We start from the raw sequence: 113,760 nt of genomic DNA on the forward strand, positions 1-113,760 counted from the left end.
TAAAGCTTACGGGTACGCTTTGTTTGGCCGGAACCGTAAAATACTGGTTCGGGATCACATTGCGGAACCAACCGTCGACCGACTGGTTAGTGGTGGCATCGATCAGCAGCAATTGCACCTGACCGGTAATTTCCTTATCGGTGAGGTTGGCAATTTTACCGCTGAAGTTCATGCGGTCGCCTTCACGTAAAAAACGCGGCGCATTGGGTTGCACCATCAGGTCTTTTTGCGTAACGATGGTTTTTTCATTGTAACCGAAAGAAAGGTCTTTGGTATGGGCAAGGCTCATCCATTTCCATTGCGTTACTGCTTCGGGCATGGTAAAGGAGAATTCAATGTTACCATTGGCATCGGTATGCAGGTCGGGGAAGAAGAAGGCGGTTTCGTTGAAGTTCTTACGAACCTGAACAGCTGCTTCGGTAGCATTGGGTTTTATTTCTTCCGGCTTTTCATTTTTGGCTGCATTAAAGTTAAAGAAACCACTCATATCTTCTTTCTTTGCACTATCATATACAAGTTTTGTTTCCGCAATCATAGCTGGGGCAGGAACAGCGCCAGAAGCAGCCATTTCTTTCTTGGCCTTCGAGCGCATTCCGATGCCACCCGCCCAGCCGTTACTCAAATTCATTATATTTTCGTTCAAAATGCCCAGTTCATCATAGATCTTTGAAAGTGATACGTATTCATAGATCTCATACGCTTTTTCCTGCGACTGTACGGTGCTGAAGCAGTTATCACCCGACCATTTTTCTGCCGGGGAAAAATAGGTCAGCAGGGAGGGTACATCCCATTGGTGTGGCTTAAATTGATCGAGCGAAGCATCGTACATGGCAGTTAGCATTTCTGCTGCCACTTTATCGCCTTTATAGCCGCTGATCTTCACTTTCCATTTTTCTTCACTGCCGGGCAGGGTTTTATCGCGGAAAGTTTCATAGGAAATAGTGAGTTCTTTATTGGTATACGGAACCAGGAACGTTTGTTCTTCTGTATACAGGCGGTTATGTTTTACAAAGGAGACAGTTACCCCAAAGCCGCCACGGTCTTTTTCAGTTACCGGTATTTCAAAAGAACGGCTGTTCTTATTCAGGTTGAAAAAGGTTTTGTCGCTGGTGCTGTCCTTTTTATTCACTTCGTGAATAATGAATGCATCATCAACGGTAGTGCTTACCTGGTATACGGCTTTATCGCCCGGTTCCAACGTGGTATGGCCGCTTTCAATGCCACCGGTTGCGAGCGGACTAACGATCGCCTGGTTATACAGTTGAACATAGCGTACATCTTTCACCTCTTCTCCATACTTGTCTTTGGTTACTGCTTCAATAACATACCAGCCTGCGGTCAATGGTGAATGGTCAATGGTGAATGGTTTGCCGCTTGACGTAGTATCTGTTTTTTCCGCAACCTTTTGCTCTTTGTCCCATTTTTTTGGATCATTCTCGTCCTTATATACATCATAGGGGAATAAGCTGTAGAACTCATTTTGCGACAATACAAATGTATCGGGTTGAAGCCACAGGCGTTCCCTGAACAGGCGGCCGGGCATTTTCAGTTTGTGAACCGAAACGGTGACCGACGTTTTTTCAAACAGATCGTTCAGGTTAGTGCTTGAAATAGTGATCCTGTTCAGGCTGTCGGTATGTAGTTTTTCAGGTACATTGAGGTTAAGCTTCAATGCCTGGTAAGCCACTGCCACCTGGGTGTTGCCGCTTCTGGTTTCACCGGCTATATCGGTAACATCGGCCGAAACTTCATAGTAGAAGGTGGGCTGATCTTTTTTGTTGATCGAATTATCGGGCAGCGCTTTAAAGGAGATCTTAAATTCTCCTTTAGCGTCGGTAGTAGCTTCGCCATGCGCAATTTCTGCTTCTTCACGGCCATAGGGCGGCCAAATCATTTTACGGTAGCCGCCATAGAACCACATAGGCATAATGGTTTTACGCACCACGCGGTATTTTACTTTGGCGCCGTCGATGCTGTTGCCGGCATAGGCTTTGGCAACACCACTAACAGCAATGGTTTCGTTTAACCGGTAAGTGCCGGTGGGTTTGTTGAGCTCGACCAGGAATTTAGGGCGTTTGTATTCTTCTACCGAAAAATAGATGTTGCCTCGTCCGGTAACATCCATCATGGAAAACTGTCCGTTCAACAGGTTGGTGGGCAACGTAAGTTTGCCTGAGTAAGCCCCAAATTCATTGGTGGTAACCTTGAGGGTATCAACCGGCTGGCCATTGGGATCGCTTACGACTACACTGGTTGAAAAATTGGGAACAATGGACGATTCATGTGTTTTATTATTCCTGTTTACCATAATGCCCTTGAAGTAAACGGTTTGTCCGGGCCGGTAAATAGACCTGTCGGTGAACAGGAAGGAGATCTGCTCCACATTTTCCGAATGTTCTTCCCCGTATCCGTAATAAGAATAATTATTTAAATGATCGTCCATGAATAACCGGTCATCGCCGCTTGTTATTTCAAGCCTGATATCGCGGTCATTTTTGGAGTCTGGAATACTAATTTTAACATACCCGTTCTGGTTGGTAACGCTGTTTTGCCCTTTGCTGTTGGTATACTTGCGTTTGTTATAATCATAGGAGCTGTACCATACCTGTACCTGGGCATTGGGCAGGGGCTGGCCTGTTTCGCGATTCAAAATAAAGTACTCCTTTTCTTTATTTATAAAGGCAATGTTCGAAACATAGAAGTATTGTACTGCCAGTATATTATTGCTGAGCTGATATTTATCATCAATACTGGCAACTAATGCGTATTCACCAATGGGTAATGCATCGACTTTTATTTCTGTTGCATGTTTCTGATAATCTTTGGTATCGGGCAAGGCCTGGTCAAAGGTTTTAATGGCTGGTAATTTTATTAATTTTTTCCAGTACTCATCGTCCCAGGTGTAAGTACCAAGGCTTTCCCTGAGTTTGGCATCCATTTTTACCACCCGAAAATGCAGTTGGGTAAAATTACGCCAGGTAACAAGCGTGCGAAAAGGCTGACCAGGTATATTTACTTTTTCACTTTGCAGGTTCAGTTCCCGGTGTTTGATCTCATTAATAAGGTTGGCACAGTTCGTTTTACCTTCACTGCTGTCTTTTTGGGCCGTCACCTTTTCACAAATGCCCATTGCCTTTAAATACTCGTCGCGGTTGGTTTCGCCTTTCAGCGCATCGTATTTCTGCGCCTGGGTAACATGCCATTGCGCCAGTAAATACCAGGCTTGTGTGGCGGGCGCTATTAATCCGTTTTTGTTGCCGATTTGTTCCAGTGCTTTTACATACAACGCATCTTTGTTTTCCATAGTGGCGTTGTAGTATACATACTGCAAGCGCTCAATATCCACATCGAGGGCTGCATCGGGCCGGGCATCAGCGATGTGGGCCGCCAGTAAACGTTGATACAGTTGCAGGGCTTTGAATTGCAGTGAAAGGCTGTCGGTGGTGGTAAAATGATGGCCCATGAACTGAGTGGCTGCTGCAAAAGCCATGTCATCATTTATTTCAAAAGCATCTACCGGTTTTTTGATATTGCGTTCATTGTTTTTGAAATATTCCAGTGCCCGGTGAGCCAGCAGGTCGAACAGGGTAGGGCGCAAATAGCGCACATTACCTTTTATAATGATGGGGTCAAACGGTTCGAGCTTTGTTTGCAGTAATTGTTTTTCATTGCTGATAGAAGCCAGGTACAATTCACTGATCTTTTTATGAAAATCATCGGTGCTCCAGGTGGCCAGATCCTCTTTTTTGAAATTAACGGTTTGGCTGCGGTTGTATAACTGGTAGCGGTGTTGTTGGAACCATTGCAGGTACTTCTGGGCTGTGATGCTTTGTAATACAGCGCGCACAGGTTCTTTTGAAGCGGTGATCTCCGTTTCGAGTTGAAGAATATTTTTTTTGACAGCATCTTCCTCTTTCAGCTGTTGTAATTCTGCCCGGTAAAGCAATGCCTTAATAAGCTGGGCATCATTGCCTTCTTTTTTAGCCTGTGAATAAATAGCATTCACCGCAGTGAGGGCCGATTCGGTGAGGCCGCTCTTTTGAATCAGACTGTCAATCTGTTTCCATTCTTTCTCGTACGTTTTCATCTTTTGCTGGGCGTTGGTAAGTAATGCTAATAAGGTTGCACAAACTACTGATAAAATTCTCTTAATATTCATTCCGCCTGGTTTTAATACAAGTTAGTGAATTGGAGGTTTGAAGCCTTATGACTTATTGCCTCCCTATTCCGATGCAAGATGGGAATAAATTGCATACTTCAATATGTTAAAGTAACAATTTGCCACCGGTGATGCATGGGGGTAAACGATACAATCGTGTTTTGATTGTCAAACGCAATGCCATGGTTTATATATGGTAATATTAAATATGAGTAGTTGTATTTCCCGTTAATGCAACGTAAATACCCGGATTTCGTTCTATATATACATCAAAGCAATGAACCCTATCCTCAGGAAAAACATCCAGTATGACAAAAACGTGTATCCCGATCCTTTTGATGCTACTTGCCTTTACCTTGCCCGTACGTGCGGGTTTTAATGACGGTATTTTAAGTATTACCAATTTAAGCCGTCAGAATGTATTGATTGAAATTGATGGCCGTGAATTTCCTTATTGCAACAATGCCCTGGTGCTTCGTGATTTTACACCCGGCTATCACCAGGTAAAAGTGTATACTGAAAAAATATTTCCCCGCAAGCGGATAACTCTTTTCGAAAAGAACGTGTATGTGCGACCGAAATATTATGTTGATTTGATCATTAACCGGTTTGGCCGGGTATTGATCGATGAACAGGAGATCACCGATAACCGGTTCGATGAAGATGGCCGGGAAAACAACAGGGATGAACATCATTCCGAAAAGCCGGGGCCCTCTACTATTATTCCCAGGCCAATAACTGACAACACTTTTGCTTCTTTCATTGAGACCATCAGAAAGGAAAATTTCGACGATAGCCGTATGGCCATTGCCCGTTCGGGTATTGATCAGTACTTCTTTACTTCGGCGCAGGCCAAACAGCTGATCTCGCTGTTGTCGTTTGAAAACAGCAAGCTGGAGTTAGCCAAATACTTGTATGGCCGAACAACAGACCCGAAGAATTACTTTATTGTTTACAGTGTGTTCACCTTCAGCAAAACCAAATTGGAGCTGGCGGAGTACATAAAAAATTACAGATAGCGCCTTTTGACCCTTTGGCTACGCTCAGGGGCAATAAAAAACCTTGCAGGCTTTGTAAGGCTGTAACAGCCAGGCAAAACCTGCAAGGTGATTGTATGTAATAATAGCGTGTTGCTTATTTCTTGATGATCTTGGCCATTGTTGCGCCGATATCAGCAGGGCTCGATACTACGTGAATACCGCATTCCTGCATGATCTTCATTTTGGCAGCAGCTGTATCATCGGCCCCGCCAACGATAGCACCAGCGTGACCCATACGGCGTCCCGGAGGAGCTGTTTGACCGGCAATAAAACCAACTACGGGTTTTTTACCGTTCTCTTTATACCAGCGGGCTGCTTCAGCTTCCATACCACCACCAATTTCACCGATCATTACCACACCGTCAGTTTCGGGATCGTTCATGAACATTTCCAGAGCTTCGCGGGTAGTAGTACCAATGATGGGGTCGCCACCAATACCTACTGCTGTAGAAACACCCAGTCCGGCTTTGGCAACCTGGTCGCTGGCTTCGTAGGTAAGTGTACCTGATTTTGATACGATACCAATCTTTCCTTTTTTGAATACAAAGCCTGGCATAATACCTACTTTACATTCACCGGCGGTAATAACACCAGGGCAGTTAGGCCCAATAAGGCGGGTTTTAGTGCCTTGCAGGTATAATTTGGCTTTCACCATATCCTGCACGGGAATACCTTCGGTGATACACACTACCAGTTCAATGCCGGCATTGGCAGCTTCCATAATAGCATCGGATGCAAAAGCCGGTGGTACAAATATGATCGACACATTGGCCCCGGTTTCCTTTACTGCTTCCGCTACGGTATTAAATACCGGCCTGTCCAAATGCAATGTGCCTCCTTTGTTTGGTGTAACGCCACCTACTACATTGGTACCATATTCTATCATTTGGGTAGCATGAAAGGTACCTTCTGTACCGGTAAAGCCCTGCACCAGGATCTTTGATTGTTTGTTTACTAAAATACTCATCAGCGGAATTTTAATACCCGACATTTATCGGGTGTGCAAAAATAGGGGATAATGGCCAATGTGCCAATGTGCTAATGCGCCGATTTGCTATTGAGCGGGGGAAAGTTCCGGGAACGTTTGCGGAGGGCCAATGGGCAACAGGGATGGCAGGAAATAGCCGGTTTGGGCTGAATAGCGGGCCTGGCGTACAAGTGTGCGACGCAACAGGCGCTTTATAGATAATTTATAGCCGGGCCCCCGTATTACTATTTAATTAACTTATCCATATCCCGGTTCTCATCGATCTTACCGGTTTGCTCCAACATACGCATATCCTTGGCGTCTTTAAGGAACTCGGAGGCAAAAATGAATTCGTTCAAGCGCTCATTCTTGTTAAAAATGATCTCTTTGTTGCTGCCTTCCCATTCTTTTTTGCCCTGGAACATGAAGATGATATGATCGCCGATCTCCATTACGCTGTTCATATCGTGGGTATTCACCACGGTGGTGATGTTGTATTCGAGTGTGATCTCTTTAACCAGTTTATCGATAACCAGTGAGGTTTGCGGATCGAGGCCCGAGTTGGGCTCATCTACAAAAAGGTATTTAGGGTTTAACACGATGGCCCGGGCAATACCCACCCTTTTTTTCATACCTCCACTGAGCTCGGCAGGAAATTTTTTGTTAACGTCTTTCAGGTTTACGCGATCAAGCACCTCGTTCACGCGTTTGAGCTTGGTGGCATAACTGTCACGGGTAAACATGTTCAGCGGGAACATGATGTTTTGCTCAACCGTTAAGCTATCGAACAACGCCGAACCCTGAAACAGCATCCCGATCTGCTGGCGGATCTCTTTTCTTTCCTCGTCGTTCAGCTTGTTGAAGTCTTTATCGTTGTAGCAGATCTCGCCTTCATCGGGTACCAGCAAACCCACCATGCATTTCATAAAAACCGTTTTACCACTACCACTTGCGCCGATAATGAGGTTACATTTACCCGGATGCATGGTAACGCTTACACCGTTTAAAACAGTTTTCTCGCCAAATCCTTTCCTTATGTTTTTTACTTCGATCATGGTTTATGAATTCATGCTACGGATCCCTGTCCTCACACTACGGGTAACCGGGTACATTAACAGCTATAACTTATTAAAGTTGTATTAGTTCTACTTTTATTGACCGTTTTTTCGCCTTATTCGCTGCCGCAAACAGGGTGTTTAACCATTAGTGCAACAATAAAGCGGCCAGCACATAATCGGCGCCCAAAATACTCACACAACTTACCACCACGGCCTTGGTGCTCGACCGGCCAATTTCCAGCGCGCCGCCTTCTACATGATAACCGTAATAGGCGGGAATGCTGGAAATGATGAATGAAAAGGTATAGGCTTTTACCAGGGCGAAGAACACATTATATGGCTGAAAGTATTGCAGCAACCCTGTTTCATATTGGGCGGGCGACAAAATACCTGCGGTAGTAGATGCCAGTTGTCCGCCATAAATGCCCAATGCGGCGGAAACTACCACCAGCAGGGGTATCACGATAAGGGCAGCCAGTATTTTGGGTAGAACCAGGTAGGCTTTGGTGTTAATACCCATAATTTCCAGGGCATCTATTTGTTCGCTCACCCGCATATTGCCCAGTTCACTGGCTATTTTACTGCCTACCACGCCGGCCAGTACAATACACACCAGGGTAGGGGCAAACTCCAGGATAACAGTATCCCGAACAATTTGTGCCACGGTACTCATTGGAATTACAGGGCTAACCAGCTGATAAGCTGTTTGTAAGGCAGATACAGCCCCCATGAATGCGGAAATGATAACCACTATACCTAATGAACCGATACCTATTTCATTGCATTGGTGCATGAGCTCTTTCCAATACATTTTCCAGTTTTCAGGTTTCGAAAACATTCCTTTAATCATCAACAGGTAACGGCCAAACTCTGTAAATAAAGTCATGAGATTTAAGCAATAGTGTAAAAATACAGCTTAACGGTGAAAAACAAGAGTTTATGATACAAGGTTTAAAAGTAGGGGTAGAAAAATTAAGGTTGAAGGATGAAAGTCGAAAACAGCGCCTTCAACTTTCTACCTTCAACCTTCCCCCCTCTGCCAGCTGGCGGAGGGTTGTGGAACCTTATTTCTTCTTCCACCAGGCCGGCTTTTTAGCCGATTCCTGGTTTGAATTCTCGCATTTTAACTGGGCGTCAATAACGGCAATAAGCGCCATGTTGGTGATGCTGCGTACCGAGCTTCCCAGTTGCAACACATGCACTGGTTTTTTCAATCCCAGCAAAATAGGACCTACTGCATCGGCGCCACCAATTTCTTTCATCAGGTTGTAGGCAATATTACCTGCGGCCAGGTTGGGGAAAATGAGGGTATTCACTTCCTGGTCAACCAGCTCGCTGAACGGATAATTATCGCGCAGGATCTCCTGGTTAAAGGCGATGTTGGGCTGCATTTCACCATCTATGATAATAGTGGGGTCTTTTTGTTTTACGATGTCTTTTGCCTGGGCTACTAACCGCGCTTCGGGCGTATCGCTGCTGCCGAAATTGGAGTAGCTCAGCATGGCGATGCGGGGCATCAGGTTAAAGCTGCGCACTTCTTTGGCGGCCAGCAATGTGATATCGGCCAATTCTTCAGCCGTGGGGTTTAAGTTCACGGTAGTATCGGCCAGGAACAACGGACCTCTTTTGGTAAGCAGCATATACATACCGGCGATCTTTTTTACACCTTCTTCCATCCCGATCACCTGCAGTGCCGGGCGAATGGCATCGGCATAGTTGCGGGTTAAACCTGAGATCACCGCATCGGCGTCGCCATTTTCCACCATCATGCAACCGAAATAGGTACGGTCTTTCATCATTTTGGTGGCTTCATACTGGTTCACCCCTTTGCGTTGGCGTTTTTTGAAGAAGAGTTCGCCGTATTGTTTGCGCTTTTCTTCATACTCATCATTACGCGGGTCAATGATTGGCATATCATCGATGTCGATGCTGTTATCCAATGCCATCTGCCTGATCGCCTTCTCATCACCTAACAAAATGGGATAAGCGATGCGCTCATCATAAGCGATCTGGGCCGATTTTAATATTTTAATGTTGTCAGCCTCTGCAAACACCAGGCGTTTGGGATTGCGGCGGGCTTTGGCGCCCAGTACGCGCATTAACTGGTTGTCGAGGCCAAGACGTTTATCAAGCTCAATGGCATATGTTTCCCAGTTGGTGATCATCTTTTGCGCAACACCACTTTCAATAGCGGCTTTGGCAACAGCTGGTGCAACGGTGCTCAATAACCGGGGATCGAGTGGTTTGGGAATAATATAGGCCGGGCCAAATGACAGATTTTTTTCGTTGTAAGCGATGTTCACGATATCGGGAACGGGGCTTTTGGCCAGTTCGGCCAGGGCTTTAACCGCGGCCAGTTTCATAGCTTCGTTGATCTGTGTGGCGCGTACATCAAGGGCGCCGCGGAAGATGAATGGGAAGCCCAGTACGTTATTCACCTGGTTGGGATAATCGCTTCGGCCGGTACCCATGATCACATCTTTACGGGCGGCAACAGCATTTTCGTAAGTGATCTCAGGGTCGGGGTTGGCCATGGCCAGCACGATGGGGTTTTTGGCCATGCTTTTAACCATTTCCTGTGATAGTACATTGCCTTTGCTGAGACCGATGAACACATCGCAACCTTCGAGCGATTGTTCAAGCGTTAAGTTCTTTCCTTTGGAAATAAATTCTTTTTTCAGCACATCGAGGTCGGTGCGGCTTTCGTGAATAAGGCCTTTACTATCGAATACGAGAATATTTTCACGCACAGCGCCGAGTGCTTCGTATAATTTTATACAGGCAATGGCGGCGGCGCCGGCGCCATTCACCACGAATTTGGCTTTTTCGATCTTCTTCTTTTGTAATTCCAGGGCGTTCAGCAGGGCGGCGGCACTGATGATGGCGGTACCGTGCTGGTCGTCGTGCATCACCGGAATTTTCATTTGCTTTTTCAGCTCCTGTTCAATGTAAAAGCATTCGGGGGCTTTTATATCTTCGAGGTTAATGCCGCCGAAAGTGGGTTCCAGGGCTTTAACAATCTGAACAAATTTCTCGGGGTCTTTTTCATTGATCTCGATATCGAACACATCGATGTCGGCAAATATTTTGAATAATACCCCTTTACCTTCCATTACGGGTTTACCGGCTTCGGGGCCAATGTCGCCCAAACCCAGTACAGCGGTACCGTTACTGATAACGGCAACCAGGTTTCCTTTGGCGGTATATTTATAAACAGATTCGGGGTTGGCATGAATTTCAAGACAGGGCTCAGCTACGCCGGGTGAGTAGGCAAGCGAGAGGTCACGTTGGGTCTTTGCTTCTTTAGTTGGGATCACTTCAATTTTGCCAGGACGGCCCTTGGCGTGGTACTCTAATGCGGATTCCTTACGCAGTTCTTTTTTCATCAAGTTATTATTTAGGTTTCTCCAGGTCGCGGCGTGTGCCGGGACGGTTGTTTCCATGAAAAAGTTATTGCATTGTTTATCAATGAGTAAACTTTAGCATGGGGCAATTCATAGTGAGTTTTTACAAAAACAATTGGCGCGCAATTTACGGGAAAACGGGTTAAGGAAATTGCTGCAGGGTTGAAGGGTAATATATGAGATAAATCTGTTAAATATGGTTTTCAGGCGGCGTGTTGCTTGTTTTTAGGTTTAAGCGCAAAGATTGGGGACTTATTTATGGATTTTGCAGGCAGATTTGGAACAGAAGGTTGCTAAAACTGGTTTTATTTAAACGATAAAAATGTCAATTGACCCTTATTAAAAGAACAACTCATTTTTGAACCTTTTGGCAAGCAGACCTGTAGCTTTGCCAGGATCAATATCTGGGAAACAGATGATGGCTGCTTCTTGTAACGCTGCTTTTTTCGATAGTTGTTCAATAGACGCCAAACCATCGGCAATAGATGCTGGAAATGTAGGCGATGCCAGTGCGATTTTCATTGTGCTAAGTTAACATCTCAAAAAGTTTACGGGGAGAATTTTTATACAGAACCAGTCGTTTCAACAATCGCAAAACTTATTAGAAATATTATGCTGATGTTTTGAATATGTAACCAACTATTTTTGACATACAAATACAATTCACCGTCAATGTCACTGATCGTTCAAGCAGTAAAACCATCGCCATCGCATTCCTTTTTTGTGGATAGTTTCTGGATGCTGCACAATGCATCGGCCGATGATAAAAAGGTGATTGTATTGCCCGATGGTAAAATCGACCTGTTCTTCTCCCGTTCGGCCACTGAGCCTTTTCATGTTACATTAATGGGACTGGGCACGCAACCTGAACAGGCTACCATAGTGGCACAAACGGTGATCTTTGCAGTCAGTTTTAATTTGCCGGCTACAGAATATATACTACATCAGCCTGTTGCCCATTTAACTAATAATGTAACGGTACTGCCTGCTGATTTTTGGGATTTTTGCGCTGCCGATCTGAATGAGTTTGATAGCTTCTGTAAAAAAGCTGCTCAAAAGATACATACCTTGTTACCCACAGAGATAGATAGCAGAAAACAGCTGCTTTTTGAATCATTATATGCCGCAAACGGAGCCATTACCGTAAAATCGCTTTCCGAAAAAGTGTTTTGGAGCAGCCGCCAAATGAACCGGTATTTTAACCAGCAATACGGCATATCCTTAAAAGCGTATTGTGATATCCTTCGCTTCCGGGCTTCGTTTCACCACATCAGCGAGGGTAAGTTGTTTCCCGAACAAAACTTTGCCGATCAATCGCATTTTATCAAAGCCGTTAAGAAGTTAGCTGGCGTTTCGCCCAGGGAGCTTAGCCGCAATCAAAACGACCGATTTGTACAATTTTCAACCTTGCCACCGAAATAGTTTTGCACTATTAAACTAAATCTGGGGTTATGTTAATAAAGGATAAGAAGATTGCCATTGTAGGTGGCGGTCCGGGCGGACTTACGCTTGCCCGCCTGTTACAACTCAAAGGCGCCAACGTGCAGGTATTTGAACGGGATGCCGACAAATATGCAAGACAACAGGGCGCTACATTAGATCTGCATGATGAGTCGGGTTTGAAAGCTGTTGAAAGGGCGGAGTTGATAGAGCAATTCAAACAGAACTACCGGCCTGGCGCAGAAACATTGCGGGTGGTCAATGAAGAAGGTGCGCTTTTCCTGGATGAGCATGCACAGCCAAAGGATATCGGTTTTGGAAATGAATACTTCAGACCCGAAATAGACAGAGGCCCGTTGCGTGATATTTTTATAGATTCATTGCAGCCTGGCACCATCTTGTGGGATCACCAGTTTATTTCAATGGAATCGAAAAACGGAGGATGGTTGCTTACTTTCAAAAATGAAAAAAGCGTTTATGCCGATATCGTGATCGCCGCCGACGGAGCCAATTCAAAGATCAGGCCTTACATAAGTAATAGCAGGCCGGTGTATTCAGGCATCATGATGGTGGAAGGCAATATTTACCATGCTGAAAAGAATGCACCTGCACTGCATGCCCTGGTAAAGGGAGGAAAAGTGTTTGCATTGGGAAAAGACAAGTCGATCATCTTAAGCGCAAAAGGCGACGGCTGCCTGTCATTTTGCACAGGTTGTTGGGAACAGGAAGGCTGGATCAATGAATGTGGCATCGACTTCAACAACAGAGCATCCGTTTTTGTCTGGTTCAAACAACGGTTTGCTGATTGGAGTATGCTTTGGCATGAACTGTTTGCAACCGATGAAATATACTTTGTACCGCGACCTATGTATCATTATCCGCCCGGTCAACACTGGGAAGCATTAAGTAATGTAACCATGCTGGGCGATGCGGCGCACCGCATGCCGCCCTATGCAGGGGAGGGCGTTAACATGGCCATGCTCGATGCCCTTGAGTTAAGTGAATGCTTTACAAACGGCAAATATCCCGATCTGAAAACGGCCATAGCGAATTTTGAAAAGCAAATGTGCCAACGGGCAGGCGAAATAACCACCATTACGCTAAATCAAATGCAAGCTTTGCATTCGCCCGGGGCTATAAAGCATTTGCTGAATATATTTCAGGGGATGTAAAAAATCCAGGATCTTCATAAGATGAAAAAATCAACAATTGTTGTAGCTGTTCTTGGCGCTTTTCTGGTGGTTACTTTGATAGTTGGGTATATTATTGTTTACAGTAAGGGAGAAGATTCTTACAACCTGATCAGAAGCATAGGGCCGATCAGCAAAGTAGAAATTACCTATGGGGGAGCTCAGGGGGAAATGATAACCATTTCAGATCGTGCAATACTCGACAGCCTGAATGTAACTCTGGATAATCTTGGTAACTCCATAAGAGTCAATATTGCAAAAGCTAATGATGTTTATGCTTTTATAGTCGTCTATAAAAGAGGCAAAAGCGGAAGCATGGAAGTGGTTCATTCCCAATATACTGGGTGGGTACTGATAGTTGGCAATTATAAGTTTAAAAATGATTATGTTTTTGGATTGGTACAAAGGTATTTACCGAAGTAATAAAGTAGAAAATAAAAAGGGCCGGCTTATATTATGTAAGCCGGCTTTTGCAATTTAAACGGCTAACCCTCCCCGCTCATCACATTTTTTCACCCCTTAATTTGGAAATCCGGAAAAAGCCTGTATGTTTGTGTGTACTATTAAACTAGTACACTAAAACGCCAAACATGATACAGATCCAAAACCTTCATTTTGGGTATCGGAAGAAAAAGATATTTACAGGGCTCAGTCTACAATTGGAAGCCGGTCATATTTATGGCTTGTTGGGCAAGAACGGAACGGGCAAATCGACCTTGTTGAAGAATATGGCCGGGTTGTTGTTTCCGAAGCAGGGAACCGTTAATGTGCTTGGGTTTACCCCCGGTAAACGGCAGCCTGCTTTTCTGCAGGACATATTTATGGTGCCCGAAGAATTCCATTTGCCCGATGTGCCAATTGAATACCTGGTGAAATACCATGCCCCTTTTTACCCCAAGTTCAACGAAGACCAGTTTAACCGGTATATCACCGAGTTTGATATTCCCCGCTCAACCACCTTGCAAAAAATGAGCTATGGCCAAAAAAAGAAAGTGCTGATCAGTTTTGGCCTGGCCTGCAATACTTCGGTATTGCTGATGGATGAACCTACCAACGGCCTCGATATCATGAGCAAAAGCCAGTTCCGCAAAGTGATTGCCGGTGGCCTCGATGAAAACAAATGCATTGTCATAAGTACGCACCAGGTGAAGGACCTCGAAAGCCTCATTGACCGGGTAACCATTATTGATGAAGGCCGCATATTGTTCGATCAAACGGTTGATAACATTACCCGCAGGTTATCGTTCCACATCTCTTTCGACAGTGATGAAATAAAACAGGCTTTGTATCGCGAACCTTCTTTGCGCGGAAGCGCTGTTATTACCCGTAATACCCAGGGTGATGAAAGCAAAATGGACCTAGAGTTACTGTACAAGGCCATTGTTCTAAATGGCAATGCCATTCAATCTGTTTTTAACGCTTAAACTATTGCTATGAATTCTGTTTTTTATTTGAAACGTTGGTCATTATATATCAGCAAACACTGGAATGAGAATAAAAAAAAGTACCTGCTTTCATTAGGCGCTATTGGTGGTTTATTGATACTGTGGTATTCATTTCTGATGATGGTTAATGGCGATCACCCGATATCGGGAGAGATTCAGGTTATTACCTATTATGTGGGCTTGTTTTTAACCGGCTGTTTGTATGCCAGTTTAATATTTAGTGACTTGTCAGATGGTCCGAAAGGCATTCAATATTTATTATTACCCGCCTCTATACTGGAGAAATTATTAACGGCTTTATTATTTGGGGTCATCTTATATTTTATTTGCTATACCGTAATTTATTACGTCGTTGATTTTCCTATGGTCCAATTGTCGAACAGTATACTCAAAACAGTTGCGGAACAGGAAAATAAAACGCCATATCCTGCAGAGAAAGTAGCTAATGTGTTTGTTTCCTGGAAAGATGGCGATAATATCTTTATTTACTTCCTGCTCGCTTATTTTGCTGCTCAATCTATTTTCCTCCTGGGTTCAGTATATTTTGTCCGGTTCCAGTATATAAAGACCCTCGTTTCGGGACTGGTTGTGTTTTTGATCCTGGTTTTCTTTGTACATAAGGTGTTGGGCTTGTTTATGCCACAAGGTGGCTTTTTTCAGCCATTTACCGCTTACCGGGTATTTGATGAAACAAAAGGATCGTTAAGTATAAAGCTACCCGAATGGTTGAGTTCAATGCTGATTTTTTTGATCAAGTATTCCCTGGCTCCTTATTTATGGGTAGTTACTTATTTCAGGCTGAAAGAAAAAGAAGTTTAACGCTTAAATTAAAAAAGATATGCAATTCCGTGAATCGCAAGCTATATACTTACAAATTGCGGACTATGTGTGCGAGAAGATCTTGCTAAAGGAATGGAAAGTTGAAGAGCGTATCCCCTCTGTACGGGAACTGGCGGTGCAGTTAGAAGTGAATCCCAATACTGTAATGCGCACCTATGATTTTCTTCAACAACAGGAAATTATTCATAACCAGCGGGGCATTGGTTATTTCGTGTCTCAAGCTGCAATAAAGAATGCACAAACTTACCGCAAGAATGATTTCGTGGAGAAAGACCTGCCCCAGGTTTTCCGCACCATGTTCTTATTGGGTATGGAACCGGATGAGCTAAAGCCCCGGTTTGAAAAATTTAAAAAACAACATTTTGCGTGACATAATAAATCAGTTATGAAAACAAGCAATAAATTATTACTGGGAATTTTTTCGATCATCATCCTACTCACAACAATTGTTCAGTTGATGGTATATGCAAAGTATAAACGGGGTGAATATGTGACCTTTAACCGGGATGATTATTATGACCATGTCAAAATAAATGTGCCGCCAACAAAATTTGTGTCCTTAATTGCGCTGGGTAGTTGTGACCTCATAAATTCTGATACACCGAGAATTGAAATGCGGGAAGGCAGAAGCGGCACCTTATCCTATAAGGTGGTGAATGATACATTGATAATAAATGGCGATAGCACTTTAACAAATAATGCCATGGCAGGAGGGACGCGGAACCGTCAGAATGTTAAATTATATCTGCCGGTTTCAGTACAGATACAAACAGCTTTCTGCAATGTTTATGCAAAGGGCGCCCTTGATTCTGCACATGCGCCATCTTATACTGTTACTTTGACAAAGAACTCTTCATTCGGTATTAGCTGGGCTGATAATAAGACTACTTATTTTAATCAATTGCTTATAAATGGCGGGTTCGCAAATATTGATCTCGACGACCATGCGATTATAAATGATCTTAACCTTTCAATGGCTCATTCCAGTCTCGATAGCAAAAATGCCCTGGTGAAAAAAATGACGCTGAATTATGATGATAATTCTACCATCGCCCTTTCGGGCAGGAACCTTAAAGCTTTAAAGTAGTCCATTATGCAATCATCAATTATTGAAACCCGGCAACTGAACTTTGCTTTTCAAACCGGTCAAAAGATCCTGGATGATCTGAACCTGCAGGTACCAGGTGGCAGCATATATGGATTTTTAGGTCCCAACGGAGCGGGTAAAACCACCACCTTGCGGTTGCTCCTGGGATTAATAAAAAAGCAGCAGGGTGATATAACCCTGTTTGGCAAGCCTTTTCAGGCAAACCGCATCGGCATATTGCGCCGCATAGGTTCCCTGATTGAACAACCTTCTCTTTATCTGCATTTGACCGGAAAAGAGAACCTGGAAGTTTTCAGAATAACGTACCAGGTCAATAAAAGTCGTATCGATGAAGTGCTGCAATTAGTACAGTTGCAACATGCCGCCAATAAAAAAGTTAAAAGCTATTCGCTGGGTATGAAGCAACGGCTGGCCATTGCCATTGCTTTATTGCACGACCCTGAAGTGCTGATCCTCGATGAACCTACCAATGGGTTAGACCCCAACGGTATCATTGAAACAAGGGAACTGATCAGGAAACTAAACCGCGAATTCGGAAAAACAATTCTGGTGTCGAGTCACCTGTTGGCCGAAGTGGAAAAAATGGCTACGCATGTAGCCATCATTAACAAAGGAAAGTTATTGTTTCAGGGAAGCCTGCAGCAATTGCAAAACCTGAAATCAAAACAATCGGCTATTGAAATTGAAGTAAATGATGCCGTAAAAGCGCAACAGGTATTACAGGAACAATTTGCGGTAAAGCAGGTAAATGGCACCAGGCTGTTGTTGAATTATGAAAGCAGGGAACAATCGGCATTGTTGAACAAATTACTGGTGCAACAGGGGGTGGATGTATACCAACTGGCTGTTACCCAAAACGACCTGGAAAATTTATTTATTCAAATTACTGCCCAATAATATGGTTGCTTCATTTATACTTAATACAAAGGCCGAATTTTTAAAAAGCAGGCGTACGGCTGCGTTTTGGTTAACAGTTGTTGGCGCTGCCTTTGTTCCCATAGTAAGTTCTATAAGGTTGCTGGCGCGCCCCGATCATTTTATACCAGTGTTTAAAAAAGACCCCTGGCTGCGGATCATTAATGATGACTGGCAGGCCGGTTCCTTTTTTCTGTTACCAATGTTTGTAATACTGGTAACCAGTTTGGTAGTGCAGATAGAATATAAGAATAACACCTGGAAACAGGTATATGCTTCGCCCCGGAGTATGGCCGACATCTTTATGTCGCGGTTTATTGTTATTCATACGCTGATCCTTCTTGCATTTATCCTGTTTAACGCATTCATTATTGTAACGGCCTGTGCGGTAAACCTGTTTCAAAAAGGATATTACTTTTTTGATAATCCGGTTCCCTGGAAAACATTATTTGCATTAACAGCAAAACTTTATTTTTCTGTACTGGCCATTACCTCTATTCAATATTGGTTAAGCCTGCGTTTCCGGAATTTTATTATTCCGGTTGGTATTGGGTTAGCGCTGCTGATAACAGGCTTTATGATCCATCAGTGGGAGCAATTGTATTATTATCCGTACATGTACCCTGCGATATTTTTTGTGCCCGATTTTCAGAAAAAGGCAGGCTTTATTTATAACGCACAGGTATTTGATCTCATCTGGTTTGCAGGGGTACTGCTGATTGCATTTTGGGATATGGCTACCCGGAAAGAGAAAGGGTGAACAGATCATTATAAAGTTGTACCACTTTAATCCTCCCTTAAGCTTTGAGATAAGAATATTAACGCCTTAAATTAATTTATATGCAACACCTGCTGCTTGCATTAGCTATCATTTTGCTGACAATCGTTGCAGGCACCCGCAACCCGGATGCTGAAACCCGCAAACGTTCAGTAGTCATTCAAAAGGAAAAGCAGGAAGAAAAGAAGACAGTTCCTTCTTTTCCCGTTGACCGGATCTTTGTTTTTTCGTCCCGGTTCGATATGATCGTTAATTAATAAAACTGATCAATGAAAAAAGTATTATTCCTTTTCCTGCTGAACCTTTCCTGTTTCTGTTTAATGATGGCTCAGGATGAAGTGAGGCAAATAGACAGCCTTGTATCCAGAAGTTTTGATAATGCTGAGTTTAACGGAAGCATACTGATTGCGAAAGGTGGAAAAGTATTGTTTTCCAAAGGATATGGGTATTGCCATGCCGAACAAAAGATACCGAACGACGAGCATACCATTTTTAATATAGCTTCCATTACCAAAACATTTACAGCAGCAATCATTCTGAAGCTACAGCAGCAGGGGAAATTGTCAGTTTCAGATGCGCTCAATAAATATTATCCGGGTTATCCCAATGGAGAAAAGATCACTATCCATCAGTTATTAACCCAAACAGCCGGCATTCCTGATTATTTGCAGGATAAAAAATTTCAATCTATTGATCAGTCAAAACCGCAGACCCTCGAGCAAATGATCGCCTTTTTCAAAGATAAACCGCTCGACTTTGAACCGGGTAGTGCTTTTCGCTACAGCAATTCGGGCTATACCTTACTGGGATACATCATAGAAAAACTGACCGGTATGTTTTATGGGGCGGCCCTTGAAACCATTATTTTTAAACCGCTGCACATGGACCATACCAGCTATGGCCCTCCTCAAAGCAATGATTTACGGAAGGCCACTGGCTATATGATGTATTATAAGAATTTTCAACGCGCTTCTTTCGCAGTGCATCCATCTGTTTCGTATGCAACCGGAGCTATTTACAGTACAGTGAATGACCTGTACATCTGGCATAAAGCATTGCAGGGAAAAAAGTTCCTTTCTGAAAGTTCATTGTCTGCCGCTTATAAAAGGGATAAAGGCAGATATGGCTATGGCTGGTTCGTTGATTCTTTGTACGGTAAACTGCGTGTATCTCATGATGGAAACATTCCCGGTTATAAATCAAATATCAACCGTTTTCCACAAGATGATATTTGCGTTATCGCATTGAGCAATGCCAATAATAATTCGGTGGGTGCTATTGTCAGGAATGCGGTGAACGTTCTTTATCATCAACCATTAGACAAACCTTTTGCTGAATTGCCCGTCATACAAATGCCCATGTCTGATAAAGCAGCCTATACAGGAATTTACAAGTGGCGTAAAGAAGACAGCGATCAGGTAACTGTGTTCCTAAAAGACAGCAGTTTGTTCATGACCATTGGCAGCAATGCTGCCATTGAAATACAACCGGTGTTCAAAGATGTTTTTAAATCAGGAAAAGCAAGGTTCGAGTTCCATCGTAACAACGAGGGAAGCATTAAGGAGATCTGGTTGTTTAATAAAGGAGAGTTAGCGCAGGTGACAAAAATTGAGTAAAATAAAATTACCGGTATATGGCATAAGGATATACATACTGCCGGTAATTCCTGTATTAAAACTCCGTACTGCCGCCCAGCCAGGCCATCATGCCCATGCCGGTTTCAATAGCGCTTTCATCGATGTTGAATGTTGGCGTATGTACGCCCGAAGTAATTCCTTTGGCTACATTCATTACACCCAGCCGGTAAAAACAGCCCGGTATATGATTGGTATAATAACCAAAATCTTCAGCGCCCATACGTACTTCGGTCGTTTCTACTTTTTCTTTACCCATGTATTGTTCAGCCAGTGAGCGGGCAATGCCATTCAGTTTTTCGTTATTGTATACAGTAGGATACCCTACGTCGATGTGCAGGTCAATTTCAGCACCCATACTATGAACCAGTTCGGTTGCCTGTTTGCGGATGAGCTCATGCGCTTTAAAACGCCATTCTTCATCCAGTGCGCGGAAGGTGCCCATCAGTTTAACTTCGCTGGGGATAACATTGGTGGTATGTCCGCCCTGGATAGAACAGATCGATAACACCGACGGCGACAATGGATTGCGGTTGCGGCTGATGATCTGTTGCAGGCTAACTATAAGATGTGAAGCAATGAGAATGGTATCAACCGTTAAATGCGGAGCAGCGGCATGACCGCCTTTCCCTTTGATGGTTATATAAATTTCATCGGCGCTGGCCATTACCTGGCCGCCGCGAAAACTCAGTTTGCCAATCTCCAGTTGTGGATGCACATGCAAGCCGTAAATGGCCTGTGGTTTGGGATTCTCCAACACGCCTTCTTTAATGAGTATGCTGGCGCCACCGGGATTTCTTTCTTCTCCGGGTTGAAAGATCAATTTTACGGTTCCTTCCCATTCTTCTTTAAGCTCCTGTAAAATTTTGGCGGCACCTAACAGGCAGGTGGTATGAACATCATGACCGCAGGCATGCATGATGCCTGCATTTTTTGATTTATAAGGAACGTCGTTTTGCTCGGTAATGGGGAGGGCATCCATATCGGCCCGCAGAGCAACCACTTTTTTATCGGGGTTTTTTCCTTTTATTAAACCCACCACACCGGTTTGGGCCATTACAGAATAGGGGACACCAAACTCAGTTAATTTATGTTGAACGAAACGGGAAGTTTCAAATTCCTGGTAGCTCAGTTCAGGATGTGCATGTAAATGATGGCGAATATCAATAAACTCAGCCGCGTAAGTTTTTGCCAGGTTTTGGATCTTCTTTTGTAAAGTGCTCATAGCCACAAAGATAGTCGGAAAGCCGTAAAAACCCAGCTACAACGATCCCGACTTATCAGGATTCACCTCTATTACATCACGAACAATGTAAACCCCGGTAGGGAAAAAACGCTGGATGTCGGTGATATACGGTTCGGCTTCCTCACGGGTTTTGAAATCGCCTACTTTTAATTTTATATAGGGCGACTGATACATGAGGTATGCCTTTAACTCGGGAAACTCCTGGTATATTTTGGCTTTTGCACTGTTGGCTTTGTTGCGGTCGTTGGTGCTTAACACCAGTATCCTGAAGCCCGGTACCCGGCTGCGGGCATCGCGGGTGGTAAATTCGTTGATCTGGATCTGCTTTTTCACCAGCATATCGATGCGGGGATCTTTATGTACGACTATAGAATTGCTGTCTGTTTGGGCAAACAATACGTGGGACAGGATCAATAAGGTACAAGTGATAATGTATTTCATGCGAATATTTAATATTTTTAAAAAGGCCGCATGGAACTCGCCGTAAAAATTTCCATCGCAATTGATAGTATTTTGCGCTACAATTTTAATGGCTCGTTTCATCTGATCTATATTTTTAAAAGTCACATAAAATTGAGCTGGTAATGGCTTAGATTATTGATTTTATGCAGCTTCTACAGAATAATAAGCAAAATCTTCGCCAAAGATAGTTCAGGAAGATGCGAGATGCAAGGCCCGGGGATCAGTCTATAATTTTTAATAACCCGAAGTGCCATTCATACCACTACCGGTTACAATAGCTACCCCGGAACTGGTGCCCAGCCGGTTGGCCCCGGCCTGAATATATTGTTGGGCCGCCTCAAAAGTGCGAATGCCCCCCGAAGCCTTTATTTTTATCTCAGCCGGCAGGTGAGTGCGCATCAGACGTACTGCCTCAATTGTGGCCCCTTTTTCGGCGTAGCCGGTAGAGGTTTTCATAAAATCAACCCCCACCTTTGCATATATTTCACAACATTTTACTATTTCTTCATCGGTGAGTATCCCGCTTTCGATGATCACTTTTACCAGCCGGTTCTGCGCATGTGCCGCCTCAACGATCTGCTCCATTTCCAGCTCCAGGTATTGCCAGGCTTTGCTGCGGAGGGCTATCAGGTTGATCACTACATCCAGTTCATCGGCGCCATCCTGAATGGCCTGCTGTGCCTCATCGAGCTTTGCCCGGGCAACAGAATAGCCAAAAGGAAACCCAATTACAGTAGCCGTTTTAACGGCGCTGTTGGCTAAAATGGAACGGGCATTCTTTACCAGCGGTGGCGGCACACAAACTGCATAAAAATTATATTGAAGGGCTTCTTCGCATAATTTTTTTAATTCATGTATGGTAGTTGCGGGTTTTAGCAAGGTATGATCGATATAATGCGCGATGTTCATGGAGCTTATTGACCGGTTAAGAAGTTTTTAATTCATCGAAATTAGTTCATTTAACTAAATTCGACTTTTCGGGAATTTTTTAACAAAACCAAAAGCACATGAGAAGGTACTGTTTCTTTCCACCAGGAAAGCTCTTTTTCCTGATGGGCCTGCTACTTGTAGTTAATTCAGCGGTCATGGCGCAGGTTACATTTCCTGTGAATGGCATCGCTAACCCCCAGGTTAAAAGTTTTGCATTTACCAATGCCACCATTGTAAAGGACGTTCAAACCACACTTACCAACGCCACCCTGGTGATAAGGGAAGGTAAAATTGTGGCAGTAGGCAATTCGGTCGCCATACCCAAAGATGCCGTGGTGATCGATTGCAGCGGTAAATACATTTACCCGTCGTTCATTGATATTTACAGCGATTATGGCATTCCAACTGCACAACGGCCCGGCACGCCATTCGATTTTCGCGCTCCGGCACAGTTCACCTCCAATACCAAGGGCGCATTTGGCTGGAACCAGGCCATCAAAAGCGAAACGGATGCCTCAAAATTGTTCAATACCGACGATGCCAAAGCAAAACCATTGCGCGATCTTGGTTTCGGCACCGTGTTAATACACCAGAAAGATGGTATTGCCCGCGGCACCGGTGCTGTAGTATCGCTGGCCACTGAAAAAGAGAACCTGGTGATGCTGAAAGAAAAAGCATCGGCACACTACTCGTTCAGCAAAGGAACTTCTACCCAAAGCTATCCCGGGTCAATGATGGGGTCTGTAGCCTTACTGCGCCAGACTTACCTCGATGCCCAGTGGTATAAAAGCAATCCGGCTACAGAAGGCGTAAACCTGTCGCTGAAAGCCTGGAACGACATGCAATCATTGCCGCAGATCTTTGATGCCGGTGATAAATGGAGCGACCTGCGCGCCGATCATATTGGCGATGAGTTCGGCGTTCAATACATCATTAAAGGTGGGGGTAACGAATACCAACGCATAAAAGATATTGCTGCCACAAAAGCGACCTATATTTTATCGCTCAACTTTCCGCAGGCAATGGATGTGGAAGACCCCAATGAAGCCCGGTTTGTATCCCTGAGCGATATGAAACACTGGGAGTTGGCGCCCACCAACCCTGCGGCCTTTGAAAAGGCCAACATACCTTTTTGCTTAACCGCTTCTGAATTAAAAGACACCAAACAATTTATCAGCAACCTGCGCAAAGCCATTGAATATGGTTTAAGCGAAACCAAAGCACTGGAAGCGCTCACGAAAACACCGGCAACTGTATTGGGCATCTATGATAAAGTGGGTAGCCTCGATGCCGGCAAAGTAGCCAGTTTCATTATCACAACCGGCGAAGTGTTCAAAGAAAAAACCGTGATCCTTCAAAACTGGGTGCAGGGCGATAAATACAGTATAAAAGAAGAGAACTGGAAACCCGTTGCCGGCCAGTACACCCTGCAGGTTAAAGGAGCCAATGGCAGCAACAGCTATACCCTGGATGTAAAAAGCACTTCAGACGCGAGCATTATTTCAAAAGATACCATCAAGACAAAATTCAGCTACGACGGCAAACTGGTAAACATCAGTTTTGTTGCCGAAAAGAAGCCGCGTGCCGCCACTATTCGTTTGGGCGGAACCGTACATGGCGAAGTATGGGATGGAAATGGGGTAGATGGGGAAGGCAATAACGTATTGTGGACTGCCAGTTTTTCAAAGGCTGGCGCCCCTGCAGCCGATACCAGCAAGAAAAAACCGTTGGGCGCCCTGGGTAAAGTAGTGTATCCCTTTGATGGATATGGCTGGGATTCGCTGCCACAACCCGAAACCATTCTTATCAAAAATGGTACGGTATGGACCAATGAAAAAGAAGGCAAACTGGAAAATACGGATGTGCTTATCAAAAATGGAAAAATAGCACAGATCGGGAAAAACCTGAGCGACCCCGCAGCCAAAGTCATTGATGCCACCGGTAAATTTGTTACACCCGGCATCATTGATGAACATTCACATATAGCGGCTTTCTCTATTAACGAAGGTGCGCAATCTGTAACTTCAGAGGTGCGTATTGCCGATAACCTGAACCCGGAAGATATCAATATCTACCGGCAGTTAAGCGGCGGCGTAACTTCCTCGCACATTCTGCACGGTTCGGCCAACACTATTGGCGGACAAACCCAGCTGATCAAATTACGCTGGGGCGTGAACGATGAGGAGCTGAAATTTAAAGGCGCCGATCCGTTTATAAAATTTGCGTTGGGTGAAAATGTAAAGCGCACCACCTCACAAAACAACAACCGTTTTCCCGACACACGTATGGGGGTTGAAGAAGTGCTGATGGACGCCTTTACCCGCGCCTGCGAATATGAAAAGGGGTGTAAGGAAGCCGAGACAACACCCGCTACAAAAAAGAAAGGGGCTGCTGCTACAGCAACGGCTGCTCCGGTACGCCGCGACCTGGAGCTGGAAGCCCTGGTTGAGATCATGAATAAAAAGCGGTTCATCACCTGCCACTCCTATGTGCAAAGTGAGATCACCGCAACCATGCGGGTAGCCGAAAAATTCAATTTCCGCGTAAATACCTTCACCCATATTCTGGAAGGCTATAAAGTGGCCGATAAAATGAAAATACATGGCGCCAACGCATCAACCTTCAGCGACTGGTGGGCGTATAAAACTGAAGTACAGGATGCCATTCCTTACAACGCCACGCTTATGCAACGCGTTGGGTTGAACGTGTGCATTAATTCAGACGATGGGGAAATGGCGCGCCGCCTGAACCAGGAAGCTGCCAAGAGCGTAAAATACGGCGGCATGTCGGAAGAAGATGCGTTCAAAATGGTGACCCTGAACCCGGCCAAAGCATTACATGTTGACGAAAAAGTGGGCAGTTTGAAAGTGGGAAAAGATGGCGACGTAGTGGTATGGAGCGATAATCCGCTGAGCATTTATGCCAAAGCCGAGGAAACCATCGTAGATGGCATTGTTTATTTCGATCGCGCCCGCGACCTCGAACTGCGTAAAAAGATAGCAGCAGAAAGGAATCGCCTGGTGCAAAAGATGCTGGGTGAAAAGAAAGGTGGCGCTCCGGTTGCACCGGCAACCCCCAGCTTTCAGTATATCCTGAGCTGTGGCGATCATGACCACCACGATGGGTTGATCACGGTTGATGTAAATGAAAACGATGCCAACACCAACTAAAACATGCAAACAATGAAGAAATTTATCATACTTATACATTGCCTGGCGCTTGGCGTTGCGTTGCATGCGCAGGAAGATGTATACCCGGCCAAAATCTATGCCGGTAAAATATTTCTCACTAACGGTACCATACATGTTGGGAACGGGCAGGTAATTGAAAATGGCACCATTGAGATCAATAATGGAAAGATAGCGCAGGTAGGCGCCGGTATTACGGTTCCTTCCGATGCCAAAGTTGTTGATGTAAAAGGGAAACAGGTTTATCCCGGTATGATACTGCCGGTAACCGACCTGGGGTTGAAAGAGATCGCCAATGGCGTACGCGGTTCAAACGACTTCCAGGAGCTGGGCGAATACAACAACAGCATTCGCTCCATTGTGGCTTACAATACCGATTCAAAGATCATCAATACCCTGAAGGCAAACGGCATTTTGCTGGCCGGTATTACACCACAGGGTGGCACCATCAGCGGTTCTTCTTCTGTAGTACAACTGGATGCCTGGAACTGGGAAGATGCGGCCTATAAAATGGATAACGGCATTCACCTGAATATGCCATCCTTTATTCCCCGCTCGAACCGGTTTGCGGCATTTACCGGTGTGCAGCAACCGCAAACAGACCCTGTCAAAGAAGCGCTTGATAAAATTGATGATATCAAAAACCTGTTCCGCCAGGCAAAAGGGTACCTGCAGGAAACCACGCATAAAGAAACCAATCTGAAGCTGGAAGCCCTGAAAGGGTTGTTCAACAAAACACAAAAGCTGTTTGTGCATGCCAGTCAGGTAAAACAAATGCTGATCGCCATTGATTTTGTAAAAGAGTTTGGTTTTGATGTAGTGCTTGTAGGCGCCAGCGAAAGTTTTTTGATTGCCGACCTGCTGAAGCAATACAATATTGCGGTGATCCTGAATGATGAGCACGCATTGCCTTCGACTGAAGATGATGATGTTGACCAGCCTTATAAAACGCCCGCCATGCTGCAAAAAGCCGGTGTATTGTTTGCGTTGAATGATGAGCATGCAGAAAGCCGTTACCGCAACCTGCCCTTTAATGCCGGCACCGCTGCCACGTATGGATTAACCAAAGAGCAGGCATTGCAGGCCATTACCCTGAATACGGCAAAGATCCTGGGGGTTGATGATAAAACGGGATCGCTGGAAACCGGTAAGGATGCAAACATTGTGGTAAGCGAAGGCGACCTGCTCGATATGCGTACCAGCATAATTGTACATGCTTTTATACAGGGCCGGGAGGTAAGCCTTGATAACAAACAAAAGCAGTTGTACAACCGGTATAAATACAAGTATGAGTTAAAGTAGGCAACAGAATAGCGTTCGCACAATGAAATGTGTAAGAAGGTGATCCGACATCGATGGCGGATCACCTTTTTTAATGCCGGGCGTAGCCGAAGAATCAATTGATAAAAGTCAAAAAAACGGTTTTACTGATCAATATCATTCTTTCTTATTGCTGAAGCAAAAGCAGAAGAGTTAAATTCAGTTTTGTACAATTCGCTTTCTTAACTACTAATTGCTTCATGTATGAAAAAAATAATGGTATTGGTATGCATTGTTGTATTTACAACTGTATTACTTGTTTTTTGCAATCAACCCGCGCCAAAAGAACCGCTTGTTGCCGCCAGCAGCACTGATGCTATTTCTCCCGACAGCATGGTAAAGCGTGGCGCCTATCTGGTGCATATGATGGGCTGTAACGATTGCCACTCGCCAAAAGTAATGACCCCGCAGGGACCGGTTCCCGATCCGGAAAGGTTATTGTCGGGCCATCCCGCCGATATACCTGTTGCTAAATATGATGCCGGCACGGCAAAGGACTGGATCCTCTTTAATGGCATGCTCACCAATTATGTAGGCCCCTGGGGCATTTCATTCTCGGCCAACATTTCGTCTGATTCAACGGGTATTGGCACCTGGTCGGAAAAACAATTCTTTAAAGCCATACGCGAAGGAAAATACCTGGGGTTGGATAATACCCGTCCTCTTTTGCCGCCCATGCCCTGGACAGAATACCGGAATGCCAGTGATGAAGACCTGCGGGCGATCTTCGCTTATTTGAAATCTACCAAACCGGTAAAGAATGTGGTGCCCACCGCGGTGATCAATAAGCATTAGAAGGGAGATTGTGTTCCCGGTTAACAGTTTCCGGTTGCCAGGCTTTAAGATTCGGCATTCCTGCCAACTGTTAAGCTGCTCTTCTTTTCAGCCCGGTAACTGGAATCCGGTAACTGATAACTGCCATTTCCCGACTTTCCTGTAACTTGAGGTGGTAAAAGAAACACTATCCTCTATGCTTACAGGATCATTTTCCCGACTGCTTGGTTTTTGTTTTATTGCTATGGCAATTGCAGCCTGCCATCCTGCCCAAAAGGTTCAAACCAATAAGGATGGCTGGGTATCGTTGTTCAATGGCCGCGATATCAATGACTGGATAGTAAAGATCCACCATCATGAGGTAGGTGATAATTTCGGCAATACCTTTCGGGTAGAAGACAGCATGATAAAAGTGCGGTACGATCAGTACGGCGCCTTCAACGAGCAGTTTGGGCACCTGTATTATAAAACGCCATTTTCTTATTACCACCTGGTAGTTGAATACCGGTTTACCGGCGAGTGGAGAAAAGATGCGCCGTCCTATACCTTGCTTAACAGCGGCATCATGTTTCATTCGCAGGACCCGCGCACCATGCCCAAAGAACAGGACTGGCCAATTTCAGTTGAGTTTCAGTTGCTGGGCGGCCTCGGTGATGGTAACCAGCGCCCTACCGGCAATATGTGTTCGCCAGGCACGCATATTGTTTACAACGGGGTGCTCGATACCCGGCATTGCATTAACTCCACATCTAAAACATACGATGGTGATCAGTGGGTTCGCGCCGAACTCATTGTGCTGGGCGATTCGCTGATCACCCATATCATTAATGGCGATACGGTAATGCGTTACTCAAAACCGCAGATCGGTGGCCCGGTGGTTAATAACTACGATCCCCGGATCAAAAAGGATGGAACCATATTGTCATCGGGTTTCATTGCCCTGCAAAGCGAGGGGCAGCCTGTTGACTTTAGGAAAGTTGAGATCAAAGATTTAACTGAGGAGATAAAAGGTAAGAAGTAAGAGGTATGAAGTAAGAAGTACGAAATACGAAGTAGGAAATAGTGATTAGGATTATATAATCGGACATTTCCTACTTCTTACATCTTACTTCCTACTTCGGATTCTTTATAGCAGGACAATCTATTTATTACCTTAAGAATTTAACAACCTGAACGGCCTCAATCGCGGTAACCACCGCGGCACATGTTTCTTGTACTTCAGATAATCGCCGCCAAAGCGTTGCATCATACTGCGTTCTTCCACAAAAATGAAATACAGGGTATTGATGATAAAGAAGGCTACTCCCCAGGCGAGTATATTGGTTGAAAAAAGCATGAGCCCTTCACCGGTTATCATAAAGAATACGCCCGTGATCATGGGATTGCGGCAATACCGGTAGGGACCTTCCACAATCAGCTTTTTGGTAGGCTCCCAGGGCGCCAGCGTTCCCTGTCCCATTATTTTAAACAGGAAAACAGTATACACAAACAGGGCCGAACCGGCAACGGCTATAAGCCAGCCTGTTAGTTTGAGCGACCAGTTGTGCGGTATAAGTACGTCTTTACTGTCGTACAAAAAATACGGCACAATGAATGTAACCGTAAAGGGCATAATAATGATATCACGTAAGTGTTTTAAGATCGAAGGCGACTCCATATGTCAGTTAATTTAAACTTTTGATGCAAAAGCTACTCTGTAAAATTCATATCCCTTTTCGGGGCGATCGGGCAAGTACTTATCGCGGTATTGTGATGCTCCGGAGTCTTCAAGTAGTACGAAATTATAGTGCTGCAGGTAGGCAGATAGTTTTTCAGGATTGAATCCGAACGTCCAGCGTTCTTCAATTGCATCCAGGTCTTTCAACAGCCTGGTGGCGCCAAAAAAGTTTTCGGGCGCATCGAGCACCTGTTGATGCACATAAGTGAAAATGATGTAGGAACCTTTGGCAAATTGTTGGGCAAAAGCGAAGGTGCTATCGATCGCTGCTGCGGTCAGGTAATTGGTGACGCCTTCCCAAATGATGGTGGTAGGAATGGAAAAATCGAGTTTTTCCCTTACAGCCAGTTCCTGCAGACTTTCTTTATTAAAATCTATTTGCCAGTAGTGGATATGGTTTGGAAGATGGCCCAGCTTACTTTTGAGTATACTGGTTTTTTTACGGGCGGTGTTGGGGTGGTCTATTTCAATGACCGGGATGTTCGACAGGGAATTCAACCGCAGCGCCCGGGTATCGAAACCGGCGCCCAGAATGATCACCTGTTGTATGTGGTGTTGAAGGGTTTGCTGTAACAGATCGTCGATATACCGGGTGCGGGCAATGCCCGATGTAAGGGCGCCTGGTATTTTTTTGCGAATAGTTCTTTGAACATAGCGGCGAACGAATGAAAGCGGGGAAAGGCGGGCAGCCAGCTGCAGTTTTCCTTCTAAAAATGAAGCCGCATAAGGATCAATAAAGAGCCTTTTATTATGGGGCAATGTTGTTTCAAGTGCCCTGAATAAAGCCATTAACTGCGCCGTCTGACTTGCTTTATCTGCTTTCATACACCACTGTGCATTTGAAAATCTAAAATACAGCCTTTTGATATATTTTGACGGGCGTTAACCGGAAATTTACCGGTAAGTGGTATGGAAAATTCGCCAATATATTAAAATGCAGGATGTGTGCGGGCCTCAGGTTCCCGGGCCTTTTTTTCATTTTACAGATAACTATTTGAACACAACAAGGTTAAGTGGTTTGTAAAACTAAAAAAGCATCCCGGATTATCGAGATGCTTTTAATATGGTGCAATTTTACAAATTCTTACACTACATCCTTGCCATGGCAGTTCTTGAACTTCTTACCGCTTCCGCAAGGACAGGGATCGTTACGGCCAACTTTGGGGCCTACGCGAACCGGTTCCTGCTTAACATGCTCATCGAATTGATCCTGTTCATTGGCTGCATAATCTTCACCACGGGCATCTATCTCTTCTTTATTGGCGCGCATGCGGCTCATATCGGTCTTTTGCTCATGACCTTCGCGTATTTGGGCCGGGCCCTGTTGTTCAACAGGAATGGCAGCATGGCAAAGGAAGCTGATGATGTCTTTGTTTACATCGCTGTCCATTTGTTTGAACTGATCGTATGCACTGATCTTATAGATAACCAGCGGATCTTTTTGCTCGAGGTAAGCTGTTTGTACGCTTTGTTTCAGATCGTCCATGGCCCGCAAATGTTCTTTCCAGGCTTCATCAATAACTGCCAGCGTAATTTGACGTTCCAGCGCGCTGATGAGTTCGCGGCCACTGGTCTCCAGCGTTTTGCTCAAACTGGCCAGTACCTGTAAACCTTTTTTATTATCGGTGAACGGCACCACCACATTTTCAATATGGTTGCCCTGTGTTGTGCGAATATTCTGGAATACCGGCACAGCCTGCCGTTGCAATTCTGCCGTTTTATGCTGGTACCTGCTTATTGATTCCTGGTATAATTTTTCGGCCAGATCGCTGGCTTTGCCTTTTTCAAACTCTTCCGGTGTAATGGAGCTGTCAATACCAAAGTTCACAATGGCAGCGAGCTTGAATCCTTCGTAATCGTTTTGTTCCTGGAAAGAATTCACCAGGCCTTCTGCAACGATATAGAAGGCGTTATCGAGGTCAAGCGCCAGCCGGTCGCCAAACAGCGCGTGGTTACGTTTTTTATAAACCACATTACGTTGTTTATTCATTACATCGTCGTACTCGAGCAGGCGTTTACGAATACCAAAGTTATTTTCTTCTACTTTCTTCTGTGCGCGTTCAATGCTCTTCGTGATCATGCTGTGTTGTATCACTTCCCCTTCCTTGTAACCAAAGCGGTCCATGATACTGGCAATACGCTCACTGCCAAATAAACGCATCAGATCGTCTTCGAGCGATACATAGAATTGAGAGGTTCCGGGGTCGCCCTGACGGCCGGCACGACCACGTAACTGGCGGTCAACACGGCGGCTTTCGTGGCGCTCTGTACCAATGATGGCCAAACCACCCGCTTCTTTTACGCCGGGTCCCAGTTTAATATCGGTACCACGACCGGCCATGTTGGTGGCAATGGTTACGGCACCGGCCAAACCTGCTTCTGCTACCACCTGTGCTTCACGGGCGTGCTGTTTGGCGTTTAATACGTTGTGCGGAATTTTTTTACCGCTCAGCATCTTGCTCAGCAACTCACTCACTTCAACGTTGGTAGTACCAACCAGAATAGGCCGGCCAGCATTTCGCAGCTTTTCTATTTCATCAATAACGGCTTTGTATTTTTCGCGTTTGGTTTTATATACCAGATCTTCCTCGTCTTTACGAATAGCCACTACGTTGGTGGGAATGGTTACCACATCCAGTTTGTAGATATCCCAAAGCTCAGCTGCTTCGGTAATGGCTGTACCCGTCATACCGGCCAGCTTGTGATACATACGGAAGTAGTTCTGCAAGGTAATGGTGGCATAGGTTTGTGTAGCGGCCTCGATCTTCACATTTTCCTTGGCTTCAATGGCCTGGTGCAAACCATCGCTGTAACGGCGGCCATCGAGGATACGGCCGGTTTGCTCATCTACAATTTTTACCTGTCCATCCATTACTACGTATTCCACATCCTTATCGAACAACGTATATGCTTTCAGCAATTGTTGTACGGTATGAATGCGGTCGGCTTTAATGGTGTATTCGTTAAGAACGGCTTCTTTGCGTTGTAATTTTTCATCGGCTGAAGCTTCGCTTTTATCTATTTCGGCGAGGTGTAAGCCAATATCGGGCAGTACAAAGAATTCAGGATCTTCACCGGAGCGGGTGATGGCCTGAATACCTTTATCGGTGAGGTCAACAGAGTTGTTCTTTTCATCAATGTGGAAGAACAGGTCTTCATCAACCACCGGCATTTGTTTCTGCTGATCGGCCAGGTAGTAGTTCTCGGCCTTTTGCAGTTTTACTTTAATACCGGGTTCGCTCAGGAATTTGATCAGGGCGCTGTGTTTGGGCAAACCGCGGTAAGCACGCATCAGCGACAAACCACCTGATTTGGGATCATCATCGCCACTCTCAAATAATTTCTTGGCATCGATCAGGTTCTTATTGATAACCTGCTTTTGCATTTCGAACAGGTTGCGTACCCGGTCGCGCAAAATATGATATTGCTGATCTTCACCGCGGGGTACCGGACCCGAAATGATCAACGGTGTACGCGCATCGTCGACCAATACGCTATCCACCTCATCGACCATGGCAAAATGGTGTTTGCGTTGCACCATTTCTTCGGGCGTATGCACCATGTTATCGCGCAGGTAGTCGAAACCGAATTCGTTATTGGTACCGTAGGTGATATCGGCCAGATATGCTTTTCTTCTTTCAGTGCTGTTGGGCTGGTGTTTGTCGATGCAATCAACGGTAAGGCCCAGCCATTCGAAAATAGTTCCGTTCCACTCAGAGTCACGTTTTGCCAGGTAGTCGTTCACAGTTACAATGTGAACGCCTTCACCAGCCAGTGCATTCAGGTATGCCGGCAGGGTACTCACGAGGGTTTTACCTTCACCGGTAGCCATTTCTGAAATTTTACCCTGGTGCAATACAGTACCACCAATAAGCTGCACGTCATAGTGCACCATGTTCCAGGTAATGAGGTTGCCCCCGGCGTTCCAGCTGTTCTTGAAAATAGATTTATCGCCCTGTATGGTAACGTAATCGCCTTTTCTTACACTCAGTTCGCGGTCGAGGTCGGTAGCGGTAGCCACCATCTCTGTATTCTCCTTGAAACGACGGGCCGTTTCTTTCACCACAGCAAAGGCTTCGGGCTGAATTTCTTTCAGTACTTCTTCAATTTGCTTATCGCGGTCTTTTATGAGGGCATCTACCTGTTGGTAAATGGCGTCTTTTCCAACAATATCGCTGAAGGGCAGTTCTTCTGCCTGTTTATTCAGGTCGGCGATCTCAGTATCAATTTTTTGCAGGTGCGCTTTAATGCGGTTCCTGAACTCCTGGGTCTTATTGCGCAATTGATCGTTAGAAAGCGACTGGTAAGCCGTGAAATTTTTATTGATCTGGTCTACAATCGGCATAATGAGCTTGATATCCTTCTCCGACTTGCTTCCCCCGAACATTTTTCCAAGAAAACCTAACATGATATAGCGGTTAATAATTTTAAAAAAATTACGAATTTAAGGTTGGTCAAAAAAGATGCTACACTTTGGTAACGAGCCAATTTGACAGGGACGTCAAAGGTAAGAAAAAGCAGCCAGTTGGCATTGGTAGAAGTCAATGGTTTGCAGGCAATAATTGAACATTGGGTGTGAATTCAGGGCCAACACATGGAATAAATTGGCGTATGTGATTGTTATTATTGATATTTCAGGGGGAAAGATAGTTGTTCACAGGTAAATAATCTTTGAAGTTGTTGATAATCAGTGTTGAACCGTCATGACCAGGCTGTAACTACACCAGTTGATACATTTTCCCCGGCAGGGCCTGGACAATATTCTGCAGCTCGAGGTTGAGGATGGCGGCTGCAATGGAACTGGTGGAGAGGCCGCACCGGAGGTTCAGTTCGTCAATATGCACCGGTTGTTTCTCGTTCAGGATATCAACAATGGTCTTTTCTTCCGGGTTCAGGTTAATAAAAAGTTCTTTTTGTGGCTGAATATTTTTTTGAACAATCCGGTTCCAGCCCAACATTTCTGCCAATTCATGTGTTTCGGTGAGCAAAATGGCTTTATTACGTTTAATAAGTGTATTGCAACCTGCACTTTTGACATCGGTTACCTTTCCGGGATAGGCAAATACATCACGGTTATACCCATTGGCCAGTTCTGCGGTGATCATACTGCCTCCTTTTATTCCGGTTTCAACAACTACAACGGCGTCGCTCATGCCGGCAACAATGCGGTTACGGATGGGAAAATGATGTTTTTCAGCAGTGATCTCACTATAATATTCAGTGAGCAGGCCGCCGCCCTGTTTTACCATGTCTTTGGCCAGGTTGGTATGTTCACTTGGGTACAGGGAATCTAACCCATGCGCCAGCACGCCTACTGTTTGCAGGTTATTTTCCACTGCCCTTTTATGGGCTATGGCATCAATGCCAAATGCCAGTCCGCTTACTATAAGCACTTCGTATGCGGCCAGCTCCTGCACCAGTTTCTCGGTGAGGTGTTTGCCGTATACAGAATTGTTACGGGTTCCAATAATGGCCACCACGCGGGCTGCGTTGAGATCAGCTTCGCCACGGTAAAAAAGCATGGTGGGCGGGTCGTAGCAATGCAACAGCCGTTGCGGATAATTGGGCTGGTTAATGAACAGCGGTTTGATACGGTATTTTTCAATAAAAGCGATCTCTTTTTCGAGGGCCGCAAACCCGTTGAATGTTTTTATACAACGGGCCCGCACTGTTCCAATGCCTTCTGTTTTTTCCAGTTCAGCAATGCTCGCTTTGAAGATGGCTTCGGCGGTTTCAAATTGTTGAATAAGCAGTTTGGCCTGTACGCAGCCAATTTGCGGCACCTGCGTTAAGGCAAGCTGGTATAGCAGATCGTTAGTCATGGCACATGGTCAATGGTCAATGGTCAATGGTCAATGGTCAATGGTCAATGGTCAATGGTCAATGGTCAATGGTCAATGGTCAAAAAATATGACTATTGTGAAAGATACAAAGTTTTGGAATACGTAAAATGGCAAACGTAAGGTGAGTGGTCAGTGGTGAGTGACCTCGCGATTATTCAGGTTGCCCGATTTTCGGGGACCCACTCACCACTCACCATTGACCCCGCCCGGATGACCGGTCGGACGGGCATTCACGATTATTGACTTATAACCTGCAATTCTGTTCTTCTGTTTTGCGCTCTTCCGGCTTCGGTATTGTTATCAGCAACGGGCTGCGTAGCGCCATACCCTTTAAAGCTGAGGCGTGGGGCCTCAATGCCTTTGCTTACCAGGTATTTTACAACGGCCTGCGCCCGGTTGTTCGAGAGGGTCAGGTTATCGGCCGCTTTACCAATATTATCGGTATGGCCGCTGATCTGGATCTTAAGCGTTGGGTTTTCTTTCAACAGCTGGAAAATATTATCCAGTTCAATTGTTGATTCAGGTCTCAGATCGAATTTTCCCAGGTCAAAGAAAATGTTTTTCAGCACCACGCTGGCATTGGCTTCAATAGGTTGTAAGGGAATATCGATATTATAGGTAGAATCAGGGGCTTTCTGGCTCAGCGGAAAGTTGTCGGAGAAGAACAGATACCCCTTTCTTTTTACATTAAATGCATAATCTTTTCCAACCGGTAAGGTGACCAGATAATTTCCGGTGGCATCGGTTTGCACCCTGCTTACCATCTCACGGGTACTCAGGTCAGTTAGTTCAACCCCCGAAGGCAACCCTTTCCCGGTTTTCTTATCAAACACTTTTCCTTTTACCCACAGCGTTCGGGCGGGTCGCACATCTTCTCTCAGTTCAAATGTGTAAATATCCAGTCCGCCTCTGGTATCGTTCCGGTCGCTGCCAAAAAAAGCAGTTTTACCATCGGCAGCAACTACCAGCATACCTTCATTTTCGATTGTATTGATGGGGTAACCGAGGTTAACGGGTTTATTCCAGCCTTTGCCCTGTTTTTTGACCATGAACAGATCTGTACCGCCATAACCCAGGTGCCCGGCAGAAGTGAAATACAGGGTCTCATTATCTGCATGTATAAAAGGGGTACTTTCATCTGCGATGGTATTTACTTCTGGCCCCAGGTTTTCAGGTTCGCTAAAACGCCCATTGGGCAATAAATGACTTACATAAATATCACTACCTCCATAACCACCCAGCCGGGTACTCGCAAAATACAGATCACGTTTATCGGGTGAAAGGGAAGGACCCGATTCCCAGGCGTCGGTATTGATCTGCCTGCCCATGTTCTCAGGCTTGCTCCAGCCGTCGGGCGTCAAATAGGAGATATACAGGTCGCAACTGCCGAAGCCATAGGGGAAATTACAACCCGTGAAAATAAGCCACTGACCGTCCTGTGAAATATTGGCACCTGCCTCGCCCTGGTTTGAATTGATATCTCCGGGCATCGGTTGGGCTTTTGTCCAGTGACCGTTTTCAAACTTCGATTCATATAATTCCTCATTGGCATTTATACGCCGGGTAAAAACAAATTCCTTCCCATCTACAGTAATAGATGGAAAATAATCCAGTTGTATACTGTTGATGCTATCACCCATATTCTTCGGTTCAAAACGGTAATTTCCCAACGGGTGCTGTTTACTGTAATCAACAGCAAACTGGTAGGTTTTAAGCCGGTAACCGGCTGCTTTACGACTTTGTTCATTCAGGTTTGGGATCGATAGAAATTCCCCGATAGCATGCAGTGCCTTTTGAAATTCGCCTATGCCGGCGAGATTGATCGAGTAGGGAAGGTTATAATCTTTAAACCAGACGCTGTCTATTACTTTTGCTTTTTCATAATATTCGATCGCTTCCATGTATTTTTTTTGTTCGAAATACAAACCGGCGATCGATAGGAATGCTTCTGCATACCGCGGTTCTATTTTAATGGCATCCTGTAAGGTCTTAATACTTTCGATATAGTTGCCATTCATGGCTATGCCATAGGCTTTTTCGTACAGGGCTTTTGCCTTTTTATTTACTTTATCGGGATCGTACTGTGCACGTGCGGTGCAAAAAAGCCCGGCAAGAATGGATATTGTAATAATCTTTTTAATCATCTGGTGCGTTTGATCGTAAACGGTTCGCCTGCTGGCTACCCGTCATTTAGCATTTATTCAATTCAAAATCAGTCCAATTTTCAGCGCTAAAGATAAAAAATGTGTAAAGTTTTCGCGAAAAACCTGTTTACCAGGTTATAAGATGCAGATTGCTCCTGATAAAATGATAAGAAAACGTTATAAACAGCCTTTGATTGGCTGCTGTTAGTATAAAAGTGGGATAAAAGAGTATGCTTTTTTTAGACAGGGGGTTGCACTGGGGTTGCACCGGAGTTGCACTGCACCCGTTACTTTCAGTGCAACCCCCGGTGGCACCGGGGTGCAAGGTGTAAGCCTGTAATGACCCTATTACAGGCTTATGGCACATGTATATATTTGTGCAGTTGTAGCGAAAATTCCCACTGCGGATTATCTTTTATATAATCGATAATAAGCGGGGTTACGATGCCCGATTTACTCCATTCCGGTTGCAGGAACAGTTTACAGGAGGGCGAAACGAGGGCGGCGTATTTTTCTGCCCACATAAAATCGGTCTTATTATATACCACTACTTTAAGCTCATTGGCCAGGGGAAGTATTTCGGGCAGGGGAACTTTGAATTTCTTGGGCGAAAGGCAGATCCAGTCCCAGGAGCCGCTTACCGGCCATGCGCCGGAGGTTTCAATATTGGTTTGAAAGCCGGCTTCATGCAGGGCCTGGGTGAGCGCATCGAGATTGTGCATTAACGGTTCGCCACCGGTAACTATGGCCATGCGGCCAGGGTTGGCACTGGCCCCTGCTACTATTTCTTCTATTGATTGTAACGGATGTTTTGATGCTTCCCAGCTTTCCTTTACATCGCACCACACGCAGCCTACATCACAGCCCCCGAGGCGAATGAAGTAAGCGGCTTTTCCCTGGTGGTAACCTTCTCCCTGCAGGGTATAGAAGGATTCCATCACCGGATATTGAATATCTGTTGAAGCTTTTGTCATTGGTGCAAAGTTCGCTAATTCTTGTTTATACAGGCGTTATATGTATTCTTCATCAACGCAGCAATGGTCATGGGGCCTACACCACCCGGTACGGGGGTTATCCACGAACATTTGGGCGAAACGGTATCAAACTGTACATCGCCTTTTAATGCATAGCCTCTTTTTTTGGTGGCGTCGGCTACCCGGGTAATGCCAACGTCAATTACGATAGCGCCATCTTTAACCATGTCGGCCGTAACAAATTCGGGCCTGCCTAAAGCGGCCACTATAATATCTGCCTGCAGGCACAGCTCTTTCAGGTTTTTTGTATGGGAGTGGCAAATGGTAACCGTGCAATTGCCGGGATTGGTATTGGCGCTGAGCAAAATGCTCATGGGGCGGCCAACGATATTGCTTCGGCCAATTACCACGGCATGCTTGCCTTTGGTGTCAATTTTATAATGCTCCAGCATCAGCATAATGCCGTGCGGAGTGGCAGATATAAATGTGGGCAGCCCCTGCACCATTTTTCCTACGCTAACGGGGTGAAAACCATCCACATCTTTCGAAGGATCAATGGTGTTGATCACTTTTTCATCCGAAATATGTTTAGGCAAAGGCAGTTGCACCAGAATGCCATCCACATCGGGGTCATCATTCAGCTTTTCAATGGTTTCCAGCAATTTGAATTCGCTGATGGAGTCTTCCAACCGGATGAGGGTTGAGTGAAACCCGATCTCTTCACAGGTACGCACTTTTGAGCCAACATAGGTTTCGCTGGCGCCGTTGTTGCCTACCAGTATCGCGGCCAGGTGAGGTACCTTTTTACCTTCCACTACCAGTTGAGCTACTTTCAGTTTCAATTCATCCTTTGTTGCCTGTGATACAAGCTGCCCGTCTAAAATTTTCATGGCGCAAAGGTAAAGGGCTGCGGGGTGTTGCCCTAAAGGAGAATAAAAAATTTTTTACATTATGCATTTTTGAATATGTTTAACTATTGATTATGAAAGCTTGCTGTTGTGAGAAGACTGCTATTGCCATTCTATCTTATCCATTGTCTGGCCCATGGTCAGTCAATTCGTTACTCCTCCGGTACGTTATATACCGGATTGGGGGCCTATAGTCATCAATTTACCCAATCGTTCTCCTTCCTGGCCAATCAGGCCTCGCTGGGTAACCTTTCCCGCACCAGTGCAGGGGTATATGCCGAACAAAAATATGGGTTGAAGGCTCTGAGCATGTACATGGCTACTGTCGCCATGCCCGTAAACCGGGATGGTATCGGTATTTCCATGCAGTACAGTGGGTTCAGCGATTTTAATGAAAGCCAGGTAGGATTGGCTTATGGCAAAAACCTGGGGCGCTTAAGTGTAGGCATCCAGTGTAATTATAATATGGTACATGTGGCCGGCTATGGCAATGATGCGGCGGTGGGTGTTGAAGTGGGCAGCCTGTGGCAGATCAATTCAACCCTGGTTACCGGAATACATCTGATTAACCCAGTGGGCGGTCATTTCCGCAATCATTCCAGTGAAAAACTGGCGGCTGTTTACCAGTTTGGCGCCGGGTACGATGTATCGAAGCAATTATTTTTGAGCGCCGAGCTCACCAAAGAAGAGGGCCAACCCGTAAATGTGCAGGCCGGTTTACAATATGTTGCCGTGCCCGACAGGTTATTTGTTAGGGCCGGAATTACCACTGCAACCTCATCGCCCTATATAGGTATGGGCTGGCAATGGAAGAATTGCCGGGCCGATGTAAGCATGCGTTATCATCCTCAACTGGGAATTTCCCCGGGCTTACTGCTTTTATTTTATGGTAAACAAAAAACGGAACCGTGAAATGGCCGCTTGTTATATTATTCACTTTACCGTGGATAGGGATAACCGCACAGGAACGGCTGGCCACGCCGGTCAATGAACAACAGCTCGAAAGCCAGGCCGGGCGGGAAGAAGGGATCACGGAAGACGATTCGCAATGGCAGCAATTGGAGTATTTACAAAAACATCCACTGAATTTGAATGAAGCTACCGGCGATGAGCTGAAAGCATTACGCCTGTTGACCGATTTACAGATCACTAATTTTTTGTTGTACCGCCAACTACTGGGGTCATTACTGCATGTGAACGAATTGCAGGCAGTACCGGCCTGGGATGTTGCTACCATTCAAAAATTGCTGCCTTTTATTTCTGTTAGCGATCAAAAGAATATGGCAGCGCGTTTGGGCGAACGGTTCAAACAGGGTGAACAAACTTTGTTGCTGCGGTATGCACGAACGGTAAACACTTCCAGCGACTACAAAAAAACAACGGAAGACTATCTGGGTAGCCCTACTGCCGTTCTGTTCAGGTATAAGTATAATTATAAAAACCTGTTACAGTATGGCATAACCGGCGATAAAGATGCAGGCGAACCCTTTTTAAAAGGGGCGCAGAAGAACGGGTTCGATTTTTATTCCTTTCACTTTTTTGCGCGTAAACTGGGTGTAATACAATCCCTGGCCATTGGCGACTTTACGGTTAATTTTGCACAGGGGTTAATACAATGGCAGGGCATGGCATTTAAAAAAAGTGCCGATGTGCTGGCTATAAAACGGCAGGGACCAATGCTGCAACCCTATAATTCTGCGGGCGAATATAATTTTCACCGGGGTGTGGGGGTTACTTTGCAAAAAGGAATTGTTCAGTGCACTTTATTTGGCTCCATGCGAAAGTTGAACGCCAATTTGGCTGTTGATAGTTTATTTCCCGGCTCAGCATATATTACCTCCATAATTACAACCGGGTACCACCGAACTTTGGCCGAAATGAACGATCGCTACAATGTGCAGTGCCTGACCACAGGTGGCGCGGTAAAAATTGCAAATAGCAGGTCGCATATAGGCATTAATGCAGTTCACTATAATTTATCGAAACCTATGCGGCCGGCGGCAGCGCCTTATGACCAGTTTGCCATCAATGGCAGCAACTGGAGCAATTATAGTGTCGATTATAGCTATACGTTCCGGAACATGCACGTGTATGGTGAAGTGGCTGTTGATAAATTGATGAACCGGGCCATGATACACGGACTGCTGGCCAGTCTTGATCCTAAAGTGGATATGGCAATCGTTTATCGCAACATCAGCAGCCGGTATCAATCTTTATTCAGCAACGCTTTTACTGAAAACAGTTTCCCGGTCAATGAAAATGGCTGGTATGCCGGTATTTCTATTCGGCCGGCCGCCAGGTGGAAACTCGATGTTTATGCAGATGTTTTCCGGTTTCCCTGGTTGAAATACCAGGTGAATGCGCCGTCTGGTGGTCATGAATATTTGGTGCAGCTAAGTTATGCACCTAATAAGTATATTGACATGTATACCCGGTTCAGGCATGAAACAAAAGGAAGTAATGATGCAGACTCTGTTAGTAGTAGTTTACCATCGCCCGTTCCTGTAACCCGGTTAAACTGGCGAACACATATTAATTACAGGGTTAATAGAACGATTGAATTGCGCAGCAGGGTAGAAACAGTTTGGTATGGAAGTAGCAGTCAGCAAAAAGAGACCGGGTTTTTATTTTACACTGATGTGCATGTAAAGCCTGCTTTTAAGCCTTTTTCTTTCAACGCGCGGCTGCAGTATGTTGAAACAGACAGTTACAATAGCCGCATCTATGCTTTTGAGAACACGGTATTATATAACTATTCCATTCCTGCCTCGTTTAATAAATTTCTTCGATATATCATTAATGTTAATTACCGGTTAATGCCACGCGCGGCTATGCAGCAACGTAAAAAATATAATTGCCTGCTCTCCTTATCATGTGCCCAGTCAGTTTATCCGGCTGAAACTGCAGTTGAGGCAACGAATACTGCTGTTGAGACGTACAGTAGATCTGATATCAGGCTACAACTTATATTTACTGCGCGGTAAACAATTTTTCTTCGGCTTTGTTTGTTAACAATTGTTAAGCGAATTAAAATTCAATTAAAGGCTTAGAGATATTCGGTTAGGCATCATACAATAATTTCTACTTATATAAATTTGCCGCTTGTGTAATTGAGAAGTGATTAAGTTGTCATGATGAAAAAAATATTAACAAAATTGGTGTACAAATAGAATACTTGACGGGCTGAAATGCAGTGTGGTTGCTGCCTTGAAAGCCTGTACTGGCATGCGTTGTAGCATGATTGTTATAACAACGAAGTTTTCAAGTAGCGTGTTATTTTATTATTATTCTGCTTGCAGCGCTTGAATAATTCAGTTTGTCTACCGGTTAGTAAAAATTTTATTTATTTGCACATGGATTAAATTTTAAACGTTTCGCATTTTCTGGATTAAACAATTTTTTTAAAAACTTACAAGTCTCATGAGAAAAATTCTACTAATGGCAGCGATGCTATTCGCTTTCGTTGCCATAACTTCTGGTCAAACCCACACTGTGACCGGTGAAGTGAAAGATGAGCAGGGAAATCCCATTCCCTTTGCTACAGTGAAAGTAAAAGGCAGCAAACAAGCCGTTGCTGCAGATCAGGCAGGTAAATTTTCAATTAGTATTCCCGCAGGTGCTGTATTAATTTTTTCAGGAGCCGGTTATGAGGTTCGTGAAATAAATGCCGGCACACAATCTACCGTTTCAACTGTATTAAAAGCGCAGGAGTCGTTAAAGGAAGTAGTAGTAACTGCATTGGGCCAGGTTAAAAGCAAGGCCAAAGTAGGTTACTCCACTACTACATTTAACACCGAGAATATCAATAAAGTGGCGCCGTTGGGTGCATTGGATGCGTTGCAGGGAAAAATTGCCGGCGCCGACATCTCTACCGTTAGTGGAACCCCCGGTTCATCAACAAAAGTGGTACTGCGCGGTTATGGGGTTATTTCTGGCGGTAATAACCAGCCGCTGTATGTTATCGATGGTGTGCCTTTAACCGATGCAAGGCCTGCTTCAAGCGGTGATGTACCTATCAATGGCGCAAGAGCTGCTTCAGATGGAGGGTACGATTATGGTAACGGATTAAATTATATCAACCCCAATGATATTGAAAGCATCACTGTTTTGAAAGGAACAGCTGCTTCGGCTTTATACGGTTCGCAGGCCAAGAACGGAACCATCATGATCACTACCAAACGTGGTAAAGCCGGAAAACTGAAAGTTGATTTTACCAGTACCTTCAATATGTCGAAAGTGGGTAAAACCCCCGATCTGCAAGATCAGTTCGGACAGGGCTGGAGTGGTTCCTTTGTGCTGTCAGAAAATGGTAGCTGGGGTCCAAGGCTCGATGGAAAAATGCGTCCATGGGGTGCAACAGTTAATGGTGTGCAATTGAGCAAGCCATTCTCATTTCATGATGTGATCAGGGATTTTTATGAAACAGGTACAGAAAATAATAATACCCTTGCCTTATCGGGCGGAAACGAAAACAACAAATTCTATTTTTCTTATGGTAATGTTTTCAGCAATGGTATTCTGCCTACCAAAGCCGATGACCTCGAGCGTCACACGGTGGCCGTGCGCTCTAACTCAACTTATAAAAACTTCACATTAAATACCTCGCTCAATTATATTAACAGGCGCATGAACGCTCCGGCTACCAGACCGGTTGGCGGTGTTGGTTCTTCTTTCTTTGAAGATCTTTTGCAGATCCCTGTTGACATGAATATGAACGATTTCAAAAACTACAAAAGCACTTACGCCAATGTAGATAACTTTTTCAGCCCATATAGCGAGAACCCGTATTATGGCATTCATGAAAATGGAAGCAGGCAAAACACCGATCGCATTTTCGGAAACATTAATATGGGTTATAAGTTCACCGACTGGCTGGCGGCAGAATTAATTGTCGGCGGCGACTTTACCAACGCCCGTACCAAAATATGGAATGCAGTGAATAAACCTTCACCCAATAGCTGGAACGATGGTAACAACGTAGAAGGTTCACAACGCCAGGCCGACATTGGTTCTTATGCCGAATTAACCAACTATGAAGGGACGTTTAACACCATCTTTAACCTGAAGGTGAATAAAGACCTTGGATCAAAATTTAACCTGGAAGCTATTGTGGGTGGAACATATAACCAGTCGCAATCAAAAGGCGTAACAACGCGTATTGAAGGGCTGTTGGTTCCCGGCTTTTATAATCTGTCAAATTCAGTGAACCTGCCTACCGGTACCGAGGCAATTGCAAACAGAAGATTGATAGGTATGTATGGGCAGGCTACCCTCGGTTATTTGGGCCAGCTATTTTTAACGGTAAATGCCCGTAACGACTGGTCGTCTACATTACCGATAAACAGCAACAGCTTCTTCTATCCCGGCGCCAACCTGTCGTGGATCGCTTCACAAACGCTTGATTTAAGCGGTACACCCATTTCTTTATTGAAGCTCAGGGCTGCATACGGAAAAACAGGTGCCGACGCAGCGCCTTACCAGGTATATTCTACATTAACGCCCGGCAATATTGCATTGGGTTTTGGCAATATCACTTTTCCGTTTAATGGGGTAGGTTCTTATAGCCTCAGCAAACAGATCAACAACCTGAACCTTAAACCGGTTATTACCAAAGAGGCAGAATTTGGTGCCGAAGTACGCTTCCTGAACAATCGCATTGGCATTGATGCGAACTATTATGATAAACGTACCGACGGACAGATCTTCAATGTGCCTATTTCTCCGGGATCGGGTTATACTTCCCTGGTTCAAAATATTGGACTGGTTAGTAACAAAGGAGTTGAGGTAACGATGGATGCAACGCCTGTTAAGAACAGGGATTTTACCTGGGCGGTTAATTACACCTTTGCACGTAACCGCAGTAAAGTTGAAAGATTGAATGATGGTCTCGACAAAGTAATATTACAAAGTGCCTACGATCTGGAATTTGATGCCATCCCCGGTAAACCACTGGGTATTTTCCAGGCTCCTGTTCCTGTACGTACACCCGATGGAAAAATTGTGGTAGATCCTAAAACCGGATATGCCATTGCCTCTTCAGAGTTGGGCGAATATGGTTCTTCGCAACGCGACTTTATGATGGGGCTGCAAAATACATTTACCTATAAGGATTTTCAGCTTGGCTTTTCGCTCGACTACAGAAAAGGCGGAAACTTTTACAGTGGTACTTCCGATCTGCTGTTGTTCACCGGCGGCGCCAGAGCAACAACTTACAATGATCGCAAGCCGTTTGTTATTCCCAATTCTGTTAACCAGGCTGGGGTAGACGCCAGTGGCAAACCCATTTATGTTGAGAACACGAAAGTGATCGATGAAGCGCACTTCGATGCTTTTTGGTATCATACATCCAACAAAGCATTGATCTATGGTTACCAGATCATTGACAGGTCATTCCTCAAATTACGGGATGTAACCCTTACCTATAGACTGCCGCAAAGCATTGCTTCAAAAGTAAGATCGACCAATATGTCATTAACAGTTTACGGAAGGAATTTCCTGCTGTGGACACCTAAACAGAACGTATATATTGACCCTGAGGTAACCAATTTTGGTAATGACCTGCAGAGTGAATTTGGCGAATTCAGGACCGGACCCAGTTTAAAACAATTTGGTCTTACGCTGAGAGCAAGCTTTTAATAAATGAGGATTTTAAAACTATTAATGTATGAACCTAACAATAAATAAGTCACTTTATATATTCGTTACAGCTCTTTCCGTGACGCTGTTTGGTTGCAAGAAGCAGCTTGATATAAATACAGATCCCAACTACCCGCTGGTGAACCAGGGCAGTCCCAGGTTGGTTTTTCCCGCAGCAACAATGTCATCCGTTGGCCGCATAGGGGGCGATTTAAATATCATCGGCGGCATATGGTCGCAGTTCTTTACGCAATCCTGGTCATCGAGCCAGTACAGGACCATCGATGCTTACAATTTGCAGAGCACTGATTATAATGGCGCTTACAGCGAACTGTTTTCGGGTGCATTGAACAACTACCAGTATGTGCTGGATTCAGCCAAAGCACAAAGTGACTGGAATTTTTACCTGATGGGTACAGTAATGAAAGCCTATACAGTACAGGTGCTGGCCGATCTGTATGATAAAATTCCTTATTCTCAGTCTTTGCAGGGCCAGGCCAATTTGAACCCAACTTTTGATGACGGCTATAGCATCTATACCGATCTGATTGCAAAGATCGATGATGCCCTGGGCAAAGATTTCACTGCAGCAACGGTTACCGACCCCGGTTCAAGCGATTTTGTTTTTGGCGGAAATATGACCAAATGGAAACAATTTGCCAACACCCTTAAATTAAAAATATACCTGCGGATGGTGAATGCGAAACCCGCAGAAGCGCAGGCCGGAATTCAGAAATTGTATACCAGCGGAGCAAAGTTCCTCGATGCAGATGCTGCTGTTACACATTTCACAGAAACACCTGATAAACAAAATCCGTTTTACGCCTATAATATTCAACGGTTAAATACGACTACCAACCTGCGCGCCAGTAAAACATTCGTGAGCTGGTTACAGGCTAACAGCGATCCGCGTATTTTATATTATTATGGCAAAACGAATCCTATTGTCATAAACCAGGGCGATTATCTGGGCACCGATCCTACTTATGGCAAAGCAACAGTACTTATTCAAAGTGCTACCGATCCGGTTGAGTTGATCTCAGTGGCAGAATCTTATTTCTTACAGGCCGAAGCCAGGCTGCGGTATTATGCAGGCGATGTAACACAGGGTCTGTATGAGCAGGGTGTTGAAGCCGCATTTACTGAAACCGGTAACGATGGAAGTTCGTTTATAGCACCCGGTGGTGCCTATGAATATCCTGCAGCCGGCAGCATGGACAATAAACTGGAAGCCATAATTGTTCAGAAGTGGGCATCACTGGCTTACGGGGCTCACTCACTGGAAGCATTTTTCGAAAAAAACAGAACGGGTTATCCCAAAACAAGCGCTGTATACTCAAATGTGGCAGGATACATTCCTGGCCAGTTCGTGTATTCGCCCAATGGGGTAACCGGTGGCGCTTTCCCGAAACGACTGGTATATCCCAATGTTGAAAGGTCAAGAAATAAAAACACCCCGGCCGAAGTTCCTATTACAACAGCAGTTTGGTGGGCCAAATAATTTTATGCTGTAATTGGCAATGCAATTATTCACAATGATTAACAAAATTGTTATGAGACATATAAAGATTATCATATTGTTTTTTGGAGCTGCCTGCATGTGGGCCTGTTCAAAGGATCTTCCCGATGCCGGGGGCACTTCGGCAAAAGAATTTGCAAATGAATGGTGGGTTAAAATAAATGATACCGGAAAAGTTGTCAAACTGTCAACTTATAATACGTCATTAAACCCCGACTCTATGTGGGTCGATGATCTTAAACACCTGGGTTCATTTAAATGTAAGGCCAAAATTGACGTTTCTGCCCTGACATTTTCTGTTCAAAACTCATCAAATACCTATTCCGCTGTCACGGTTAACATCACTAATGGAAAAATTTTGAAAAACGCCGGGGTATCTAAAACCGGAAATGTTGTAGATAGTATATATATGGAAGTTGAGTTTTCAAACAAGCCCGGTATTAAAAATAAGATAGCCGGTTCTGCAAGAACAAGGTGGGATGAGGATGATTACTAATTGAACTATATGAAAAGCTAAACATATAGCCCCACTTTAGCCCCGCTAAAGCGGGGCTATTTTTTTTGCGGAGATCTGCGGTGCTATTGACCTTTTTAAGGGGGACCGGAGAGCTGCCACAGGCAATTTCCTGTAAAAATTGAATTGATACAGATCAAAAAAAATAACATACCACTGAACATTTTTTTTTATTTCTGAAGTGCATTAAAGCGTGAATTGTGACTTTCTTTTTGGAAGGATGAGATAATAAAAGGAAACGGTTTAAATAAAATAAAAATATATTAACGCCTTTATTTTTAATTGTTTGCAACAGGAGTGGGGATAATTGCCCTATTTGCGTCGTATGTTCAGCATAGTTGTAAAATTGAAATTGCAGCTTTTACCAATTTCATCTTGTCTAGCTCAAATTGGTTCTATTATTAAATTTCCTGTTTTAACTTTTTTTTATGGTGAATCAGGATTTTCAATACATTTAGAACTTCAAATTTTAAAACTTACAAGTCACATGAGAAAAATGCTATCACTGCTAGCAGTGTTAGTGCTATGCACTGCTATGGCCCTGGGTCAATCCAAAACTTGGACCGGGACCGTCAAAGACACAAAAGGAGATCCCATTCCTTTTGCTACCATTAAGATCAAAGGCACATCAAATGCGGTGGCCGCCGATGCAAACGGCAACTTCTCCATCACCGCTCCACAAAACGCCACTTTTATTATCACCGCCGTGGGTTTTGAACAAACAGAATTAAGAGCAGGCGGTTCAGGAAAAATTTCAGTTGCCCTGAACCCACAAGACGCCATGAACGAAGTGGTGGTAACTGCCCTGGGTATCAAAAGGGCAAAAAATACCCTGCCATATGCTGCACAGGTAGTTAGTGGAGATGATGTTAGCCGCGTACGTTCGGGCAACGCCTTCAGCGCGCTTTCCGGAAAGGTATCGGGCTTGCAAATTCAACAGGGTAACGGGTTGGGTTCTTCAACCAACATCGTGATCCGTGGTACCAAGTCTATTTCAAGAAGTAACCAGGCTTTATTTGTTGTAGACGGAGTGCCTGTTGAAAATGCTATCAATAACAGAAGCACCCAGCAAAACGGCCGCGGCGGATACGATTATGGTAATGCTGCAGCCGACATTAACCCCGATGATATTGAAAATATCAACGTGTTAAAAGGTGCTGCCGCTACTGCGTTATACGGTTCCCGCGCCGCCAATGGGGTGATCATGATCACTACCAAAAAAGCAAAAAAAGGCCTGAACATCACCGTTAACTCAGGTTTTACAGTTAATTCTATCGACAAAAAAACTTTTCCTACCTATCAAAAACAATACGGAGCCGGTTACTCTGATTCCTATCAAAAAGATGGCTTCCTGTATTTTGATGTAGATGGCGATGGCGTTAAAGATTATGTGGTGCCTACATCTGAAGACGCGTCTTATGGCGTTAAATTCGATCCCAACTTAATGGTTTATCATTGGGATGCTTTTGATCCTGCTTCACCATACTATCATAAAGCAAAACCCTGGGTGGCTGCAGATAACGATCCATCTCATTTTTATGAAACACATGTTTCTACCAACAACAGCGTAATGTTCGATGGGGCTTCTGACAAGGGTTCTTACAAACTGGGTTACACCCGCAATGATGAGCATGGGGTGTTACCAAACAGCCGCCTGGTTAAGAACATCATCAATTTTGGCGCATCGTTTAACATTGCTCCCAAATTAACAGCGAACGCTTCAGTGAATTATTCAAAGATCGACGGTAAAGGCCGGTACGGAACCGGATACAGCGGCCGTAACGTAAACCAGAACTTCCGTCAATGGTATCAAACCAATGTGGATGTTAAGGAACAAAAAGAAGCTTATTTAAGAAATCATAAGAATATCACCTGGAACTGGAAAGACCCTTCAACTGCTTCGGGTATAGTTCCTATTTATACCGATAACTACTACTGGACCATATACCAAAACTATGAGAACGATACCCGTTCACGTGTTTTTGGATATGCATCACTCGATTATAAAGCAACCAGCTGGTTAAGCTTTTTAGGACGTGTTTCAGTAGATAATTATACCGAATTTCAGGAAGAACGTGTTGCTGTAGGAAGCCAGGGTACTGCTTCTTACACCCGCTTCGATCGTACTTTCAGTGAAGTGAACTACGACCTCATGGCCAATGTTGATAAAGACATTACCAAGGATCTTAACCTGAAAGGCTTGCTGGGTGCGAATATGCGCAGAAGTAACGATCGTTCGGTACTCGCTACTACATCTGGCGGTTTGGTGGTGCCGGGTTTGTACAGCATTGCCAATTCAAAAGGTGCCATTCCTGCGCCTTCAGAATCGAGCGCTCCAATTGCAGTTGACGGCTATTTTGGCGGCCTTACCCTTACTTACCAGGACTTTTTATCATTAGATGCTGCCATTCGCAGAGACCGGTCATCAACATTACCAACAAACGCTAATGTATATAACTACGGATCTGTTTCAGGAAGCTGGGTTTTCAGTCATCATTTAACAACTGTTCCCTGGATCTCAACCGGTAAAATTCGCATGAACTATGCGATTGTAGGTAATGATGCGCCCTGGGGAAGTGTTAAAGACGTATATGACCAGCCAAGCTCATTCGGAAGCAGTATTCTGTTCTCATTGCCCGATAAAAAGAACAATAATTTGCTGGTACCAGAAAAGACCTACAGCAAGGAGATCGGGCTCGAAATGGCATTCTTTAACAGCCGCTTAGGTTTTGATGCGAGCTATTATATTGCCGATAGTAAGAACCAGATCGTTCCGGTGTCTATTTCTACTGCCACCGGTTATTCAAGCAAAGTGCTTAACACCGGTATCATTCAAAATAAAGGGATCGAATTGTCGCTGTTTGCCACACCTGTTAGAACCAAAGATTTTTCCTGGAATGTTAACCTCAACTTCACCAGGAATAGAAACAAGGTGACCAAGTTGTATAATGACAGTAAGAACCTGCCCCTTGGATCGTTTCAGGGCGGGGTTAGCATAAACGCTACTTTGGATCAGCCATACGGAACCATTCAGGGTAAAACATGGGAACTGAAAGATGGCAAACGGTTGGTTGATAGCAACGGATACTATGTAGCTACCACTACAACGTCGAATGTTATCGGAAATGTAAATCCCGACTGGATCGGAGGTGTATATAACACTTTTAAATATAAAAACATTTCACTCGGATTTTTAATAGATGTTCGCAAAGGTGGCGATGTTTGGTCGCTCGACATGTTCTATGCCCAATACACCGGTGTGTTAAAAGAATCTGCCGGGTTGAATGACCTGGGTAATCCCATGCGGAACAGCCTCGCCGATGGCGGTGGTATCATCCTCGATGGCGTAACCGCCGATGGTAAAGTAAACACCAAACGGGTGGTAATAGATGCCAATTCACCTGCCAATCCTCAGTCAAATTATTCGTACGATGCCAGCTTTATTAAATTGAGGGAAGCCAATCTTACCTATACAGTGCCAACAAGCACACTTTCAAAGATTAAAGCCATAAAAGGCATCGATGTATCCCTGTTCGGAAGGAATTTATGGATCATTCATAAAAATCTGCCCTATTCTGATCCCGAAGAAAACCTTTCTGCCGGTAACATTCAGGGTATGCAAAGTGGCGCTTATCCCACAACCCGCTCTATTGGTTTGAACGTAAAGTTGAAATTCTAAAAAAGAAAAAATCATGAGAAAACTCATTTATATAGCAATGCCGGTTTTGTTACTGGCGGCATGCACGAAAGATATTTCCCGGTTTAATGAAGAAACAAAGAAACCTGCAACTGTACCACCAGGGCCTCTTTTCACCAATGCAGTAAAGAACCTGGCCGATGGTATGGCAAATGCCAGCGTAAACGTAAACGTATGGCGGTTTACTGTAAAACATTGGGCCATGGCAGTTTATCAGGACGAAGCACAGTATGATTTTGCTACGAGAGGTATTCCAGCTGCCTGGTGGACGAGATTATACCGTGATGTACTAAATGACTTAAAAGAATCGGCCCGGATAATTTCGGCAGATGCATCGCTTGATGCCGGCAAAAAGGACAATCAGCTGGCTATTATTGATATCATGCAGGTATACACATATAACATCCTGGTAAATACTTTTGGGAATGTTCCATACAAGGAGGCGCTCGATCCCAACAACCTGTTTCCTGTATATGATGATGCGAAAACAATTTATTCTGACCTGTTGAAACGGCTCACCGATGATCTCGGCAAATTAAAAACCGGCAGTGGTTCTTTTGCTTCATCCGAAGATGTTATCTATGGCGGCGGTTCAGCCAGTATTCCCAAATGGATAAAATTTGGCAACACCCTGCTGATGAAAATGGGTATGACGGTAGCAGATGTAGACAATGCTGCGGCTAAAGCCGCTATTGAAGCTGCAGATGCCAAAGCAATTTCTGCAGCAGCAGATAATGCCCTGTTCACCTATCTGACTGTAAGTCCGAATACCAATCCTTTATACACCGATATCGTGTTGGGTGGCCGTTCAGATTATATAGCAGCCAAAGACCTGATGGACCCCCTGATCTCATTGAACGATCCCCGCAAACCATTGTACTTTGGTACCAACAATGCAGGCAATTATGCCGGTGGCATTGTAGGTAAAGTGAACACCTTTTCAGATTTCAGTAAGCCAAGTACAAAAGTTACTGCACCCGATGCACCGCTGATCCTGGGCGATTATGTTGAAACCGAGTTTTTGCGGGCCGAAGCCAAGGAACGTGGTTTCAATGTTGCCGGTACAGCCTCCGACCATTATAACAATGCCATTACCGCATCTATAGTATATTGGGGTGGCTCTGCTTCTGATGCGGCAACCTACCTGGCACAAAGCCAGGTGGCATATGCTACAGCTACAGGTAGCTACAAACAAAAGATCGGTTTCCAGAAATGGATCGCTTTATACAACCGGCCATTTGATGGTTGGGTAGAAGTACGCCGGCTCGATTATCCACAATTGACGCTGGCGCTGAATGCCATTTCAGGATACCCCAACCGCTTCCCTTATCCGGGTAACGAACAACAGTTAAACGGAACCAATTACACAGCTGCCGCTGCTGCCATTGGTAGTGATAAGGTGGAAACCAAATTGTTCTGGGATAAATTCTAAAATAGCTTATTTCATGTGCAAGCCTCCCGACTTGTCGGGAGGCTTGTTTTTTTAAGGCATTCACCTGGAAATATAAAATTCAGTACATACCATTACGCCCGGTTTCTTACATTTGAGCCTTAAACTTTTAATGATGGAAGATCAAAATCCACAGCAAAACCAGCTTAATATCGAAATTTCTGAAGAAGTAGCCGAAGGGGAATATGCCAATCTTGCCATCATTACGCATTCTCATGCCGAGTTTGTAATAGATTTTGTGAACGTAATGCCCGGCACGCCTAAAAGCAAGGTAAAATCACGCATTATATTAACGCCTCAGCATGCCAAGCGCTTTATGAAGGCCTTAACCGAAAATATCCAACGTTTTGAAGCCGCTAACGGAAAGATCCAGGACCTGGAAGATGTGCAGCTGCCAATGAATTTCGGGGGGCCAACTGCACAGGCGTAGTCCTCTGGGCGCAGTAAAAGGATTGACTCCGGTTCATGCCATTAAAGCATGTCTGCATCGGCAAAGCTGAAGTATCCGTTTTCACTTACTATAATATGGTCGAACAGGTCAATGTCGAGCAATTGGGCGGCATCCTTCAATTTACGGGTGAGGTCCTGGTCGGCCTTGCTGGGTTGCAGATTGCCCGAAGGGTGATTATGACAAAGGATAATGCTTACCGCATCTTCCAGCACCGCTTTTTTTAAAATGACCCGGGGATCGGCAACGGTTCCGGTAATACCGCCCTTACTTACTATTTCAAAATGATTGATGCGGTTGGCCTGGTTCAGGTAGGCTACGGCAAAAACCTCGTGCGGGAGGTCGCGCAGCAGCGCCTGCAGGTAATTGGCAATATCGCGGCTGCTTTTTACAATTGGCTTTTCCAGGTAAAGGGAAGCCTGCCGGCGGCGCCCCAGTTCAAGGGCGGCAACAATGGTAATGGCCTTTACTTTCCCTATTCCTTTCAGGCGCATCATTTCCTGTATGGTAACTTTACCTAGTTCATTTAGGTTGTTCTTCCCCAGTCGTAGGACCTCTTTTGCCAGATCAACGGCATTTTTTTCCCGATGACCGTTTCCGATGAGTATGGCCAGTAGTTCTGAGTCACTTAAAGTTGATGGATTTTTCCCAAGTAGCTTTTCCCTTGGCCGGTCGTCTTTAGCCCATTTTTTTATTGAAACTTTAATCTCTTGCATACATCAAAAATTTCTAGTACTTTTCGCACAAATACTATAACCACAAAATGTACTTTAAGTACTAAATTGTGCGTTATTTCAGTATAAATCCAAATCTTATTAAGAATTTAATCTATATCCCCATGAACAGAAAGACTACTTTAGCCGCTATTGGAGGTTATCAACCCTTCCTTTTTTGCATTGGAATGTATTTTGTTGCCCTTTTCTTCTCAATTTTTATTTGCTCGGCCATATTTTATGCCTTCTATCCCAAGAAGTCGATCGCAAAAGACGCGGGAACAGGACATAAAATAGTAACCATGGCGCCCGGAGGTTCAAAAATGCTGCTGACAGTAACCAACAAGTAACACGTATTTGGGGGATGCACCGATTAATCAGTAACCATTGGGACAATACTATTTTTTTACACGTTGATGAAATAAATTTTTTGTTAAGAGGTTATCGGGCAAATACCCATCTTCGCGTTATCTTCGCCGCACATTTTACTGCGGTATGCAAATGTCAAGCAAGATCTTTTCAGGCACAGGTTCACAATACCTGGCCGAGAAAATAGCTCAGAAATTCGGGGCCACCCTTGGAAAAATAACCATCTCTAAATTTAGCGACGGAGAAATTCAGCCTGTTTTTCAGGAGAGTATCCGTGGCGATATGGTTTTCCTGGTGCAAAGTACTTTTGCCCCGGCCGAAAATATTCTTGAATTACTATTAATGATCGATGCCGCCCGGCGGGCTTCGGCCTATAAAGTGGTGGCTGTGATACCATATTATGGCTACGCGCGGCAGGACCGAAAGGATAAGCCCCGTGTGGCCATTGGTTCAAAGCTGATTGCCAATATGTTAGTGGCTGCCGGCGCCGATCGTGTTATAACCATGGACCTGCACGCTCCGCAAATCCAGGGCTATTTTGATATTCCCGTAGACCATCTCGATAGTTCTGCTATTTTTATTCCATACATCCAGCAACTTCAGTTGGAAAACCTTACCTTTGCGGCCCCCGACGTGGGAAGTGCCAACCGTATACGTGAGATCGCGTCTTATTTCAATGCCGAAATGGTGATCTGCGATAAGCATCGTAAACGGGCCAATGAAATAGCCAGTATGGTTGTTATTGGTGATGTTTCCGACCGCGACGTGGTATTGATAGATGATATTTGTGATACAGGCGGAACACTGGCAAAAGCAGCCGGTTTGTTGAAGCAAAAAGGAGCCCGCAGCGTTCGTGCATTGTGTACACACCCGGTTTTAAGCGGAAATGCCTACTCAAATATTGAGAACAGTGTTTTGGAAGAACTGGTAGTTTGTGACACAATACCCCTGAAACAGAAGATCTCGAAATTGAAGATCCTGAGTGTGGCCGAACTGTTTGCAGTGGCAATACGCAATGCGTATGAGAACAGAAGTATCACCGGGTTATTTATACATAGTCAAAGACGTAACAGCTAGCCAATTGAAAGCTGTTTGCAACAAAGGAACTTTTAAACAATAATAAGCAATGAAAACAATTACAATCGAAGGACAACTGAGGACCGAAACCGGGAAAAAAGCCACCCGCCAACTTCGCTCTCAGGGACTGGTGCCTGGTGTAATTTACGGCGGTACACAGGAAATTTCTTTTTCAGCTCCTGTGCTGGCTTTCAAATCCATCGTATATACTCCTGATTTCCAGTTAGCTGAAGTTAAAGTAGATGGAAAGAGCTACAGATGCATTCTGAAAGACCTGCAATTTGATAAGGTTTCAGATCAATTGTCGCATGTTGACTTCCTCGAGTTGGTTCAGGACAAAGCAGTGATCGCTACTATTCCTATTAAGTTCACTGGTGCTTCTCAGGGTGTAAAAGATGGTGGTCGTCTTATCACAAAAGTAAAGTCTTTAAAAGTTAAGTCATTACCCCAATACCTGAAAGAGAACATTGAGGTTGATATCACCGAGCTGCAGCTGAATGGTAACATTCGTGTTGAAGATGTTAAGGAGCCTAATTATGAGATCCTGAACTCACCACGTATTCCTATCGCATCAGTAGTTATGACGCGTCAGTTGAAACAGGAAGAAGCTGCTGCCCCTGCGGCCGGAGCTGCTAAAGCGCCCGCTGCTGCTGCTGCCGCTAAAGCGCCTGCTGCTAAAGCGCCTGCCGCTAAGAAGTAAATAAATCAATGCATATAAAGCCCGGGTAATACCGGGCTTTTAAGTCAAAATAAAGAGGTCAGGTGAGTCACATGAGGAATTGAGAAAAAGGAATCATTGACTGATTTGACCCTTTTTACTGATCCGACTATCCGACTGAATTGACTCATTTGACCAATTTGATCCAATTACCGGTTTGCCTGATTGACCTGTTGATACATTTAGACTTGAATTGATCGTTTTTTGGCAATTTCAGCCTTCTGCTTACCCCACCACACATTATTCAACTATTGCCACATGAAGTTCCTGTTGATAGGTTTAGGTAATATTGGAGATGATTATACGTATACACGTCACAACATAGGTTTTGATGTAGTGGATGCTTTTGCCCAAAAGCATGGTGGCTTTTTTGGGGTAGGACGGCTGGCACAAGTTTGTGAGTTGAAATGGAAGGGCAAAAAATTGACAATTATCAAGCCTTCGACCTACATGAACCTGAGTGGCAAGGCGGTAAAGTACTGGATGGAAAAAGAATCAGTCGCTTTGGAACAATTATTGGTAATAGTAGACGATATTGCACTACCGCTTTCCCGGATACGGCTTCGACCTTCGGGTAGCTGTGCTGGTCATAATGGATTGCGGAGCATAGAGGAGACCCTTCTTACCGATAAGTACCCCCGATTACGTTTTGGTATCGGTAACAATTTCCCCAGGGGAGGGCAGGCGGATTTTGTACTTGACCGCTGGACGCCCGAGGAATCGCCCTTAGTAAAACGAAAGGTTGAAAAGTGTGTGGATGTGATAGAAAATTTTATCACCATTGGCATCGAACGAACTATGAATGAAGCGAATAAATTGGAGTTTACACTATGATTTGTTAATTTGAATCTTTATTTTCGCAATGCCAATATTTGTGGTGAGTAATAATTTGATATTCAATATCTCTATGCCCACGTACCCCGGCTTTTCCAGGCGCATGAAACTTGAAAACAATTATCTCAATTAAACCCTTTGTTGAGTATGAAAATTTTCTGTGTAGGCCGTAATTATGTGGCTCACGCAAAAGAACTGGGTAATGAGGTTTCAGACGAACCTATCGTTTTTATGAAACCTAAAAGTGCTTTATTGCAGGCTCATACCCCATTTTATTACCCCGAGTTCACTAATGAATTGCACTATGAGTGTGAACTGGTATTGCGTATTTCAAAGAATGGTAAATACATCCAGGATAGATTTGCCAGTAAGTATTATGATGCAGTAACAGTTGGTATCGACTTTACTGCCCGTGATATTCAAACTGAATTAAAAGAGAAGGGGCTGCCCTGGGAAAAAGCGAAAGCCTGGGATAATTCAGCCGTGATCGGGCGTTGGATCCCGTTCACGAATATCAAGAACAAAAAAGACATCAACTTTTGTTTATATAAAAATAAAGAGCTGGTGCAGCAGGGTAATTCAGGTTTAATGATCAATAACTTTGATAAAGTAGTAGCTTACATTTCCAACTACTTTTCAGTGAATATTGGCGACCTGGTATTTACCGGCACACCTGCTGGTGTAGGCGAATGTGTGGTTGGTGACGAGCTGGAAGCCTTTATCGAAGACGACAGCTTATTAAGTTTAGAGATCAAATAACAAATAGATCATCATTACAAGGAAATAGCCTTTCCCGATTCTTCGGGAAGGGCTTTTTTGTTTTCTGAACGGGCCTGCCCTGAACGAACCTGACCTGAGCGAAGCCGAAGAGTTGAAAATAGGTACCCGCCAGGAAGCCCAATGTCTGAATTTGCGTTTTTATACCCGAAATACAGACAAATACCAGGGCATTGGGTTAAACAGGCGATCGTAATTTTTTTTGTCGCTATAAGACGTTTTATGCGTTTACCGGTCAAAATACCTCCCTGTTTCCGGTTGCTGGCCGCCAATTTCTGACCTTTCAATTCCGTCCATAGATTTTTCTTACAAACTAACAGTTGTTATTATTATTTTTGGGGATTAACTATGATGCATACCGATATTTTATTAAAGGCCTACCGGCTTATGTGCACTGCTAAAGCAATGGCCGAAACCTATGAAGCCAACCGGGCAGCCTGTAAATACGTTCATTCAACATCCCGTGGTCATGAAGCTATTCAACTGGCAACAGCCTTTCAATTGTTGCCCTGTGATTATATAAGCCCCTATTATCGCGATGAAAGCATATTGCTGGGGCTGGGCTTTACGCCCTATCAGTTAATGTTGCAGTTACTGGCCAAACGTGATGATATCTTTACCGGGGGCCGCGAATATTATTCGCACCCCAATTACCGCGGCGACGATAAACCCACCATCATACACCAGAGCAGTGCCACCGGTATGCAGGCAATTCCCACTACCGGTATTGCGCAGGGTATTCAATACCTTGAACAGGTTCAAAGCGATAGATTGATAAAAGGCCCCAATGGCGAAATGCCTGTGGTCATTTGCTCACTCGGCGATGCCAGTGTAACAGAAGGTGAAGTAAGCGAAGCATTTCAGTTTGCAGTGCTGAAGAAATTACCGGTGATCTACCTCGTACAGGATAATGGCTGGGGCATTAGCGCCAGTGCAGATGAAGTGCGGGTGATGGATGCATATGATTATGCAGGCGGTTTTCCCGGCCTTGACCGGGTGCGTATTGATGGAAGCAATTTTGAAGAAAGTTTTGATACCATGCACCGCGTGGTACAATATGTACGGCAGCAAAGAACGCCCTATCTGGTTCAGGCCAAAGTGCCTTTATTAGGCCACCATACCAGTGGGGTTCGCAAAGAGTTTTACCGCACACAGCAAGACCTGGAGAAACATGCCGTGAATGATCCCGGGCCAGGGCTGCGTCAACGGTTATTACAATACGGTATCGATGAGCAACAATTGCTGTACATCGAAAAAGAGGCGGGGGAAGCTGTAAGCTCGCAGTTTCAGCAAGCCGTGCAGGCACCTGAGCCAAACCCTGCAACTATAGCCGAGCATGTGTTTGCGCCAACCCCGGTAACGGAAGAAAAAGGGCAACGCCAGCCAGCGGGTAATGAAAAAATAATCATGGTCGATGCGGCCCTGTTTGCCATCAGGGAAATTATGGAAGAGTTCCCCGAAGCAATGTTGTATGGGCAGGATGTTGGTCGCCGTTTGGGTGGTGTTTTTCGCGAAGCAGCTACCCTTGCTGAAAAATTCAGTGATGCACGGGTTTTCAATACCGCCATTCAGGAAGCATATATCATTGGTTCAACTGTGGGCATGAGCGCGGTGGGGGTGAAGCCAATTGTAGAAGTACAGTTTGCCGATTATATTTATCCCGGTTTTAATCAACTGGTAACCGAGATCTCAAAATCCTGTTACCTGAGTTGCGGCAAGTTCCCGGTTCAAACAGTTATCCGCGTTCCCATTGGCGCCTATGGTGGCGGGGGGCCTTATCATAGTGGAAGTATTGAAACTACATTACTGTCAATTAAAGGAATTAAAGTAGTATACCCATCCAACGCGGCAGATATGAAAGGCCTTATGAAAGCAGCTTTCCTTGATCCCAATCCCGTGGTAATGCTTGAGCATAAAGGATTATACTGGAGTAAAGTGCCGGGTACTGAAGAGGCTAAAACAATTGAGCCGTCCCGGGATTATGTATTGCCATTAGGAAAAGCTACCCTGGTATTACAAGCAGAAAACGGTAAAATAGCTTCGGGTGAATCATGTTGCATAGTAACATATGGAATGGGTGTTTACTGGGCGCGGTCAGCTGCAAAAAACTTCCCGGGGCAAATAGATATAATTGATCTGCGCACGTTATTTCCGCTTGATGAAAATTTTATTTTTGAAAGAGTAAAAAAACATGGTAAATGTTTGGTGCTTACCGAAGAGCAGCAGAATAATTCTTTTGCAGAAGCGCTGGCACAAAGGATCTCCCACGCCTGCTTTCAATGGCTCGATGCATCGGTGGAAGTATTGGGTGCATTAAATGTACCAGCGGTACCTATGAACATGATGTTGGAACAAACAATGTTACCAAATGGTGAAAAAGTGTCAGTGATAATAAAACACTTATTGAATTCGTAATAACAAGCAGATCTTCTGCGACAAGATAATTTCATTCCCCTTCTTATTCTACAAGATAACTAGGCTGTAGCGTACATCCTATCCTTCTGCCGTTTATAATATTTTAACACGGGGCGTATAATAAAATTTGTCTTATTTACGTAGAGTTACGTACTTCAAACCACCTAAGCAGCCATGAAAAACAGATACCTGAAGGGGGCCCATCTTTCTGAGCGGAAAGTTAGGGAACTTATTAAATTATTCTCGGAAGATCTGACAGCCACGCAGATCGCCAACATTACTGGAATTAGTCGTATTACGGTAAATGCGTACTTTAAACTAATTCGTACACACATTGCAAAATTTTGCGAGGAGAGGAATCCATTTCATTTTACCAATGGAACGGTAACTTATCATGCATCGGAGAATGGCACGGTTGCCAGCAATGGAACCGTTTCAAAGAAATCGTTTTATGGGATCTTCAAAAACGATGAAACCATTCACACCGATAAAATTGCAAACATTGATGCAGAGTGGATGTATGATTGGTTAAAAGGAAAAACAGAAGGCGACAGGGATATTATTGAAAAATATCGCCTTCATGTTTACAATGGCATTGCCGATTTTAACAGCATCAGGTTGTACCGCATTAATGAATCGGTACCTGGTGTGACCCGTGGCAAATCGCATGTCGATGAAATCGATATGTTCTGGGGCTTGCTGAAATCACGGTTAATAAAATTCCGTGGATTGAACAGCGGTACCCTTTATCTGCACGTAAAGGAAACAGAATTCCGTTACAATTACAGGGAAAATGATCTGTTCGAGCTGCTGATGGAAATTTTGCACAAACGTCCGTTGCATTACTCAAAAGCAGTAAGGTAATCTAAGACGCTCCCGGCAAACCGGAGTGAAACGGCAAACGTACATGCGAACTAACACTGCCTCCTGGCCATGGCGAAGCTTTGGCAGCTTGCATCTTATTTGCCAATTGGTAAATATAGGGCATAGCCAATAGGCCTGCAGGCTTACCATTGAACGTTTCGCAGCCCGCTCCTATAAGTCGGGGTCTCAAATAAACGAACTCCGGGGATTTCATTCTATAGCGTATCGCAACTCATCCCTGGATCATTAAAAACAGTTGCGGTAATAGAATTTTTCTCATGTGACTCGCAGTCCCGATTCTTCGGGACTGCTTTTTTATGTATAGTTAAGGAGGCTAACCAGTGGTTAACCTGTCATGATAAACAAATTTGTTAATTTGCAGGGGGGCCAAATTAAACGTCAATATTATGGGGCACGATCATTCACATGCACATCATTCCCATTCGCATGCCGTTTCATTTAATGAAGCGAGCCTAAAAGCCTTTCAGGTTGGTATAGCATTGAATATTTTATTTGTGATGGTAGAAGTAGTGGCTGGTCTTGCCTATAAGTCTATGTCGCTATTGAGCGATGCAGGACATAACCTCGCAGATGTTGCCAGTTTGTTGCTTTCCTATATTGCTTTCAAATTGGCCCACCGGCAGGCAACAACGCGATTTACCTACGGCTTAAAGAAAACAACTGTATTGGCGGCCCTTTTCAATGCATTATTGCTGCTGGTAGCCATTGGTACGCTGGGGTACGAATCGGTGCAACGCCTGCAGGCGCCTCCGGTTGTACAGGGTTATGGAATTGCCTGGGTTGCTGCCATAGGCATTGTGGTAAATAGTGTTTCTGCCTTTCTTTTCTTCAGGAATAAGGATACCGATCTCAATATAAAAGGAGCTTACTGGCATTTACTGGCCGATGCCCTCGTATCGGTAGGCGTTGTCATTGGCGGTATTGTTATTTCTTATACCGGCTGGTTCTGGCTCGACCCCGCTATTGGACTGGCAATAATGATCATCATACTCATAAGTACCTGGTCGTTGTTAACCGATAGTTTTAAAATGTCGGTTGATGCGGTACCATCAGGCATTGATCTGGAAGCAATAACCCGCATTATGTTATCGGTTAAACATATTGTGAATGTGCATCACATCCACATTTGGCCATTGAGTACAACTGAGAATGCACTCACCGCGCATGTGATCATCGATGACCAGCTACCGTTTGAGGAAAAACTGAAAGTGATACAGGAACTCAAACATGAGTTAATACATCATAATATTCACCACAGCACCATTGAGCTGGAATCGGAAACCGTTCACTGTTCAAACGAAAATGAAAAGCTGGAACCGTTTACACAACCCCATCGGCATTGATGCCGTTTATTTATCCCGGTTGCTTACATACTTGTAGATCATTTCCGAAACTTCGGCCATAGCTTTTATTGCCTGATCTTCTTTTTGCAGATTTTTTGATAACAACACCAATACATATTTTCTTCCATCGGGTAAGAACACGATGCCCGAATCGTGTTGAACATGCATGATGTTACCCGTTTTGTGAGCAACCTTCACTGTTGAAGGTAACCGGGCCGGAATGATCTCATTGAATTGTTGATTTAACAGGATATTGATCATGGCCTGTGAAGAAGCGCTGTCTACAATTTCACCGGTTGCCATTTTTTCAAAGATCACCTGCAGGTCGCCGGCAGTTGTAACGTTATTGAATCCTTTATCAAATGCCTTCGAGTCCTCAACACCCCGCAACACCTGTATATGGCTGGCGCCCAGTTGCCGCATGGTTTGTGTAACCTGCCGGGCATTTACCAGTTCAATCACCATATTGGTAGCCAGGTTGCTACTCCTGATGATCATCTCGTACACCAGGTTGTACAATGATCTTTTTTCACCTAAGTGTTGGTATAGTTCTTTTTCGCTGTCATCACTGGCCTTCAGGCTGAATACACTGCTATCAACAATGCTTTTGAATTCATTCTTCAGCACAAAGGAATCGTTGAGTGAAAAGGCCCCCGCGGCAGCCTGCTTGTATACTTCTATCATCACCGGTGTTTTCATGGTGCTCGCCGCATGAAAATATTGCTGTTCATTGATGAGTATGGTTTCGCCTGTTGAAAGGTCTTTAAAGGCAACGGCAAAATCGCCGGGCTGTTCTGCCAGCTTCGATTTTATGTTGTCCTGAAGTTTATTTAATGTCATACGGTTTGAACAGGCTGAAAGAAGAAATAAACTGCCAAGCAGTAAGAAAATTTTTGGATAAATGGTCATAACCAGTAGTTATAATGCCGAAGATAATAGAAAATGTATTCAGGCGCGAACCGCTGTTAAAAACAGGGTGCTGTTTTTATGGAAAAAAACGTTAACTTGAATAGAGAGCAACTTCCATTGCCTGAAATTTAAAGGTATGCTTCAAAATCAACTGCTGTTCCTGATAGATGACGACCTGGATGATCATGAAATCTTCAAATCGGCTTTGGAAAAAGTTGATGCCGGCCTTGTTTTACTAACCGCTACCAATGGCTATGATGCGTTGAAGTTGCTTGCATCGGCCAACACGCTGCCCGACTATATATTTGTTGATCTTAATATGCCCCGCATGGGGGGATTGCAGTTCCTGAAAGAAATAAAACAAACCGATGCGTTAAAAGACATCCCGGTCATTATTTACTCAACCAGCTCCAGTCCCGGTGATATTGCCAAAACAAAAGAACTGGGAGCGGAATCGTTTATTACAAAGCCTTCCCGGTTTTCAGACATTTGCAGCCTTTTGCGATCATTGGTTGTTTCGTAGTGGTGTTTTGCATTGGCGTAATTATTTTCCTGCATGGCTTCGTTATAGTTGTTCAATAACACCTTTAAACACTGCACTCAGTTTTTGATCGGCTTTTCCAGCTACGGCAATAATTTCTTCAATATTTACCGGATGCAGGTTCTCGGGATCGCATTCATCGGTGATCACACTAACGGCGGCACAATGCAACCCGATCTGGTTGGCCACAATCACTTCAGGAACGGTGCTCATGCCTACCATATCTGCCCCGATCACCCGAAGAAAACGGTATTCTGCCCTTGTTTCGAGGTTAGGGCCGGGTACAGCTACATAAATACCCTGTTTAAGCGGCAGCGAGAGGTCAAGGGCCGTTTTTATAAAAAGTTTGTTCAATCGTAAATCGTACGGCTGGCTCATATCGGGGAACCGGGGACCCAGGCCAGGTTCGTTCACTCCGCGTAAAGGATTTTCCGGTTGCAGGTTAATGTGGTCGGTAAGCAACACAAGATCACCTTTTTTGTATTCTGGGTTCATGCCGCCTGCGGCATTGCTCAGCAACAGGCTGGTTATGCCTAATGCCTTAAATACCCTTACAGGGAAAGTGATTTGTTGCATGCTGTATCCCTCATAATAGTGAAACCGCCCCTGCATGATCAGTATCTTTTTATTTCCGGCAGTGGCCAGCATAAGCTTGCCCTTGTGCGATTCAACCGTAGAGGTAGGAAAATGTGGGATATCGTTATACGAAATTTGCTGTACCACCTCAACCCGGTCAATAAATGAGCCCAGTCCGGTCCCTAAAACAATAGCAGTAGAGGCCCCGGTAAATCCTTTCTCTTCTAAAAAATGGGTGGTTTGTGCAATTTTTTCAACGATTTGGTTCATCCCGTTATTTTTTTTCAAAATAAGGCATTCCGGTGGTTATTTTGGCGCATTTGAATATTTTTATTCATCAATGTATAAGTCATATACAGTCATTTTATGAACTGTATTGTTAAATCTATTAATTTAGTGGAGTAATAACTAAACATCAAATAAATGCCCATGCGGTTGAGCAAAACATTTATTGCGATTGCCCTTGTTAATTTATCAATGCTGTTACAGCCTGAAATAACTTCGGGTCAGCAAACAGGATCAACGCCGCCCAATATCATTTTTATTTTGGCCGATGATCTTGGCTATGGTGATCTGGGTTGTTATGGACAAAAGCTGATACAAACGCCTAACCTCGATGCCATGGCAAAACAGGGAATGCGGTTTACACAATTTTATGCAGGCACCGCTGTATGCGCACCGTCCCGTTCTTCTTTATTAACCGGTCAGCATACCGGACATACCCCTATACGTGGCAATAAGGGAGTGGAACCGGAAGGCCAATGGCCCATACCTGATTCGGCTATTACCATTGCCGAAGTATTAAAAAAAGCAGGTTATGCAACGGGTGATTTTGGGAAATGGGGGCTTGGACCGGTAGCTTCATCGGGCGATCCAATAAAGCAGGGATTTGATTCTTTCTATGGTTATAACTGTCAGTCCCTGGCGCATAATTATTACCCCGATCACCTGTGGCAGAACGATACCCGCATTAATTTCGCAGCGAATACCGATTACTCGGCCGATCTAATACACCAGAAGGCGCTTGGTTTTATTCGTGATCAAAAGAACAAACCTTTCTTCCTGTATCTGTCTTATACATTACCACATGCAGCCTTGCAGGTGCCAAACGACAGTTTGTTCGAGAAATATAAAAAACTGTTTCATGAAAAAGAGCAACCCGTTACTGAACAATGGAACGGTAAAGGGTATGCACCACAGGGCTATCCACATGCTGCTTATGCTGCCATGGTAAACCGGTTAGATATATATGTAGGGCAGGTGCTTCAGCAATTGCGCGAACTGGGAATTGATAAAAATACAATGGTTATTTTTTCAAGTGATAATGGTCCGCATAACGAAGGGGGCAACGACCCGGCTTTCTTCAACAGCAATGGTTCGCTACGGGGTATTAAAAGAGATCTGTATGAAGGCGGCATCCGCGAACCAATGATCGCCTGGTGGCCAGGTAAAATAAAGGGAGGCAGTACTTCTGATTATACCGGTGCTTTCTGGGATTTTCTGCCCACGTTTGCCGAGCTGGCAAAACAACCGAAACCTAAAAACATCGATGGTATTTCAATTGTACCGGCTTTGCTGGGTCAAAAAAATGCACCCCTTCATCCCTGGTTGTATTGGGAATTTCATGAACAGGGCGGCAAGCAGGCCGTACGCATGGGAAAATGGAAAGGGGTGAAATTGAATGCTGCCAGTAATCCAAATGGCCCAATTGAATTGTACGATCTGCAAAATGATGTAAGTGAAAAAAATAATATTGCCGGCAAACATCCTGATATAGTGCAGGCGATACGAAAAATTATGCAGGAACAACATCGGGAGAGTCCGGATTTCCCTTTGTTTACAAAGGCTGCCGGGGCTTCCACTAACAAAGAATAATAATTGATGTCGTTAAATATAAATATGAATAAACTGATCACCATTTGTGCTTTGGGTATAATGGCTGCAGGCCTGGGATGCAAACAATCGGGCGGTACTACCGTTGTTGCAAAGAAAGATAGTTTGCCGGCAGGTGATACAGTGATGTCATGTACTTCTAATTTACCATCGCGCTTTGCCGCAAAAGCGTCAACCGATTCTATTACTGCCAGTGGTAATAGTTCCTACGCCGGGATGGTAAAAGTTCCTGGAGGCGATTTTTTAATGGGGGCCGCTGATAAAGCCGGAAGGCCCGATGAATATCCGCAGCACGCAGTTCATGTAGATGGTTTTTATATGGATGCCACCGAAGTGACCAATGGCATGTTCTCCCAATTTGTAAAAGCAACGGGGTATGTTACAACAGCTGAACGCACCCCCGATTGGTCAGAGTTAAAGAAACAATTACCGCCGGGTACGCCAAAGCCGGCAGATAGCCTGCTCGTTGCTGCCTCGCTGGTGTTTACCCCACCTGCGCACCCTGTTCAACTGAATGATGTAAGCCAGTGGTGGCAATGGGTGAAGGGGGCCAACTGGAAACATCCGCAGGGACCCGGGAGCAACATAAAGGGAAAAGACAATTTTCCGGTTGTACAGGTTTCGTGGGACGATGCAATGGCTTATGCCAAATGGGCGGGCAAACGCCTGCCTACCGAAGCGGAGTGGGAGTGGGCCGCCAGGGCGGGGCTTACCAACCAGCCTTTTACCTGGGGCAGTGAGCCTGTCGAGAAGGGGCAACCGAAAGCAAATATCTGGCAGGGCCATTTTCCTGATTACAATACGGTTACTGATGGGTATGCCCGCGTGGCCCCGGTGCAATCATTTGCAGCCAATGCATATGGTTTGTACGATATGGCCGGCAATGTATGGGAATGGTGTTCCGATTGGTACCGGTCGGATTATTACGCGCAGATCAATGCAAAAAAACTGATCAATCCAGCTGGCCCGGCAGCCAGCTACGATCCCGAAGAGCCCACTGTTCCCAAAAGAGTGGTTCGGGGCGGCTCCTTTTTATGCCATGCATCCTATTGCGCCAGTTACCGGGTGTCGGCCCGCATGAAAACCTCCCCCGATACAGGATTAGAACATACCGGGTTTAGATGCGTAAAAAAGTAAATGGGTTTGGGCAAAACACCACATAATAAACAGGCCAGGAATTTTTGTCCCGGCTGTTGAGCTACTATTTAGCTGAAGTTGCGTCGCACACTTCGAGGCCTGTGCAGGCCTCAACAAACGGTGATTCATACATTCCCCGGCACTAAAGCTATTGCTGCATGCTTTCCCGAAATAGCTGCGTAGCAAGGCCAGTCCCGGCTTTTGGGCCAAACTTCAATGTGCAGGTCTCAGCAACGGCGATTCGTGCATTCCCTGCCATCCCAAACCTGATATTTCGAATGCCAATTACCGCACAATAAGCTGCACTTTACTCTTTCTTCCAAAAAAATATCAGCCTAGCCCTGTAAGGAATTTGAACGATCTCATTGTCATTAATTCTATTTCAAATTTTTACCTGCTTTCATAAAAAATATATGAGAATGCTATTTAATTAATTTTGCAAAATCGTTTTAGAAGTGTAACATTGTTACAAATTTATTGGTACTGACACATTATGGGTACAATTAAATTAACTGCATACATGAGAGCATACTTTTGCTTGGCCATTGCCATTTATTGCGTAAATATTCACGTACAGGCACGTCAAAACACAATTGAGCCCGTAGATTACGTCAATCCATTAATGGGCACCGATTCAAAACCCGGGCTTTCCAACGGGAATACGTATCCTGCCATCGCGCTTCCCTGGGGAATGAATTTTTGGGTGCCGCAAACCAACACCATGGGCAACGGCTGGACCTATCAGTACAATGCCGAAAAGATCCGCGGATTTAAACAAACCCATCAGCCTTCGCCCTGGATAAACGATTATGGCCAATTCAGTATAATGCCTGTTACCAAAAGAATGAATTTCGACCAGGAAAAACGGGCAAGCTGGTTCTCGCATAAAACAGAAAGATCAACCCCCTATTATTACAGTGTTTATCTGGCCGATGCGGATGTAACTGCTGAAATAACGCCAACTGAGCGGGCTGCCCAGTTACGGTTCACCTTTCCGGCCTGCGACAGTTCATTTATTGTAGTTGATGCCTTTGATAAGGGTTCTTACATAAAGATCATTCCTGCCGAAAGGAAGATCATAGGCTATACCTCAGCCAATAGTGGGGGAGTGCCCGACGGTTTCAAAAATTATTTTATAGTATATTTTGACAAGGATTTTTCAGTGGCCCATACCTGGCACGATAAAATGCTGGCAAAAGATACGCTCGAATACCAGAGTGGCCACAGCGGCGCTATCATTGGGTTTAAAACCCGTAAAGGTGAGCAGGTGCATATTAAAACAGCCTCTTCCTTTATTAGTTTTGAACAGGCCGAATTGAATGCAAGCCGGGAATTAGGAAGCGATTCTTTCGATAATACCTGTAAAAAAGGCCGCCAGGCCTGGAACAGGGAATTGGGCCGCATGGTAGCAGAAGGGGGCACGCCCGAACAGTTACAAACGTTTTATTCCTGTTTATACCGGGTGTTGTTGTTCCCCCGTAAATTCTTTGAATACAACAAAGCCAACGAAGTAGTGCATTATAGTCCATACAACGGACAAGTGTTGCCTGGTTATATGTTTACCGACAATGGCTTTTGGGATACTTTCAGGGCTGTATTTCCATTCTTTACTTTAATGTACCCTACGTTGAACAGCCAGATCATGCAGGGATTGGTAAACGCCTATAAAGAAAGCGGCTGGTTGCCCGAATGGGCCAGTCCGGGCCATCGCGATTGCATGATAGGCTCCAACTCTGCAGCGCTGATCGCAGATTCTTATATAAAAGGTATTCGCGGCTATGATATCAATACATTGTACGAAGCCATTTTGAAAAATACCAGGGCAGAAGGGCCGCTAACATCGGTAGGAAGAAAGGGCGCTCAATATTATAACACCCTGGGGTATGTGCCTTATGATGTTAATATCAATGAAAATGCCGCCCGCACGTTGGAGTATGCTTATGACGACTTCACTATTTCCCAGCTGGCCAAAGCATTAAACCGGCCAAAAGAAGAAATCGATAGTTTTTCACGTCGTTGTATGAACTACCGAAATCTGTTCGATGATTCCACTCATTTAATGCGGGGAAAAAATAAAGATGGTCACTTTCAATCACCCTTCAATCCATTCAAATGGGGCGATGCTTTTACCGAAGGCAACAGCTGGCATTACACCTGGAGTGTTTTTCATGATGTGCAGGGATTGGCCAATTTAATGGGCGGCTCAAAAATGTTCACCAAAATGCTTGATACGGTATTTGCCCTGCCGCCTGTTTTCGATGAAAGTTATTATGGAGGCGTTATTCATGAGATCCGTGAAATGCAGATCATGAACATGGGACAGTATGCGCATGGCAACCAGCCAATTCAGCATATGATCTATTTGTACAATTATGCAGGCGAACCCTGGAAAACGCAATACTGGATACGGCAGGTGATGGATAAATTATATCATTCAGCTCCCGATGGGTATTGTGGTGATGAAGATAATGGCCAAACTTCGGCCTGGTATGTATTTTCTGCCATGGGTTTTTACCCTGTTTGTCCCGGTACAACGCAGTATGTTTTTGGAACGCCGCTGTTCCGTAAGATGACCCTGACCTTTGAGAATGGAAAAAAGCTGGTGATACAGGCACCTGCTACCGACAAAAACACATTCTATATACATAATATTTCATTGAACGGCGTTGCGCATACGAATAACTGGATCGATCATAGTCAATTACAAAAAGGAGGTACTTTGTTATATGATGTAAAGAATGTGCCTTCTCTTACGAGAGGAACAACAAAGGTTGCATATCCATTTTCTGTATCTCCGGTTTTAACCCGGTAACACTTAACCATATGAAGAAAGTATCAATAAAAGATATTGCTCAAATGGCAGGCGTGGCATCGTCTACCGTATCATTTGTATTAAACGGCAAAGCCCGTAAAATGCGTATCAGCGAAACGGTTGAAAAGCGTGTGCTGGAGGTTGCCCGTAATGCAGGATATTACCCCAACCAGCTGGCCATAAGCTTACGTACCGGTAAGTCCAAAACCCTGGGCCTCATCGTTGAGAATATTGGAAACCTTTTTTTTGCTACACTGGCAAAAACGATTGAAGAAGAGGCTGAACAATACGGTTACCGCGTTGTGTACTGCAGCACAGAGAATAATGCATCAAAGGGGAAGGAACTGATCAATATGCTGTCGCAACGGCAGGTTGATGGGTACCTCATTACGCCGGCGCCGCATATGGAAGAAGATATTCAGCAACTGGTTCAGTTACAGCGGCCGGTTGTATTAATTGACCGCTATTTGCCGACTGTGGAAGCTTCGCATGTGCTGGTAAATAACGCCGACGCGGTGGAGCAGGGCATGTCGCATTTGTTTGCTCAGGGGTACCGCGAAATAGGATTTGTTACCGTTGATCTTGATATTATGCAAATGGAACAACGGCTCGATGGCTATATAGGCGCACTTTCGAAAGAAGGCATCCGGTTGAATAAAGAAAATATCCTTAAAATTCCATACACCCATCAACGTGAAGAAGCGGTTGAACTTATTGCGAATTTGCTGCAAAACAACCCGCAACTGGAAGCGTTATTTTTTGCTACCAATTACCTGGGCATCCTGGGGCTTGAAAGTATCAAAAGGTTAAATATGGCAATTCCGGAAGATATTGCAGTTATAAGTTTTGACGACCACGATATTTTCCGCCTGTACCCGCCCGGTATTACCAGCATTGAGCAACCCGTTGAAGCAATTGCAAAAAAAGCGGTGGCATTATTAATGGACCAATGTGAAAACTCGGAAAATAAATTTCCCCGTAGCGAGGTTGAGCTTTCTGCAAAATTGATTGTAAGAGGATCTACTGTAGTTCCAGTTAGTACGAAAATATAACAGCGCGAAGGCTGTTAAGTTACCGGCAACCTGCCGGGTCGCCATTGAATTCCGGCCTGGCAGGTTCTTTTAAGAGCATCTCTGATTGTACAATGGCAGCAAAATGCCTGTTCCTTTCTTCTATAATTTTACGGTCAGTGATTTCAACCGGCATATTTACTGCGCCTATCTGTTGATTTCTAATTGACGAAATTCTTATTGGAAAAGATTTTAAAAATTCTATGCCAGCGGCTGGCTTTAGAAATCATTTGTATAATCAATTGTAATTTAGCTAGTTTTGAACAATTGCCAGTCTCCGGTATGTAGCCCGGGATGGGGCTGGTTGTGTAAGCATTGATGACAATGATCAGTCATTTGTAAGCCGCATGCCATTAACTTTGTATGGGATCATATTTAGATAGTATGTTTATTCAAAATTTAAAATTTATTGTATGAACAGCAGTAAGATCATAACGGCTTTTATTCTAGGCGCGGCAGTGGGTGCTGCAGTAGGTATTTTGTTTGCTCCCGATAAAGGGTCTGAAACACGCAAGAAGATCAATGAAGAAGGGAAAAAAATGTCTGATGCAATTAAAAATAAGTTCAATGAAATGAAAGAGAAGATGAATGCCGTAAAGGATGATATGGAACAACGTGAAGATTATGCGTAAACCGGAACTATTTAATATGATCATATGAAAGAAACGTTCGAAAAACTGGAAGGGTTAACTGATCATGTAAAAGAGTATATCAATACAAGAGTAGAATTAACCAAGCTACGCATTGCTGAGAAAACGTCCCTGATAATAGGCGACCTGGTTGCCGGGGGCATTGTAATACTGTTCTTTTTATTTGTTTTAATGTTTGGAAGTATTGCAGGCGCCTGGGCCCTGAGTGACTGGATAGGAAAGCGTTATTCGGGATTTTTGATCGTAGCCGGTATTTACCTGTTATTAGGAATTATTGTTTGGTTGACCAGAAGCAGGCTTATCCGGTTTCCGGTAATGAATGCAATAATAAGGAAATTACACAATGAGGATGAGGAAGAAAAAAAGGATAAACCTTAATTGACCATAGTACTCAATTTTTTTTCATTAAGAATTGTAATTGTTCCGCCTTTAATATTCACCAGTCCTTCAGTCTTGAAATCGCTTAAAGTTCTGATAAGCGATTCAGTTGCCGTGCCGGCAATCGTAGCCAGGTTTTCGCGGCTGATGTCGATTGGCGCATGATATTTTTTATGTAGAGTCAGTAATGCTTCAGCTACTTTTTTTCGTAATGAGTTATAGGCCAGGCCCAGCAGTTTTTCTTCCTTTTCGGCTACATTATGCGCCAGCAGGGTGATGAATTTTCGCATTACATCATGGCTGGTGTTGATGAGCTTCTCAAAATCTTCTCTGGGAACTATTACCAGTTCTGTTTCTTCAATTGATTCAGCTGTTTCGTTGTAGGATGTGCCTTCGAGTAAGGCTACATAACCCAGATAATCGCCTTCGTTATAAAGGCCTATTACCAGGTCCTTGCCATCCTCATTTGTTTTATAGGTCTTTACTTTTCCTTTTTGAACATAATATAACCGGGAGGGACGATTGCCTTCCTGGTATATTATCTGTTTTCTGCGGTAACGGTTTACTGTGCGGTCTTCTATTAATGATTGCAACGCATTTTTCCCATCGGTTAACTGTATTAATTTATTCAACTCATCTATTCCGCCCTTCCATTCCTGTTTCAATAGGTCGGCTTTTTTGAGGCGGCTTTCCACTGCGTTTAATAATTCTGTTTCATCAAAGGGTTTGGGTATATAATCATCGGCGCCCATCTCCATACCCTTCCTGATATCGAGCCGTTCCGATTTCGCCGAAAGAAAAATGAAGGGGATATTTTGCAGGGAGCTGTTCTTATGCATTAAATGAAGAACGCCATAACCATCCAGTACCGGCATCATTATATCGCATATAATGAGATCGGGTATTACTTTCAGGGCGGTCTCTATGCCTGTTTTTCCATTCTCTGCTGTAAATACCTGATAATTGGCCAGTTCAAGTATCTCGGCTGTATTTTCACGTATAGCCTGGTTATCTTCAATAAGCAATATTTTTTTCATACCTGTTACTGATTGCAGTATTGCTAAATGGGTCTTTTGAATACACAAACTTTAGCAATTAATGGCACAGGCAATGTGATGTTTGTCAGCCCGGCAACTGATTTTTTGCAGGTTTATAATTGTGAGCAGATACATGATAAACAGGGTGACATTAAAAATAAATTAAATTCTATTTTGCTGTTTAGTTTCAGTAATACCTGATGGTTATATACTTAAATGTTATTTATAATTTTTAATGAAGACCTATGAATGGAAGATATAGCCGTAATGTATTTTGAAACGAATATTGTTTGCTGATTTTTTTGAATCAAATCTTTTTCTTTATACTTTTAACCGGATTCCCTGGTTACGCAATTACAAAACAGCAGCACACTGTATAGTAGCAATATTAATGAACCCGGATCCTTTACTCCGGTAATTGCAATAGAAATAATATTTTGAATTGATCGTGCTTCTGTTTTCAACACCTCAAAGCCGGTATTCGGCCTGATTGTATTCATGATAGAATGAATGATCTGCCGTACCTGAAACTATGTGACTCTCCAACGGTATAGCTTTTTGCAAAAAAATTAAGGTTAACGCAGGCAGATTGGTTATTATACACATGTAGGGTTTACATGGGTATATAATCATAGTTAAGAATCATATGCATTTATGGCTTTCGCCGGGCGAATGCCATGATTAACCATTAAACACCTGGATATGAAAAAAATTAAGATTGTATTAAATGCTATTGCCATTACGATTGCTATTGCCGGCGCTTTTGCCACCCGCTACTGTATGCAGAACAATACCTCCCAATATATTCCGGAAAATAACAGTTTTAAACCTGCAGGCGAGTTTGGCATTGATTACAATTGTTACGATTCTAAAAATACCTGTACGTTCTATAGACCCGATTCGGTTGCCCGTCCCCAGGAATTTTTACCATTCAGGAAAGGAGAATTTGTACCCGTGAACAAATAACCATGACTGAAATAACTTTATGTATTATATAAAAGGGATAACCGAAACTATGTACCGCGTTGTAGGAATAAACCTGTAAAACGCAACAAATCATTCGAAAGGTCTTTAGATAAATATCTTAAAAGGAATTTATCATTTATTAAAAACCGGCTTTTATAAATGGCCGGTTTTTTGTTTATTAGATGGCTGCAATTTTGGTGTTTTTGTCGCTAAAATGCATTAGCAGTATGTTTTGTCGTATTTTCCAGGGGGTAAAAAGCATGGACTGGAACAGGATGCTACAGGATGGTAAGAGCAAATACTTTCAATCAGAATTAAACGAACTATAAAAAAGTGTAATAAGTATAATCCGCTGAACCAGTTTGTCTTTTGTGCAATATTATTTCTGCGATTTATTTTTACGCAGGAACATTTTTTGCATAAATTGGAAAATAAATTATACTTTTTTAAATAAGCTAAAAATATCTGATATAAATTTTTGAACCTAATTTATAAGTTATAACTTTAGTTCTACCATCGCCCTCAATTCTACCAATCTGCCTTATCCCCCTCTAAGCACCTTATTCTAATCTTTCCATCTAACGTATTAGCCGGATTCAGTGAATTTTGGGATGCTTCCATTCGTCAATAACTGTTGCCCCCTTATAACCCTTTCATATTATGAAAAGAAAGATAATTATTGAGATAATATCTTCCTTATTGATATTGCTTTTTTTATATGCCAGCGTTAGTAAATGGCTTGCTTTTAAAGTTTTTATTGGCGAAATTAATAATCAACCGTTCCCAAACTGGATGACTCCTTACCTGGTATGGAGTATTCCTATTATTGAAGTGATTATTGCCATCGGGTTAATTTTTGAGCGAACCAGAATGCCAGCCTTATACGCGTCGGTGGTGCTAATGTCGGCGTTTACTATATACACGATAGTTATATTAATGCATGCGTTTAAGTATATACCCTGTTCCTGTGGTGGAGTTATACGAAAGCTCACCTGGCCGCAACACCTTTTCTTTAATTTGTTTTTTGTAGGGATCTCATTACTGGGCATTGTTCTCAAAAAACGTGAACCGGTACATGCTGCAGACGTATAAATGGCACAGTTTAAATACGAATAACTTTTTCCTGTTTTTTGCTGCCTCACTTATTCCGGAATAAGTGTGCAAATATGAAGCAGGTAAGGAGAAGCCGAAAACCTGAATAAAAGAGTAGGCAATCAAAAGTTAACCATTAATAAACAAAAACAAAAATGAACAAGATCAAGCTGGCATTTATTGCTACAGCAATACTGGCTGCCGTTGGGGGCGCCTTTGCAACCAGACCCTGTGTTCAATGTGAGGTTGGCCAACAGTATTATTGGAATGGTACGGGTTATATAGCCACAGGCGAATATGGAGTGGATTATCTTTGTGGAAACGGTGGTGTATGTACCTACTACAAACCCGATCCCATTGGGCAGCCCAATTACTATGCGCCCTGCCGTACAGGGGGGTATGCGCCGCAGTATTAGTATCTGAAGCGCTGTTTAATTGATTAGGGATTGGACTTACTTGTTGGTATTTGTGTTAGGATCAATTAAAAAGTAAAAATAATTCCTATAGGGCCGGTCATTGTTTAATGGCCGGCTTTTATTTTGCCCGGGATCTATCTTTCATTTTGTATGTAATGGCCCGTACTCATGGCATCTGGCGGAATGGGTAATGCGTACTTGGGGCTATTGACCGGCAAGGTATATGGCAGTCCATCTAAAATGCGCATGGGAGTAATGTTTGGGTCTTCCATGTTCAGCCGCCGGATATCCGTCCACCGAACACCGCGAAAAGGCATTTCCTTTCGTCTTTCATTCAATATGGTATCCTGCAGGTTTGGCGTAGAGGTTGTATAGGGTATAAATGTGCCGGTTTGATAGCGGCGCTGCAACAGGTAGTTCAGGTCTTTCTGGGCGCCTTCCATATCACCTGCCCGTGCCCGGCATTCGGCCCGTACCAGGTACATTTCATCGGTTGCCAGCCCCGTAAAGAATAAGAGCGTTCCGGTATACCCGCCCTTCATATTTGCATAAAATGAATTTCCCTGGTAAAAAAGTGAGCGCCGCAGGTCGTTAGGAGAATATGATCTGTATAATATAGTATCAACAAAACAACCTCTTGTTAATGATCCTGCTTTTAATACCCCGGTTTCAATAAATTTGGTTTGATACAATGTTTCCGGGTTATACTTGTCAAAAGGTCGTAATGTAAAGAGATCCTTAAAATTGTTATAATCCATTAAGGTATCCTTCAGGTGTAAACAGCTGTCTGCATAAGCTCCTGCTTTATCATACAGCCGCATGCTTACATACACCCGGGCCAGTTGGGCAAATGCCGCGGGTTTATTGGGCCGGTTGCGGTAAGCGTACGATACTTCCGCCGGTAAAAGATCTTTGGCTTCCAGCAGGTCGGCCAGGATCTGCGCATAGGTTTCATCGAGCTTTGACCGGTGTACAACTTCGTCTACATTAGGTGTTAGTTTCAATGGAATGCCGAGGTCGTTACCGGCGGTGGTTGCATTGTAGGGCAGTGCAAATACCTGGGCCAGGTTATAAAAAGCATAAGCCCTGATAAAGAGCGCCGACCCTTTCATATTGTTCCATTGTTGCAGATTGCCTGAGGTTACCGGTACTTTTTTCAACCCATCCAGAATTACATTAGCATACAATACCTGCTTATAAGGGGCATTCCAGTCTTCAACAGTGCTCTCTCCTTCAAAAACTTTTTCCGCCCAGATATAGGCATTATGTTCTTTGGGGATTATTGTCTGCTTCCAGAAATCTGCAGTCAGGTAATAATTATCTGCCGATAGCTCGCCCAAAGTTGGTGTTACACTGAGGGCAATCTCGTTATCGAGCAGGGCCTGAAAATCTTCCAGTGTAGTAGGCACAAAAACATCCGAATTGGGCCGTTCGTCCAAGAATTCCTTTTTGTTACAGCTTAAAAAACTCAAACTGAGTATAGCCACAAATAAGTAATTACTGTTTACTTTCATTGGAAAAGGAATTTGCTGGTTAAAAATCAATTTTTAAACCTGCTGCAATCGTTTTAGGGTTGGGTGTACTTGAAATATAATCCGGATCGATGCCGGCATGATTCGCCTTCCAGATAATACCCAGATTATTGGCGTACACGTATATTCTGAGTTGGTTCATAGGCAACCACCTGATCTCATTTTTATTTAGCTGATAGCTTACCTGTATATCCTGTAGCCTGATGTGATCGCCTTTTTCAACTAATATATCCGAATATTTGTAAAAAAGGCTTCTTGTATTGCTGCCGGGATCAAGTGAAATTGATGGTACGGAGGTATATTGCTCGTCGCCCTGTTTCTGCCATCTTTTTTCATAATCGGGATGGCCCGGTGAAGATTCATACAGCAGGCTATAATAATTGATGGAACTCCTTCTAAAATAATACCCCATTTTCCAGGTAATGTTAAAAGAAAGTTCCAGTTTTTTATAGCTGAAATTATTGCGCAGACTGCCAAAATAAACGGGGTAGGCCGGGCCACTGTATACCAGATCTGAAAGATCAGTTGAATTTATGATATCACTATATTTTGTACTTGCCTGTTTATTAAAATATCCTAGCGGATCGCCGGTAGAGTCAACAAGCCCCATCCATTTAAAACTGAAAACAGAATATAAGGGTTTACCGGCTATAGGGCTTATATAGCCGGGATCGCAATAATACCAGGCGAGGCTTTGTTGTACCTTATAAGTGGTTACCTTATCTGCAGCATAGCTGAACAGCAGGGTACTGAACCATTTAAACCGCTTGTTGATGTTTTTTGACCGCAGCATAATATCCACGCCTTTCCCTTTCATATCGGCGGTATTGCCCCTGAAAATAGAAACGCCGCTGGTAGGGTCAAGCGGGCTGCTGCCTATAAGATCGATCCCTTTACGGGTATAATATTCCAGGCTGCCTTCTATCATATTGTTACGTAGAGCAAAATCAACCCCAAAGTTGATCATGTGATTTTTTTCCCAGCGTAGCGAAGGGTTGGGCGGGTTAACGATGGAAGCCGACAACGTGCGCCAGATATTTAATCCATCGTTCTGGGCTGTGGTATAAGCCGATACGGATTTATCAACATTGCCTTTATAGCCATTGGTTAGCCGCAATTTCAGGAAGGGTAGCCAGCCAACATGATAAAAATTTTCCTGGTTCATTTCCCAGCTAACGCCCGCTGACCACAACGGCACTCCTTTTTGATTGGTGCTTACGCCAAAAAGGTTCGATTCATCTTTACGCACGCTGGCCGACAGGATGTACCGCCGCTGAAAAATATATTTGGCATTCAGGTAGTAGGAGATGTAACGGTCTGCCGTATTTCTATTGTGGTCCTTATACTCTATACTTTTGTAGATAAAGGGGGCGTTGAACAGGGGAAAGGTATTGCCGTAATCTACGGTGTTGTTGTAGGGCTGGTCTTTATTGTACCCGTAAAAACGAAGCGTTTCATATAATGTTTTGAGCCCTCTTACTTCTGCACCGGCCAATGTAATGACCTGGTGATATTTGCTGCGATTGCGATTGTACCATCCCTGGTTATAATTTAGTTGAGCGCGTACATTATGGGCCTCATATCGTTGGGTCACCTTGTCCATAATGCCACCCAGCGGAACAGGTCTGGTAACATTCCCGGCAGAATCTTCTGTAAACTGGTTTATATAATTCCGGGTATAATAGGTCTGCAGGCTTTTATAGTCTTCCCCTTCAATAAATCCCTTATTGTATTGGTACAATGCGGTAAATTCTAACCCTTTTAAGATCGAATATTTTATGTCTGCATTGAGGCGGTAATCGGTGGTCTTTGTAGCGTTGTCGCTGTATTTAAGCTCATTATAGGGTTTATAATCCCAATCTTGCAAAATCCCATTAATCCCATTAGCCTTATCCCTGCCCCCGGCAGTATCTTTATAGGATTGCCGCAGATCTATAGGCACGGTTAGCGCATTGCCATTATCGTCTACCAAATCGAGGTAAGGATAGTTAAGATTTGCAAGTTCCCTGTTATTATATTGCGCCTTTGATTCGGTGTAAATAATGCCGGTATTGAGCTCCAGTTTCTTTTGCAGCCAGGAAAAAGAATTATTGGCGGTAAGCGTGATGCGGTCATACTGGTTCCTTACCAGGTTATCGAGGTTCTTATCGTACCCAACTGAAAAATAATAGTTGTTATTATTACTGCCACCGCTGGCGCTCAGGGCATATTGCTGGTTAACGCTGGGGCGGTAAAAATACTTCTTGAGGTCTGTTCGTTTATCCTGGGTCCTTAGTTGATCGAGCTGCGCATTTGCCTCAGCGTCTGTGATCGTATGATCTTTTTGTTTTATCAGTATTTCCACTACCGGCGAAAGCACCGGGTGCGAGGCGTTATTAATTGCGTTATTATAAAATCCATTACTATCCAAATGTTGCTCTACATCAATATAGTCTGATGAGCTTAAAACAGGGGTATAATACAGATCGGGTTTTTGGCCAACAGTCACATTACTATTAACAGATAATTTAAGGGGCTGATTGTATTTCCCTTTTTTTGTAGTAATAACTACAACGCCGTTGCCCGAATAGGCGCCCCAAATGGATGCGGCATCTGCATCCTTTAATACCGTAATACTTTCAACATCATTGGGGTTTATATTATTGATGTCACCGGTATATGGAAAATTATCAACTACAATCAATGGATTGGGGTTGGCATAAATGGTAGCTCTTCCCCTGATAGAAATGGTTGACTGATTGGCATTGGGGTTAATGTTCTTATTAAATACCAGGCCACTGGTAATACCTTCGAGCCGGTCAATGATACTGGTTGAAACCCGGCGGTTTAATAGTTCATTATCGATCTTCACAAAAGAGCCCGGCGATTTATCTTTTGTAGTTTTCTGATAACCGGTAGAAACTACCTGTACTTTGCTCAGCTCACTAATATGTTGCTTTAATTTGATCTGTAAAGGTTCGCCCTGCCAGCTAACTTCTTCAGGATCGTAGTTTACGTTGGTGACCACAATGCTCAGATCAATTTCATCAACGGCATTCAGTCTGAATTCACCATTTTCATTGGTGCTCGTTTGCTGGTTGCTTCCTTTTACGGTGACGGTAGCGCCAAGGATCGGTTCCCCCTGTTCATTAACGATCCTGCCTTTAATATTGGCCAGCTTTACGGCCGTTGCGGTTTGCCTGCCCTTGGGGATTACAGTTATTGTTTTATCAATAATGGTATAGGTACAGGTTTGATATTTGAAATATTCATCAAGAAGCTGCTCTATAGTTACGTCGGTGACGTGAATGGTTACCGGTTTCAATTGCGCAGAGATAGAATTGGAATTGAAAATGGTGTAGCCGGCCTGCTTTTCCAACACTTTACGGATGTCGCTAATGGTTGCATTCTTTTTAGAGAATGTGACCCGTTGCGCAAGTGCAGATGCACCTGACAGCATACAAGCAATGATTAGAAAAGCAGTTATTAGTTTCATAATCAACACATCCTTCAATACGAATGGCAGGTAGTGGTGGCCGGGTTTTGCAACCATTATTTGGTGTAAAAATAAAAATAGTCAACCTCAATCCCGCATGAACGGAAAAAAGTTGACTAAACACAGCTTTTTACAAATAAGGCAACCACAGTCAGCATCAAATCCATTAAAATTACGCTTTCGCATTAAAGGTAGGACAAATATAAAAAAAAATTAAGCCACCTTACTGCGAACCATGAGCGGGAGGCTCATGGTCGCAGGGTAGCTTTTTTAGCTCAACGCTGCCCATATCTTTCATGGAAGAACAGCGTTAGATGTGGTTTAATGATTAACGGGAAAACAATATTTTTCGCCGGTATAGGTAGGTGTTACGTTTATTAATAATTTGATTATGATTCTACTATAATTGTTCTGTCTTTTTCGTTTAACCTTGCCTTTATATTGTTGGCGTTCAGCAGTTTAATAATATTTTCAATGGTAGCCGTACGTGGAAGCTTGCCTTCGAATGAAATGGTTGGCTTTTTATCATCCTTATACTTAATATTTACATCGTACCAGCGGGCGATCTGGTTCATTGTATATTCAATATCGGCGCTGCCAACCGGAATGAATTTGCCCGTCCACCAAATGACATCCTCAGGGTCAACCCGTTGAACCGAAATAGTCCCTTCTTTCTGTTTAGCCTGTTCGCCCGGGTGAATTGTTTGGAAATTGCTTCCGGATGTTACTTTTACCTTGCCTTCTAATAACGTGGTTTTAATTGTTGCTTCAGTTACTTCGGGATCAGTATAGGCCATTACGTTAAAATGGGTTCCCAGCACTTCCACTTCATTTTTGTTTCCGGCGGGCGTATTTATTTTAACGATAAAAGGTGTTTTGACGGTTTTTCCCTTTTGGGCAATTGGGCCATTTACACCAGGCTGATTTTGAGGATTTACTTCAAAATAAGCTTCGCCGGTGAGCTCAACAATTCGCTCGTTCCCGGCGAAGGCTATAGGAAAACGCAATGATGAAGCCGCATTCAACCACACTTTACTTCCGTCAGGTAAAGTGATCTGGTATTCACCTCCTCTTGGAGTCGTGACTGTATTATACAAATCTTGTCCACTTTGACTACCGTCCGAATCCGGCTTCCTGTTATATATTAACCGTCCATCAGTCTTGGTGATCAGCATATGACCCTGATCTGCCAGGTTCCCATTCTGCGCTGTAGTCAATTCAATTTTAGATCCATTGGCAAGGGTCAGTGTGGCTTTATTACTGCCGGGAACGATCCGGCTTTTAGTGCCACTTTCGTTCGTTGCTGTTTGGGCTGTTTGATTATGGGTTGACTGTCCGAAATAATACCAGGTACCGGCAGAAATGAGGAGGAGAATAGCCGCTGCAGCAGCAATTTTACCAAATGGTATTCTGTACGTTTTCTTTTCGGGATACAGATCTACCAGTTTGGCTCCGTCAATTTTTTGCAGCGTCTTTTTCCAAATAGCTTCACTGTCAGTGCCGGCATAGTGTTTTAATTTTTCGCGTAAACCTTTTTTATCGGTGATCTGCTGAAAAAATAAACCATTATGCTCTGACTCTGCCAGCCATTCATTAAGTTCCTTTTCCTCTTCCTTACTCAAGCTTTCCTCGAGGAACTTTTCAATCAGACTTGTAATTCTATTTACCTTTTCCTGCATAGTTATGGTATTTAAAACTTGAAAGTCTCCAAACTCTCAGTAGCCTTTAAAACCTTACATTATATACAAACAACTAAAGGCTTTTTTTGACAAAAAATAATTTAAAAAAATAAATAAAGGTGATTGTTATTCAGTCCGTATAATAAAAAATAGCTATGTTTTCGGCTGTATGACCATTTTTCAGCTTGTAAGCCAGGGACCCGCATAGGCAAAGGCTGATAAAAACAGCTACCAGTAATTTCTTTTTCAGCAATTGAATGGCGCGGCTTTTTTGGTTCAGTACATTCCGGGGCGTGATCTTTAGTTTTTCAGCAACCTCGTCGGTACTGGCATCTTCAAAATAGATCAGTTTGAAGATCGTTTTGCATTTGGTGGGCAGCGATTCGATCAGCGGATAGATCTTTTTCAGCAGATCCCCTTCTATCATATCTGTCATAATATCCTGGTCATCCTTGTCGCGCTGGAGGTACGACAATTCACTTTGAGAAGCCGTTCTTCGCTGTATATGCCGCAGATAATTGAGGCAGGCATTCCGTGTGGCAACAAACAGGAAGGCTTTAATGTGTTCTTCGGAATGAAACGTATCGTGGCGTTGCCAAAGTTTTGCAAATGCTTCAGAAACAATATCTTCTGCCTGTTCTTTATCCTTTACCATTTGTATGGCGACGGTAAAGAGCAGTCTGTTGTAATTTTCGAATATCACTCGAAAAGCACTACTATTCCCTTGATTAAATGCCGTAAGCCAATCCTTTTCCAAAAATGTCTTCTTCATCGGGTTTCAATTTAAATCATCTTTAACCGGGAACCTTTGGCTGTTACCAATACCATTATTAAACCACGGTTGCCTTAACCGTGCTCAAATAAAGATAAGGTAGGTGACTATCAATAAATTGCTAATGGTACAGGAATAACTATCCAGTTTCAAAAATAACGGAGGTTGCTATAATCAGGGCGACTGCTGTAGTACCAGAAAACGCGTTATCTGCCCATTCTTATAAAGCAGCTAACGGCGGGATGCAAGTTTACAAAAATATATTAAAAAACTGCTTAAGTGTTTTCTCTAATTGCCCATAAGTAATTCACCTGATTTCTCAAGTGAAAAAATACGGTCAATCCATTGTCATTAATTAGTAAAAAAATTTTCGGCTCAGTAAATGGAAAGGTAACGGCTAATCGATTTTTCAAAAATAACCCGGGCCCCTTCGGCCAGGTTCATCCATTCAAAAGCGCCGTACATGGCATCGAAATGCAGGGGGTGAACCCGTTCGTAAATGAATTCAATGTCTTTTTTGGGCAGGGGAATATGATTGGGATAACTATACATGAAGGCCATATGCCGCCGGCTGGGGGCTACATAAATGCTGTCGCCGGTAAGTAAACACCCTGCCCGGCCATGGTCGGGTAAATGCAGGATGGTGCTGCCGGGGAAGTGCCCGCCTACATGTATAATGCTGATATTGTCCCAAAGCGTTTTTGAACCGCCCGACCATAATTCAATATAACCACCCGGATCTTTGATCCATTCCTTATCGGTGGCGTGTAAATAAATGGGACAGTCAAAGGCTGTGGCCCAATCCTGCATCAAACTATAATAATGCGGGTGCGAAATGGCAATGGCCCTGATGCCGCCCAGCGATCTGATGAATGCAATAGTTTGATCATCGATAAACGGAAGACAGTCCCACAGAATATTGCCCGATGAAGACAGTACGAGATGCGCTTTTTGCGCAATGGCGAATGCCGGGGTTATTCGTAAATCGTATATGGTAGACTGTAAGCGGGAAAAGCGGATAGTGCTTTTGGCAGCCAGTTCATTATAGCTGGTCCATACCTGTCCGGTAAAACCCGGGTATTGCCGGTCATCTGCACAGATCTCGCAAATGTGGGGAACAATAGAAGTGCCATATCGTACACCACAGGTGTAACAGATGTTCTTTGCCGAAGGCGAAAGGATCATAGAAAATTATTTGCGTAGAAAATGCTCCTATAGAAATTCAGACCTTTAACCAACAGGTGCTGCTGCCGGTGTTGCGTAATGTGATACTTATGATATTATAATGATCACAACAAGTGAGTATGTGCAGCTGATATTCAGGAAAGTGCACAGTACATTACCCAACGCACTATAGCATAATAATATCAGGGTTTCTGATAATGCAAAGTTAGTACCAGAAATTTTTTAAACGGCGCATTGCGACAAAAGCGTAAATATCAACAGCAAACATTTTTGTAAAGTTGTGCATGTATCTGCCTTTTATCTGACGACGTTTTTTCGTATATTTACAATTCACCAAAGAAAAGGAGGTATTCATGAAATCTACAGATCATTCATGGACACTTTCGGTTGGTATCGCCTAACCGGGGTACGTTCCATCAAAATATCTGCTGACATAGGTCAGGAGCCATTCCGATACAATCGGGATGGCTTTTTTAATTAGCTGTTTTTTCATCGTATGGTTTTCAATTTTAACTTAGCGTATGCTTACAGTCAGCGAACTATATATTTATCCCATTAAATCATTAGGTGGTATTTCATTGAATGCCGCCACACTTACCGATCGCGGCTTTGAATATGACCGGCGATGGATGCTGGTTGACGAAAACGACCATTTTCTGTCACAACGTGAAGTGAATACCATGGCCTTGCTAAAAGTTCAAATAGCGGCAACCGGATTGTTGGTTCAAAACAGCAGTGAGCCAGGCGCTGAATTGCTGGTTCCTTTTGACCCAGCCACTGAAGAAAGCTTCACTGTCACTGTATGGAGCAATCATTGCCGGGCATACCGGGTGAGCTCTGCCGCCGATGCCTGGTTCAGCAAACAACTTGGCATATCCTGCAAGCTGGTTTATATGCCCGAAAGCACTCACCGTTTTGTAGACAGCCGCTATGCGCATCAAAAAGAAATTACCAGTTTTTCTGACGGCTATCCTTTATTGCTGATCAGCCAGGCTTCGCTCGATGATCTCAACAGCCGGCTGCCATCGCCTGTACCCATGAACCGGTTCCGCCCAAATATTGTATTTACCGGTGGAACCGCTTTCCAGGAAGATTCAATGAAGGAATTTGAGATCAATGGTGTCACTTTCTTTGGGGTGAAACCCTGCGCCCGTTGCGTTATAACAACCATTAATCAGCAAACTGCCGAAAAGGCCAAAGAACCGCTTAAAACGCTTAGCTCGTACCGCATGAAGAACAACAAGATCTATTTTGGCCAGAATTTATTGTACCGTGGAAACGGAATAATTTCCATAGGCGATACTATAACGATTCATGAACAAAAGATGGTGGAAGCATTGCCTGATTAACCGGTTACCCATAAAGTTCTTTATTACTACACCTGAGGAAAAATAGCAACACACTGAGTGTATATTAATAAGTTATCAGTTTAAAAACCCTGGTCTGTTTTTTTTACTATTTAAGCCCCTGATAACTTACTAAATGTACCGTGATGAAAAATAATAGTAATAAAAAACTCCATCAATTACTGGCTCCGAAGGAGTCTTCATCTTTGCGTATGGTGTACAAGAATGAGGATGTAATTAATGATGATTACAAACCCGCCGGTAAAGAGATAAACCCTTCACAAACCAAGGCGCCCAATAAACTCTTTGTCAAGGAGCCGCTTCCGTTGTTTAATGATTACAGGTTCAAAGCAAAGGACCACGATCCGCTGTAAGCTGCAAGGGTTTTAATTTTCTTATTATTTATTGTTGTTTACCTTTTTATTATGCCGGGAGCGTACCTGCTTCGTATCGGGTTCGCTACTATATCGTATTTATCAAATACATGTTCTGCAGGTATTCCATACATGTTTCGTTCCTTTAAAGGAACGGCTTATATACGGCACATATACGAGACATGTACGAAATATGTACGGGAAATCAGCGAAACTGATACGAACCAGACCCGGCCCTGGGGTGAACCCGGGGTAGCCCCAAATCAATAGTAAAACCTGATTAAGACTAAAAGGTAGGAGCCGGAATTTTTGCGTTTTTTCTTTACGCATTCGTGGCTGTGTACTTAGTGCTTTTTTTGCGGAAAGAGTTTTGAAGGCTGTAATCTGTACTCCGCTTTCAGCCATTTTCCTCTCTTGTAAATATATGAAATATTTTACCATGTAAGCTGGCCGGCGCCTTTACCTGAAGGCTGGGTGGGGGAGGGGAAATGTTCTATCGGCCGGCCCTTGCTTAAAGGCTTGATCTGGATGGGGCATTCGTATTGGCCGCGATTGGGTGTGAAAGCCGGCTTTTGGAAGGGCCGGGCTCTGAGTGTCCGGCACCGGGAAGGGGCCTATTCAAATTGCCGGCGATTGGGTGTTAAAACCAGCGTTTGGAAGGGCCGGGCTCTGAGTGTCCGGCACCGGGAAGGGGCCTATTCAAATTGCCAGCGATTGGGTGTTAAAACCAGCGTTTGGAAGGGCCGGGCTCTGAGTGTCCGGCACCAGAAGGGGCCTAATCGCGCATTGTACCTCATTAAGCCTGGAACCCCGGTTAGTCTATCGGACAGGCACTCTTACTATTGATCCGCGGTTTGCAGGCATTGTTCGCATCCTGGTTGTAGGTACTTTGGTCCCACACAAAACCCAATTCAGAACTTCCGGTGGTATAGGAATACCGGTTCTGCCCAATGGGGGCGTCGTGTGCAAGGCCTGCGCGCACTTTGTATCCATTGCCGCTTTTACCGGCGAGGTTAATTGACAGGGTAACTGTAAAGGCATCGTAATTACGGAAATTTATACTGCCGCGGTACCAAACTCCCAGGCTGATGTCATATTGATTCTGCGTTATTTCGGTTCCAACCTGAAATGAATTCTGTTTGTCCTGCGTATAAACAATGCCGGCTATACTGTATGACCAGCTTTGTTCGGGATTGGTATAAGTATACATAGCGTTACCCGTCCAGCGAATGGGGAGCTGGCTGCGAAAGGTGTCGGCTGTGCTGGTGAGCGATTCATCGGGGCGGTTAATATGATGGGCGCTACCGCCAAGCAATAACCGGTTATTATCATTAAAGTTATAGTTGAAGAAAAGTCCGGCCGAAAAATCAGCAAACCATTTGCTGCTGTTCACCGCTTTATCGGCCGACGATACGCTGCCGGGAATAACGCCATCAACATCGAGCTGATCGGCAAACACCAGTTTGCTGTAATCAATTCTTCTTTGCATAAAGCCAAATTGCAAGCCGCCGCTGGCAAACCAGCGGGGAACATCGCCGTTTTCGGCAGCTGATAAAGTGCCCGAACAAATAGTATAAGCATAGGAACCGTAAATACCGGTTTTTTTCAGATAACCTTCTGATGAATGGGTGCCCAGCAAACCAAAACCGCCATGCAGGGAAGGAACGAATTTATCGACCGATACGGCGCTATAGGAAATTTGGGAAGGAATGCTCCACCATTGCCGGCGATAGATGGCGCTGAACCGCAGATCGTAATCACCGGCGCCAGTTGCTGCCGGGTTCAAATATACGGGCGACAGGAATGGTTGCGAAAACACCGGGTCCTGCGCCTGTAGGTTCAGGGCTAATTGCAGGATTATGATTATGGTGAGTAAATATTTATTCATTTTTAGTTTTGGTCTTTCAGTTATTGAGTTTATTCGTTTTTAAGTTTGTTGGTTATTGAGTTCGTTAGCTACTGAGTTCTCCATTCACGTTTCAACTTATTAACTCTCGAACTAACAAACTCGATTATTTGATTACCGTCACAAACCCTGCTTTCACATATTTATCACTTCCGGGATATTGCATGCCTTTCCACTCTGTTCCATTTATATACCGCGCTTCTATTTGCCAGCCATAGGTATCCTGCTGCAATGGCTTTCCATTATAGCTTGCATCCCAGGGTTCATTGGGCGAGCCATTGCCATCGAGCCGGGTTGTTTCAAATACTTTTTGCCCCCATGAATTGAAGATGCGCAACCGGTATTGCGACAAGCCTTTGCCCATAGGTAAAAACTGCCGTAAAGAATTATTACTGCAGCCGGGGCATATGGCGTTGGGCACATACAAATAGCCCGGCATGTAAAGAATGCGTACCTGTACGGTATCGTAACCGCTGCAACCAGTTCCATAATCCTGTACATATAACTGTACGTTATAAACGCCGGTATCGCCATAGGTATAGGTGATCTTTTGGCCCGAGCGTTGCTGCCGGGTGCGGTCGCCCAGGTCCCATTGATAAATTTTATTGGCATTGGTGGGTGTGGCATCCCAGAACGTAAAGGTGTAATCGGGTTGCAGTAATACGTTTGATGGCGACAGGGCAATATCGGGGCGTGGCAATGGTTGAATGGCCAGGGTGCCTGCTGCCGTAGTATCGCCACAACCTGATTTATTTTCGGCCAGTATTTGAATACTATACTGGGTAGTCGTTGTTGCTGTTGCCGGTGCGCGGAAGTGGTAATTGAACGGACTGTCCATTCCCTCGAGCGTATTGTTGATAAACCATTTCAGGTGCACTTCGTCTGTGCCGGAATATTTAATACTGGCTTTGTAAGAAACGGTTGTATCGTGATTACAGGTATTGGTGTTGGCGGGGGTGTATTGCACCACAGGCGTATTGTATACGTCAAACGAATAGGTGGTGCTGTCTGCACAATCTGAGGTGGTATGAACAACCAGTTTCACCCAATAGGTGCCGGGTTTGTTATAGATATGCGCTGCGCTGTTGCCGGTTGCTTTAAAGGTATAGGGCGCCTGGGCGCTGTCATAGAATGTCCATTCTATTTTAAGGGCATTGGTGGCATTGGTGGCGGTAGTTTGCAAGGTATAGGGAATGCATGCTTTGCCGGGGCGTACAGTTATTTGCGGTACAATTTTATCTGTTACCACAATGTTTTTTGATGTGGTATCGGTACATACCAGTCCGCTATTGTTTAATTTTTGCGCCACCTGCTTAATGGCGTAAGTGCCTGCCGACTGATAAGCATGTGAAGCATTGGCAGCAGAAGAAGTTTGTCCATCGCCCCAAAACCATTCAAATGCGGTTGCATTTTGTGCCGTGCTGGTAGTTAATACATTACTGCCGGTACAAACGATCGTGTTGCTGAGATTGAATGCGGCTACCGGCTTACTGTAAACAGTGACTTTGCGATAAATGGTTGTATCGGTACAATCGTTTTCGAGTTGTATGCTTACCGTATACACGCCTGCAGCAGTGTAGGTATGGTTGACGGTATTTTGCGCATTCGGCGTTTTTACCAGTGGCGATTGGTCGCCGAAATCCCAGGTAAGGGTAGAGGCGCCGGTGCTGCTGTTATTAAAGATGGCCGTATGCGGGGCGCAGCCTTCCAGCTGGTTTCCATTCACTGTTACCCGGGCGTCAATTGAGTTGGGTAGCACTAGCAGGGTAATGGTTTGGGTATCGCGGCGGCAATGATTTTCGGCGATCAACCTAAGATCAAATGTGCTGATGACGCCGGTATGGTAAATATGTACAAAGGTATTGTTGCTGGTAGTGGTATCGGTAACCCCATCACCGAAATTCCAGTAATAGGCAAAATTGTTACCTGCCGATCTATTGGTTATAGTAACATCAAAAGGCGAGCAACCTTTTGTGGTATCTACGGTGAAACGGGCTTTGGCGTCGGCATATACCAACACACTGTCGCGATAGTACGAGGTATCGCAACCGTTATACGCTTTCAGGGTAATGTAAAAAGTGGTATCGCGGAAGGCAGGATTGGAATTATAGGTAATGGCAGCCGGCGAAGCCTGTGTACTGGAAGTGCCATTGCCGAAATTCCAGAAGAACCGGATGCCATTCAACTGGCTCGAGGTGTTGGTGAATGTTACGGTCAAAGGCCCGCATCCTTTTGCCTGGTCTTTAGTAAAGCCGGCTGTTACCCCGGGCACGGTATTAAACGTCATATCCATGCTGTCGGCTTTACAGCCATGGGCGCTGGCGGCAACCAGTTTTATCACCACGGTTTGCGCCTGGCCGGCCATAGGGTAGCTGGGAAATGCACCGTTGGTGTTGGAACCGATCAATGCACCATTGGCGTACCAGTTATATTGTCCGTTGCCTTGCGGGAAGGGAATGGTTTTGATCACAGAATCGAGGTTCACCGGCGCGCATTTGGTGGTGCCGGTGGCCGTGAACTGCGCTTTGGCATCGGGGTTAACGGTCACCTGCAGGCTGGTTGTATCGGCACATCCGTTGGCCAGGGAACCTGCCAGGTAATACGTGGTGGTAGTGGCCGGGGTAGCCATTACCGTATCGGGCGTTTTATAATTCAACGTAGTGGCTGGCCACCAGGTGTAGGTGGTGGCGCCACCCCCTTCCAGTTGCGTGCTGTTGTTAATACAAATAGTGGTAGCGGCAGTGGTGATGGTAACAACGGGCCGGCGTTTTACCGTGATATAAATAGAATCTTCTGTTGCGCAGTTGGCGCCAATGGAGGCAATTAATTTATAGCCATAAGTTGTATCGGAAGCTGTGCCGGTATAATCGAGGGTTAATGCGGGATTGGCGCTTGTTGCATTGCTAAGGCCGGTTACCGGTGACCATTGATAGCTTACGCCATTTACTGCAGGCGAACCAATGGTGATGCTTTCCCGGCTGCAGATGGTTGTATCGTTGCCGGCATTGGCAACTGGTTTTGCGGTAATGGTCACCGTTGTATTTATGGTAACACTGGTATTACAACTGCTGTCGGTTACTTTCAATTGAACCGCATGGGTGCCGGTGCTGGTATATTGTATGGTGCCGGGATTCAGTTGACTGGATGTAGCCGGCGTACCGTTGGTGAAGGTCCATTGATAGCCGAGCGGGCCGGGTGAGTAACAGGTGCTGGCAGTGGCTGAAGGGGTAAGGCCATTGCTGATACAAACTGCATTGATGGGGGTAATGGTTCCTTTTGGTGAGCCTTTTACATAGAATGTATCTTCTTTAAATGATTCAGCGCAGGCCAGGCCGGCGTCTATGGCCGAAACGGTAAGGCGTATAATGTATTGTCCCGGTACATTGAATTGCATTTCGGGCGAAGGCGTATTAGCGGTTGAACCGTTTAAGAACTGCCAGGCATTTGATTGGTTGGCGCTGCAGTTTAAGGGGTCGCTGTAAGTAACCTTCCAGGTGTATTTATCGCCCTGGCATCCGTTTACGGGTGATGTGTTGGTAAACACAGCGCTGCCTGGCCCGCAGCTGGTTTTGCTGCTCATAGTGAAACGGGCATCGGGTGCATTGCGTACACAGATCACTTTTATGGTACTATCTAACCCACACTTTTCATTAAATATATACAGCCTTACCGTGTAAGTGCCGGTTGCGGTGAAAGTAAGATCCACGATGGGGCTGCCACCGCTCCATAAAAAACCATTGGTAGCATTGCCATTTAATGAACCCGTGGTGCCTGAATTGATCGTATAGCCGGTAGCCGGTGAAATGGTCCACACCTGTTTGCCGGTATTGGTACAGGTAGAGCCGGTACCACCGGTGGGGGTTATTACCGAACCATAGGTAGAGTTGCTGATAATTGACACCGGGCTATTGGTACATACTGTTTCGGAAGGGGTTACGTAGATGTTGGCCCGCGGTTTACCCGACACATAAATAGGCACTACCGATGGACTGGTTGTACCGCAGGGGTTTTCAATGGTAAGATAGGCGCCAAATGCATTGTCGAAGGTATTGTTACCACTACTGCTGCTAAAGGAGCAGGAGCCCCGCGCAAAGTAATGCGCTGCAATGGAGGGTGGCGGATGAACAAATACCTGTGGAACGGAGCCATCATTGATAAGAAAAGTGTATTGCGTACCTGGCGGGTTGGCCGAAATATTATTGATGGCGAACCGGAGGGAATCGGATGAGCAAACGTCGGTATTTCCCAGGCTCGATAATCCGCCGGCGGGGGTAGATCCGAGGAACACAATGTATTTTTTGATGCCGATACAACCATCGGCGCCAGTGACGCTTACCGTCATGGAATTGCTGCCCAACGGAAAAATATGCTTTATAATAGTGGCTGCCGGCCAGGTATTGAAGGTGGTATCGGGCGTACCATCGCCCCAGGAAATAGTATAGCTGGCGTTAATGCCCGTTGTTGTTGACTGATTTATGAAACTGAACGTGTAGGAGGCAATATTTGAGCAGCGTTTGAAAGTGGGCACTCCGTTGAAGGTGCCAAAGCTTATTGCGGCATCGGCATTGCCAACCGATGCATCAGGTACCTTTTTGACAACAACGGTTTGGGTGGAGGAGTCCTGGCAACCAAATAAGTTGGTGACAACCAGTTTTACCGGGTAGGTGGTAGTGCCCGGCATACCCACTGCATTCAGGAATTGATGGGCAGGGTTTGGAGCCGTGCTGGTGCTGCCATCGCCAAAATCCCAAATATAGGAAAGGCCGGTACCAATAGAATGATCAGTGAACTGAATATTGATATTACCACAAACATTATCGGGGGTAAAGCTGAAGCTGGAGGTTGGTTTGCTGTTCGAGACATGCACTACAATAAATGTAGAGTCAGACATATTGCCACCGGTTATTAGTTGACTGGCAGTATAATAGCCGGCAGTGGGGTACATTACGTAAATGGGGCCAATACCTGTTGCGCCGGTTTGGCTGCCACCTGTAAAACGCCAGAAGATATTCATAGCGCCCTGCCCTGAACTCTGGTACATGATGGAGTTCCCTTCACATACCCGTACTGTATCTCCATGATTGACCACCTGGCCATTGGCCCTGATGCCGGCTATTACCTGGGTGAATGCCGGTGAATCATAGAGTAACGATACAAACAACAATAACAAAAAGGCAGACGTCTTTCGTGTCTGGCGCATACAATCAGGGTTAGGGGTTAAATAGGATCAGGAAAGGTCTCGCGGATTTTCTGGAAAGGATATAGATCGCCGGTGCAAACAGCCTGAGTGCCGGCGGCTGCCCGCTGTACCGGGAATAGTAATTGATTGGGAAATAAAATGCCTGCGAAGCCTGGCGTTATTGAACGCTTCTGTCGGTTCGGGCAAATTCCTATGCCAATCGGTTTTTTTCTTTTTTGTGGAAGAGGCGAATGCTAAAAGATGGGCGCTAAGGTACGGAAAAAGGAAGTAGGAAGTAAGAAATAGGAAGTACCCGAATTTCGGGACTCCCGCATGTAAGCAGCTGGAAATCGGAAAAATCGGAATCTTCTTACTTCATACCTCTTACTTCACAAACCTATTATCTGAAAGCTCCCCTGTTATTTCAACCAAAAGTTAATAAAACCTTAAACGGCCATCAAACCTGCAACGGCTATTAAAAGGGGAGTGTCTACTTGCCTTCAAATTAAACTCATGAAACCAAAACTAATTGCCACGGGCATAGGGCTATGCTTTTGCCTGTATGGTTGTTTCCCCGACAGAAGATATGCTGACACGGACACTTATGTTCCTGTATACATGTCGCCTGCTGATAAGAGTAACATCTTTTTGGCAAATGCACGCACAACCGAAAAGTCGGGAAAGATCTACGCCTTTGGAAATACCATTTTTCAGAACGATCTCAATAAAGGCATTCATATCATCGACAATACCAACCACGCCGATCCTAAAAAGATCGCATTTCTAAACATTCCTTATAATACCGAGTTTGCGGTGAAAGGCAATTACATCTACGCCAATAATGTGAACGACCTGGTGGTTATTGATATCAGGGACCTGAATAATCCGGTGGTAGTAAAAAGAATAGAAAACGCCTTTCCCTACATCAACCAGGAATATCCCCCGCAGTCGGGCTATTTTGTTTGCCCCGACCCCGCCAAAGGCATAGTAGTGGATTGGGAATTACAAACCGTTAAATCACCTAAATGCCATCGTTAAAAACTACCAGTATGAACAAATTATTACTTTATATGCTGTTGCCAGTAGTGCTGGTAACAGCGCTGAGATGCGAAAAAGCTTCTGTTGCTTCGGCCACTACCGGCAGCGGGGGATCAACTGCCCGGTTTGCCATACAGGGCAACTATTTGTACACCGTTGATAAGAGTAGCCTGAAAGTGTTCAATATTGCAGATATCGCCAATCCTGTATTGAAGAACACGGTGCCGGTTGGTTTTGAAATAGAGACCATTTATCCGTTCAAAGACAAACTGTTTATTGGTTCAACCAGCGTGGTGCATATATTTTCTATCGACAACCCCGAAAACCCGGAGAAATTAAGCACGGCCATTTCACCCGATGTTATACGCCGTTGCGATCCGGTGGTTGCCAAAGACACCGTAGCTTTTGCCACGCTGCGCACCAGTGGCCCCTGTGGGGGCAGGTTTAGTGTGCTGGCCGCATACGACATCAGGGATATTACCAACCCTGTACAAAAAGGAACTTTCCCGGTCAGCGAGCCATACGGATTAGGCTATTCTGATACCGCCCTGTACGTATGTGATCGTTATGGCCTTTTGGTATTTAATATTGAGAACGCCTATACTCCCCAACTGAGAAAAACATTCACCGATGGCTGGTACCTCGATGTGATCCCCTACAACAATACGCTGATATGCCAGGTGCAGGATGGATTGACCTTATACGATATTACCAGTTGCATGAAACCAACCCTCATTACAAAAATTAAATAATGATCCGTATTTGTTTATTGTGCCTGCCCCTGTTGTTGGCAGCAGGGGCGGCCTATGCCCAATTGTATCCATCGAAAGTGACACGAATGGATACCGGCAAAGTGTATCTCCGGTTGCAACCTATAGGTTTAGCCGATCTCCTTGACGGAAATTTTACAGTTGGTGGCGAGTACCGGTTCAACAAAACCTGGTCGGCCACGCTTGATGCCGGTTTTATATTTTATTCGAAGTATATGGGCTACACTGAAAAGACTACAGGCATATTACTGCGTCCCGGCATCAGAAAGTATGCAGGTAAATACAAGGATTATTTTTTTGATCTGCAGCTTCACTATAAAGAAGTAATGTACCGGGTATATGACTGGATAGACAGGGGTGTTGTGAATGGTGCGCCTGCATATCAGGAGCTCACAACTTTCCGGTACCGGAAGCAGGTGTATGGTGTGCACCTCATGGCTGGCGGACGGGAATTCTTAACTAAAGATCACCGGTTGTTCCTGGAAATTGTTGCAGGAATTGGAATTCACTATAAAGTAACCGGGGCTTATCACGAGGGCAATAGCCTTGTTGAAGACCCTTTTGCCTTAGTGATAAACCGGAATAACAATCTGAAAACGCCCGCAAGAACTGTAATGCCTGCTTTGCCATTAACTGTACGTGTGGTCTATAAACTGAGGTAATGCAGCCTGCCTTACACTTCTTTTCGCAATACTTCCAATGGCGGTTTGTTCAGTACACTGCGGCTGTTGAGCAAACCGATTATCACCGTTAACAGCGAAATGGCAACAAACAAGGTGATAACCGGTACCCATTGTGGCGTAAAGGAAGCATTGAAGGCGTATTTCGCCAGCGCCCAACTGGCTGCTATCGACAGCAAAAGGCCAGTGGCGGCCGCCAGTGCGCCAAGGAAGAAATATTCCAGGGCTGTAATGAATAAGATCTGTTTACGGCTGGCCCCCAGCGTACGCAACAGAATGCTTTCCTGCATGCGCTGGAATTTGCTGATGAGCACAGACGCTATCAATACAATTATACCGGTAATAATGCTGAACCCCGCCATAAAGCGGATCACGAAACCGATCTTGTCGAGCACTTCATCGAGCACGCTCAGGATCAGGTTGAGATCGATGATTGACACATTGGGGTATTTGCGCACCACGGCCTGTTGAAAACGCGCCGATACCTCAGGTGAAGGTACCCGGGTTACCAGCACATGGAACTGAGGCGCATCTTCGAGCACACCCGTTGGAAAAACCACCCTGAAATTGGTTTGCACCCGCTGCCAGTCAACCTGCCGCATGCTACCCACCACGGTTGGAATGAGGGTGCCCTGCACATTAAAAATAATATGGTCGCCCAGGTTCACATGTATGCGTTTGGCATACCTGTCTTCCATGGAAATATAGATCACATCTTCGGGCGAGGTAACCGGGCCGTACAGTTTACCGGCAGTGAGTTTTTCGGAACTGGTAAGCGTATCGCGGTAGGTTACGCGAAATTCCCATTCGTAGGCTTCTGTTCTGAAAGCCGAACCCGAATCGGCTTTTACCTGGGCGGCAGTTTGTTTATTGATCTCTTCCACCCGCATGGTGACAATAGGCACCTGTTGCATTACGGGCAGTTTGTATGTTTTGGCCAGTTCGGCCACACTGTCCTTCTGGTTGTTCTGGATATCGAACAAAACCATGTTGGGCTGATTGCCACTACCCGATAACGTTACCCGGCTGATGAGTATATTCTGGATAAAATACAGCGTACCTATAAAGGCGGCGCCCAACCCGATGGTCACTATCAGAATAAGTGTTTGGTTGTTGGGCCGGTACAAATTGGCAAAGCCCTGCCGCCACAGGTAATTCCAGGTAGCGGGGAAGAACCGGCGCACCAGCCAGCGCAGACTGAAAGCCACTAATGATAATAATAGAAAGGCTACCAGTATGCTCAACGTAAAGATGATGGCCTGCCGCCAGCTATGGATCTGCCACCAGGTAAAACCGGCCACAAAAAATAAAATGGCGGCATACACCAGAAATTTGAGCGGGTCGCGAAACCGCACCTGTTCTACCGAAAGGCGCAGCGTATACAGCGGAGAAATATTGCGCACACTTACCAGGGGCAGCAGGGCAAACAATAAGGAAATTACAATGCCCGAGATGATGCCCTGGGTAATGGCTTTCCACGAAATGATGGTGGTTACCTGTACTGGTAAAAAATCTTTGAAAACAGCCGGCAATTGCTGTTGAATGGCAATGCCCAGTGCAGCGCCCAGTATTGAACCTATTAAACCAATGCCCACGATCTGGATCAGGTATATGAGAAATGCCTGTATCGAGTTCACTCCCAGGCAACGCAAAATGGCAATAGAAGAAATTTTTTCCCTGATGTAAATATGAACGGCGCTGGCTACTCCTATACAACCCAGCAGCAGGGCAATAAAGCTGATGAGCGTAAGGAACTGGTTAAAATCTTCGAACGCCCGGCCGGTATTTCTTTTTCTTTCTTCAACTGTATCATAATCGAGCCCTTCTTTATCTAAACGCGGTTCTATATCCGAAATCACGCTTTCAATAACAGCCGGCTGTTGGTATTTATAATAATAGGAGGTAGCTATGCGGCTGCCTTTCTGTATTAACCCGGTTGAATCGAGGTATTTGAGCGGAATGTATACCGGCGGGGCAACAGTGGTTGAAATACCGGTTCGGCCCGGTGCTTTGGTAATAACGCCGGCAATGGCAAACGTTACATCGCCAATTTGAATGGAATCGCCTACCTGCGCATTGTATTGCAGCATCAGGGTTTTATCAACAAGCGCCTCTCTGTTCTTGCGAAAGGTTCTGGCCGCCCGTACAGGGGTGGTCTCAATGGCGCCATAATAGGGATAATCGCCTTCGAGCGCCCGCACCTGCACCAGGCGGGTGCCATCGTTTTTGGTAAAATAGATCATGGAGGCGAATGTGCGTTCAATAGAACGTTCATCGCCCAGCGAATCGAGCAGGGGCTTTATGCGGGAGCTTACTCTTTTATTGCTTTCGATCACCAGGTCGGCCCCAACGAGTGTTTTAGCCTGTGAATCGATATCGGAACGCACATTATCGCCCAATGAAAAAATAGCGACCAGGGCTGCAATGCCCATTACTATTGATGATACGAACAGGAACAACCGCGACCGGTTACGGCGGCTATCGCGCCAGGCCATTTTCAGTAGCCAGCCCAGGCGCAGGCGTCTTTTATATTTGAATCTTTCTAAATCCATCCTGCCAGTTTATTTCTGATTTTGAGATTTTGTGATTTGGCGATTTCTTTTATTCGGGCATGAATTCAAATCTCAAAATCCCGAAATCTCAAAATTGCCAGAATCCTGATATCTCAAAAGCAACAGTTTTTTAATTCAGCTCGTCTGAAACCAGATTTCCACCCCTGATCTTTATAATACGTTTTGTTTGTGAAGCCAGCTCCAGGTTATGCGTTACAATAATTAATGTTGTACCAGCTTCCTGGTTCAGGTCGAAAAGCAATTTGATCACTTTATCGCTGGTTTCCACATCGAGGTTACCGGTTGGCTCATCGGCAAATAAAATACGGGGATTGTTCGAAAACGCACGGGCAAGCGACACCCGTTGCTGCTCACCACCCGAAAGCTGGGAAGGGTAGTGGTGCAGCCGGTCGTTCAGTCCTACTTTATCGAGCAGGTTGACTGCACGGGCGCGAACATTTTTTTCGCCGCGCAATTCCAGGGGCACCATCACATTTTCGAGCGCCGTTAGCGTTGGCAACAATTGAAAATTCTGGAAAATAAAACCTACGTAGCGATTACGTACCTGGGCGCGCTCATCTTCGCTCAGCTTGTCGAGCCGGATATTATTCAGTTCCACCGAACCCTGGCTGGCGCGGTCGAGCCCGGCGCACAACCCCAGCAGTGTGGTTTTACCACTGCCACTTGGGCCAACAATAGAGATGGTTGAACCGGCTTCTACCGTAAAATTCACTTCATTGAGCACGGTGAGGGTTTGTCCGGCGCCCTGGTATGTTTTACTTACGTTCTTTACGTTAAGGATTGTTTCCATCGTTATAGGTTCCTGATAAAAAATAGGTACACTCTTTAAACTTTTAATTACAGTTGTATGGTGATAAAGTTGCTTAATTTAATGTTATTTTGGGGAGAAGGAGGTATCAATGAAACAGTTTAGCAGTATTTTTTATATAGGCGGAAAATTTATAGTGGGAAGTGTGCTGATAATGGCATTGCTCACCCGTTGTGGCAGCAATGAGGAAAAGACAAATGATGCCGCAAAACAAAAGCGGGAGCAGTTACCGGCCACCACCAATAAGGCAAAAGCAAAGACGATCGTATTTTTTGGCAATAGTCTCACCGCAGGGTATGGTGTAGACCCCTCAGAAGCATTTCCTGCCCTGATCCAGGAAAAACTGGATTCATTACAACTACCATATAAAGTGATAAATGCGGGGTTAAGCGGCGAAACCACTGCGGGCGGTAAAAACCGTATTGACTGGATCCTTCGCCAACCGGTAAACATTTTTGTACTGGAGCTGGGCGGAAATGATGGATTGCGGGGTATTCCCATTGCAGAAACCTCGCGCAACCTGCAGGCTATTGTTACCAGGGTAAAAGAAAAATATCCCGAAGTCAGGATCATCCTGGCAGGTATGCAGGTGCCGCCGAATATGGGCCGCAATTACGCCACGGCCTTTAGGGTGGCATTTCAACAACTGGCGGCCAATAATAACCTGGAACTAATACCCTTCCTGCTCGAAAATGTAGGCGGTATCTCTGCCCTGAACCAGGGCGATGGCATTCATCCCAATCCTGAGGGGCATAAAATTGTGGCGGAAAACGTATGGCGGGTATTGAAGGGGCTATTATAAAAAAACGTCCCGTACCGGTTGAACCGGCACAGGACGCTTTTGCTTACGTAATAAATTCCTCAGCAACCCGACAGGCACAAAACTGCATGCCGGTTGCGGTTAATAAAAGGCGCCAGCTTTTCGGTATGTAATTGCTTCTTATTCACAAACCAGCATTCGGGCGTTACTTTATTGGCCGTTTGCGTAAGGTAAGCCAGTGGAAAGGTTTTATTTCCCACCTGTACTTCAACGGTATTTTGCTGTGTATTGATGCGGTGTTTGGTATGCACCAGTAATTTTTGGGTTACAAATGTGAGGTTATCGCTGGTAGTAACCTGAAATCCATTATTTGTATAACGGAGCCGGGTGATCTTTTTTCCCTCCAGTTGGGTGGTTGTTCCGAATCCGTTGACCATTTCGGCTACGGCCGCCGGTATAGTATCCTCGTCGTGGATGATCAGTAAAGAAGAATTAATGGTTTTGGCCGATGCCATGAGCAGAGAAGGCGATGCCAGCAGTGCGGGCAGCAATAAACCTGAATTATATATAAAATCGCGACGTCGCATGGTTGTTGTTTGAAGTGTTATTTTACTAATTTATAGGTATACATCCGTCCGTTGTATTGAACCGACAACAGGTAAATGCCATTAACCAGCTGATCAATGCCGGTTACGGGAATGATGGTTTCTCCTTTTGCTACAGGCAGGTGCTGGGTCTTCAGCGTTTTACCGGTTACATCACTTAACCTGATTGTAAGCTGGGCTGCCTCGGGCATTTGCACCGTTACTTTTACATAACCGGTAAACGGATTGGGTGTTACATTGATGACCGGTGAACCTGCATCGCTCAATGTTATGGTTACGATCTTGCTGTATTCTTCCTCGTTTTTGGTGCTTACCATTTTCAGGCGGTAGTATAATCTGGAGCCGCTCAATTGGGCCGCATTGGCATCTGTAAAGCTGTAATTCTGCAACCCGCTGGTATTGACGCCTGCTACGCGGCCAACGGTTACAAAGTTCTGCCCGTTGGTACTTCTTTCCACTTCAAAGTGATCGTGGTTGATCTCGCTTTCAGTTTGCCATTTCAACACTACATCACTGTTAGTTAAATGGCCTGAAAAACTGATGAGGTTGAGCGGAAGCGGGGCCGTAGAAGTTTGGATAATAAACCCGCTAAAGCCGGTAACGGAAACGGATACCTCCCAACGGCTGTAAGTGCTGTTCCATACAATATCGGCATCATTGGGATCAATGACAATAGCACCCTGGGTATAAGAGGCTGGTAAACCGGTGCCATTATTGCTGGTGCCCGAAAATTTACCTACCCGTAAATTGGTTTTGCCAAGATTATCGGCCGGGCCGGTGGGTAAGTCGAGGCTGCTGCCCGGTGCGGCGTTGAAGGCATTGAATTCGGCCTGGGTAAAATACAAAGTAACCGTGCCAGTTGCTGTAGCAGCATTGGTGGCCGGGGTAATTTCATAGTGGCGGGCAACAAAAGGCTGGCCTACAGCTACCGGTACTGAACTTTCTATCCAAACTTTGCTGGTAATATTACCACTAACCGCATTGGCGCCTGAGGGCGTAACTTTCGTTATGAGTGCGCAGGGTGAACTGTAATATAAATTGTTGTTGGTGTTTACGGCCTGCGTAAGTGATGCGGCTGAAGTGGGCAAGCTGGCATTCAGGGTAAGTGTAGCGCCATTGCTGTTTACCGGGCCGCAGGTATTTGTTACAACTGCCCGGTAATATTTTCCGCTTAAGCCTGTATTATCAAGAATGCTTAGCGCCGAAGTGGTTACTCCATTGTAAATACTATTGTTGGCAAGGGTGACGGGCGATGTAAAAGCTGCATCAGCGCTTTGTTGCCATTGATAGCTTAAAGCGCCTGAGCCCGTAGCGGCTACCGAATAAGCAGCTGTTAACCCATTACAAACAGATTGCACAACAGGATTTGTACCAATTGTAACCGGATTATTCAACGTGAATACGGTGTGGTTAGAGGTTGCCCCAATAGCAAAGGCCGTATTGCTAAGCACATAATTGGCCGGCGTATTTACTGCTGTCACCAGGCTGGTTACACTACAGGTTGTGGCGCCGGTACCATTGTATTTTCCATTATCGTATTCGCCGCTGCCTACGGTAGCTACGGGCAAAGTTGTTTGCGATAATAAAAAGGCATTGGTACCATTGGTTAAACCCGTGGGCAAACTGCTTTGATGGCCACCGGCAGGCGTGGTGCCATCCCATGCCGCATAAGTAGTGACGTTGGTTTCAACATTGGCATGTACGGCCGTTAAAAACCTGCGGGTAGTATTATTATAGGTACTGGCCGGCCCGGCAGTGGGGCCGGTTTGGTATGCCAGCAACTGGTCGCCGCCCGAGCTAAGCTCCATGTAGTTGGTACCGCTTTCGGTTGTAACGGTGCCGGCAGTACTGGTGCCATTTTCATTTAGCCAGGCATTCCAACTGGTGGCCGGGTCGTTGTAGCTGCTGATGAAAAACACTTCCTTCCCAAAAGCAATACCACCGGTGGGTACTGTCCATTTTATAAAACCTTCCGATAAACCGGTAATAAAATTACCGGTGCTGGCATTCCAGCCATTATCGGTAAAATAAACAATGGTGCCTGCGGCTAATCCCCCGCTTTTGGTGACCACAATCGAAAACCGGTCGGTATAAGCAGTAGTACCGCCCAGGTCGCTATTGCTAAGGTCCTTATCGCTTTGGTAACTGGCGATCACAATATCGCCGGCCGACAGGTTATTTTGTGCATAACCACGCACAGTTATAACCAATAAGACAGCCAGGCAGGAACCGGCAATCCTGAAAAATTGTTGCATGTATGAATGTTTGTTATGTACTTATCCTTTCTTCCCGCATTTCAGCAGGAAGTTCTACGTTGGGATCAATCGAGCGGTTCTTCAAGAGTTATTCGATAGCAATAGCAGGTATTCCGAATAAGATATATGAATAGATCAAATGCACAGATATGTATTGAACCAGGTGTGAAAAGCGCTGTCTGGTACCTGGCGCATCATTTCCTCCAACGCTACAGTGGTATCTTCCATCACTTCTTTCACCTGTATTTGCAGGTCACCAGTGGCGCTTACCAGGTAAGCCGGACCGGTAACCAGCTGGCGGTTGTTTATGCGCAGCTGTCCGCGCGGACTTTGCACCGGCTGTTCTTTCAGCTTTTCAATAGCCCCGGGCACCGTGGCAACCAATTGCCGGTGTTGTAAATAATGTATTATCAGCAAGGCGGTTTCCCATCCCTGTAAGGTGAACAGGTTAGCGTTCTTGTGATGTTCTTTTTTGAAATGCGCTACGAATTCATTGTTGGCGGGGGTATCCAGTACTGGCACCCAGCTGGTATAACCCAGTATCTGTTGTACGTGGGGGTGTGTTACCGCAAAATCGCCCGGCGAGCTATCGAACAGCATGGGCGAACCATACAATTGCAATTTATATTGTTGCTGTAAAGGCGCCACCTGTTCATAAAAGCAGCGTGCCATATCGCCGCTAAATAAACACAGCAGCGTGTTTACTTCGGGGTTGCTTTGTAAAAAAGCAACCAGCGGTTGTATGGTAAATTCCTGTTTTTTAAAATGGCTGATAAAGTTGTATTGTATTTCGCCGCCTGCAGCGGTGAATGCACTGGTCATGGCATGGCAATGCTGGTAACCGCCATCATAATAAGAAGTAGCGGATATGGCTTTATTACCGGCTGTTGATGCGCTTAACTGCCCGGTTAACCAGGAGCACAGGCTGTCATTCAACCCGTTGAACAACGTATGGTCATTACCGGCCGGTACGGCAGGGTACTGGGCGCCTGCATTCACAATGATCAGCAATTTACCGGCTGCAGAAAACAGCTTGCTTAATTTTTCAGCATGGTAATTTTCAACGTAAGCTACTACTACCTCCACGTCATGCACCAGCAAGAGCTTTTCTGCTTCTTTATACAGTTCTTCTGCATTCAACCCAAACCCTATAGCCGCATTATGGAATGTAACAGTACTGCTTTGGTGGCTGGCAAAACAGGCCTTTATCCCTTGCAGGAAATCGATCCCTATGGAAGGGTAAAGTGTTGAGCCAGGAAGCAGTAAACCAATTGCGGCCATTTTCTTCGGGTAAGGTGAATTATTTAATTATTTATTGCCGGGCCGGAAAAACGCCCTGTGTGGCAATGATCCAGGTAAGCCCCAGCACGGGTTGCATCAGGTTTACAGGATTACTGTTTCCCGTAGCGGCTAAAGTGAGATTATTTTGCATCGGGATGGTACTGCCTGCGTCTTTAGCGCTGTTGTACATATTAGTACCTGTTAGTGTGGCCGGATACGTATTGTAAGGCGTATCGGTGTTCCCTGCAGTGGCCGTAACCTTTGGGGTAATGGTGCCCGATATAGTGTGGATATGTGCCGGCAGATTACTGGTAAGGAGGGTAACAGTTTCTGAACCGCCCTGGTCGCCCTGAACGTACTGCGATAAACCAGCGCCCTGTCCCATTCCCACCCCTACACGGCCCTGCAGATCGGGCAGGGCAAAATTAGTTCTTCCATCCCCGCCATAGGTAGTGCCCAACAGGGAAAACAAAGCGGTGTTCTGGCTTATGGAAAGCAGTTGCCCGTTGCATAATGCCCAGCCTACGGGCGCAAAGTTGCTGGCAAATAATCTCAGTTCTGCAAGTAATACAGGATCCATAAAAATGCTTTGTTAGGTGGTTGGGAAAATGCCTTCGGTGGCAATAATATAATTAATGGCCAGGTAGGGTTGAACATTGCTGAATGGCTGGGACGCACCTGCTACGCCAACAGTAAGTGCAGGGGTAACAGCCGGCATTAAACTGCCATCGGTGGTAGTGGAATACATGTTCTGTCCGTTTACGGCCGGGTAATTACTCCCGGGTGTGGTTTTGTGCCCATCTTCACTTGAAGTAAGGATCCCGGCGGTACCTGAAATCGCATGGTTATGTGCCGGCAAATTTTGCGTGGTAAGGGTAATTTCTTCTACCCCGGCTTTATCGCCCAACACAAAGCCGGTTCCTGTTCCAACCGGAATACGGCTTTGCAGATCGGGTACATTGAAAAAGGTTACGCCATCGCCACCGTATATAGTACCAATGAGGTTGAACAATGTATCGTATTCTGAAATAGACAAAGCCTGGCCATTGCAAAAAGCCCAGCCTACGGGCGCAAAGTTGCCGCCGAACATCCTGATCTCGCCGATATATGGCATAAAGAATATTTAGGTATTAATTTCTTGACGGAAAAACGCCCGCCATGCAAATGATATAGTTCAATGCCAGGTAAGGCATCATATTGGAGATAGCTGTGCCACTGCCCACATTGCTAACAGCAAGGTTGAGGGTGGCGGGTTGCATGGTTACTCCATCCTGCTGGGCATCGTATTTCTGGCTTCCATCACTGGCAAAATAACCGGCGGCAGGCGACTGCTGGTTACCCGTTGAGCTGGTAGCAGGCAGGGTGAGGGTGCCGCTGAGGGCATGCGTGTGCGCCGGCATTTGAGCAATAGTTAACGTATTGCTGGTAGAACCGATGCTGTCGCCCAATGAGCGAACTGAAAGCCCCGATCCCTGGCCAACGCCCATGCCCGACCGGCCGGTGAGGTTTGGCAGGGCAAAATTAGTTCGGCCATCACCACCATAAAAAGTGCCTAAAAGGGAAAATAAAGCCTGATTTTGATTAATTGGTAATAACTGACCCCGGCAGAAGGCCCAGTTTCTGGGCGCAAAATTGGGTGCGAATAAGCGAATTTCTCCAAGGAATCCATCCATAATAAGCAGGAATTGAGGTTACGGTGAGCAAATGTATATATTTATTATATACATGGGGGGACAAACAGTGTACATATAACACTAAAATACCCATTAACCCCTGAGTTGCCAGTTACCAGTTACCAGTCACCAGTCACCAGTTACCAGTTACCTGTTACCGGTTACCTGTTACCGGTTACCGGCTGCCAGTTACCGGGGTTTGAGTTTCGATCACCCTGCCTGCAGCCCGGGGCCGCCGAATTTTTTGCCTGAGAACCAAGATCCGGAAACTCGTAGCCCGCTTTTTCCTACCTTTGCGCCGCAAATCCGCACCCCGGGAATCTTTTTTACCCGCTGGAACCACCTAAACAAAAACTACCCGCCCGGGCTGACCCAGGCCATGAAACTCTTTGAGGATCAACGTAAAACAGGTCGATATAAAAATAATTTATTCCTTCATAAACATAAATGATCTAACACTGTTTATACTTTTTAGTATAGATTGTTGTACCTTTGTGACACCTAAACAGAAAACAGGTCAATTTTAAAAGAATTTGCTATGCAAAATGAGCTTAGTGCAATTGAGAAAACGGTTCTCACTGATTACAAATATGGTTTTGTAACAGAAATTGAAGCGGATGAAGCCCCTCCCGGACTAAATGAAGACACGATCCGCTTTATTTCAGCTAAAAAGAATGAACCTGAGTGGATGCTGGAATGGCGCCTGAAAGCTTATAACCACTGGCTTAAAATGAGTGAGCCTACCTGGGCCAACATTAAATACGAAAAGATCAATTATCAGGATATTATATATTATTCTGCGCCCAAGCAGAAAAAGAAGGTCAACAGCCTTGATGAAATAGATCCCGAATTACGTAAAACGTTCGAAAAGCTGGGTATTTCGCTCGATGAGCAAAAACGCCTTTCCGGTGTTGCCATTGACGCGGTTATCGACAGCGTTTCAATTGGAACCACTTTCAAGGAGCAGCTGGGCGAACTGGGTATCATCTTCTGTTCAATAAGCGAAGCCATTCAGGAGCATCCTGAACTGGTAAAAAAATACATTGGTTCGGTAGTGCCTATTACCGATAACTATTTCTCGGCGCTGAATTCAGCGGTTTTCAGCGACGGTTCTTTCTGCTATATTCCCAAAGGCGTTCGTTGCCCCATGGAATTGAGTACCTATTTCCGTATCAATGCTGAAGGTACCGGTCAGTTTGAGCGTACGCTGCTGATCGCCGACGAAGGCAGCTATGTGAGCTACCTCGAAGGTTGTACAGCGCCCATTCGCGATGAAAATCAGTTACATGCAGCCGTGGTTGAGCTGATCGCGATGGAGAATGCCGAGATCAAATATTCAACCGTTCAAAACTGGTACCCCGGCGATAAAGATGGTGTGGGTGGTATTTACAACTTCGTAACCAAACGCGGCATTTGTCAGGGCGCTCATGCAAAGATCTCCTGGACGCAGGTAGAAACCGGTTCTTCCATAACCTGGAAATACCCCAGCGTAATATTAAAGGGCGATTATTCAGTTGGTGAGTTCTATTCTGTAGCAGTTACCAATAACCACCAGCAGGCCGATACCGGTACCAAAATGATGCACCTGGGTAAAAATACCCGCAGCCGCATTGTATCGAAAGGTATTTCGGCTGGGGTAAGTAATAACAGTTATCGTGGGCTGGTGCATGTTGGTAAGAACGCCGCCAATGCCCGTAACTTCTCGCAGTGCGATTCCCTGTTGTTGGGCGACAAATGCGGTGCACATACGTTCCCGTATATTGAAGTAAAAAACAATACAGCAGTGGTAGAGCACGAAGCCACTACCTCAAAAATTGGGGAAGACCAGATCTTCTATTGCAACCAGCGCGGTATTGATACCGAAACAGCTGTTGCCCTTATCATTAACGGTTTTGCCAAAGAGGTAATGAACCAGTTGCCCATGGAATTTGCGGTAGAAGCGCAAAAGCTGCTGGCAATTAGTTTGGAAGGAAGCGTTGGTTAATTGACCATTTACCCCGATGAGTTGGGGATCAAAAAAAAGACGATCACGATTAAATTATATCATCCATTATGTTATCAATTAAAAACCTGCATGCAGGAATTGACGAAAAGAAAATTTTGAAAGGTATTAACCTCGAAATAAAACCGGGTGAAGTGCATGCCATTATGGGACCGAACGGATCAGGAAAAAGTACCCTGGCTTCGGTATTGGCCGGCCGTGAAGATTATGAAGTAACAGACGGCACTGTTGAATTTGCCGGTAAAGACCTGCTTGAATTATCGCCTGAAGAAAGAGCCGGCGAAGGGTTATTCCTCGCGTTTCAATACCCTGTTGAAATTCCAGGTTTAAGCACTACCAACTTTATAAAAACAGCAGTGAATGAAGTACGTAAGTACCGTGGTGAAGAAGCGCTGGATGCCGTAGCATTCCTGAAGCTCATGAAAGAAAAAATGGCCCAAACCAACATAGACCAAACTTTATTGAGCCGTTCACTGAATGAAGGGTTCTCTGGTGGTGAAAAGAAAAGAAATGAAGTATTTCAGATGGCCATGCTGCAACCCAAACTGGCTATCCTCGATGAAACAGATTCAGGTTTGGATATCGACGCCATCCGCATTGTGGCCAATGGGGTAAATAAATTACGCAGCAAGGATAACGCGGTGCTGTTAGTTACCCACTATCAACGCCTGCTTGATTATATCGTTCCTGATTTTGTGCATGTATTGTATAATGGACGAATTGTAAAATCGGGTACTAAAGAACTGGCGCTTGAGCTGGAAGAAAGAGGGTACGATTTTATTAAAAGCGAAAATGTAGAAGCCTAAGTGCAAAAAGCCTAATACAAAAATGAACAATTTAGAATATATAAAAGAGCGGTTTAATCAGCTACCTTCTGTAAACGACCTGAATGGACTGGGCGTTATCCGTCAAAAGGCATTTGAGGCGTTGAATAAAATGGGTATTCCAACCACCCGTCATGAAGAATGGAAGTACACCCGCATTGGTAGTTTCTTCAATAAAGAATATAAGTATACAGAGGCCCAGCATGCATTAACTGCAGCTGACCTGGCTCCTGTTCGCTTACCTGGTTACGAGCAGGCCAATGAGTTGTTCTATATCAATGGCCGTTACGCCCCCGAGCTGAGTGTGGTGCGTTCAAAAGGGTTGACCGTGCAGCCTTTGCAGGAAGCCGCCAGGAATGAATACAAGGATATTGTTTCAAAACACCTGGGACATAGCAGTAATTATTTGAAAGACGGCATCATTGCCCTGAACACTGCCTTTGTGCAGGACGGGGTATTTGTATATGTGAAGAAAGGGCAGATCGTTGAGCATCCCGTTTACATTTATAATATCACCGATGCCCGGCAGGCCAATATTCTGGCCCAGCCCCGTACATTGGTATATGTAGGCGAGAATGCGCAGGTGAAGTTTGCCGAAACCTTCAACACCCTGGGCACGCAGGAAAGTTTTACCAACCGCGTAATTGAGATCGTGGTAGAGAAGGACGCTATCACGGAGTATTATAAAATTCAAACCGATGCCTCGCATGCCAGCCAGGTAGCCACCACGCATATTCAGCAGATCGGTAAAAGCTATACGCATACCGTTACTGTTTCGCTGAATGCCGGCCTGGTGCGCAACAACCTGAACATTGTGCTCGATGAGCAGTATTGCGAAGCGCATTTATACGGTATTTATTTACAACAGGGAAACAGCCACATCGATAACCATACCGTGGTTGACCATGCCAAACCCCATTGCGAAAGCAATGAGCTGTATAAAGGCATGCTCGACGATCAAAGTACCGGTGTGTTCAATGGAAAGATCTTTGTACGCCAGGATGCGCAGAAAACCAATGCATACCAGAGCAATAAAAATGTTTTATTGTCAGAAGGCGCCAGTGTGAATACCAAACCGCAGCTGGAAATATTTGCAGACGATGTAAAATGTTCGCACGGTTGTACCATTGGCCGTTTAGATGAGGAAAGTTTATTCTACCTGCGGTCAAGAGGTATTTCAGAAAGAACTGCCAAATCCTTACTGTTACACGGGTTTGCGGTTGATATTCTGGAACAAATAAAAATTGCGCCCATCCGCGAGTATGTTGACAACCTGATTTCAGAACGTTTGGAATTTGATATAGCATGATACAGAGCAACACCATAACAAAGGAACTGGATGTATATGCCATACGGCAACAGTTCCCGGCGCTGAACCGGCAGGTGAAGGGACAGCCACTGGTATATTTTGATAATGCCGCGACCACTCAGAAGCCGCAGGTGGTGATAGATGCACTGGTTGATTATTATACCAATTTCAATGCGAATGTGCATCGGGGTATACATACGCTGGCCGAAGAAGCAACTGCTGCCTTTGAAGCCAGCCGCGATGCTGCACGTCAGTTTATCAATGCGGCTTCAAGGGAAGAGATCATTTTTACCCGGGGTACTACCGAAGGTATAAACCTGGTTGCTTATACCTGGGGACGTAAAAATATACAGGCAGGGGACGAGATCATTATCACTGAAATGGAGCATCACTCCAACATTGTTCCCTGGCAAATTTTGTGTGAAGAGAAAGGTGCTGTGTTGAAAGTTATTCCCCAGCAGGACGGCGAGTTACTGTTGGATGAATATAAAAAACTGCTGAGTTCAAAAACAAAACTGGTTTCTGTAGTGCATGTATCGAATGCACTGGGAACCGTGAACCCGGTAGAACAGATCATTCAACTGGCCCATGCGGCCGGCGCGAAAGTGCTGATAGATGGTGCGCAATCAACCGTTCACCTGGATATAGATGTGCAGGCAATGGATTGCGATTTCTTTGCCTTTAGCTCCCATAAAGTATATGGGCCAACCGGCATAGGTGTATTATATGGGAAGAAACAATTGCTGGAAGCCATGCCGCCATTTCAGGGTGGGGGAGAAATGATCAAGGAAGTGACGCTGGAAAAAACAACCTACGCCGATCTGCCCTATAAATTTGAAGCCGGAACGCCCAATATCGGCGATGCCGTGGTGTTGAAGTCGGCGCTGGAATATGTAAGTAAGATCGGTAAGGAAAAGATCAGGGATCATGAAAATGAATTACTGGCTTATGCAACGGAACAGTTGCTGCAATTACCGGGACTTCGCATCATAGGTAATGCCGCCAATAAAGTGAGCGTTGTTTCATTCGTGATCGACAAAGTGCATCCACAGGATATTGGCATTTTGCTCGATAACCGTGGTATTGCGGTGCGAACCGGTCACCATTGCGCGCAACCATTGATGCATTGCTTTGGAATACCCGGAACCATCAGGGCTTCTTTTGCGATGTACAATACCAAAGAAGAAATAGACCAGCTGATAACCGGATTGCAGAAGGCATTAAAAATGTTATTATAATAATGAGCGATACCAGAAGCATACAGGAGATTGAGAATGAAATAGTAGAAGAGTTTTCGCTCTTCGATTCGTGGGATGATAAATACGAGTACATTATTGATCTGGGTAAGAAGCTGCCCTTACTGGAAGACAGGCACAAGCTCGATGAGAACAAAGTGCGGGGATGCCAAAGCACTGTATGGCTGGTAGCCGATTATATTGACGGGAAAGTATATTTTAAAGCCGATAGTGATGCCATAATCGTGAAGGGGTTGATCAGTATGCTCATCAGGGTGCTATCGGGACATACACCGGATGAAATTATACAGGCCAGCCTGGAGTTTATTCAGAAAATAGGCATGACGTCTCACCTGGCGCAAACCAGGGCGAATGGGTTGCTGGCAATGGTAAAGCAAATGAAGAATTACGCATTGGCCTTTAAAATCAAAAACACGATGACGCATGGAGAACGAAGCGCTGAAAGAAAAGGTAATTGAAGTATTGCAAACCATTTTTGATCCTGAATTACCAGTAAGTATTTGGGAGCTGGGTTTGATATACGAAATAAATATTTTGCCGATCAACAATGTTCAGATCGTAATGACATTAACCGCACCCGGTTGCCCGGCTGCCCAGTCGTTACCGGTTGAAGTTGATCAAAAAGTACGGGAAATTGAAGGTGTGAACGACGTGCATGTAGCTGTGACCTGGACACCCGCATGGGATAAAAGCATGATGTCGGAAGTGGCCCAGTTGCAATTGGGATTTTTATAAGCCTTAGTCCCTAAAAACAAGAACTCATCATTACATGAAAATAACTGCACAGGAAGAATACGGTTTGCGTATATTAATACGACTTGCAGCCTGCAAGGATACGAATGGCATGAGCATTCCGCAGTTAAGTGAAGCGGAAGGGCTCACCGGAACTTATGTGGCCAAAATCACACGTATTTTGCGGATGAAAGGGTTTATAAACAGTACGCCTGGTAATAAAGGCGGCTATGTACTGGCCAAGCCCGCAAAAGAGATTGTGATCAATGAAGCGCTGAAAGCATTGGGCGGCCCCATGTTCAACAGTACATTTTGTGGTTCACATACCGGAACCATGAAGTTATGTACCAATTCGGTTGATTGTTCGGCCCGTTCATTGTGGCAGATGATACAGTATACGCTTGATCAGTTATTAGATAAAGTTACACTGCACGACCTGGTTAATTCTGAGAAAGAATCAACCAAGATCTTATACCAGATGCTGCAGCCCGATCCGGCGCTTAAACGCACTCTTATGAGCATAGCAACGCCAGAGGAATAATTCTTAATACAACTTATTATATAAAAAATGGATCTGTGTTGCAGATCCATTTTTTTGTAAGTAATATTCCGGGTTATTATCGTTTTAGATAGATATGGGTTTTAGTCCATTCATCATGTCTGGAGTTAAGATAGAATATCTGATATAATTCCAGTTTATCATCTGTTAACGTCAGGATCTTATAATTAAAATTGCCAATGTTAAAATTATATCCTTGCACTGTCATCGCAGAATCGTTAAATACGTAAGCGTATTTAAGAATTCTTCCGTTTTGTGAAAAAGTTGCTGTATCATCATGCCCAAAATTAATATAATCTCCGGGCTTCCCAACGTATTCCGATGTATCACTGGGGCCAAATACTGAATAATAGGTGGTATCATATTTAATTACCAGATCCCACTTTTGCTTTAATTGATCGCTTTTTGTTTTTTTATCTTTTTTACAGGAAAAGGCACAGGCTAGGAAAGTGGCTACTACGCATAGGGTAATAAATGTCCGGCTATACTGCATTGATCGATTAATGTGAATTGAACTCATAAAGATTTGGTATTTGACGTAAAATTATATTACGTCATGGACTTTATGGATTCAACTTAATAAGCGTGCAGATTTGGCAATAAGTGCGCCTATTCCGGCCATAAGCGTGAAACAAAAAAAAGCAAGTCGCGTTGACTTGCCTTTTTTTATCATGAGTCTTTTTTCTCTTTCTTATCCTGGTCTCCGCCTTTCTCATCCTTCTTATTATCACCGCCTTTGTCATCTTTCTTGTCGTCTTTGCCCTTTTGATCTTTGTCGGCGTCTTTTTTGTCATCCTTGTCCTTCTGTTCTTTCTCTGCGCGCTCTTTGTC

Annotated in this window: 93 protein-coding genes (1 of these 93 running past the window's edge); 57 read left to right on the top strand and 36 right to left on the bottom strand. The window is 44.7% G+C overall.

Going from position 1 to position 113,760, the window contains the following annotated elements:
* Nucleotides 1-4,159, bottom strand: partial view of an alpha-2-macroglobulin family protein gene (locus tag A3860_RS16040; RefSeq protein WP_081147736.1) — the 5' portion only. It extends 1,946 nt beyond the left edge of the window; 4,159 of the gene's 6,105 nt are visible here — the first part of the coding sequence; the start codon lies at nucleotides 4,157-4,159; its stop codon lies beyond the left edge, outside the window.
* A gap of 308 nt (nucleotides 4,160-4,467) precedes the next feature.
* Here A3860_RS16040 and A3860_RS16045 point away from each other — a divergent pair, with 308 nt between their 5' ends.
* Nucleotides 4,468-5,178 carry a DUF4476 domain-containing protein gene (locus tag A3860_RS16045; RefSeq protein ID WP_081147737.1) on the top strand — a complete coding sequence of 237 codons (711 nt, stop codon included), beginning with the start codon at nucleotides 4,468-4,470 and terminating at the stop codon, nucleotides 5,176-5,178.
* Between the two features lie 115 nt (nucleotides 5,179-5,293).
* Here A3860_RS16045 and sucD read toward each other — a convergent pair whose 3' ends face one another.
* The 5 genes from sucD to A3860_RS16070 form a co-directional block, all read right to left on the bottom strand.
* Entirely contained in the window at nucleotides 5,294-6,166 is an 873-nt protein-coding gene (gene sucD / locus A3860_RS16050) for a succinate--CoA ligase subunit alpha (protein WP_081147738.1), read from the bottom strand.
* 245 nt (nucleotides 6,167-6,411) lie between these two features.
* On the bottom strand, nucleotides 6,412-7,221 hold the full coding sequence (locus A3860_RS16055) for an ABC transporter ATP-binding protein (protein ID WP_081147739.1): 810 nt from the start codon (nucleotides 7,219-7,221) through the stop codon (nucleotides 6,412-6,414).
* A 148-nt stretch (nucleotides 7,222-7,369) separates the two neighbouring features.
* The gene (locus tag A3860_RS16060; RefSeq protein WP_081147740.1) at nucleotides 7,370-8,110 is read right to left on the bottom strand and encodes an MlaE family ABC transporter permease; all 741 of its coding nucleotides are present in this window, start codon (nucleotides 8,108-8,110) and stop codon (nucleotides 7,370-7,372) included.
* A 178-nt stretch (nucleotides 8,111-8,288) separates the two neighbouring features.
* Entirely contained in the window at nucleotides 8,289-10,610 is a 2,322-nt protein-coding gene (locus A3860_RS16065) for an NADP-dependent malic enzyme (protein ID WP_081147741.1), read from the bottom strand.
* Nucleotides 10,611-10,967: 357 nt separating this feature from the next.
* Nucleotides 10,968-11,150: a hypothetical protein gene (locus tag A3860_RS16070; protein ID WP_081147742.1), complete on the bottom strand. Its 183-nt coding sequence runs from the start codon at nucleotides 11,148-11,150 to the stop codon at nucleotides 10,968-10,970.
* Nucleotides 11,151-11,300: 150 nt separating this feature from the next.
* Here A3860_RS16070 and A3860_RS16075 point away from each other — a divergent pair, with 150 nt between their 5' ends.
* The 11 genes from A3860_RS16075 (at nucleotide 11,301) to A3860_RS16125 (ending at nucleotide 19,960) form a co-directional block, all read left to right on the top strand.
* Complete coding sequence (locus tag A3860_RS16075; protein WP_081147743.1) at nucleotides 11,301-12,050, top strand: helix-turn-helix domain-containing protein; 750 nt, start codon at nucleotides 11,301-11,303, stop codon at nucleotides 12,048-12,050.
* A 29-nt stretch (nucleotides 12,051-12,079) separates the two neighbouring features.
* Nucleotides 12,080-13,240 (top strand): FAD-dependent oxidoreductase, encoded by a 1,161-nt coding sequence (locus tag A3860_RS16080; RefSeq protein WP_081147744.1) that lies wholly within the window; start codon nucleotides 12,080-12,082, stop codon nucleotides 13,238-13,240.
* A gap of 21 nt (nucleotides 13,241-13,261) precedes the next feature.
* On the top strand, nucleotides 13,262-13,681 hold the full coding sequence (locus A3860_RS16085) for a hypothetical protein (protein WP_081147745.1): 420 nt from the start codon (nucleotides 13,262-13,264) through the stop codon (nucleotides 13,679-13,681).
* 167 nt (nucleotides 13,682-13,848) lie between these two features.
* Entirely contained in the window at nucleotides 13,849-14,682 is an 834-nt protein-coding gene (locus A3860_RS16090; RefSeq protein WP_081147746.1) for an ABC transporter ATP-binding protein, read from the top strand.
* Nucleotides 14,683-14,691: 9 nt separating this feature from the next.
* Nucleotides 14,692-15,522: a hypothetical protein gene (locus A3860_RS16095; RefSeq protein ID WP_081147747.1), complete on the top strand. Its 831-nt coding sequence runs from the start codon at nucleotides 14,692-14,694 to the stop codon at nucleotides 15,520-15,522.
* Nucleotides 15,523-15,541: 19 nt separating this feature from the next.
* Nucleotides 15,542-15,913 (top strand): GntR family transcriptional regulator, encoded by a 372-nt coding sequence (locus A3860_RS16100; protein WP_081147748.1) that lies wholly within the window; start codon nucleotides 15,542-15,544, stop codon nucleotides 15,911-15,913.
* A gap of 15 nt (nucleotides 15,914-15,928) precedes the next feature.
* Nucleotides 15,929-16,630 (top strand): hypothetical protein, encoded by a 702-nt coding sequence (locus A3860_RS16105; RefSeq protein ID WP_081147749.1) that lies wholly within the window; start codon nucleotides 15,929-15,931, stop codon nucleotides 16,628-16,630.
* A gap of 6 nt (nucleotides 16,631-16,636) precedes the next feature.
* Nucleotides 16,637-17,548 (top strand): ABC transporter ATP-binding protein, encoded by a 912-nt coding sequence (locus A3860_RS16110; protein ID WP_081147750.1) that lies wholly within the window; start codon nucleotides 16,637-16,639, stop codon nucleotides 17,546-17,548.
* A gap of 1 nt (nucleotide 17,549) precedes the next feature.
* A complete protein-coding gene (locus A3860_RS16115; RefSeq protein ID WP_158085273.1) occupies nucleotides 17,550-18,326 on the top strand; it encodes an ABC transporter permease in 777 nt (258 codons plus the stop codon).
* A gap of 80 nt (nucleotides 18,327-18,406) precedes the next feature.
* Nucleotides 18,407-18,601 carry a hypothetical protein gene (locus tag A3860_RS16120; RefSeq protein ID WP_081147752.1) on the top strand — a complete coding sequence of 65 codons (195 nt, stop codon included), beginning with the start codon at nucleotides 18,407-18,409 and terminating at the stop codon, nucleotides 18,599-18,601.
* Nucleotides 18,602-18,613: 12 nt separating this feature from the next.
* On the top strand, nucleotides 18,614-19,960 hold the full coding sequence (locus tag A3860_RS16125; protein WP_081147753.1) for a serine hydrolase domain-containing protein: 1,347 nt from the start codon (nucleotides 18,614-18,616) through the stop codon (nucleotides 19,958-19,960).
* Between the two features lie 55 nt (nucleotides 19,961-20,015).
* On the opposite strand, the gene A3860_RS16130 is transcribed toward A3860_RS16125, so the two are convergent.
* The 3 genes from A3860_RS16130 to deoC form a co-directional block, all read right to left on the bottom strand.
* Nucleotides 20,016-21,203, bottom strand: a complete 1,188-nt coding sequence (locus tag A3860_RS16130; RefSeq protein WP_081147754.1) for a M20 metallopeptidase family protein — start codon at nucleotides 21,201-21,203, stop codon at nucleotides 20,016-20,018.
* Nucleotides 21,204-21,239: 36 nt separating this feature from the next.
* Complete coding sequence (locus tag A3860_RS16135; protein ID WP_245843552.1) at nucleotides 21,240-21,767, bottom strand: SPOR domain-containing protein; 528 nt, start codon at nucleotides 21,765-21,767, stop codon at nucleotides 21,240-21,242.
* 153 nt (nucleotides 21,768-21,920) lie between these two features.
* A complete protein-coding gene (gene deoC / locus A3860_RS16140) occupies nucleotides 21,921-22,595 on the bottom strand; it encodes a deoxyribose-phosphate aldolase (RefSeq protein WP_081147755.1) in 675 nt (224 codons plus the stop codon).
* A 98-nt stretch (nucleotides 22,596-22,693) separates the two neighbouring features.
* Here deoC and A3860_RS16145 point away from each other — a divergent pair, with 98 nt between their 5' ends.
* From A3860_RS16145 to A3860_RS16160, 4 genes are all read left to right on the top strand, one after another.
* The gene (locus A3860_RS16145; RefSeq protein ID WP_081147756.1) at nucleotides 22,694-25,786 is read left to right on the top strand and encodes an amidohydrolase family protein; all 3,093 of its coding nucleotides are present in this window, start codon (nucleotides 22,694-22,696) and stop codon (nucleotides 25,784-25,786) included.
* 12 nt (nucleotides 25,787-25,798) lie between these two features.
* Entirely contained in the window at nucleotides 25,799-27,106 is a 1,308-nt protein-coding gene (locus A3860_RS16150; protein ID WP_081147757.1) for an amidohydrolase family protein, read from the top strand.
* Between the two features lie 222 nt (nucleotides 27,107-27,328).
* Entirely contained in the window at nucleotides 27,329-27,919 is a 591-nt protein-coding gene (locus tag A3860_RS16155) for a diheme cytochrome c-553 (RefSeq protein ID WP_081147758.1), read from the top strand.
* Between the two features lie 175 nt (nucleotides 27,920-28,094).
* Nucleotides 28,095-28,919 carry a 3-keto-disaccharide hydrolase gene (locus A3860_RS16160; RefSeq protein ID WP_081147759.1) on the top strand — a complete coding sequence of 275 codons (825 nt, stop codon included), beginning with the start codon at nucleotides 28,095-28,097 and terminating at the stop codon, nucleotides 28,917-28,919.
* A 132-nt stretch (nucleotides 28,920-29,051) separates the two neighbouring features.
* On the opposite strand, the gene A3860_RS16165 is transcribed toward A3860_RS16160, so the two are convergent.
* From A3860_RS16165 to dprA, 4 genes are all read right to left on the bottom strand, one after another.
* A complete protein-coding gene (locus A3860_RS16165) occupies nucleotides 29,052-29,555 on the bottom strand; it encodes a methyltransferase family protein (RefSeq protein ID WP_081147760.1) in 504 nt (167 codons plus the stop codon).
* A 12-nt stretch (nucleotides 29,556-29,567) separates the two neighbouring features.
* Complete coding sequence (locus tag A3860_RS16170) at nucleotides 29,568-30,440, bottom strand: class I SAM-dependent methyltransferase (protein ID WP_081147761.1); 873 nt, start codon at nucleotides 30,438-30,440, stop codon at nucleotides 29,568-29,570.
* 259 nt (nucleotides 30,441-30,699) lie between these two features.
* A complete protein-coding gene (gene secA / locus A3860_RS16175; protein ID WP_081147762.1) occupies nucleotides 30,700-34,023 on the bottom strand; it encodes a preprotein translocase subunit SecA in 3,324 nt (1,107 codons plus the stop codon).
* A gap of 310 nt (nucleotides 34,024-34,333) precedes the next feature.
* Nucleotides 34,334-35,437 (bottom strand): DNA-processing protein DprA, encoded by a 1,104-nt coding sequence (gene dprA / locus A3860_RS16180; RefSeq protein ID WP_081147763.1) that lies wholly within the window; start codon nucleotides 35,435-35,437, stop codon nucleotides 34,334-34,336.
* On the opposite strand from dprA, the gene A3860_RS42105 reads away from it, so the two are divergent.
* Nucleotides 35,436-35,564, top strand: coding sequence for a hypothetical protein (locus tag A3860_RS42105; protein ID WP_262497309.1), 129 nt, complete (start codon nucleotides 35,436-35,438; stop codon nucleotides 35,562-35,564). The two genes, dprA and A3860_RS42105, sit on opposite strands and share 2 nt — an antisense overlap.
* A gap of 130 nt (nucleotides 35,565-35,694) precedes the next feature.
* Here the strand turns inward: A3860_RS42105 and A3860_RS16185 are convergent, their stop codons facing one another.
* From A3860_RS16185 to folD, 3 genes are all read right to left on the bottom strand, one after another.
* Nucleotides 35,695-37,602, bottom strand: coding sequence for an OmpA family protein (locus A3860_RS16185; RefSeq protein ID WP_081147764.1), 1,908 nt, complete (start codon nucleotides 37,600-37,602; stop codon nucleotides 35,695-35,697).
* Between the two features lie 356 nt (nucleotides 37,603-37,958).
* Nucleotides 37,959-38,576, bottom strand: a complete 618-nt coding sequence (locus tag A3860_RS16190) for a 7-carboxy-7-deazaguanine synthase QueE (RefSeq protein WP_143774129.1) — start codon at nucleotides 38,574-38,576, stop codon at nucleotides 37,959-37,961.
* Nucleotides 38,577-38,590: 14 nt separating this feature from the next.
* Nucleotides 38,591-39,466: a bifunctional methylenetetrahydrofolate dehydrogenase/methenyltetrahydrofolate cyclohydrolase FolD gene (folD, locus tag A3860_RS16195; protein ID WP_081147765.1), complete on the bottom strand. Its 876-nt coding sequence runs from the start codon at nucleotides 39,464-39,466 to the stop codon at nucleotides 38,591-38,593.
* A gap of 108 nt (nucleotides 39,467-39,574) precedes the next feature.
* On the opposite strand from folD, the gene A3860_RS16200 reads away from it, so the two are divergent.
* The 8 genes from A3860_RS16200 (at nucleotide 39,575) to A3860_RS16235 (ending at nucleotide 53,730) form a co-directional block, all read left to right on the top strand.
* The gene (locus tag A3860_RS16200; RefSeq protein WP_143774131.1) at nucleotides 39,575-40,396 is read left to right on the top strand and encodes a hypothetical protein; all 822 of its coding nucleotides are present in this window, start codon (nucleotides 39,575-39,577) and stop codon (nucleotides 40,394-40,396) included.
* Nucleotides 40,393-42,468: a ComEA family DNA-binding protein gene (locus tag A3860_RS16205; protein ID WP_081147767.1), complete on the top strand. Its 2,076-nt coding sequence runs from the start codon at nucleotides 40,393-40,395 to the stop codon at nucleotides 42,466-42,468. Before A3860_RS16200 ends, A3860_RS16205 begins: the two co-directional genes overlap by 4 nt.
* 436 nt (nucleotides 42,469-42,904) lie before the next feature.
* Nucleotides 42,905-46,120, top strand: a complete 3,216-nt coding sequence (locus A3860_RS16210; protein ID WP_081147768.1) for a SusC/RagA family TonB-linked outer membrane protein — start codon at nucleotides 42,905-42,907, stop codon at nucleotides 46,118-46,120.
* Nucleotides 46,121-46,148: 28 nt separating this feature from the next.
* The gene (locus tag A3860_RS16215; RefSeq protein ID WP_081147769.1) at nucleotides 46,149-47,621 is read left to right on the top strand and encodes a SusD/RagB family nutrient-binding outer membrane lipoprotein; all 1,473 of its coding nucleotides are present in this window, start codon (nucleotides 46,149-46,151) and stop codon (nucleotides 47,619-47,621) included.
* A gap of 34 nt (nucleotides 47,622-47,655) precedes the next feature.
* The gene (locus A3860_RS16220) at nucleotides 47,656-48,135 is read left to right on the top strand and encodes a lipid-binding protein (protein WP_158085274.1); all 480 of its coding nucleotides are present in this window, start codon (nucleotides 47,656-47,658) and stop codon (nucleotides 48,133-48,135) included.
* A gap of 505 nt (nucleotides 48,136-48,640) precedes the next feature.
* Nucleotides 48,641-51,832, top strand: a complete 3,192-nt coding sequence (locus A3860_RS16225; protein WP_081147771.1) for a SusC/RagA family TonB-linked outer membrane protein — start codon at nucleotides 48,641-48,643, stop codon at nucleotides 51,830-51,832.
* A gap of 13 nt (nucleotides 51,833-51,845) precedes the next feature.
* Nucleotides 51,846-53,282, top strand: coding sequence for a SusD/RagB family nutrient-binding outer membrane lipoprotein (locus A3860_RS16230; protein ID WP_081147772.1), 1,437 nt, complete (start codon nucleotides 51,846-51,848; stop codon nucleotides 53,280-53,282).
* A 133-nt stretch (nucleotides 53,283-53,415) separates the two neighbouring features.
* Nucleotides 53,416-53,730, top strand: coding sequence for a DUF3467 domain-containing protein (locus tag A3860_RS16235; RefSeq protein WP_216823457.1), 315 nt, complete (start codon nucleotides 53,416-53,418; stop codon nucleotides 53,728-53,730).
* Nucleotides 53,731-53,771: 41 nt separating this feature from the next.
* On the opposite strand, the gene radC is transcribed toward A3860_RS16235, so the two are convergent.
* Nucleotides 53,772-54,464: a RadC family protein gene (radC, locus tag A3860_RS16240; RefSeq protein ID WP_081147774.1), complete on the bottom strand. Its 693-nt coding sequence runs from the start codon at nucleotides 54,462-54,464 to the stop codon at nucleotides 53,772-53,774.
* Nucleotides 54,465-54,586: 122 nt separating this feature from the next.
* Here radC and A3860_RS16245 point away from each other — a divergent pair, with 122 nt between their 5' ends.
* The 8 genes from A3860_RS16245 (at nucleotide 54,587) to A3860_RS16285 (ending at nucleotide 62,879) form a co-directional block, all read left to right on the top strand.
* Nucleotides 54,587-54,811, top strand: a complete 225-nt coding sequence (locus A3860_RS16245; RefSeq protein ID WP_081147775.1) for a hypothetical protein — start codon at nucleotides 54,587-54,589, stop codon at nucleotides 54,809-54,811.
* A 145-nt stretch (nucleotides 54,812-54,956) separates the two neighbouring features.
* A complete protein-coding gene (locus A3860_RS16250; RefSeq protein ID WP_081147776.1) occupies nucleotides 54,957-55,907 on the top strand; it encodes a ribose-phosphate pyrophosphokinase in 951 nt (316 codons plus the stop codon).
* 49 nt (nucleotides 55,908-55,956) lie between these two features.
* On the top strand, nucleotides 55,957-56,607 hold the full coding sequence (locus tag A3860_RS16255; RefSeq protein ID WP_081147777.1) for a 50S ribosomal protein L25: 651 nt from the start codon (nucleotides 55,957-55,959) through the stop codon (nucleotides 56,605-56,607).
* Between the two features lie 276 nt (nucleotides 56,608-56,883).
* Nucleotides 56,884-57,459 (top strand): aminoacyl-tRNA hydrolase, encoded by a 576-nt coding sequence (gene pth / locus A3860_RS16260; protein WP_081147778.1) that lies wholly within the window; start codon nucleotides 56,884-56,886, stop codon nucleotides 57,457-57,459.
* A gap of 147 nt (nucleotides 57,460-57,606) precedes the next feature.
* Nucleotides 57,607-58,218, top strand: coding sequence for a fumarylacetoacetate hydrolase family protein (locus A3860_RS16265; RefSeq protein ID WP_081147779.1), 612 nt, complete (start codon nucleotides 57,607-57,609; stop codon nucleotides 58,216-58,218).
* A gap of 405 nt (nucleotides 58,219-58,623) precedes the next feature.
* Entirely contained in the window at nucleotides 58,624-60,651 is a 2,028-nt protein-coding gene (locus A3860_RS16275) for an alpha-ketoacid dehydrogenase subunit alpha/beta (RefSeq protein WP_245843553.1), read from the top strand.
* 174 nt (nucleotides 60,652-60,825) lie between these two features.
* A complete protein-coding gene (locus tag A3860_RS16280; protein ID WP_081147782.1) occupies nucleotides 60,826-61,515 on the top strand; it encodes a hypothetical protein in 690 nt (229 codons plus the stop codon).
* 407 nt (nucleotides 61,516-61,922) lie between these two features.
* Nucleotides 61,923-62,879 carry a cation diffusion facilitator family transporter gene (locus A3860_RS16285; RefSeq protein WP_081147783.1) on the top strand — a complete coding sequence of 319 codons (957 nt, stop codon included), beginning with the start codon at nucleotides 61,923-61,925 and terminating at the stop codon, nucleotides 62,877-62,879.
* 6 nt (nucleotides 62,880-62,885) lie between these two features.
* Here the strand turns inward: A3860_RS16285 and A3860_RS16290 are convergent, their stop codons facing one another.
* A complete protein-coding gene (locus tag A3860_RS16290; protein WP_245843554.1) occupies nucleotides 62,886-63,719 on the bottom strand; it encodes a serine hydrolase in 834 nt (277 codons plus the stop codon).
* A gap of 205 nt (nucleotides 63,720-63,924) precedes the next feature.
* On the opposite strand from A3860_RS16290, the gene A3860_RS16295 reads away from it, so the two are divergent.
* Nucleotides 63,925-64,311, top strand: a complete 387-nt coding sequence (locus tag A3860_RS16295; protein WP_081147785.1) for a response regulator — start codon at nucleotides 63,925-63,927, stop codon at nucleotides 64,309-64,311.
* A gap of 42 nt (nucleotides 64,312-64,353) precedes the next feature.
* Here A3860_RS16295 and A3860_RS16300 read toward each other — a convergent pair whose 3' ends face one another.
* Nucleotides 64,354-65,175, bottom strand: coding sequence for a purine-nucleoside phosphorylase (locus tag A3860_RS16300; protein ID WP_081147786.1), 822 nt, complete (start codon nucleotides 65,173-65,175; stop codon nucleotides 64,354-64,356).
* 159 nt (nucleotides 65,176-65,334) lie between these two features.
* Here A3860_RS16300 and A3860_RS16305 point away from each other — a divergent pair, with 159 nt between their 5' ends.
* The 6 genes from A3860_RS16305 to A3860_RS16330 all read left to right on the top strand — a co-directional run bounded on the left by A3860_RS16305 (nucleotide 65,335) and on the right by A3860_RS16330 (nucleotide 72,845).
* Nucleotides 65,335-66,780 (top strand): arylsulfatase, encoded by a 1,446-nt coding sequence (locus tag A3860_RS16305; protein WP_245843555.1) that lies wholly within the window; start codon nucleotides 65,335-65,337, stop codon nucleotides 66,778-66,780.
* 24 nt (nucleotides 66,781-66,804) lie between these two features.
* Nucleotides 66,805-67,935: a formylglycine-generating enzyme family protein gene (locus A3860_RS16310; protein ID WP_245843556.1), complete on the top strand. Its 1,131-nt coding sequence runs from the start codon at nucleotides 66,805-66,807 to the stop codon at nucleotides 67,933-67,935.
* 520 nt (nucleotides 67,936-68,455) lie between these two features.
* Entirely contained in the window at nucleotides 68,456-70,747 is a 2,292-nt protein-coding gene (locus A3860_RS16315) for a GH92 family glycosyl hydrolase (RefSeq protein ID WP_081147788.1), read from the top strand.
* A gap of 11 nt (nucleotides 70,748-70,758) precedes the next feature.
* Nucleotides 70,759-71,799, top strand: coding sequence for a LacI family DNA-binding transcriptional regulator (locus A3860_RS16320; protein WP_081147789.1), 1,041 nt, complete (start codon nucleotides 70,759-70,761; stop codon nucleotides 71,797-71,799).
* 431 nt (nucleotides 71,800-72,230) lie between these two features.
* Nucleotides 72,231-72,449 (top strand): YtxH domain-containing protein, encoded by a 219-nt coding sequence (locus tag A3860_RS16325; RefSeq protein WP_081147790.1) that lies wholly within the window; start codon nucleotides 72,231-72,233, stop codon nucleotides 72,447-72,449.
* Between the two features lie 24 nt (nucleotides 72,450-72,473).
* Entirely contained in the window at nucleotides 72,474-72,845 is a 372-nt protein-coding gene (locus tag A3860_RS16330) for a phage holin family protein (protein ID WP_081147791.1), read from the top strand.
* On the opposite strand, the gene A3860_RS16335 is transcribed toward A3860_RS16330, so the two are convergent.
* Nucleotides 72,842-73,882, bottom strand: coding sequence for a response regulator (locus A3860_RS16335; protein WP_081147792.1), 1,041 nt, complete (start codon nucleotides 73,880-73,882; stop codon nucleotides 72,842-72,844). The genes A3860_RS16330 and A3860_RS16335 overlap by 4 nt on opposite strands.
* A gap of 36 nt (nucleotides 73,883-73,918) precedes the next feature.
* On the opposite strand from A3860_RS16335, the gene A3860_RS41095 reads away from it, so the two are divergent.
* From A3860_RS41095 to A3860_RS16350, 4 genes are all read left to right on the top strand, one after another.
* Nucleotides 73,919-74,083, top strand: coding sequence for a hypothetical protein (locus tag A3860_RS41095; protein WP_158085275.1), 165 nt, complete (start codon nucleotides 73,919-73,921; stop codon nucleotides 74,081-74,083).
* Nucleotides 74,084-74,584: 501 nt separating this feature from the next.
* On the top strand, nucleotides 74,585-74,848 hold the full coding sequence (locus tag A3860_RS16340; protein WP_081147793.1) for a DUF6520 family protein: 264 nt from the start codon (nucleotides 74,585-74,587) through the stop codon (nucleotides 74,846-74,848).
* 660 nt (nucleotides 74,849-75,508) lie between these two features.
* Nucleotides 75,509-75,940, top strand: a complete 432-nt coding sequence (locus A3860_RS16345; RefSeq protein ID WP_081147794.1) for a MauE/DoxX family redox-associated membrane protein — start codon at nucleotides 75,509-75,511, stop codon at nucleotides 75,938-75,940.
* A 155-nt stretch (nucleotides 75,941-76,095) separates the two neighbouring features.
* Nucleotides 76,096-76,356, top strand: coding sequence for a hypothetical protein (locus A3860_RS16350; RefSeq protein ID WP_081147795.1), 261 nt, complete (start codon nucleotides 76,096-76,098; stop codon nucleotides 76,354-76,356).
* Between the two features lie 134 nt (nucleotides 76,357-76,490).
* On the opposite strand, the gene A3860_RS16355 is transcribed toward A3860_RS16350, so the two are convergent.
* From A3860_RS16355 to A3860_RS16375, 5 genes are all read right to left on the bottom strand, one after another.
* Nucleotides 76,491-77,795 (bottom strand): RagB/SusD family nutrient uptake outer membrane protein, encoded by a 1,305-nt coding sequence (locus A3860_RS16355; RefSeq protein ID WP_158085276.1) that lies wholly within the window; start codon nucleotides 77,793-77,795, stop codon nucleotides 76,491-76,493.
* 94 nt (nucleotides 77,796-77,889) lie between these two features.
* Nucleotides 77,890-81,327 carry a SusC/RagA family TonB-linked outer membrane protein gene (locus tag A3860_RS16360; protein WP_158085277.1) on the bottom strand — a complete coding sequence of 1,146 codons (3,438 nt, stop codon included), beginning with the start codon at nucleotides 81,325-81,327 and terminating at the stop codon, nucleotides 77,890-77,892.
* 425 nt (nucleotides 81,328-81,752) lie between these two features.
* Nucleotides 81,753-83,042, bottom strand: coding sequence for a FecR family protein (locus A3860_RS16365; RefSeq protein ID WP_081147798.1), 1,290 nt, complete (start codon nucleotides 83,040-83,042; stop codon nucleotides 81,753-81,755).
* 130 nt (nucleotides 83,043-83,172) lie between these two features.
* Entirely contained in the window at nucleotides 83,173-83,814 is a 642-nt protein-coding gene (locus A3860_RS16370) for an RNA polymerase sigma-70 factor (protein ID WP_081147799.1), read from the bottom strand.
* Nucleotides 83,815-84,189: 375 nt separating this feature from the next.
* On the bottom strand, nucleotides 84,190-84,999 hold the full coding sequence (locus A3860_RS16375; protein ID WP_081147800.1) for an MBL fold metallo-hydrolase: 810 nt from the start codon (nucleotides 84,997-84,999) through the stop codon (nucleotides 84,190-84,192).
* A 521-nt stretch (nucleotides 85,000-85,520) separates the two neighbouring features.
* Between A3860_RS16375 and A3860_RS16380 the strand changes: the two genes are divergently transcribed.
* Together A3860_RS16380 and A3860_RS16385 are read left to right on the top strand one after the other, a co-directional pair.
* Nucleotides 85,521-86,348, top strand: coding sequence for an MOSC domain-containing protein (locus A3860_RS16380; protein ID WP_081147801.1), 828 nt, complete (start codon nucleotides 85,521-85,523; stop codon nucleotides 86,346-86,348).
* A gap of 143 nt (nucleotides 86,349-86,491) precedes the next feature.
* Entirely contained in the window at nucleotides 86,492-86,719 is a 228-nt protein-coding gene (locus A3860_RS16385; protein WP_081147802.1) for a hypothetical protein, read from the top strand.
* 814 nt (nucleotides 86,720-87,533) lie between these two features.
* Here the strand turns inward: A3860_RS16385 and A3860_RS16395 are convergent.
* Nucleotides 87,534-88,607, bottom strand: coding sequence for a PorP/SprF family type IX secretion system membrane protein (locus A3860_RS16395; RefSeq protein ID WP_081147804.1), 1,074 nt, complete (start codon nucleotides 88,605-88,607; stop codon nucleotides 87,534-87,536).
* 124 nt (nucleotides 88,608-88,731) lie between these two features.
* Nucleotides 88,732-93,825 carry a PKD domain-containing protein gene (locus A3860_RS16400; RefSeq protein ID WP_081147805.1) on the bottom strand — a complete coding sequence of 1,698 codons (5,094 nt, stop codon included), beginning with the start codon at nucleotides 93,823-93,825 and terminating at the stop codon, nucleotides 88,732-88,734.
* A 492-nt stretch (nucleotides 93,826-94,317) separates the two neighbouring features.
* On the opposite strand from A3860_RS16400, the gene A3860_RS16405 reads away from it, so the two are divergent.
* The 3 genes from A3860_RS16405 to A3860_RS16415 are packed head-to-tail and all read left to right on the top strand — an operon-like array spanning nucleotide 94,318 to nucleotide 96,274.
* Nucleotides 94,318-94,842, top strand: coding sequence for an LVIVD repeat-containing protein (locus tag A3860_RS16405; RefSeq protein WP_081147806.1), 525 nt, complete (start codon nucleotides 94,318-94,320; stop codon nucleotides 94,840-94,842).
* Nucleotides 94,843-94,853: 11 nt separating this feature from the next.
* Entirely contained in the window at nucleotides 94,854-95,594 is a 741-nt protein-coding gene (locus A3860_RS16410; protein WP_143774134.1) for an LVIVD repeat-containing protein, read from the top strand.
* On the top strand, nucleotides 95,594-96,274 hold the full coding sequence (locus A3860_RS16415; protein WP_081147808.1) for a hypothetical protein: 681 nt from the start codon (nucleotides 95,594-95,596) through the stop codon (nucleotides 96,272-96,274). The genes A3860_RS16410 and A3860_RS16415 overlap by 1 nt, the downstream gene beginning before the upstream one ends.
* An 11-nt stretch (nucleotides 96,275-96,285) precedes the next feature.
* Here the strand turns inward: A3860_RS16415 and A3860_RS16420 are convergent, their stop codons facing one another.
* The gene (locus A3860_RS16420; RefSeq protein ID WP_081147809.1) at nucleotides 96,286-98,844 is read right to left on the bottom strand and encodes an ABC transporter permease; all 2,559 of its coding nucleotides are present in this window, start codon (nucleotides 98,842-98,844) and stop codon (nucleotides 96,286-96,288) included.
* Between the two features lie 130 nt (nucleotides 98,845-98,974).
* The gene (locus A3860_RS16425) at nucleotides 98,975-99,655 is read right to left on the bottom strand and encodes an ABC transporter ATP-binding protein (RefSeq protein WP_081147810.1); all 681 of its coding nucleotides are present in this window, start codon (nucleotides 99,653-99,655) and stop codon (nucleotides 98,975-98,977) included.
* Nucleotides 99,656-99,764: 109 nt separating this feature from the next.
* Here A3860_RS16425 and A3860_RS16430 point away from each other — a divergent pair, with 109 nt between their 5' ends.
* Nucleotides 99,765-100,475, top strand: a complete 711-nt coding sequence (locus A3860_RS16430) for an arylesterase (RefSeq protein ID WP_081147811.1) — start codon at nucleotides 99,765-99,767, stop codon at nucleotides 100,473-100,475.
* A 59-nt stretch (nucleotides 100,476-100,534) separates the two neighbouring features.
* Here the strand turns inward: A3860_RS16430 and A3860_RS16435 are convergent, their stop codons facing one another.
* The 6 genes from A3860_RS16435 to A3860_RS16460 form a co-directional block, all read right to left on the bottom strand.
* Entirely contained in the window at nucleotides 100,535-101,020 is a 486-nt protein-coding gene (locus tag A3860_RS16435) for a hypothetical protein (protein ID WP_081147812.1), read from the bottom strand.
* 17 nt (nucleotides 101,021-101,037) lie between these two features.
* Nucleotides 101,038-103,293 carry a T9SS type A sorting domain-containing protein gene (locus A3860_RS16440; protein ID WP_081147813.1) on the bottom strand — a complete coding sequence of 752 codons (2,256 nt, stop codon included), beginning with the start codon at nucleotides 103,291-103,293 and terminating at the stop codon, nucleotides 101,038-101,040.
* 135 nt (nucleotides 103,294-103,428) lie between these two features.
* Nucleotides 103,429-104,574 (bottom strand): ABC transporter substrate-binding protein, encoded by a 1,146-nt coding sequence (locus A3860_RS16445; protein WP_081147814.1) that lies wholly within the window; start codon nucleotides 104,572-104,574, stop codon nucleotides 103,429-103,431.
* 31 nt (nucleotides 104,575-104,605) lie between these two features.
* Nucleotides 104,606-105,154 carry a phage tail protein gene (locus tag A3860_RS16450; protein WP_081147815.1) on the bottom strand — a complete coding sequence of 183 codons (549 nt, stop codon included), beginning with the start codon at nucleotides 105,152-105,154 and terminating at the stop codon, nucleotides 104,606-104,608.
* A gap of 12 nt (nucleotides 105,155-105,166) precedes the next feature.
* Nucleotides 105,167-105,688, bottom strand: coding sequence for a phage tail protein (locus A3860_RS16455; RefSeq protein ID WP_081147816.1), 522 nt, complete (start codon nucleotides 105,686-105,688; stop codon nucleotides 105,167-105,169).
* A 16-nt stretch (nucleotides 105,689-105,704) separates the two neighbouring features.
* Nucleotides 105,705-106,247 (bottom strand): phage tail protein, encoded by a 543-nt coding sequence (locus A3860_RS16460; RefSeq protein WP_081147817.1) that lies wholly within the window; start codon nucleotides 106,245-106,247, stop codon nucleotides 105,705-105,707.
* Between the two features lie 538 nt (nucleotides 106,248-106,785).
* Here A3860_RS16460 and sufB point away from each other — a divergent pair.
* The 7 genes from sufB to A3860_RS16495 all read left to right on the top strand — a co-directional run bounded on the left by sufB (nucleotide 106,786) and on the right by A3860_RS16495 (nucleotide 112,911).
* Nucleotides 106,786-108,231 carry a Fe-S cluster assembly protein SufB gene (sufB, locus tag A3860_RS16465; RefSeq protein WP_081147818.1) on the top strand — a complete coding sequence of 482 codons (1,446 nt, stop codon included), beginning with the start codon at nucleotides 106,786-106,788 and terminating at the stop codon, nucleotides 108,229-108,231.
* Between the two features lie 68 nt (nucleotides 108,232-108,299).
* On the top strand, nucleotides 108,300-109,055 hold the full coding sequence (gene sufC / locus A3860_RS16470; protein WP_081147819.1) for a Fe-S cluster assembly ATPase SufC: 756 nt from the start codon (nucleotides 108,300-108,302) through the stop codon (nucleotides 109,053-109,055).
* Nucleotides 109,056-109,077: 22 nt separating this feature from the next.
* Entirely contained in the window at nucleotides 109,078-110,382 is a 1,305-nt protein-coding gene (sufD, locus tag A3860_RS16475; RefSeq protein WP_081147820.1) for a Fe-S cluster assembly protein SufD, read from the top strand.
* Nucleotides 110,379-111,620, top strand: coding sequence for a cysteine desulfurase (locus tag A3860_RS16480; protein WP_081147821.1), 1,242 nt, complete (start codon nucleotides 110,379-110,381; stop codon nucleotides 111,618-111,620). The genes sufD and A3860_RS16480 overlap by 4 nt, the downstream gene beginning before the upstream one ends.
* 2 nt (nucleotides 111,621-111,622) lie before the next feature.
* Nucleotides 111,623-112,096: a SufE family protein gene (locus A3860_RS16485; protein WP_081147822.1), complete on the top strand. Its 474-nt coding sequence runs from the start codon at nucleotides 111,623-111,625 to the stop codon at nucleotides 112,094-112,096.
* Nucleotides 112,062-112,373, top strand: a complete 312-nt coding sequence (locus A3860_RS16490) for an iron-sulfur cluster assembly protein (RefSeq protein WP_081147823.1) — start codon at nucleotides 112,062-112,064, stop codon at nucleotides 112,371-112,373. Before A3860_RS16485 ends, A3860_RS16490 begins: the two co-directional genes overlap by 35 nt.
* Before the next feature lie 34 nt (nucleotides 112,374-112,407).
* On the top strand, nucleotides 112,408-112,911 hold the full coding sequence (locus A3860_RS16495) for an RrF2 family transcriptional regulator (RefSeq protein WP_081147824.1): 504 nt from the start codon (nucleotides 112,408-112,410) through the stop codon (nucleotides 112,909-112,911).
* Between the two features lie 76 nt (nucleotides 112,912-112,987).
* Here A3860_RS16495 and A3860_RS16500 read toward each other — a convergent pair whose 3' ends face one another.
* A complete protein-coding gene (locus A3860_RS16500) occupies nucleotides 112,988-113,449 on the bottom strand; it encodes a hypothetical protein (RefSeq protein ID WP_143774136.1) in 462 nt (153 codons plus the stop codon).
* Nucleotides 113,450-113,760: the final 311 nt, after the last annotated feature.

The sequence above is a fragment of the Niastella vici genome (genome assembly GCF_002077945.1).
Classification (GTDB): Bacteria; Bacteroidota; Bacteroidia; order Chitinophagales; family Chitinophagaceae; genus Niastella; species Niastella vici.

Excerpts from the sequence above, each read along its gene's own strand:
- A3860_RS16045 (WP_081147737.1), top strand. The coding sequence starts at position 4,468 with ATGACAAAAACGTGTATCCCGATCCTTTTGATGCTACTTGCCTTTACC.
- sucD (WP_081147738.1), bottom strand. The coding sequence starts at position 6,166 with ATGAGTATTTTAGTAAACAAACAATCAAAGATCCTGGTGCAGGGCTTT.
- A3860_RS16055 (WP_081147739.1), bottom strand. The coding sequence starts at position 7,221 with ATGATCGAAGTAAAAAACATAAGGAAAGGATTTGGCGAGAAAACTGTT.
- A3860_RS16060 (WP_081147740.1), bottom strand. The coding sequence starts at position 8,110 with ATGACTTTATTTACAGAGTTTGGCCGTTACCTGTTGATGATTAAAGGA.
- A3860_RS16065 (WP_081147741.1), bottom strand. The coding sequence starts at position 10,610 with ATGAAAAAAGAACTGCGTAAGGAATCCGCATTAGAGTACCACGCCAAG.
- A3860_RS16070 (WP_081147742.1), bottom strand. The coding sequence starts at position 11,150 with ATGAAAATCGCACTGGCATCGCCTACATTTCCAGCATCTATTGCCGAT.
- A3860_RS16075 (WP_081147743.1), top strand. The coding sequence starts at position 11,301 with ATGTCACTGATCGTTCAAGCAGTAAAACCATCGCCATCGCATTCCTTT.
- A3860_RS16080 (WP_081147744.1), top strand. The coding sequence starts at position 12,080 with ATGTTAATAAAGGATAAGAAGATTGCCATTGTAGGTGGCGGTCCGGGC.
- A3860_RS16085 (WP_081147745.1), top strand. The coding sequence starts at position 13,262 with ATGAAAAAATCAACAATTGTTGTAGCTGTTCTTGGCGCTTTTCTGGTG.
- A3860_RS16090 (WP_081147746.1), top strand. The coding sequence starts at position 13,849 with ATGATACAGATCCAAAACCTTCATTTTGGGTATCGGAAGAAAAAGATA.
- A3860_RS16095 (WP_081147747.1), top strand. The coding sequence starts at position 14,692 with ATGAATTCTGTTTTTTATTTGAAACGTTGGTCATTATATATCAGCAAA.
- A3860_RS16100 (WP_081147748.1), top strand. The coding sequence starts at position 15,542 with ATGCAATTCCGTGAATCGCAAGCTATATACTTACAAATTGCGGACTAT.
- A3860_RS16105 (WP_081147749.1), top strand. The coding sequence starts at position 15,929 with ATGAAAACAAGCAATAAATTATTACTGGGAATTTTTTCGATCATCATC.
- A3860_RS16110 (WP_081147750.1), top strand. The coding sequence starts at position 16,637 with ATGCAATCATCAATTATTGAAACCCGGCAACTGAACTTTGCTTTTCAA.
- A3860_RS16115 (WP_158085273.1), top strand. The coding sequence starts at position 17,550 with ATGGTTGCTTCATTTATACTTAATACAAAGGCCGAATTTTTAAAAAGC.
- A3860_RS16120 (WP_081147752.1), top strand. The coding sequence starts at position 18,407 with ATGCAACACCTGCTGCTTGCATTAGCTATCATTTTGCTGACAATCGTT.
- A3860_RS16125 (WP_081147753.1), top strand. The coding sequence starts at position 18,614 with ATGAAAAAAGTATTATTCCTTTTCCTGCTGAACCTTTCCTGTTTCTGT.
- A3860_RS16130 (WP_081147754.1), bottom strand. The coding sequence starts at position 21,203 with ATGAGCACTTTACAAAAGAAGATCCAAAACCTGGCAAAAACTTACGCG.
- A3860_RS16135 (WP_245843552.1), bottom strand. The coding sequence starts at position 21,767 with ATGAAACGAGCCATTAAAATTGTAGCGCAAAATACTATCAATTGCGAT.
- deoC (WP_081147755.1), bottom strand. The coding sequence starts at position 22,595 with ATGAACATCGCGCATTATATCGATCATACCTTGCTAAAACCCGCAACT.
- A3860_RS16145 (WP_081147756.1), top strand. The coding sequence starts at position 22,694 with ATGAGAAGGTACTGTTTCTTTCCACCAGGAAAGCTCTTTTTCCTGATG.
- A3860_RS16150 (WP_081147757.1), top strand. The coding sequence starts at position 25,799 with ATGAAGAAATTTATCATACTTATACATTGCCTGGCGCTTGGCGTTGCG.
- A3860_RS16155 (WP_081147758.1), top strand. The coding sequence starts at position 27,329 with ATGAAAAAAATAATGGTATTGGTATGCATTGTTGTATTTACAACTGTA.
- A3860_RS16160 (WP_081147759.1), top strand. The coding sequence starts at position 28,095 with ATGCTTACAGGATCATTTTCCCGACTGCTTGGTTTTTGTTTTATTGCT.
- A3860_RS16165 (WP_081147760.1), bottom strand. The coding sequence starts at position 29,555 with ATGGAGTCGCCTTCGATCTTAAAACACTTACGTGATATCATTATTATG.
- A3860_RS16170 (WP_081147761.1), bottom strand. The coding sequence starts at position 30,440 with ATGAAAGCAGATAAAGCAAGTCAGACGGCGCAGTTAATGGCTTTATTC.
- secA (WP_081147762.1), bottom strand. The coding sequence starts at position 34,023 with ATGTTAGGTTTTCTTGGAAAAATGTTCGGGGGAAGCAAGTCGGAGAAG.
- A3860_RS42105 (WP_262497309.1), top strand. The coding sequence starts at position 35,436 with ATGGCACATGGTCAATGGTCAATGGTCAATGGTCAATGGTCAATGGTC.
- dprA (WP_081147763.1), bottom strand. The coding sequence starts at position 35,437 with ATGACTAACGATCTGCTATACCAGCTTGCCTTAACGCAGGTGCCGCAA.
- A3860_RS16185 (WP_081147764.1), bottom strand. The coding sequence starts at position 37,602 with ATGATTAAAAAGATTATTACAATATCCATTCTTGCCGGGCTTTTTTGC.
- A3860_RS16190 (WP_143774129.1), bottom strand. The coding sequence starts at position 38,576 with ATGACAAAAGCTTCAACAGATATTCAATATCCGGTGATGGAATCCTTC.
- folD (WP_081147765.1), bottom strand. The coding sequence starts at position 39,466 with ATGAAAATTTTAGACGGGCAGCTTGTATCACAGGCAACAAAGGATGAA.
- A3860_RS16210 (WP_081147768.1), top strand. The coding sequence starts at position 42,905 with ATGAGAAAAATTCTACTAATGGCAGCGATGCTATTCGCTTTCGTTGCC.
- A3860_RS16215 (WP_081147769.1), top strand. The coding sequence starts at position 46,149 with ATGAACCTAACAATAAATAAGTCACTTTATATATTCGTTACAGCTCTT.
- A3860_RS16220 (WP_158085274.1), top strand. The coding sequence starts at position 47,656 with ATGATTAACAAAATTGTTATGAGACATATAAAGATTATCATATTGTTT.
- A3860_RS16225 (WP_081147771.1), top strand. The coding sequence starts at position 48,641 with ATGAGAAAAATGCTATCACTGCTAGCAGTGTTAGTGCTATGCACTGCT.
- A3860_RS16230 (WP_081147772.1), top strand. The coding sequence starts at position 51,846 with ATGAGAAAACTCATTTATATAGCAATGCCGGTTTTGTTACTGGCGGCA.
- A3860_RS16235 (WP_216823457.1), top strand. The coding sequence starts at position 53,416 with ATGGAAGATCAAAATCCACAGCAAAACCAGCTTAATATCGAAATTTCT.
- radC (WP_081147774.1), bottom strand. The coding sequence starts at position 54,464 with ATGCAAGAGATTAAAGTTTCAATAAAAAAATGGGCTAAAGACGACCGG.
- A3860_RS16245 (WP_081147775.1), top strand. The coding sequence starts at position 54,587 with ATGAACAGAAAGACTACTTTAGCCGCTATTGGAGGTTATCAACCCTTC.
- A3860_RS16250 (WP_081147776.1), top strand. The coding sequence starts at position 54,957 with ATGCAAATGTCAAGCAAGATCTTTTCAGGCACAGGTTCACAATACCTG.
- A3860_RS16255 (WP_081147777.1), top strand. The coding sequence starts at position 55,957 with ATGAAAACAATTACAATCGAAGGACAACTGAGGACCGAAACCGGGAAA.
- pth (WP_081147778.1), top strand. The coding sequence starts at position 56,884 with ATGAAGTTCCTGTTGATAGGTTTAGGTAATATTGGAGATGATTATACG.
- A3860_RS16265 (WP_081147779.1), top strand. The coding sequence starts at position 57,607 with ATGAAAATTTTCTGTGTAGGCCGTAATTATGTGGCTCACGCAAAAGAA.
- A3860_RS16275 (WP_245843553.1), top strand. The coding sequence starts at position 58,624 with ATGTGCACTGCTAAAGCAATGGCCGAAACCTATGAAGCCAACCGGGCA.
- A3860_RS16280 (WP_081147782.1), top strand. The coding sequence starts at position 60,826 with ATGAAAAACAGATACCTGAAGGGGGCCCATCTTTCTGAGCGGAAAGTT.
- A3860_RS16285 (WP_081147783.1), top strand. The coding sequence starts at position 61,923 with ATGGGGCACGATCATTCACATGCACATCATTCCCATTCGCATGCCGTT.
- A3860_RS16290 (WP_245843554.1), bottom strand. The coding sequence starts at position 63,719 with ATGACATTAAATAAACTTCAGGACAACATAAAATCGAAGCTGGCAGAA.
- A3860_RS16295 (WP_081147785.1), top strand. The coding sequence starts at position 63,925 with ATGCTTCAAAATCAACTGCTGTTCCTGATAGATGACGACCTGGATGAT.
- A3860_RS16300 (WP_081147786.1), bottom strand. The coding sequence starts at position 65,175 with ATGAACCAAATCGTTGAAAAAATTGCACAAACCACCCATTTTTTAGAA.
- A3860_RS16305 (WP_245843555.1), top strand. The coding sequence starts at position 65,335 with ATGCGGTTGAGCAAAACATTTATTGCGATTGCCCTTGTTAATTTATCA.
- A3860_RS16310 (WP_245843556.1), top strand. The coding sequence starts at position 66,805 with ATGAATAAACTGATCACCATTTGTGCTTTGGGTATAATGGCTGCAGGC.
- A3860_RS16315 (WP_081147788.1), top strand. The coding sequence starts at position 68,456 with ATGAGAGCATACTTTTGCTTGGCCATTGCCATTTATTGCGTAAATATT.
- A3860_RS16320 (WP_081147789.1), top strand. The coding sequence starts at position 70,759 with ATGAAGAAAGTATCAATAAAAGATATTGCTCAAATGGCAGGCGTGGCA.
- A3860_RS16325 (WP_081147790.1), top strand. The coding sequence starts at position 72,231 with ATGAACAGCAGTAAGATCATAACGGCTTTTATTCTAGGCGCGGCAGTG.
- A3860_RS16330 (WP_081147791.1), top strand. The coding sequence starts at position 72,474 with ATGAAAGAAACGTTCGAAAAACTGGAAGGGTTAACTGATCATGTAAAA.
- A3860_RS16335 (WP_081147792.1), bottom strand. The coding sequence starts at position 73,882 with ATGAAAAAAATATTGCTTATTGAAGATAACCAGGCTATACGTGAAAAT.
- A3860_RS16340 (WP_081147793.1), top strand. The coding sequence starts at position 74,585 with ATGAAAAAAATTAAGATTGTATTAAATGCTATTGCCATTACGATTGCT.
- A3860_RS16345 (WP_081147794.1), top strand. The coding sequence starts at position 75,509 with ATGAAAAGAAAGATAATTATTGAGATAATATCTTCCTTATTGATATTG.
- A3860_RS16350 (WP_081147795.1), top strand. The coding sequence starts at position 76,096 with ATGAACAAGATCAAGCTGGCATTTATTGCTACAGCAATACTGGCTGCC.
- A3860_RS16360 (WP_158085277.1), bottom strand. The coding sequence starts at position 81,327 with ATGCTGTCAGGTGCATCTGCACTTGCGCAACGGGTCACATTCTCTAAA.
- A3860_RS16365 (WP_081147798.1), bottom strand. The coding sequence starts at position 83,042 with ATGCAGGAAAAGGTAAATAGAATTACAAGTCTGATTGAAAAGTTCCTC.
- A3860_RS16370 (WP_081147799.1), bottom strand. The coding sequence starts at position 83,814 with ATGAAGAAGACATTTTTGGAAAAGGATTGGCTTACGGCATTTAATCAA.
- A3860_RS16375 (WP_081147800.1), bottom strand. The coding sequence starts at position 84,999 with ATGATCCTTTCGCCTTCGGCAAAGAACATCTGTTACACCTGTGGTGTA.
- A3860_RS16380 (WP_081147801.1), top strand. The coding sequence starts at position 85,521 with ATGCTTACAGTCAGCGAACTATATATTTATCCCATTAAATCATTAGGT.
- A3860_RS16385 (WP_081147802.1), top strand. The coding sequence starts at position 86,492 with ATGAAAAATAATAGTAATAAAAAACTCCATCAATTACTGGCTCCGAAG.
- A3860_RS16395 (WP_081147804.1), bottom strand. The coding sequence starts at position 88,607 with ATGAATAAATATTTACTCACCATAATCATAATCCTGCAATTAGCCCTG.
- A3860_RS16400 (WP_081147805.1), bottom strand. The coding sequence starts at position 93,825 with ATGCGCCAGACACGAAAGACGTCTGCCTTTTTGTTATTGTTGTTTGTA.
- A3860_RS16405 (WP_081147806.1), top strand. The coding sequence starts at position 94,318 with ATGAAACCAAAACTAATTGCCACGGGCATAGGGCTATGCTTTTGCCTG.
- A3860_RS16410 (WP_143774134.1), top strand. The coding sequence starts at position 94,854 with ATGAACAAATTATTACTTTATATGCTGTTGCCAGTAGTGCTGGTAACA.
- A3860_RS16415 (WP_081147808.1), top strand. The coding sequence starts at position 95,594 with ATGATCCGTATTTGTTTATTGTGCCTGCCCCTGTTGTTGGCAGCAGGG.
- A3860_RS16420 (WP_081147809.1), bottom strand. The coding sequence starts at position 98,844 with ATGGATTTAGAAAGATTCAAATATAAAAGACGCCTGCGCCTGGGCTGG.
- A3860_RS16425 (WP_081147810.1), bottom strand. The coding sequence starts at position 99,655 with ATGGAAACAATCCTTAACGTAAAGAACGTAAGTAAAACATACCAGGGC.
- A3860_RS16430 (WP_081147811.1), top strand. The coding sequence starts at position 99,765 with ATGAAACAGTTTAGCAGTATTTTTTATATAGGCGGAAAATTTATAGTG.
- A3860_RS16435 (WP_081147812.1), bottom strand. The coding sequence starts at position 101,020 with ATGCGACGTCGCGATTTTATATATAATTCAGGTTTATTGCTGCCCGCA.
- A3860_RS16440 (WP_081147813.1), bottom strand. The coding sequence starts at position 103,293 with ATGCAACAATTTTTCAGGATTGCCGGTTCCTGCCTGGCTGTCTTATTG.
- A3860_RS16445 (WP_081147814.1), bottom strand. The coding sequence starts at position 104,574 with ATGGCCGCAATTGGTTTACTGCTTCCTGGCTCAACACTTTACCCTTCC.
- A3860_RS16450 (WP_081147815.1), bottom strand. The coding sequence starts at position 105,154 with ATGGATCCTGTATTACTTGCAGAACTGAGATTATTTGCCAGCAACTTT.
- A3860_RS16455 (WP_081147816.1), bottom strand. The coding sequence starts at position 105,688 with ATGCCATATATCGGCGAGATCAGGATGTTCGGCGGCAACTTTGCGCCC.
- A3860_RS16460 (WP_081147817.1), bottom strand. The coding sequence starts at position 106,247 with ATGGATGGATTCCTTGGAGAAATTCGCTTATTCGCACCCAATTTTGCG.
- sufB (WP_081147818.1), top strand. The coding sequence starts at position 106,786 with ATGCAAAATGAGCTTAGTGCAATTGAGAAAACGGTTCTCACTGATTAC.
- sufC (WP_081147819.1), top strand. The coding sequence starts at position 108,300 with ATGTTATCAATTAAAAACCTGCATGCAGGAATTGACGAAAAGAAAATT.
- sufD (WP_081147820.1), top strand. The coding sequence starts at position 109,078 with ATGAACAATTTAGAATATATAAAAGAGCGGTTTAATCAGCTACCTTCT.
- A3860_RS16480 (WP_081147821.1), top strand. The coding sequence starts at position 110,379 with ATGATACAGAGCAACACCATAACAAAGGAACTGGATGTATATGCCATA.
- A3860_RS16485 (WP_081147822.1), top strand. The coding sequence starts at position 111,623 with ATGAGCGATACCAGAAGCATACAGGAGATTGAGAATGAAATAGTAGAA.
- A3860_RS16490 (WP_081147823.1), top strand. The coding sequence starts at position 112,062 with ATGGAGAACGAAGCGCTGAAAGAAAAGGTAATTGAAGTATTGCAAACC.
- A3860_RS16495 (WP_081147824.1), top strand. The coding sequence starts at position 112,408 with ATGAAAATAACTGCACAGGAAGAATACGGTTTGCGTATATTAATACGA.
- A3860_RS16500 (WP_143774136.1), bottom strand. The coding sequence starts at position 113,449 with ATGAGTTCAATTCACATTAATCGATCAATGCAGTATAGCCGGACATTT.